The 111,420-nt window shown below is 65.7% G+C and carries 107 protein-coding genes, 1 tRNA gene and 1 pseudogene (2 of these 109 running past the window's edge); 50 read left to right on the top strand and 59 right to left on the bottom strand.

Annotation, left to right across the window (positions count from 1 at the left end; genetic code table 11):
* The 3 genes from JY500_RS21035 to JY500_RS21025 form a co-directional block, all read left to right on the top strand.
* Positions 1 to 703: the 3' portion of an alpha/beta hydrolase gene (locus tag JY500_RS21035; RefSeq protein WP_206254490.1), read on the top strand. 107 nt of this gene lie to the left of the window's left edge; only the last 703 of its 810 coding nucleotides appear in the window; its start codon lies beyond the left edge, outside the window; the stop codon is at positions 701 to 703.
* Positions 704 to 995: 292 nt separating this feature from the next.
* Entirely contained in the window at positions 996 to 1,190 is a 195-nt protein-coding gene (locus JY500_RS21030; RefSeq protein WP_246479716.1) for a hypothetical protein, read from the top strand.
* Between the two features lie 34 nt (positions 1,191 to 1,224).
* Positions 1,225 to 1,566, top strand: a complete 342-nt coding sequence (locus JY500_RS21025) for a hypothetical protein (RefSeq protein ID WP_206254489.1) — start codon at positions 1,225 to 1,227, stop codon at positions 1,564 to 1,566.
* 19 nt (positions 1,567 to 1,585) lie between these two features.
* Here the strand turns inward: JY500_RS21025 and JY500_RS21020 are convergent, their stop codons facing one another.
* Genes JY500_RS21020 through JY500_RS21010 form a run of 3 tightly spaced genes read right to left on the bottom strand, consistent with a single transcriptional unit; the run spans position 1,586 to position 4,393 of the window.
* The gene (locus JY500_RS21020) at positions 1,586 to 2,578 is read right to left on the bottom strand and encodes a DUF2804 domain-containing protein (RefSeq protein WP_281391243.1); all 993 of its coding nucleotides are present in this window, start codon (positions 2,576 to 2,578) and stop codon (positions 1,586 to 1,588) included.
* Positions 2,568 to 3,740, bottom strand: a complete 1,173-nt coding sequence (locus tag JY500_RS21015; RefSeq protein ID WP_206254487.1) for a class I SAM-dependent methyltransferase — start codon at positions 3,738 to 3,740, stop codon at positions 2,568 to 2,570. The genes JY500_RS21020 and JY500_RS21015 overlap by 11 nt, the downstream gene beginning before the upstream one ends.
* A gap of 35 nt (positions 3,741 to 3,775) precedes the next feature.
* The gene (locus JY500_RS21010; protein WP_206254486.1) at positions 3,776 to 4,393 is read right to left on the bottom strand and encodes a DJ-1/PfpI family protein; all 618 of its coding nucleotides are present in this window, start codon (positions 4,391 to 4,393) and stop codon (positions 3,776 to 3,778) included.
* Positions 4,394 to 4,707: 314 nt separating this feature from the next.
* On the opposite strand from JY500_RS21010, the gene JY500_RS21005 reads away from it, so the two are divergent.
* On the top strand, positions 4,708 to 5,118 hold the full coding sequence (locus JY500_RS21005; protein WP_206254485.1) for a hypothetical protein: 411 nt from the start codon (positions 4,708 to 4,710) through the stop codon (positions 5,116 to 5,118).
* Here the strand turns inward: JY500_RS21005 and JY500_RS21000 are convergent.
* Together JY500_RS21000 and JY500_RS20995 are read right to left on the bottom strand one after the other, a co-directional pair.
* Positions 5,115 to 5,513 (bottom strand): hypothetical protein, encoded by a 399-nt coding sequence (locus tag JY500_RS21000; RefSeq protein ID WP_206254484.1) that lies wholly within the window; start codon positions 5,511 to 5,513, stop codon positions 5,115 to 5,117. The genes JY500_RS21005 and JY500_RS21000 overlap by 4 nt on opposite strands.
* A 49-nt stretch (positions 5,514 to 5,562) precedes the next feature.
* Positions 5,563 to 7,065, bottom strand: coding sequence for a YifB family Mg chelatase-like AAA ATPase (locus JY500_RS20995; protein ID WP_206254483.1), 1,503 nt, complete (start codon positions 7,063 to 7,065; stop codon positions 5,563 to 5,565).
* Between the two features lie 166 nt (positions 7,066 to 7,231).
* Here JY500_RS20995 and JY500_RS20990 point away from each other — a divergent pair, with 166 nt between their 5' ends.
* Both JY500_RS20990 and JY500_RS20985 read left to right on the top strand, forming a co-directional pair.
* Positions 7,232 to 7,738 (top strand): hypothetical protein, encoded by a 507-nt coding sequence (locus JY500_RS20990; RefSeq protein ID WP_206254482.1) that lies wholly within the window; start codon positions 7,232 to 7,234, stop codon positions 7,736 to 7,738.
* 75 nt (positions 7,739 to 7,813) lie between these two features.
* Positions 7,814 to 9,553, top strand: coding sequence for an ABC transporter transmembrane domain-containing protein (locus JY500_RS20985; protein ID WP_206254481.1), 1,740 nt, complete (start codon positions 7,814 to 7,816; stop codon positions 9,551 to 9,553).
* A gap of 12 nt (positions 9,554 to 9,565) precedes the next feature.
* Here JY500_RS20985 and JY500_RS20980 read toward each other — a convergent pair whose 3' ends face one another.
* Both JY500_RS20980 and JY500_RS20975 read right to left on the bottom strand, forming a co-directional pair.
* Positions 9,566 to 11,743 (bottom strand): AsmA family protein, encoded by a 2,178-nt coding sequence (locus JY500_RS20980; protein WP_206254480.1) that lies wholly within the window; start codon positions 11,741 to 11,743, stop codon positions 9,566 to 9,568.
* Positions 11,740 to 12,696 (bottom strand): sensor histidine kinase, encoded by a 957-nt coding sequence (locus JY500_RS20975; RefSeq protein WP_206254479.1) that lies wholly within the window; start codon positions 12,694 to 12,696, stop codon positions 11,740 to 11,742. Before JY500_RS20975 ends, JY500_RS20980 begins: the two co-directional genes overlap by 4 nt.
* Before the next feature lie 81 nt (positions 12,697 to 12,777).
* On the opposite strand from JY500_RS20975, the gene mscL reads away from it, so the two are divergent.
* Positions 12,778 to 13,197 carry a large conductance mechanosensitive channel protein MscL gene (gene mscL, locus JY500_RS20970; protein WP_172202350.1) on the top strand — a complete coding sequence of 140 codons (420 nt, stop codon included), beginning with the start codon at positions 12,778 to 12,780 and terminating at the stop codon, positions 13,195 to 13,197.
* Between the two features lie 49 nt (positions 13,198 to 13,246).
* Here the strand turns inward: mscL and JY500_RS20965 are convergent, their stop codons facing one another.
* Together JY500_RS20965 and JY500_RS20960 are read right to left on the bottom strand one after the other, a co-directional pair.
* Positions 13,247 to 13,936 carry a response regulator transcription factor gene (locus tag JY500_RS20965; protein ID WP_206254478.1) on the bottom strand — a complete coding sequence of 230 codons (690 nt, stop codon included), beginning with the start codon at positions 13,934 to 13,936 and terminating at the stop codon, positions 13,247 to 13,249.
* Positions 13,937 to 13,945: 9 nt separating this feature from the next.
* Positions 13,946 to 14,608, bottom strand: coding sequence for an MBL fold metallo-hydrolase (locus tag JY500_RS20960; protein WP_281391242.1), 663 nt, complete (start codon positions 14,606 to 14,608; stop codon positions 13,946 to 13,948).
* A gap of 190 nt (positions 14,609 to 14,798) precedes the next feature.
* Between JY500_RS20960 and JY500_RS20955 the strand changes: the two genes are divergently transcribed.
* Positions 14,799 to 17,009 carry a putative bifunctional diguanylate cyclase/phosphodiesterase gene (locus JY500_RS20955; RefSeq protein ID WP_172202352.1) on the top strand — a complete coding sequence of 737 codons (2,211 nt, stop codon included), beginning with the start codon at positions 14,799 to 14,801 and terminating at the stop codon, positions 17,007 to 17,009.
* 50 nt (positions 17,010 to 17,059) lie between these two features.
* On the opposite strand, the gene JY500_RS20950 is transcribed toward JY500_RS20955, so the two are convergent.
* Positions 17,060 to 17,136, bottom strand: a tRNA-Arg gene (locus JY500_RS20950).
* Between the two features lie 138 nt (positions 17,137 to 17,274).
* Between JY500_RS20950 and JY500_RS20945 the strand changes: the two genes are divergently transcribed.
* A complete protein-coding gene (locus JY500_RS20945; RefSeq protein WP_172202353.1) occupies positions 17,275 to 17,703 on the top strand; it encodes a c-type cytochrome in 429 nt (142 codons plus the stop codon).
* 48 nt (positions 17,704 to 17,751) lie between these two features.
* On the opposite strand, the gene JY500_RS20940 is transcribed toward JY500_RS20945, so the two are convergent.
* Positions 17,752 to 18,465 carry a pirin family protein gene (locus JY500_RS20940; protein ID WP_206254476.1) on the bottom strand — a complete coding sequence of 238 codons (714 nt, stop codon included), beginning with the start codon at positions 18,463 to 18,465 and terminating at the stop codon, positions 17,752 to 17,754.
* A 324-nt stretch (positions 18,466 to 18,789) separates the two neighbouring features.
* Here JY500_RS20940 and JY500_RS20935 point away from each other — a divergent pair, with 324 nt between their 5' ends.
* Together JY500_RS20935 and JY500_RS20930 are read left to right on the top strand one after the other, a co-directional pair.
* Entirely contained in the window at positions 18,790 to 19,290 is a 501-nt protein-coding gene (locus JY500_RS20935) for a flavin reductase family protein (RefSeq protein ID WP_172202355.1), read from the top strand.
* Between the two features lie 106 nt (positions 19,291 to 19,396).
* The gene (locus JY500_RS20930; protein ID WP_206254475.1) at positions 19,397 to 20,857 is read left to right on the top strand and encodes a sensor histidine kinase; all 1,461 of its coding nucleotides are present in this window, start codon (positions 19,397 to 19,399) and stop codon (positions 20,855 to 20,857) included.
* A gap of 14 nt (positions 20,858 to 20,871) precedes the next feature.
* On the opposite strand, the gene JY500_RS20925 is transcribed toward JY500_RS20930, so the two are convergent.
* Together JY500_RS20925 and JY500_RS20920 are read right to left on the bottom strand one after the other, a co-directional pair.
* Positions 20,872 to 21,108 (bottom strand): DUF1653 domain-containing protein, encoded by a 237-nt coding sequence (locus tag JY500_RS20925; RefSeq protein WP_206254474.1) that lies wholly within the window; start codon positions 21,106 to 21,108, stop codon positions 20,872 to 20,874.
* A gap of 58 nt (positions 21,109 to 21,166) precedes the next feature.
* Entirely contained in the window at positions 21,167 to 22,276 is a 1,110-nt protein-coding gene (locus tag JY500_RS20920) for an OmpA family protein (protein ID WP_206254473.1), read from the bottom strand.
* 161 nt (positions 22,277 to 22,437) lie between these two features.
* On the opposite strand from JY500_RS20920, the gene JY500_RS20915 reads away from it, so the two are divergent.
* On the top strand, positions 22,438 to 24,042 hold the full coding sequence (locus JY500_RS20915) for a protein adenylyltransferase SelO (protein ID WP_206254472.1): 1,605 nt from the start codon (positions 22,438 to 22,440) through the stop codon (positions 24,040 to 24,042).
* A gap of 13 nt (positions 24,043 to 24,055) precedes the next feature.
* Here the strand turns inward: JY500_RS20915 and JY500_RS20910 are convergent, their stop codons facing one another.
* From JY500_RS20910 to dbpA, 6 genes are all read right to left on the bottom strand, one after another.
* Positions 24,056 to 24,856 (bottom strand): substrate-binding periplasmic protein, encoded by an 801-nt coding sequence (locus JY500_RS20910; RefSeq protein WP_206254471.1) that lies wholly within the window; start codon positions 24,854 to 24,856, stop codon positions 24,056 to 24,058.
* Positions 24,857 to 24,888: 32 nt separating this feature from the next.
* Entirely contained in the window at positions 24,889 to 25,641 is a 753-nt protein-coding gene (locus JY500_RS20905; protein ID WP_206254470.1) for an alpha/beta fold hydrolase, read from the bottom strand.
* A complete protein-coding gene (locus JY500_RS20900; RefSeq protein WP_206254469.1) occupies positions 25,638 to 26,675 on the bottom strand; it encodes a M14 family zinc carboxypeptidase in 1,038 nt (345 codons plus the stop codon). The genes JY500_RS20905 and JY500_RS20900 overlap by 4 nt, the downstream gene beginning before the upstream one ends.
* Positions 26,676 to 26,784: 109 nt before the next feature.
* Complete coding sequence (locus JY500_RS20895) at positions 26,785 to 27,678, bottom strand: spermine/spermidine synthase domain-containing protein (protein WP_206254468.1); 894 nt, start codon at positions 27,676 to 27,678, stop codon at positions 26,785 to 26,787.
* Positions 27,678 to 28,259 carry a DinB family protein gene (locus JY500_RS20890; protein ID WP_206254467.1) on the bottom strand — a complete coding sequence of 194 codons (582 nt, stop codon included), beginning with the start codon at positions 28,257 to 28,259 and terminating at the stop codon, positions 27,678 to 27,680. The genes JY500_RS20895 and JY500_RS20890 overlap by 1 nt, the downstream gene beginning before the upstream one ends.
* 12 nt (positions 28,260 to 28,271) lie before the next feature.
* Entirely contained in the window at positions 28,272 to 29,687 is a 1,416-nt protein-coding gene (gene dbpA, locus JY500_RS20885; RefSeq protein ID WP_172202365.1) for an ATP-dependent RNA helicase DbpA, read from the bottom strand.
* Between the two features lie 241 nt (positions 29,688 to 29,928).
* Here dbpA and JY500_RS20880 point away from each other — a divergent pair, with 241 nt between their 5' ends.
* The 4 genes from JY500_RS20880 to JY500_RS20865 all read left to right on the top strand — a co-directional run bounded on the left by JY500_RS20880 (position 29,929) and on the right by JY500_RS20865 (position 31,454).
* Complete coding sequence (locus JY500_RS20880; RefSeq protein ID WP_172202366.1) at positions 29,929 to 30,132, top strand: cold-shock protein; 204 nt, start codon at positions 29,929 to 29,931, stop codon at positions 30,130 to 30,132.
* A 142-nt stretch (positions 30,133 to 30,274) separates the two neighbouring features.
* Entirely contained in the window at positions 30,275 to 30,529 is a 255-nt protein-coding gene (infA, locus tag JY500_RS20875; protein ID WP_172202367.1) for a translation initiation factor IF-1, read from the top strand.
* A gap of 46 nt (positions 30,530 to 30,575) precedes the next feature.
* Entirely contained in the window at positions 30,576 to 30,998 is a 423-nt protein-coding gene (locus JY500_RS20870) for a hypothetical protein (protein ID WP_172202368.1), read from the top strand.
* Between the two features lie 126 nt (positions 30,999 to 31,124).
* Positions 31,125 to 31,454: a hypothetical protein gene (locus tag JY500_RS20865; protein ID WP_172200843.1), complete on the top strand. Its 330-nt coding sequence runs from the start codon at positions 31,125 to 31,127 to the stop codon at positions 31,452 to 31,454.
* Position 31,455: 1 nt separating this feature from the next.
* On the opposite strand, the gene sbcB is transcribed toward JY500_RS20865, so the two are convergent.
* The 4 genes from sbcB to JY500_RS20845 all read right to left on the bottom strand — a co-directional run bounded on the left by sbcB (position 31,456) and on the right by JY500_RS20845 (position 36,049).
* Positions 31,456 to 32,889 carry an exodeoxyribonuclease I gene (sbcB, locus tag JY500_RS20860; protein ID WP_206254466.1) on the bottom strand — a complete coding sequence of 478 codons (1,434 nt, stop codon included), beginning with the start codon at positions 32,887 to 32,889 and terminating at the stop codon, positions 31,456 to 31,458.
* A 75-nt stretch (positions 32,890 to 32,964) separates the two neighbouring features.
* A complete protein-coding gene (locus tag JY500_RS20855; protein ID WP_206254465.1) occupies positions 32,965 to 33,942 on the bottom strand; it encodes an alpha/beta hydrolase in 978 nt (325 codons plus the stop codon).
* 82 nt (positions 33,943 to 34,024) lie between these two features.
* The gene (locus JY500_RS20850; RefSeq protein ID WP_172202371.1) at positions 34,025 to 35,149 is read right to left on the bottom strand and encodes a metallophosphoesterase; all 1,125 of its coding nucleotides are present in this window, start codon (positions 35,147 to 35,149) and stop codon (positions 34,025 to 34,027) included.
* Between the two features lie 147 nt (positions 35,150 to 35,296).
* The gene (locus tag JY500_RS20845) at positions 35,297 to 36,049 is read right to left on the bottom strand and encodes a ParA family protein (protein WP_172202372.1); all 753 of its coding nucleotides are present in this window, start codon (positions 36,047 to 36,049) and stop codon (positions 35,297 to 35,299) included.
* Positions 36,050 to 36,242: 193 nt separating this feature from the next.
* Here JY500_RS20845 and JY500_RS20840 point away from each other — a divergent pair, with 193 nt between their 5' ends.
* The 3 genes from JY500_RS20840 (at position 36,243) to JY500_RS20830 (ending at position 38,841) form a co-directional block, all read left to right on the top strand.
* On the top strand, positions 36,243 to 36,929 hold the full coding sequence (locus JY500_RS20840; RefSeq protein ID WP_206254464.1) for a DNA alkylation repair protein: 687 nt from the start codon (positions 36,243 to 36,245) through the stop codon (positions 36,927 to 36,929).
* A gap of 9 nt (positions 36,930 to 36,938) precedes the next feature.
* Complete coding sequence (locus JY500_RS20835) at positions 36,939 to 37,484, top strand: M48 metallopeptidase family protein (RefSeq protein ID WP_206254463.1); 546 nt, start codon at positions 36,939 to 36,941, stop codon at positions 37,482 to 37,484.
* Between the two features lie 79 nt (positions 37,485 to 37,563).
* Complete coding sequence (locus JY500_RS20830) at positions 37,564 to 38,841, top strand: sensor domain-containing diguanylate cyclase (protein ID WP_206254462.1); 1,278 nt, start codon at positions 37,564 to 37,566, stop codon at positions 38,839 to 38,841.
* 9 nt (positions 38,842 to 38,850) lie between these two features.
* Here JY500_RS20830 and JY500_RS20825 read toward each other — a convergent pair whose 3' ends face one another.
* On the bottom strand, positions 38,851 to 39,279 hold the full coding sequence (locus JY500_RS20825) for a flagellar basal body-associated FliL family protein (RefSeq protein ID WP_206254461.1): 429 nt from the start codon (positions 39,277 to 39,279) through the stop codon (positions 38,851 to 38,853).
* Positions 39,280 to 39,482: 203 nt separating this feature from the next.
* Between JY500_RS20825 and JY500_RS20820 the strand changes: the two genes are divergently transcribed.
* Positions 39,483 to 40,778: a DUF3422 family protein gene (locus JY500_RS20820; protein WP_172202377.1), complete on the top strand. Its 1,296-nt coding sequence runs from the start codon at positions 39,483 to 39,485 to the stop codon at positions 40,776 to 40,778.
* Between the two features lie 134 nt (positions 40,779 to 40,912).
* Positions 40,913 to 41,473, top strand: coding sequence for a DUF4377 domain-containing protein (locus tag JY500_RS20815; RefSeq protein ID WP_206254460.1), 561 nt, complete (start codon positions 40,913 to 40,915; stop codon positions 41,471 to 41,473).
* 15 nt (positions 41,474 to 41,488) lie between these two features.
* Here the strand turns inward: JY500_RS20815 and JY500_RS20810 are convergent, their stop codons facing one another.
* On the bottom strand, positions 41,489 to 41,959 hold the full coding sequence (locus JY500_RS20810) for a hypothetical protein (protein WP_206254459.1): 471 nt from the start codon (positions 41,957 to 41,959) through the stop codon (positions 41,489 to 41,491).
* 200 nt (positions 41,960 to 42,159) lie between these two features.
* Between JY500_RS20810 and JY500_RS20805 the strand changes: the two genes are divergently transcribed.
* Positions 42,160 to 43,269, top strand: coding sequence for an extracellular catalytic domain type 2 short-chain-length polyhydroxyalkanoate depolymerase (locus JY500_RS20805; RefSeq protein ID WP_206254458.1), 1,110 nt, complete (start codon positions 42,160 to 42,162; stop codon positions 43,267 to 43,269).
* Positions 43,270 to 43,275: 6 nt separating this feature from the next.
* Here JY500_RS20805 and JY500_RS20800 read toward each other — a convergent pair whose 3' ends face one another.
* A complete protein-coding gene (locus tag JY500_RS20800) occupies positions 43,276 to 44,091 on the bottom strand; it encodes a hypothetical protein (protein ID WP_206254457.1) in 816 nt (271 codons plus the stop codon).
* A gap of 79 nt (positions 44,092 to 44,170) precedes the next feature.
* On the bottom strand, positions 44,171 to 45,577 hold the full coding sequence (locus JY500_RS20795; RefSeq protein WP_206254456.1) for an META domain-containing protein: 1,407 nt from the start codon (positions 45,575 to 45,577) through the stop codon (positions 44,171 to 44,173).
* A 174-nt stretch (positions 45,578 to 45,751) separates the two neighbouring features.
* On the opposite strand from JY500_RS20795, the gene JY500_RS20790 reads away from it, so the two are divergent.
* Positions 45,752 to 46,516 carry a DUF4124 domain-containing protein gene (locus tag JY500_RS20790; RefSeq protein WP_206254455.1) on the top strand — a complete coding sequence of 255 codons (765 nt, stop codon included), beginning with the start codon at positions 45,752 to 45,754 and terminating at the stop codon, positions 46,514 to 46,516.
* 9 nt (positions 46,517 to 46,525) lie between these two features.
* Here JY500_RS20790 and JY500_RS20785 read toward each other — a convergent pair whose 3' ends face one another.
* The gene (locus JY500_RS20785; RefSeq protein WP_206254454.1) at positions 46,526 to 47,314 is read right to left on the bottom strand and encodes a substrate-binding periplasmic protein; all 789 of its coding nucleotides are present in this window, start codon (positions 47,312 to 47,314) and stop codon (positions 46,526 to 46,528) included.
* 146 nt (positions 47,315 to 47,460) lie between these two features.
* Here JY500_RS20785 and JY500_RS22350 point away from each other — a divergent pair, with 146 nt between their 5' ends.
* Positions 47,461 to 47,712, top strand: coding sequence for a hypothetical protein (locus JY500_RS22350; RefSeq protein ID WP_206254453.1), 252 nt, complete (start codon positions 47,461 to 47,463; stop codon positions 47,710 to 47,712).
* A 147-nt stretch (positions 47,713 to 47,859) separates the two neighbouring features.
* On the top strand, positions 47,860 to 49,482 hold the full coding sequence (locus JY500_RS20775; RefSeq protein ID WP_206254452.1) for a methyl-accepting chemotaxis protein: 1,623 nt from the start codon (positions 47,860 to 47,862) through the stop codon (positions 49,480 to 49,482).
* A gap of 55 nt (positions 49,483 to 49,537) precedes the next feature.
* On the opposite strand, the gene JY500_RS20770 is transcribed toward JY500_RS20775, so the two are convergent.
* On the bottom strand, positions 49,538 to 49,684 hold the full coding sequence (locus tag JY500_RS20770) for a hypothetical protein (RefSeq protein ID WP_172202386.1): 147 nt from the start codon (positions 49,682 to 49,684) through the stop codon (positions 49,538 to 49,540).
* A 258-nt stretch (positions 49,685 to 49,942) separates the two neighbouring features.
* On the opposite strand from JY500_RS20770, the gene JY500_RS20765 reads away from it, so the two are divergent.
* On the top strand, positions 49,943 to 51,631 hold the full coding sequence (locus JY500_RS20765; RefSeq protein WP_246479715.1) for an ExeA family protein: 1,689 nt from the start codon (positions 49,943 to 49,945) through the stop codon (positions 51,629 to 51,631).
* Between the two features lie 6 nt (positions 51,632 to 51,637).
* Entirely contained in the window at positions 51,638 to 52,312 is a 675-nt protein-coding gene (locus tag JY500_RS20760; protein ID WP_206254451.1) for a general secretion pathway protein GspB, read from the top strand.
* Between the two features lie 33 nt (positions 52,313 to 52,345).
* Here the strand turns inward: JY500_RS20760 and JY500_RS20755 are convergent, their stop codons facing one another.
* Positions 52,346 to 52,960: an imm11 family protein gene (locus JY500_RS20755; RefSeq protein ID WP_206254450.1), complete on the bottom strand. Its 615-nt coding sequence runs from the start codon at positions 52,958 to 52,960 to the stop codon at positions 52,346 to 52,348.
* 268 nt (positions 52,961 to 53,228) lie between these two features.
* Between JY500_RS20755 and JY500_RS20750 the strand changes: the two genes are divergently transcribed.
* The gene (locus tag JY500_RS20750; RefSeq protein ID WP_206254449.1) at positions 53,229 to 53,813 is read left to right on the top strand and encodes an imm11 family protein; all 585 of its coding nucleotides are present in this window, start codon (positions 53,229 to 53,231) and stop codon (positions 53,811 to 53,813) included.
* Here the strand turns inward: JY500_RS20750 and JY500_RS20745 are convergent.
* Positions 53,810 to 54,589, bottom strand: coding sequence for a class I SAM-dependent methyltransferase (locus JY500_RS20745; RefSeq protein ID WP_206254448.1), 780 nt, complete (start codon positions 54,587 to 54,589; stop codon positions 53,810 to 53,812). The genes JY500_RS20750 and JY500_RS20745 overlap by 4 nt on opposite strands.
* Positions 54,590 to 55,066: 477 nt before the next feature.
* Between JY500_RS20745 and JY500_RS20740 the strand changes: the two genes are divergently transcribed.
* On the top strand, positions 55,067 to 55,870 hold the full coding sequence (locus tag JY500_RS20740) for a class I SAM-dependent methyltransferase (RefSeq protein ID WP_172202391.1): 804 nt from the start codon (positions 55,067 to 55,069) through the stop codon (positions 55,868 to 55,870).
* A 17-nt stretch (positions 55,871 to 55,887) separates the two neighbouring features.
* Here JY500_RS20740 and JY500_RS20735 read toward each other — a convergent pair whose 3' ends face one another.
* A complete protein-coding gene (locus JY500_RS20735; protein ID WP_206254447.1) occupies positions 55,888 to 56,469 on the bottom strand; it encodes a DUF3568 family protein in 582 nt (193 codons plus the stop codon).
* Positions 56,470 to 56,796: 327 nt separating this feature from the next.
* Between JY500_RS20735 and JY500_RS20730 the strand changes: the two genes are divergently transcribed.
* From JY500_RS20730 to hflX, 6 genes are all read left to right on the top strand, one after another.
* Positions 56,797 to 57,273: an FKBP-type peptidyl-prolyl cis-trans isomerase gene (locus JY500_RS20730; RefSeq protein ID WP_172202393.1), complete on the top strand. Its 477-nt coding sequence runs from the start codon at positions 56,797 to 56,799 to the stop codon at positions 57,271 to 57,273.
* Positions 57,274 to 57,378: 105 nt separating this feature from the next.
* Positions 57,379 to 58,137: a hypothetical protein gene (locus tag JY500_RS20725; RefSeq protein WP_206254445.1), complete on the top strand. Its 759-nt coding sequence runs from the start codon at positions 57,379 to 57,381 to the stop codon at positions 58,135 to 58,137.
* 72 nt (positions 58,138 to 58,209) lie between these two features.
* Positions 58,210 to 58,947 carry a substrate-binding periplasmic protein gene (locus JY500_RS20720; protein WP_206254444.1) on the top strand — a complete coding sequence of 246 codons (738 nt, stop codon included), beginning with the start codon at positions 58,210 to 58,212 and terminating at the stop codon, positions 58,945 to 58,947.
* Positions 58,948 to 59,090: 143 nt separating this feature from the next.
* Positions 59,091 to 59,783 (top strand): N-acetylmuramoyl-L-alanine amidase family protein, encoded by a 693-nt coding sequence (locus JY500_RS20715; RefSeq protein ID WP_206254443.1) that lies wholly within the window; start codon positions 59,091 to 59,093, stop codon positions 59,781 to 59,783.
* 37 nt (positions 59,784 to 59,820) lie between these two features.
* A complete protein-coding gene (locus tag JY500_RS20710) occupies positions 59,821 to 60,198 on the top strand; it encodes a lysozyme inhibitor LprI family protein (protein WP_206254442.1) in 378 nt (125 codons plus the stop codon).
* Between the two features lie 140 nt (positions 60,199 to 60,338).
* On the top strand, positions 60,339 to 61,691 hold the full coding sequence (hflX, locus tag JY500_RS20705; RefSeq protein WP_206254441.1) for a GTPase HflX: 1,353 nt from the start codon (positions 60,339 to 60,341) through the stop codon (positions 61,689 to 61,691).
* A 42-nt stretch (positions 61,692 to 61,733) separates the two neighbouring features.
* Here the strand turns inward: hflX and JY500_RS20700 are convergent, their stop codons facing one another.
* Positions 61,734 to 62,306 (bottom strand): hypothetical protein, encoded by a 573-nt coding sequence (locus JY500_RS20700; RefSeq protein ID WP_206254440.1) that lies wholly within the window; start codon positions 62,304 to 62,306, stop codon positions 61,734 to 61,736.
* A gap of 20 nt (positions 62,307 to 62,326) precedes the next feature.
* Entirely contained in the window at positions 62,327 to 63,178 is an 852-nt protein-coding gene (locus tag JY500_RS20695; protein ID WP_206254439.1) for an AHH domain-containing protein, read from the bottom strand.
* A 432-nt stretch (positions 63,179 to 63,610) separates the two neighbouring features.
* Here JY500_RS20695 and JY500_RS20690 point away from each other — a divergent pair, with 432 nt between their 5' ends.
* Positions 63,611 to 64,723 carry a polyamine ABC transporter substrate-binding protein gene (locus tag JY500_RS20690; RefSeq protein ID WP_206254438.1) on the top strand — a complete coding sequence of 371 codons (1,113 nt, stop codon included), beginning with the start codon at positions 63,611 to 63,613 and terminating at the stop codon, positions 64,721 to 64,723.
* Positions 64,724 to 65,949: 1,226 nt separating this feature from the next.
* On the opposite strand, the gene JY500_RS20685 is transcribed toward JY500_RS20690, so the two are convergent.
* The 6 genes from JY500_RS20685 to JY500_RS20660 form a co-directional block, all read right to left on the bottom strand.
* On the bottom strand, positions 65,950 to 66,810 hold the full coding sequence (locus JY500_RS20685) for a GH12 family glycosyl hydrolase domain-containing protein (RefSeq protein WP_206254437.1): 861 nt from the start codon (positions 66,808 to 66,810) through the stop codon (positions 65,950 to 65,952).
* A gap of 138 nt (positions 66,811 to 66,948) precedes the next feature.
* The gene (locus JY500_RS20680) at positions 66,949 to 67,848 is read right to left on the bottom strand and encodes an AraC family transcriptional regulator (RefSeq protein ID WP_206254436.1); all 900 of its coding nucleotides are present in this window, start codon (positions 67,846 to 67,848) and stop codon (positions 66,949 to 66,951) included.
* 206 nt (positions 67,849 to 68,054) lie between these two features.
* The gene (locus tag JY500_RS20675; RefSeq protein WP_206254435.1) at positions 68,055 to 68,465 is read right to left on the bottom strand and encodes a hypothetical protein; all 411 of its coding nucleotides are present in this window, start codon (positions 68,463 to 68,465) and stop codon (positions 68,055 to 68,057) included.
* A gap of 159 nt (positions 68,466 to 68,624) precedes the next feature.
* Positions 68,625 to 69,062, bottom strand: coding sequence for a tetratricopeptide repeat protein (locus tag JY500_RS20670; protein WP_206254434.1), 438 nt, complete (start codon positions 69,060 to 69,062; stop codon positions 68,625 to 68,627).
* A complete protein-coding gene (locus JY500_RS20665) occupies positions 69,062 to 70,555 on the bottom strand; it encodes a multiheme c-type cytochrome (RefSeq protein WP_206254433.1) in 1,494 nt (497 codons plus the stop codon). Before JY500_RS20665 ends, JY500_RS20670 begins: the two co-directional genes overlap by 1 nt.
* A gap of 339 nt (positions 70,556 to 70,894) precedes the next feature.
* The gene (locus tag JY500_RS20660) at positions 70,895 to 71,833 is read right to left on the bottom strand and encodes an NADP-dependent oxidoreductase (protein ID WP_206254432.1); all 939 of its coding nucleotides are present in this window, start codon (positions 71,831 to 71,833) and stop codon (positions 70,895 to 70,897) included.
* A 137-nt stretch (positions 71,834 to 71,970) separates the two neighbouring features.
* Between JY500_RS20660 and JY500_RS20655 the strand changes: the two genes are divergently transcribed.
* Positions 71,971 to 72,888 carry a LysR family transcriptional regulator gene (locus tag JY500_RS20655; RefSeq protein ID WP_206254431.1) on the top strand — a complete coding sequence of 306 codons (918 nt, stop codon included), beginning with the start codon at positions 71,971 to 71,973 and terminating at the stop codon, positions 72,886 to 72,888.
* A gap of 102 nt (positions 72,889 to 72,990) precedes the next feature.
* Here the strand turns inward: JY500_RS20655 and JY500_RS20650 are convergent, their stop codons facing one another.
* The 4 genes from JY500_RS20650 to JY500_RS20635 all read right to left on the bottom strand — a co-directional run bounded on the left by JY500_RS20650 (position 72,991) and on the right by JY500_RS20635 (position 79,352).
* Entirely contained in the window at positions 72,991 to 75,375 is a 2,385-nt protein-coding gene (locus JY500_RS20650; RefSeq protein WP_246479714.1) for a penicillin-binding protein 1A, read from the bottom strand.
* A 58-nt stretch (positions 75,376 to 75,433) separates the two neighbouring features.
* Positions 75,434 to 76,045 (bottom strand): hypothetical protein, encoded by a 612-nt coding sequence (locus tag JY500_RS20645; protein WP_206254430.1) that lies wholly within the window; start codon positions 76,043 to 76,045, stop codon positions 75,434 to 75,436.
* A 229-nt stretch (positions 76,046 to 76,274) separates the two neighbouring features.
* On the bottom strand, positions 76,275 to 78,479 hold the full coding sequence (katG, locus tag JY500_RS20640; RefSeq protein ID WP_206254429.1) for a catalase/peroxidase HPI: 2,205 nt from the start codon (positions 78,477 to 78,479) through the stop codon (positions 76,275 to 76,277).
* 231 nt (positions 78,480 to 78,710) lie between these two features.
* Entirely contained in the window at positions 78,711 to 79,352 is a 642-nt protein-coding gene (locus tag JY500_RS20635) for a hypothetical protein (protein WP_206254428.1), read from the bottom strand.
* Between the two features lie 348 nt (positions 79,353 to 79,700).
* On the opposite strand from JY500_RS20635, the gene JY500_RS20630 reads away from it, so the two are divergent.
* The 6 genes and pseudogenes from JY500_RS20630 (at position 79,701) to JY500_RS20610 (ending at position 83,928) form a co-directional block, all read left to right on the top strand.
* Entirely contained in the window at positions 79,701 to 80,591 is an 891-nt protein-coding gene (locus tag JY500_RS20630) for an SPFH domain-containing protein (RefSeq protein ID WP_246479713.1), read from the top strand.
* A gap of 3 nt (positions 80,592 to 80,594) precedes the next feature.
* A complete protein-coding gene (locus JY500_RS20625) occupies positions 80,595 to 80,795 on the top strand; it encodes a type II toxin-antitoxin system antitoxin (protein ID WP_206254427.1) in 201 nt (66 codons plus the stop codon).
* Between the two features lie 580 nt (positions 80,796 to 81,375).
* Positions 81,376 to 81,942: pseudogene (locus tag JY500_RS22385) on the top strand (restriction endonuclease); the annotation flags it as partial.
* Positions 81,943 to 82,033: 91 nt separating this feature from the next.
* Complete coding sequence (locus JY500_RS22215) at positions 82,034 to 82,348, top strand: topoisomerase DNA-binding C4 zinc finger domain-containing protein (RefSeq protein WP_246479712.1); 315 nt, start codon at positions 82,034 to 82,036, stop codon at positions 82,346 to 82,348.
* Positions 82,349 to 82,633: 285 nt separating this feature from the next.
* The gene (locus tag JY500_RS20615; RefSeq protein WP_206254426.1) at positions 82,634 to 83,389 is read left to right on the top strand and encodes a YbjQ family protein; all 756 of its coding nucleotides are present in this window, start codon (positions 82,634 to 82,636) and stop codon (positions 83,387 to 83,389) included.
* 92 nt (positions 83,390 to 83,481) lie between these two features.
* Entirely contained in the window at positions 83,482 to 83,928 is a 447-nt protein-coding gene (locus JY500_RS20610; RefSeq protein WP_206254425.1) for a hypothetical protein, read from the top strand.
* A gap of 232 nt (positions 83,929 to 84,160) precedes the next feature.
* Here JY500_RS20610 and JY500_RS20605 read toward each other — a convergent pair whose 3' ends face one another.
* The 8 genes from JY500_RS20605 to JY500_RS20570 all read right to left on the bottom strand — a co-directional run bounded on the left by JY500_RS20605 (position 84,161) and on the right by JY500_RS20570 (position 91,656).
* Complete coding sequence (locus tag JY500_RS20605; protein ID WP_206254424.1) at positions 84,161 to 84,721, bottom strand: HipA domain-containing protein; 561 nt, start codon at positions 84,719 to 84,721, stop codon at positions 84,161 to 84,163.
* Between the two features lie 258 nt (positions 84,722 to 84,979).
* Positions 84,980 to 85,309 carry a nucleotidyltransferase family protein gene (locus JY500_RS20600; RefSeq protein WP_206254423.1) on the bottom strand — a complete coding sequence of 110 codons (330 nt, stop codon included), beginning with the start codon at positions 85,307 to 85,309 and terminating at the stop codon, positions 84,980 to 84,982.
* The gene (locus JY500_RS20595) at positions 85,294 to 85,689 is read right to left on the bottom strand and encodes a nucleotidyltransferase substrate binding protein (RefSeq protein WP_206254422.1); all 396 of its coding nucleotides are present in this window, start codon (positions 85,687 to 85,689) and stop codon (positions 85,294 to 85,296) included. The genes JY500_RS20600 and JY500_RS20595 overlap by 16 nt, the downstream gene beginning before the upstream one ends.
* Before the next feature lie 51 nt (positions 85,690 to 85,740).
* Positions 85,741 to 87,405, bottom strand: a complete 1,665-nt coding sequence (ettA, locus tag JY500_RS20590; protein ID WP_172202414.1) for an energy-dependent translational throttle protein EttA — start codon at positions 87,403 to 87,405, stop codon at positions 85,741 to 85,743.
* A gap of 175 nt (positions 87,406 to 87,580) precedes the next feature.
* Positions 87,581 to 88,201, bottom strand: a complete 621-nt coding sequence (locus JY500_RS20585; RefSeq protein WP_206254421.1) for a carbonic anhydrase — start codon at positions 88,199 to 88,201, stop codon at positions 87,581 to 87,583.
* A gap of 35 nt (positions 88,202 to 88,236) precedes the next feature.
* Positions 88,237 to 89,163: a hypothetical protein gene (locus JY500_RS20580; protein ID WP_206254420.1), complete on the bottom strand. Its 927-nt coding sequence runs from the start codon at positions 89,161 to 89,163 to the stop codon at positions 88,237 to 88,239.
* Positions 89,160 to 89,894, bottom strand: a complete 735-nt coding sequence (locus JY500_RS20575; protein ID WP_206254419.1) for an RNA polymerase sigma factor — start codon at positions 89,892 to 89,894, stop codon at positions 89,160 to 89,162. The genes JY500_RS20580 and JY500_RS20575 overlap by 4 nt, the downstream gene beginning before the upstream one ends.
* 4 nt (positions 89,895 to 89,898) lie before the next feature.
* A complete protein-coding gene (locus JY500_RS20570; RefSeq protein WP_246479710.1) occupies positions 89,899 to 91,656 on the bottom strand; it encodes a vWA domain-containing protein in 1,758 nt (585 codons plus the stop codon).
* Between the two features lie 280 nt (positions 91,657 to 91,936).
* Between JY500_RS20570 and JY500_RS20565 the strand changes: the two genes are divergently transcribed.
* Together JY500_RS20565 and JY500_RS20560 are read left to right on the top strand one after the other, a co-directional pair.
* Positions 91,937 to 94,099: a hypothetical protein gene (locus tag JY500_RS20565; RefSeq protein ID WP_206254418.1), complete on the top strand. Its 2,163-nt coding sequence runs from the start codon at positions 91,937 to 91,939 to the stop codon at positions 94,097 to 94,099.
* A 193-nt stretch (positions 94,100 to 94,292) separates the two neighbouring features.
* Positions 94,293 to 95,324, top strand: a complete 1,032-nt coding sequence (locus tag JY500_RS20560; RefSeq protein WP_425493213.1) for an adenosine deaminase — start codon at positions 94,293 to 94,295, stop codon at positions 95,322 to 95,324.
* 51 nt (positions 95,325 to 95,375) lie between these two features.
* Here JY500_RS20560 and JY500_RS20555 read toward each other — a convergent pair whose 3' ends face one another.
* Positions 95,376 to 96,221 (bottom strand): hypothetical protein, encoded by an 846-nt coding sequence (locus JY500_RS20555; protein ID WP_206254416.1) that lies wholly within the window; start codon positions 96,219 to 96,221, stop codon positions 95,376 to 95,378.
* Between the two features lie 262 nt (positions 96,222 to 96,483).
* Between JY500_RS20555 and JY500_RS20550 the strand changes: the two genes are divergently transcribed.
* Entirely contained in the window at positions 96,484 to 100,488 is a 4,005-nt protein-coding gene (locus JY500_RS20550) for a Pls/PosA family non-ribosomal peptide synthetase (RefSeq protein ID WP_206254415.1), read from the top strand.
* Position 100,489: 1 nt separating this feature from the next.
* Positions 100,490 to 101,053, top strand: a complete 564-nt coding sequence (locus JY500_RS20545) for a 4'-phosphopantetheinyl transferase family protein (RefSeq protein ID WP_206254414.1) — start codon at positions 100,490 to 100,492, stop codon at positions 101,051 to 101,053.
* 22 nt (positions 101,054 to 101,075) lie between these two features.
* Here the strand turns inward: JY500_RS20545 and JY500_RS20540 are convergent, their stop codons facing one another.
* From JY500_RS20540 to JY500_RS20530, 3 genes are all read right to left on the bottom strand, one after another.
* Entirely contained in the window at positions 101,076 to 102,368 is a 1,293-nt protein-coding gene (locus JY500_RS20540; RefSeq protein WP_206254413.1) for an MFS transporter, read from the bottom strand.
* A 266-nt stretch (positions 102,369 to 102,634) separates the two neighbouring features.
* On the bottom strand, positions 102,635 to 103,429 hold the full coding sequence (locus JY500_RS20535; protein ID WP_206254412.1) for an SDR family NAD(P)-dependent oxidoreductase: 795 nt from the start codon (positions 103,427 to 103,429) through the stop codon (positions 102,635 to 102,637).
* 4 nt (positions 103,430 to 103,433) lie between these two features.
* Positions 103,434 to 103,697, bottom strand: a complete 264-nt coding sequence (locus tag JY500_RS20530; protein ID WP_206254411.1) for a LuxR C-terminal-related transcriptional regulator — start codon at positions 103,695 to 103,697, stop codon at positions 103,434 to 103,436.
* A 118-nt stretch (positions 103,698 to 103,815) separates the two neighbouring features.
* On the opposite strand from JY500_RS20530, the gene JY500_RS20525 reads away from it, so the two are divergent.
* A complete protein-coding gene (locus JY500_RS20525; protein ID WP_206254410.1) occupies positions 103,816 to 104,685 on the top strand; it encodes a helix-turn-helix domain-containing protein in 870 nt (289 codons plus the stop codon).
* A 114-nt stretch (positions 104,686 to 104,799) separates the two neighbouring features.
* Positions 104,800 to 106,116 (top strand): pectate lyase family protein, encoded by a 1,317-nt coding sequence (locus JY500_RS20520; protein WP_246479708.1) that lies wholly within the window; start codon positions 104,800 to 104,802, stop codon positions 106,114 to 106,116.
* 89 nt (positions 106,117 to 106,205) lie between these two features.
* Here the strand turns inward: JY500_RS20520 and JY500_RS20515 are convergent, their stop codons facing one another.
* The 3 genes from JY500_RS20515 to JY500_RS20505 are packed head-to-tail and all read right to left on the bottom strand — an operon-like array spanning position 106,206 to position 110,876.
* Complete coding sequence (locus tag JY500_RS20515) at positions 106,206 to 107,417, bottom strand: RtcB family protein (RefSeq protein WP_206254409.1); 1,212 nt, start codon at positions 107,415 to 107,417, stop codon at positions 106,206 to 106,208.
* A 2-nt stretch (positions 107,418 to 107,419) separates the two neighbouring features.
* A complete protein-coding gene (gene uvrA / locus JY500_RS20510) occupies positions 107,420 to 110,236 on the bottom strand; it encodes an excinuclease ABC subunit UvrA (RefSeq protein ID WP_172202427.1) in 2,817 nt (938 codons plus the stop codon).
* Positions 110,237 to 110,273: 37 nt separating this feature from the next.
* Positions 110,274 to 110,876, bottom strand: a complete 603-nt coding sequence (locus JY500_RS20505) for a transglutaminase-like domain-containing protein (protein ID WP_206254408.1) — start codon at positions 110,874 to 110,876, stop codon at positions 110,274 to 110,276.
* Positions 110,877 to 110,954: 78 nt separating this feature from the next.
* Between JY500_RS20505 and JY500_RS20500 the strand changes: the two genes are divergently transcribed.
* A protein-coding gene (locus tag JY500_RS20500) for an MFS transporter (protein WP_246479706.1) crosses the window boundary here: on the top strand, positions 110,955 to 111,420 show its 5' end (the start). The gene runs 902 nt beyond the window's last position; only the first 466 of its 1,368 coding nucleotides appear in the window; the start codon lies at positions 110,955 to 110,957; its stop codon lies off the right edge, out of view.

The following is a 111,420-nucleotide window of genomic DNA, read 5'->3' as shown; positions in this document are numbered from 1 at the left end:
CGCGTGGTGCTGGCAGGAGCATTTCCTGCCGTACTTCGCAGAACGCGGTTGGGCCGCGCACGCGGTGTCGCTGTCTGGCCACGGTGGCAGCCCCGGGCGCGAGTATCTCGATGCGCTGTCGATCGACGACTATGTGCGCGATCTGCGGGAAGCCATTGCAACCCTGCCAGCGTCGCCGGTGCTGATAGGCCACTCGATGGGTGGTTTCGTCGTGCAGAAGCTGCTTGAAACGCAGCCGGCGCCGGCCGCCGCGCTGATGTGCGCGGTGCCGCCCGGCGGCATGTGGTCGTCCGCGCTTGGGTTGGCGATCCGTCGGCCGGGCCTGCTGTTCGACCTGAACCGCCTTGCCGGGGGCGGCAACATTGGTCCGCGCGCACTGGTCGAAGCGATGTTTCATCAGCCCTTGCCGACCGAATTGCTGGAGCGCTACTTCCTGCAGATGCATGGTGAATCGCAGCGTGCGATCTGGGACATGCTGGGCTTTGCGCTGCCGCATCCGAGCCGGCGCAATTGTGCGCATGTGCTGGTGATGGGGGCGGCGGAAGACGCATTGATTCCGGTGGCCGGCGTACGCCAAACCGCCAGCCAGTGGGGTGTTGAACCCCTGATCGTTCCGGGCATCGGCCACGGCATGATGCTGGAAGCAGGCTGGCGTGCTGCCGCCGATCCGCTCGCCGCGTGGCTTGAAAACTTGCCTATCTGACCACCTTCGCAGCGCCTCAGGAAGGCGCTGTTTTCCCCCTTGTCGCTTTCTCGCAACATCGCCCGTTAGCCCTGCAGATGCGGTCACTATTGGCTTGCAGGCGCATCGACTGTGGAACTTCGTGAAAAAAATCGCGTCGATGCAACATCAGACCTCAACTTTTTCGGGGTTTGAACGTTCACTGCAATTAAGGGCTCAATGAAAGAGCCCGCTACAAGGGGTGTGTCCGGTGGCATTGCCAAGCGGACATGGGTTGGGGGCGACCCAGACAGAGGGCGAGACGGTGATGATCATGGATATGGCAACAGGCAGGCTGCTCGACGAATTCGGGCAATTCGCAGAAGAAGTCCTCAACGCTAGCGGCCTGCCGCAGGCACTCGTGGAGCAGCTCGGTTTGCAGCCGGTGCATGCCGCACAACGTGTGCGCGACACACCGCCCGGCGATCCGGACGATTTCCTGCGGCAGATCTATCGCAGCCAGGAATGAAGCGGCGCGCGACGCGGCGCGGTGCGCACCCGAGGTGAGCGCTGCGCTGTTCGGCGAAGGCAGTGCCTTGCTGGCGCGGGTCGAAGCCGCGCTGGCGCCGCTGCACGCTGCCGTGGCACCGCACCGCTTTCGCCTTGGCGATCTGCAGGTGCAGGTCGAGCGCAGCTTGCCCGAAGGGGTCGAGCCGGTACTCGCTTGGTCGATTCAGGAGGCGAGCCGCGCTGGCGTGCGCGTGGTGGCGTATCTGGCCGAAGCGGCCGACCCCCGGCCGTCGGTGCGGATCACGCTTGTCTATACCTTGGCCGATGCTGCGAGCGGCAAACCGCGTCTGCTTGACGCGGCCGAAAGCGCGCGCGTTGCAGCCTTCTGCGCCTGATCCTTTTACCGCGTTTGCCTTACCAGCGTGAGGCGTGATCTTCGGTCACGCCCAGCAGACCACTGAGGTCCACGCGTGCCACGCCGGGCACACCGATATGCCCCGAAAAGCAGCCGATTGCCTGCACGAAGCGGCTCGCGACGATGCCGAAGTTCTTGTTGCCCCGGTGCAGCCCTTCCGGCTGAAAGCTGAGCCGCGTGTTGCCACAGCTTGAGTGGATCCGCCACGGCGCGAGCGGGTCGGCGGCGCGGTAGTCAAACTCCACCGGGCCGAGCTTGTAGGGCATTCCGCCGAGCCAGACGACGTTCTCCGCATCCCCCATATAGCCCGCCTGCAGGTTGAACCCGAGGCCATCGGTATGCGCGGAAGCCCAGTTCCAGCGAGTCTTGTGGGCGAGCAAGCCATCCGAGTGATCGATGCTCGCGTGGCAGCCATCCAAGTCCAGCTTCCGCGTGCCAGCCCGGAGTTCGCCGGTCGCAGCGATCGCACCGGTCTTGTGGGTGCAATGGGCAAGCAGGTTGGCGGGTGCGACGATGCAGGCCGGCGCCGGCATTGTGCGCAGATCCAGCGAAGCGTCGAGTTCGATGTCGCGACTGCGCACTGCAACGTTGATCGCGTCGCCCGCCAAGCGCATGTCGATGCGCAGGCCCGGCAGGCGCGCGTTGGCGTTTGCAAGCGGGTCCCCGACTGAGGCCGCCCCCGGCAGACCGTCCCGCGCAATCGATAGCAGTTGCCGTGGCCCGCGCAGGAAGGCATACGCGAAGCCGTGGGCGGCCCAACCCAGATCCACCGTAGCGATACCGACGAAAACGTCCGGGTGAGCGAGGGCGATGTACTGCCAGCGCTTGTGCCGCAGGTGCAAGTCAAACCAGCCGGGGCGTCTCGGCAGCCGAAGCGGATGCCAGTCTACGCTGGGCATGCGCCCCGCCCAGGCGCCGAAGTTAGGTGCCCCGTTTTGCGTCAGCAGTGGCGGGGGCGGGCCCGCCAGCGGTTGTGCAGGCTCAGAGTGCATGCAGGCGGTCGCCGCGCATGAAGCCGCGGAGCGGCCCCGCAATGCCGCGCCCGATTGCCAGCACCTTGAAGAGTTCGCCCATTTCATGCGGCGCGATCAAGCGCTGGGCGGCGCGCGCGGCGCGGATGTAGTCGGCGTTCTCGGTCGGGCCGCGTGCGGCAACGCGATCGAGCAGGCCGCAGTTGAGCAGGAATGCGCCCTGATCGATGTAGCCCAGCACATCAAGGCCGGCGTCGTACGCGGCATCCGCCGTGGCGGTGAAGTCGACGAAGCTGGTGATGTCAGTCAGCCCCGGCCACAGGAAGGGGTCGGGGTGGGCGCGGTGGCGGTAGTAGCAGATCAATGTGCCGGTGCTGCGAGAGGCGAGGTAATACTCGCGCTGCGGATAGCCGTAGTCGACCAGCAGCATCACACCGCGCGTCAGCCGGCGCGCCCATTCGGCGACCCAGGCGCGAGAGGCGAGGCAGACTTCGCTGACGTACTCGCCAGCAGTCGGCATCGGCGCCGGCAGCGCGGCCGCAGCCCGCGCGAGCTCGCCGGTGGCAGGGCGGTCGGCCCAGCGCAGCCCATCCTGCCAGGCAACGCCGCGCTGGAAGATGCCGCCATCGCGCCATACGGCGAGTTCCACCGGCATCACGTCGAGTACTTCGTTGGCGATCACGACGCCATCAAAGTTGTCAGGAAGTGTGTCGATCCATTCGACCCGTTCGGCCAGTTTCGGCACTTTCTGCTGCAGGGTTTCCTGCTGACGAGCACGCAGTTCACCCGAGACCTCAAGTATCCGGTACCGATCCGGAAGTTGCCCCAGCTCTGCCAGTGCGGCGAGCAGGTCAGCCGCGAGCAGGCCGGTTCCCGCACCGACTTCGAGTACTTGCGAGGCGGTCTGCCGGAGGATGTCCGCGATCTGGGTGGCGAGCGCCTGGCCGAACAGCGGTGTGAGTTCTGGCGCCGTGATGAAGTCGCCGCCGGGGCCGAACTTTCGCGCGCCGCCGCTGTAGTAGCCGAGCCCGGGGCTGTAGAGCGCCAGCGCCATGTAGTCGGAAAACGGAATCCAGCCGCCTGCGTTGTCGATGGCGCTGTGAATGCGTTCGAGCAACGCGCCGCTGGCGGCGAGGGCGTCGGACGAAGGGGGCGGGAGCTGGTCGGGGCGTTCTGCAGTCATCGGCGGATTCTACCGCCGGTGCTGCGCGCGGCGATTTACTGCGTCCCGCTCTCGGGCGACCCCTGCCAGGCGTAGTCCATCTGCCTTGCGGTGCGCACGGCGAGCGAGCGGTCGGCAAGGCGTGCGACGAGGTAGAGGCTCATGTCCAGCCCGGCGGAAATGCCGGCCGAGGTGATGATCGGCCCGTCGTCGACAAAGCGCGAGTCGGTGACCACGTGAGCGTTGGGATAGCGGCTACGCAGCGCGGCGACATCTTCCCAATGCGTGGTGCAGCGACGACGATCGAGCAGGCCGGCCTCGCCGAGCAGGAAAGCGCCGGTGCACACCGATGCGATGCGGCCGTTGCGAGCGGCCTGGGCACCGATCCAGGTGACCACTTCCGGGCGTTCCAGTTCGGCGTCGACCACCCCACCCGGCACCAGTAGAAGGTCCAGCGGCGGATGGTCGTCGATGCGATGAGGCAAGGTCACACGCAGTCCGCCGCGTGCGCGGATGCTGGGTTCGCGGCCAATCAGTGCGGTGCAGAAGGGGGGCGGGGCGCCGGGATGCAGCCGCGCAAATACGCGACTGGCTGTGGAGAACACCTCAAGCGGACCGGCGAAATCGAGAATCTCGACGTCGTCGAACAGGTAGAGCCCGATGCACAGCGTCATCACACACTCTCCAGCCACAATGGGGGGATGCGGCGGCGAGGATTGTGGCATGTTCTGTTGCACTGCGTCAGCTTACATTTCGTAAGTCATTCCGGTTGGACCATCGCCCCCCTCGCGTGCGATGATTCGGCAATGATTCTTGTTAGGCGAATGGCATATTTGTGCGATCGTCGCCCAATATCCATGCGGGTTTTGGCGATGTCGCGCCGTGCGCGCGTCGGGGCGAATTGGTGTGCGGCTCGGCCGCGGTCGATCGTGCGGCGCAGCGTCATGCCATTGAGTACGGCCAATCGGACGAGGGAGGCCGCGCGACAATGAACGCACCGAACGAATCGCTTCCGTTGCCAGCGGCGCCTGCTGCGCTCGCAGGCCATGATCTCGCTTGGCGAGTGCTGATTTTTCTCGGAAATGACGTCGCTCTGGCACGGCAGGATCTGCGCGCCTTCGCACGTCTCGCGGCTGAGTTCCGCGCCTTGGGCGCCGACCTGGTTGCCGTGACGCCGTTTGGTGAGCTCGGCCAGCGTTTGATGACGCGTGGGTTGCGGCCGGATCAACGCTTGCCGATGGCGGAAGATCTCTTCGGCCTTTGGTCGCGCCACGCTGGCATCGTCGCTGGGGAGCGCGGCGCCGCCATCCTCGGCCCGGGAGGCGTGATTGCCGCGCGGTTGGACGCGGCCGCCGGGGCAGCCGCGGTGCTGGACGCGCTGGCGACCCGCGTCGATTAACGGATCGCTTCGACCCCAGTCACGTAGTAGCCGGTGTCACCGAAGCAGGTGGATGGAATGCCCACGTGCTCGTCGTAGTGCAGCGTGACCTGCTTGCCCAAGACCTGGTTGATCTGCTCCGCCACTTTCTCGTCAGGAACGGTGAAGTGGAACTTCTCCGGCAGCGCGCCGGGGATGGCCAGCATCTGCAATTCGCCTTCCCAGGTCTTGCAGACCCAGCCCTTGCGAGAGAGCTTGAGTACATACCCGGCACGCTCGCCGCTCGAGTAGGCGAAGTTGAGTACGGCCACGGTGTAGAGCACGGTGCCGCCGACAATGGCGAGCAACACGATCAAGGCCCATTTGCGCACGCTGCGTACCTTCTGGTCTCGGTTGGATAGGCTGGAGGTGTCCATGGCTTTTCAGGCGATTCGATGGTCAGGGGGCAAGGATAGCAGGCGCTTGTTACGCGGGCATCGGCAGGCTGCGGCGGAGCTGTATCGCTTCCGCAACGTGGCCCGCACCCACGGTATCGCAGCCGGCCAGGTCGGCGATTGTGCGCGCGACGCGCAGCAGCCGATGGGTGCCCCGTGCCGAAAGGCCAAGGTGCGCGATCGCGCTGGCGAGCAGGCGCGAGCCGGCCTCGTCCGGATTGCAGTGCCGCTCGACACCGGGGGCATCAAGCGCCGAATTCGGTGTGCCCTGGCGTGCCCGTTGCACCGCGTCAGCCGCGACTACGCGCTGCCTCACCGCGACGCTGGCCTCGCCGGGCGCTGTGGCGCGCAGCTCCGTGGCGGGTACGGCGGCCACTTCCAGCACCATGTCGATGCGGTCCAGCAGTGGCCCGGAGAGTCGGCCCCGGTAGCGTGCCACCTGGTCCGGCGTGCAGCGGCAGCGGCCAGTGTTGCTGCCGTGATGGCCGCAGGGGCAGGGGTTCATCGCCGCGACCAGCTGGAAGCGTGCCGGGAAGTCAGCGCGGCGGGCCGCGCGCGAAACGGTGATGTGGCCCGTTTCGAGTGGCTCGCGCAGGCTCTCCAGCACGCGCCGGTCGAACTCGGGTAGTTCGTCGAGGAACAAGACGCCGTGGTGGGCGAGCGAAATTTCGCCCGGTCGCGGACTCGCACCGCCGCCAACCAGCGCGGCAGCCGATGCCGAGTGATGTGGCGCACGCACCGGGCGCACCGCCCAGCGTGCGGGATCGAAGCCGCCATCAATCGATTGCACTGCCGCCGCTTCAAGCGCTTCGGCCTCGTTCATCGGAGGCAGGATGCCCGGCAGGCGTTGCGCGAGCATCGACTTCCCGCTGCCGGGCGGCCCGTACATCAGTAGCGAATGGCGCCCCGCGGCGGCGATCTCCAGCGCGCGCTTGGCACTCTGCTGCCCGCGGACATCGGCGAGATCAGGGTAAGCGGGGGCGGTCTGTGCGCCGGAAATGGTTGCCACCGGGTCGAGCAGGTGTTGGCCGTTCAGGTGCGCCACCACTTCGAGCAGGCTACGCGCCGAAAAGACGCTCGCGCCGGCAACCAGCGCTGCTTCGCCGGCATTGTCGGCCGGCAGTACGAGCCGTCGGCCAGCGCGGCTGGCGGCCAGTGCCATTGCCAGCGCGCCACGCACCGGGCGCAGCCGGCCGTCGAGCGACAGTTCACCCGCGAATTCGATGCCGTCCAGCGCGCCGCTGCGGATCTGGCCAGAGGCCGCGAGGATGCCGAGCGCGATCGGCAGGTCAAAACGACCACCTTCCTTCGGCAGATCGGCCGGTGCGAGGTTGGCGGTGATGCGGCGTTGAGGAAATTCAAACTGGCAGGTCTGCAATGCGGCACGCACCCGGTCGCGCGATTCGCGCACTTCGGCTTCCGGCAGACCGACCAGCGAAAAGCCGGGCAGGCCGTTCGCCAGATGGACCTCCGCGACCACTTCCGGCGCAGCAATGCCATCGAGCGCGCGGCTGGTGACACAGGCAAGGCTCATGATGACTCCGGCATGAGAATGCTGCGAGTCTAGCGATCGGCGCAGCAGCGTCCATAATGAAAACTCGCGCGGCGCGGCACCAGTCACGCCGCGGCGTGGGTGCAGACCGGGAGGGGCTTGCGTCATGCGTGGTATCGGGATCGGAGCAGTCTTTGCACATGGGGCTTTGCTCCTGCCCCTCGTTGTTCTGGCGCCGCCGACGTTGGCGGACGGCCTGCGAGTCACCGGCAGCAGTTTCGGTATCGCTGCACCGGAGATGGATTTCGCCCGGCTCCTGCGACCCGGCGCGGATGATGGCGACCTGCCGACACCGGGCCGAACCAGCCTGCGCTACGCCTTGCTGGACCAACCGGGCTGGCATGCAGGCCTCGGTGTGAGCGCATGGGAGACAACGCCGCTGACCGCACCGCTGCTCGCACAAAGCGGCTACGTGCCCCTGCTGCATGCATTTGGTGAGTACCGTTTCTGGCGCAGCTTCCGCCTTGCGGGCGACGTGGATGCGTTGGGGGGTACGCAGGGGCGGGGTGTCGATGCCGGCATGCGGCTCTCCTACGATTTCAGTCCGGCCTGGTCCATCTCGGCCGCCTACCGCCTGCACCGCGAGGACCGTGCGCCGGGTTTCGACCTGATCGACCAGGGCAGCCTTACCTTCGGTACCCGCCTGCGGTTCTGAACGCAGGCGCAGCGCGCGCGCTATCGGGCGCTGACGTGAGAGCATGCGGCTGTCGCCGTCATGCAGGGTCTTGTCATGCCTAATCCGCCCACCGTCCGCAGCATCCTGATCGACCTCTTGCGCCCCTACCGCGCACGCATTGCAGTGGCGGCGATCGCGCTGGTGCTTGCGGCGAGTGCGATGCTGGGTGTTGGGCAGGGCTTGCGCGCCGTGATCGACCGCGGCTTTTCCGCCGGCGATCCGGCCTGGCTGGATCGCGCGTTGGCCGCCATGTTTGGGGTGATTGCGCTGCTCGCTGCGGCGACCTGGCTGCGCTTCTACAACGTCAGCTGGCTCGGTGAGCGCGTCACCGCCGATCTGCGCCGCAAGGTGTTCGATCATCTGCTGAGCCTGCCGCCCTCGTGGTTCGAGAGCGGTCGCACGGGCGATGTGATCTCGCGACTGACTTCCGACACCACCCAACTTGAGAACGTGATCGGTTCCAGCGTGTCGATTGCGTTGCGCAATGCGCTGCTGCTGATCGGCGGCCTGGTGATGCTGTTCACGACCAGCACCAAGCTCACGCTGCTGGTGATCGCCGGCGTGCCGCTGGTGGTGGCGCCTATCGTGCTGTTTGGCCGCCGCGTTCGCACGCTGGCGCGCGAAAGTCAGGACCGTGTCGCCGATCTCGGCAACCGCATCGACGAGACGATTCACGAGATCCGAATCGTCCAGGCCTATGGCCACGAAGCGGCTGATCGGGCCGATTTCGGCGTGCGGGTGGAACGTGGATTCTCCACTGCGCGGCGCCGCATTGCGGCGCGTTCGGCCTTGATCGTGGCTGTGATGGTGCTGGTCTTCGGCGCCATCGCGTTCATCCTGTGGATCGGCGGCCACGATGTGCTGGCGGGCCGGCTCAGCGGTGGCGAACTGTCGGCCTTCGTGTTTTACGCGGCCATGGTCGCGGGCAGCGTTGGCGCACTGTCAGAGGTGTGGGGCGATCTGCAGCGCGCGCGTGGCGCGACCGAAAGATTGATGGAACTGCTCGCCACTGCGCCAGATGTGGCGCCGCCCGCCAACCCGGTACCACTGCCGCCGGCGCGCGGCGAAGTCAGCTTCGAGGCGGTGGCTTTCCGTTACCCGACGCGCCCTGATACGGCGGCGCTCGATGACTTCAATCTGAAGGTGTCGCCGGGCGAAACCGTGGCGCTCGTCGGCCCCTCCGGCGCAGGCAAGACCACTGTTTTTCAGCTCCTGCTCCGCTTTTACGATCCGCAGGCCGGCCGCATCACGATCGACGGTGTTGCGCTGGATGCGGCGGATCCGCTCGCGGTTCGCGCGCGCATCGCGCTGGTCCCGCAGGAGGCGGTGATCTTTGCTGCAAGCGTGCTCGAAAACGTGCGCTACGCGCGGCCGGATGCCTCGCTCGCGGAGGTGCAGGCGGCTTGCGTGGCGGCCTATGCCGACGGCTTTGTGCGCGAGTTGCCGCAGGGCTACGACACAGATCTCGGCGAGCGCGGTGTGAAGCTCTCCGGCGGGCAGCGCCAGCGCATTGCGATTGCCCGTGCGATCCTCGCCGATCGCCCGATCCTGCTGCTCGATGAAGCAACCTCGGCGCTCGATGCCGAAAGTGAACGCATGGTGCAGGCCGCACTGACGCACTTGATGCGCGGTCGCACGACGCTGGTGATTGCGCACCGGCTTGCCACCGTGCAGCAGGCCGATCGCATCGTCGTGATGGAGCATGGTCGTATCGTCGAGCAGGGCGACCATGCCGCCTTGATCGAGGCGGACGGGCTCTACGCCCACCTCGCGCGCCTGCAGTTCAGCGCTTGAGGCCGGCTGCCGCTAGCCGGCAGCGCTCGGCGTGGCAGGCGAGTCCGGCGCGGCCTCCGGTGTCTTCTCGACCGGCTTTGCGCGTACCGGCGCCGGGCGAGGCGGTGCTGCCTGCCAATCCAGGGCGTAGCGCGGATCGCGCAAAGCCCCGCTGATCCGCACCGGCACCGTGACACCGCGCAGGCCGATCAGGTCGCGCGGAATTGGCCCTTGCGACTGCACCGCCGTGCGAACGAGCCAGTCCAGCCGGCCATCTGCAAGCAGCACCTTGCCGCCGCCGCCAATGCGCGCCCAGGGTGTGCGCCCGGCCAGTTCGCTGCAATCGGCCTCGCCACCGCCAAAGCGGCAGTGCGCACCGAATTCCTCAAAGGCCTGTTGCTCGCGCGCAGCATGGCGGCGCTCCGCTGCGCCGCGGTCCTTCAGTGCGGGCCGCACGGCGCGCAGGAAGTCGTCCAGTGCGAGGCCGGTCCACTGCGCGGGGCGCAGGGTGAACTGGCCTTCGCCGCTCAAGCTGTGGGCGATGGCTGGCCAGTCCGGGCCGTTTGCTTGCACCGACCAGCGGCCGGACACGCTGCCGCGCAGCGGCCAGCTCCGCTTGAGATCCTGCGCGAGCGCAGCGAGTTCGACACCGGAGAAGCGGCTGTCCAGCGCCAGGCTGCGATTGGCCGTTTCGTAACGCGCGCTGCCGGCGATATCGCCGCCGTAGGCTTTGAGCGCGAGGGAGTCGAAGCCCACCGCGCCATCGCCGGTCTGCAGTTGCGCGCTCACACCACTGCCTTGCAGCGGCCCGATCCGCAGGGCGGCAATCCGCAGCTGACCATCACCATGCAGGCGTGCGATCGGCGCGAGCATTGCGCCGGCGCCCTCCAGACCGAGCGCCTTGCTGATCCGGCCGGTGTCGATGCGATCGGCGTCCACCGTGAAGTGCCACGGCACCGAACGCGATTGCTCGTAGCTTGCCTGGAACTGCATTGCGCTCTCCGCAACCCGGACCTGAAGCCGCGTATCGACGCGCCCGCCAAGCAGGGAGCTTGCGGCGCTGCCGCCCACGGTGGCCGTCCATGCCCCTTCGGGGGCGCCGGGCGCGGCGCTGCGCCAACGCGCGTCGATCGCATCCAGTTCGATACGGCCATGTTGCGGGCGGTAGGCGATGCGGGCGTTGAGCTGGCCGCTGGTGAGGCGTTGCCCACCCTGGCTGCGGAAGGTCGCGCGCAGCGGTTCGCCGGGGAAGTCGGGTGTGCGCGGCGCGATCGAGGCGGTTTCGAAGCTCGCGTCGGTGCGCGCGTTGCCATCGACCAGTTGCAGCGTGGCCTTGATGGCCTGCAGCGCCAGCGCATCATTCTGGCTGGCCAGGCGCTCCGCGCTTGCCTGCAGTTGCAGTTTGCCGGTGCCGAGCCGCCCCTTGGCCTGCAGCACGATGCCTTGCAGGGCCAGCGCGCTGCCCTGGTCGCCGCGGCCGCTGCGGATCTGCAGGTCGCCGTCCACGCTGGTGGCGCCCCAAGCGTCGCCGCGGAAGCCCAGCGTCGCCGATTCGATGTCGTAGCCCTTGTTGTCGAGCAGGTAGGCGAGATCCAGCGTGAGGCCGCCTGATGCTGCGCCTGGCCCTTCGGTCAGCGAGGCCTCGGCGCGAACACGGCCGTGCGAGCCGGCCTGCAGCGAGCCGGTCACCAGATGGATCCGCTCGAAGGTGAGTGCGTGGCCGAGCGCATCGTCGCGCAGCCTTATGCGTGCGCGTTCGAGCGCGACTTGTTCGAGGCGGACGTCGAAGGGCCAGGGCGATTCGAGCCGCAGGCCGCGGTTGAGGTCGGAAAGGCTCCAGCCGTCGTGGCTGCGGACCAGCGTGGCGTCCAGATCGGAGAGGCGCAACGAGCGGAGTTCGAGTTTGCCGCGCAGCAGCGGCAGCAGTGCGACACCCGCTTCCACGCGGCCGATGCGCAGTGGAATGCCCGGCGCCTCGCGCTCGCCGAGCGCAAGTCCTTCGATCACCACGGTCGGCCATGGGCGGAAGGCAAGCCTCGGTGTCCCCTCCATCGCCAGTGGCCGCGCTGTGCGTTCGCGTACCTGGCGGGCGAGGTCGCGGCGGACCACCTTGCCGTCCCAACTGGCATGCAGGTAGAGCCCCAGCACCAGCGCGAGCGCGCTGAGCGCGCCGAGCAGGAAGCCGAGGACCTTGGACAGCCGGGTGATCATGCCTGCGCGTGCTCCGCAGCCCATTTCGGCAGTTCAAGGCCCACGGTGAAACCGTCAGCGCCACGGGCGCAATGGATTCGCGCGCCATGCCGGTCGGCTACTCGCCGCACGAATGCGAGGCCGAGCCCGCGTGGCCGTCCGATGCGTTGTGCGCCCGTCAGCACCGAGAGTGCCGTGGCATCGGGACCGTGGCCGCTGTCATGCACCGCAATGCGCCAGTGCGTGTCGCAATCCGCCACCGTCAGCGCCACCGACTGGCCGGCGGGGCCGTGCAGGATTGCGTTTTCCAGCAGGTGCGTGAGTGCGCGGCGTAGCGCATCGACATCGCCGCCGACGAGTGCGTCGTCGCCGGCTGCATCGGCGTCTACTCGGACCGAGATTGCGCGGTCGCGCGCGGCGGCATAGCAGGCGTCACTCGCTTCCCATGCAATCTGCTGCAGGCTCACCGCTTCGAACTGCTCGCTGCGCAGGGCGTCGGCGCGGAGCAAGCGCAACACGCCGTCCGCGCGCGCAAGGGCCAACTCCGCGTAGTGCCCGACCTGCTGCAAGGTCTGTGGATCCGGCGGCAGCGTGCCGTCGGCGACGCTCTCGGTCAGCGTCAGGATGGCGCCGAGCGGCGAGCGTAAATCGTGCGACATCACGCGCCATGCGTCGTCGCGCAGGTTCGCGGCGCTCACTTCGGCGCTGCGGTCTTCGATCAGGTAGAGCGTCTGATGCGGGTCGCCCAGTTCATGCCGCGTCACGCGCAGTGGCACCTGCGCGGCCGATTCGAAGTCGCCAGCTTGCAATGCGCTCATCACCGTGGCCGCGTCAGCGACGTCGAGCAGGGCCAGGGCGCGCGGCGATGCATGCACGAGCTCGCCATCGGCGTCGCACAGCACGACACCGAGCGGCAGCAGGTCTAGCAGCGCCGGCGGCAGCATCATGCCCTTGCGTGTTCGCGGCGGGATCATGGACACTCGCCCCTGCAGTGCGGCGCATCGGTCGCCACGACAACAAGCCCGCCGCAAGGCGGCCAATCAGGAGATCGGGTCATGAGTTTTTTGTCGGAGTTCAAGGAATTCGCGCTCAAGGGCAACGTGGTCGACCTTGCCGTGGGCGTCATCATCGGCGGTGCTTTCGGCAAGATTGTCGATTCGCTGGTCAAGGATGTCGTCATGCCGATCCTCGGTCGCCTGATCGGGGGTGTCGACTTCAAGCACCTGTACCTCAACCTCGGCGACAAGACCTTCGAGACGCTGGAGGCGGCGGAAAAGGCCGGCGCACCGCTGGTGAAGTATGGCGCCTTCATCAACGCCACGGTGGATTTCCTGATCATCGCGCTGGCGATCTTCGTTGCGATGAAAGCAGTGAACAAGCTCAAGCGTGAGCAGCCCGCGGCGCCGGCCGAAGAGCCGCCGACGCCCGAAGACATCGTGCTGCTGCGCGAAATCCGCGATGCTTTGAAGAAGTGACGCCGTGCCCCGCGTGGGCTGAGCGACGGCCGCCGGAAGGCGGCCGTTTTCATTCCTCGGTCAGGCGTTCGAGCCGGTAGCCGTAGTTGTAGGTTGGCGTCAGGCGGTAGCCGTTCTCCGGCCGCAGTGCGAGCTTGGTACGCAGGCGCGAGACGTGGGTATCGATCGTGCGCGTGGCAACGTTCGGGTTGCGCCCCCAAACGGCCTCGAGCAAGTGGCCGCGCGAATACAGGCGGCCGACGTTGCGGAAGAGGAACAGCGCCAGTTCGAATTCCTTGTCGGTCAGGTCAACCGCGGTATCGCCCAGGCTGCAGACCTTGTTGGTGATATCGAAGCGGTAGGGCGGCGCATTCAGCTCGCGTTCCGGCTCTTTCGGCCGCACGCGACGCAGCACGGCTTCGATGCGGGAGAGCAGCTCGAGCCGACGGACTGGCTTGACGATGTAGTCGTCAGCACCGGCACCGAGCGCTGCGACGATGTCTTCCTCGGCATCGCGCGCGGTGACGAAGATCACCGGCGTCGGGTCGTTGCGATCTTCCCGCAGCCAGTGCAGTACTTCGGCGCCCGAGATGTCCGGCACCATCCAGTCGATCAGGAACAGGTCGAAGCTCTCGCGGCCGGCGACCTTCATCAGCTCGCGCGGATGCGAGAACGCGTGGACATCGTGCCCAGCATCGCGCAGCCATGTTTCCACGGTGCTGGACTGGTCGCGGTCATCCTCGAGCATTGCAAGGCGCATGGCGTTTCCTCAAAGCCCTTCGGCTACGAAGGGGTTGGTGCGGCGCTCGCGGCCGATGCTGGACATCGGGCCGTGGCCAGGAATGAAATTGACGTCGTCGCCGAGCGGCCACAGTTTCGTGCGGATCGACCGGATCAGGGTGTTGAAGTCGCCGCGCGGAAAATCGGTGCGGCCAATCGATCCTGCGAACAGCACATCGCCGACCAGCGCAAGGTTCGCCCCCTGGTGGAAGAAGACGATGTGGCCCGGCGTATGCCCTGGCGTGTGCAGCACCGACAGCGTCTGCACACCCACGGTAACCGTGTCACCGTCTTCGAGCCAGCGGTTGGGCTCGAACTGCTCGACCTGCGGGAAGCCGAACATGCGGGATTGCTGTGGCAGGGCTTCAAGCCAAAAGCGCTCCTCCGCCTGCGGCCCTTCGATCGGCACGCCGGCGCGCCGGGCAAGCTCGGCAGTGCCACCGGCATGGTCGATATGGCCATGCGTCAGCAGGATCTTTTCCAGCGTCAGGCCCTCGCTTTCGACTGCCTTGAGCAGGCGGTCGACCTCGCCGCCAGGGTCGACCAAGGCCGCCTTGCGGGTCTCGGGACACCAGAGCAGGGTGCAGTTCTGTTGAAACGGGGTGACGGGAAGAATCCGGTATTGCAAGACACGAGCCTCCAAACCGTTCATTCTAGCGCCCGCGGCCGCTGCTGACAGTTGCGCTGGTCACGCTGGCCTGCGGTTGCTCAAGTTATCGTCGCGCCAGCCCGTTACTGGGGTGACGCCGGAATATGCTGCCCGCCGAATATGATGTGGTAGCCGGTGTGTGTCCGGGCCAAGTCGGACGCGCATCGCATGCGGATTGAACCCGAACCGATCGATGGCCAAACCCTACCTGCCGTTTCCGCTTGCTGTTCGTCCGATGGGCATTGCTGCCAAGCTGAGCTTGCTGGCCGTCTCGACGATCCTGCTGACCGCGGTGGCGATTGGCGTCGCGGTGATCCGTACGCAGTCGAAGCTCGCCTTCGATGCCCTCAAGGGGCATGGCGAGGCGGTTGTTTCGATGCTGGCGCAGAGCGGAGAGTTCCCGCTGTACAGCGCGAACCGGCCAGCGCTGACGCAAATGCTTGGCGGCCTGGCTGACAACAAGGACATCGCCTACGCGGCCTTCTACGGCGCTGATCACACTTTGCTTGTCGAGCGGCGCTTCCGTTCCAGCGCGCCGGCGCGGGTGAAGCCGGCCGACTGGCCGGCACGCGGCGTCAGCCATCGCAGCCTGGGTGGCGACCAGCTTGAGTTTCTCGCGGTCGTCAAACCGCCTGCGCGGGTGCCGGACGAGGATGACGGCGAGGCCTTTGTCGGGGCCCCTGACGACGCCCCGCTCGGCTATGTTCAGCTGACCTTGTCGAGCGCGCGCGCGAAGGGCGAGGCGTTGTCCTTCATCAACGAGACCGCCCGCTTTGCGATTGTCGTCACCGCCCTGGCGATCGTGCTGACCACCTTGTTCACCCGCCGCCTGGTGCAGCCCTTGCGCGACCTTTCGCGGGCAGCGCGCGAGGTGGCCGAAGGCCGGCTCGGCCAAACGGTGCAGATTTCGTCCACCGACGAACTGGCCGACCTCGGGCGCGCCTTCCAGCACATGGTGGACAGCCTTGGCGCCTCACGCGCGCGCCTCCTTGAATACCAGAATCTGCTGGAAGACCGCGTCCAGTCGCGCACTCGGGAACTCGAACAGGCGACCGCGCAGGCGCTCGACCTCGCGCAGCGCGACACGCTGACCGGCCTGCCCAATCGCGCGCATTTCACCGCCATGCTGGAGCAGGCGCTGGTGGCGCACGCCAGCAGTGGCGAACGGATCGCGGTGCTGTTCCTCGATCTCGACCTGTTCAAGCGGATCAACGACACGCTCGGCCACCAGACCGGCGACACCCTGCTGCAGCACATCGCGGAAGCACTGCGCGGCGCCTTGCGCGATGGTGATCTGGTCGCCCGCTTCGGTGGCGATGAGTTCGTGATCCTCGCTCGGGACGTGCGCAACACCGAGCAGGTGAGTGGTATCGCGCGCCGCATTCTCAACGCCTTCCTCACGCCGGTCGAACTGGCCGGCCACAGTTTCAAGGTGGGGTTTTCGATCGGTATCAGCATTTGCCCGGACCACGGTAACGACGCTGCCAACCTGCTGAAGAACGCCGATCTGGCGATGTATGCCAGCAAGGAAGCGGGCCGCGGTGGCTATCGCTTCTACACGCCGGACCTGAACCAGCGCGCGATGGACCGGCTCAACATCGAGAACGGGCTGCGCCGCGCACTCGACAACGAGGGCGAGCTGATCCTCGAGTACCAGCCTCAGGTGGAGCTCAACGGCGGCCGCATGGTGTCGGCCGAGGCGCTGCTGCGCTGGAAGACGCCCGAGGGTACGGTGATCTCGCCCGGGCGTTTCATACCGATTGCCGAAGAAACCGGATTGATCGTCCCGATCGGCGAGAAGGTCTTGCGTAACGCATGCGCCACCTTGGCGCGCTGGCGCGCAGCCGGCCTGCCCTTACCACGGATTGCAGTGAACATCGCCGCGCCCCAGTTCGAGAGCCGGAATTTCGGCGACACGGTGGCACGCGCGCTGGCCGACTACAACGTTCCCCCCGATCGCCTTGAACTGGAACTGACCGAGAGCGTGATCGTGCGCGATGCCGAGTCAGCGCTGCGCGAGATGGCGCGCCTCAAGGAACTGGGTGTTTCAATCGCGCTCGACGACTTTGGTACCGGCTATTCCAGCTTGTCGTACCTGTCGCGGATGCCGATCGATCTGGTCAAGATCGATCGCGCCTTCGTGATGCGTTCGACGGACGACGACAATGCCCGCACCATCGTGCGATCCATCGTCGCCTTGTCGCACGCCTTGCGCCACAAGGTGGTTGCCGAAGGGGTCGAGACGCGTGCGCAGCTTACGCAGCTGCGCCGGGCGGGCTGCGACTATGTGCAAGGTTTCCTGCTCGCGCGCCCGATGTCGGAGGCGGCGCTGACGGCTTGGTTGTCGAGCGAGGTCACGCCTGCTGAAGCGCTGCTGGGCGACAAGGCAAACGAGTGGATCTGAGGCAAGACGGATTGCCGGAAACGGCAGGGGATGTGCTAGAAAGCGAGATCTGGTGCGACCGGCGGGATTCGAACCCACGACCCCTGGCTTCGGAGGCCAGTACTCTATCCAGCTGAGCTACGGTCGCACAGCCGTCGGATCATAGCGCAGATCACCCCCCAGCGTCCATGCGGATGCTGCAGCGCGTCGAATTGTCCCGCTATAATCAGGGCCTTGCGTGGCAGGGGGCCGCGCAGCACAACGTCAAAACATATCGTAGGCCATCATGTCGATCCGCACCGCGCTACCGCTCGCTCTCCTTTCGGCCGCTCTGCTTGCCGGCTGCAACAAGTCGCAACCCGTCAACGAGGAAGAGACCGCAACGCTGATCCAGCCGGTCGCGCAGGTCGCCCTGGCGGCCGCCGACGCGGGTGCGGCAAAGGGGAGCCGCACCGGTGAGCAGGTGGTCGGTGCTGTTTGCGGCGCGTGCCACAACGCCGGTGCGCTGGGTGCGCCGAAGGTTGGCGACAACGCGGCCTGGGCGCCGCGTCTGGGCCAAGGCCTGGATGGGCTGCTGAAGTCCGCCATCAACGGCAAAAACTCGATGCCGGCGCGCGGCGGCAATCCGGACCTGACGGATGAGGAAATCGCTCGCGCGATCGTCTTCATGGCGAACAAGTCCGGTGCCTCTTTCAAGGAACCGGCCGCCAAGTAAGCTGCGGTTTTGAAAAAAAACGGGCTGCCTCGGGCAGCCCGTTTGCGTTTACGCCGTCTCGCCTGGGGGCAGATCGAACAGCAGCACCTCTCCGCCCTCGATACCCTCGATCGTCAGAACTGTCTCGCCGGCGATCCGGGCGCCGTCGCCCGCCCGGAGTGTCTGGCCATTGAGCCGCACGCTGCCCTGCGCAACATGCAGATAGCCGAGCCGGCCTGGCGTCGGGCGATATTCCGCCGATTCACCGGCGTCGAATAACCCGGCGAAGATCGACGCGTCCTGATGCAGCGTTACGCTGCCGTCGCGCCCATCGGGCGAGGCGACGCGGCGCAAGCGTCCGCGTTTGTCGTCCGCGCTGAAACTCAGCTGTTCGTAGCCGGGGGCAATGCCGCGCTCTGCCGGGTGAATCCAGATCTGCAGGAAGTGCACCGGTTCGTTCTGCGATGGATTGAACTCGCTGTGCATCACGCCGCTGCCGGCACTCATGCGCTGCACGTCACCGGGGCGGATCAGCGTGCCGTTGCCCATGCTGTCGCGATGCTGCAGCGTGCCAGCCAGCACATAGCTGACGATCTCCATGTCGCGATGACCGTGCGTGCCGAACCCCATGCCGGGCGCAACGCGGTCGTCGTTGATGACCCGCAGCACGCCCCAGCCCATGTGCTGAGGATCGTAGTAGTCGGCAAAAGAGAAGCTGTGGTGGCTGTCGAGCCAGCCATGGTTGGCATGGCCACGTTCGTCGGCGGGTCGGATCTGGATCATGTGTGCCTCCTGCTTGGCTGATCCATGAATGTGAATCAGCGCCAGAGCCAAGGATAGGCCGAGGCAAACGGCGAAAAAAGCGAAGGTTTGTGGCGGATAAGGTGAATGCGGCTCACAAGACCGGGTGGTGAGGTGCGAGCGGCTCAGTCATGCAGAAACAGGCCGGTTCGCCGCCGAGACTCGCTTCCGCCTGGCCGCTCGCAAAATTGATTACGGCCGCATTCTGGCCGCCTTGAATCCCGAAATGCCCCTGTTGCTCGCCGGGTCGACGAGGCCCGCGGCGCGCAGCATAATCCGGCCTCCGCAGCGACCGAGATTTTCCGCATGTCCGTTTCCGACGATTCGCCCGAGTTCGACACGATTGCCTTCCGTCGTGCCCTGGGCATGTTTGCCACCGGCATCACCGTGGTGACGGCGCGGACGCCGGAGGGCCGACGTATCGGTTTGACGGTGAATTCCTTCAACTCGGTGTCGCTCACCCCGCCGTTGGTGCTGTGGAGTCTTGCGCGTCACCTTCCGGTGCTGGCGGACTTCGAACGCTGCAGCCATTACGCAATCAACGTGCTGGCCACGCACCAGCAGCCCTTGTCGCAGCGGTTCGCGACGCGTGCCGAGGACAAGTTTGCCGAGCTGGATGTGCGCGAAGGCGTGACTGGCGCGCCGCTTCTGCAGGACTGTTGTGCCTGGTTCGAATGCCGCAATGGCATCCGCCACGACGGCGGTGATCACCTGCTGTTCATCGGCCAGGTCGAGGCGTTTGAACGGGGCGAAGGCGAACCGCTGATCTACCACGCAGGGCGTTACCGCTACCTGTCGGTCGACTAGGCTCGCGGTCGTGGTCCGCTTGTACTTGCGGGCCGGCGGGGCGCATCATGAGGCGGCTTTGATGACCTGGCTGCAGCGCTGATCGACCTGATACCGGAGTGCCGCGATGTCTGCATCGGTGGAACTGGGGAGACTCGAATGCCCTGAGCGGGGCTCCGAGCTTCTCGCGCTTCAGAACGACATCCTCGAAGCCGTCGCGCGAGGCAAGCCCTTGCATGACACGCTGGATCTGCTGTGTCGCGGTGTCGAACTGCTCGCCGGGGATGTCCGTTGCACCGTGCTGCTGCTAGAAGGCACCCATCTGCGTCATGGCGCCGCCCCGAGCGTGCCTGACGAGTACGTACGGGCAATCGATGGGGTCGAGATCGGGCCGGCGGTCGGGTCCTGCGGCACTGCCGCCTACCGCGGCGAAGCGGTAGAAGTGACCGACATCGCCAACGATCCGCTATGGACGCCCTACAAACACCTCGCATTGCCTCACGGCCTGCGGGCGTGCTGGTCTACGCCGATACGCGCGCGTGCCGGCGCCATCCTGGGCACGTTTGCGCTGTATTTCGCCGCGTGTCGCGGCGCGGGGGCGTTTCACCGCGACGCGGTGCGCGCGTCCACGCATCTGGCGGCGATCGCCATCGAGCGCGCGGCGATGGACGAGGCCGAGCGCCGGCGCGGGGCCGAACTCGCCGAGAGCAATGCGCGCTACGAGCAACTCAACTACACGCTGGAACAGCGGGTCGCTGAACGTACGCGCGATCTGGACCAACGCAACGTCGAACTGGCGCAAGCCTTCGAGGATCTGCAGCGGGCGCAGAGCGCGCTGCTGGAGGCGCGCCGCCTTGCCAGCCTCGCGCGCATGGTCGCTGGTATCGCGCACGAGCTGAATACCCCGCTTGGCAACGCCCGGGTCCTCGCCACCACCTTGCTGTCGCGTTGCGAGGAGTTTGGCGAACTTGCACAAGGCAGCTTGCGGCGTTCCGATATCCGCGCGTTCATCACCGATGTCTCCGAAGCCGCGGTGCTGATGGAACAGGCGATCGCGAGTGCGGTGGCCAGCGTCGGCAGCTTCAAGGCCGTCGCGGTAGAGCAGCCGGCGTCGGTGCGCTCCGCGTTTTCGGTCAGCGATACCTTGCAGTACATCGCCCATCTCTTTGCGCCCGCCCTGCGCGCACTTCGCGGTACGCTGGTGCTCGACGCGCCATCCGGGCTGATGCTCGACAGCTACCCGGCGGCCCTGCAGCAAGTACTCTCAAGCGTGGTCGACAACGCGCTCGTGCACGGGCTCGCCGGCAGGGGCGATGCGCGACTGGAGCTTGGCGCGAACCTTGTGGCGGAAGGGGTGGAGATTATCGTGCGGGACAACGGAGCGGGTATCGCCGCAGACCAGATCGACAAGGTCTTCGACCCGTTCTTCACGACCCGCCTGGCGCAAGGCAGCAGCGGCCTCGGGCTGCATGTGGCCTACAACCTGGTGCACGGTGTGCTGGGGGGCGATATCCGGCTCGAAAGCCAGCCGGATGTCGGCACCACCGTGACGATCCGTCTGCCCCTCAGTGCACCGCTGCGCACCTGACGCGGCGCGAGCGGCTACTGAAGGGGCGCAAAACGCGGCTGCACCACGCCTTCGTGCGTGACCGTCTCGACGAACATCGCGTACGGCCGCACCCAAAGCCCGCTGCTGTTGTACAGCGGGCGATAGACCACAATCGCATCGAGCGTTTCGCTATGGCGCGCAACACCCAGGACTTCGTACTCGCCGCCTTTGTAGTGGCGGTAGCGGCCTGGACGCAGCTCGGGCAGCGGCGGTAGATCATTGGATTCCATAGCGGCGGGGCGGACTGGAAAGCGCCGATTATGGCGCTTTCATCGTCCTTGCGGCGGATTACAGGCCCAGCAGGCCTTTGAGCTTGTAGGCGGTGTCGATCGCCGTCGTGGCACTGTCGATGACCGAGCGGGTCGTATCGGCGGCCGACTTGTTGCTCTCGTTGCTGTTGCCGTTCGCAGGCGCTGTCTGCGTTTGCGGCCGCGGTGCGGGTCGGCTGGTTTGGGCTGCGGCCGTGGCGGCGGGGCGCTGCGCGATGATCTCGACACGGCGATTCTTCGCACGGCCCGTTTCGTCGGTGTTCGCGGCGAGCGGCTGCGTCTGCCCCATGCCGCGTGCGAGCATGCGGGAGGCGTCAATGCCGTTGCGGGCGAGCGCTTCGGTCACGGCGCGCGCACGTGCTTCCGACAGCCGCTGGTTGGCGTCGGCACCGCCGACATCGTCGGTGTGGCCGATCACCTCGATCTGCAGCGTCGGGTTGTCCTGCAAGACCTTGCCGAGTTCCTTCAGCGTGGCCTGCGAGCTGTCGCGCAGCACTGCTTTGCCGGTGTCGAACTGGAAGCCGTAGAGATCCACCCGCCCTTGTTCGCTGAGGGACTTCGCGATCGGGCTCTCGCCACTGATCGCCATCTGGTTGTCGTCCAGGCTGCCTTTCTCGATCACGAACAGCCACGCGTTCGGCTCGCCGAGGTCATTGACCCACAGCGACACATAGGTGTTGCCGCGTTTGGCCGCCAGGTACTGGTTCTCACGGCTGCCGTTGAGGTAGAGGTCGCGCGCCTTCATCAGCGCCTTGAAGCTGCTGAGGTTCGCATCGGTGCAGGGGCGGTCGCAGACGAATAGCTCGCTGAAACCGGAGCGCTTCAGCGCCGACTGGTAGTTGCGGAACACCTGCAGCGCGGACGCTGTTTTTGGCATCTCGTAGTGGATGTAGGTGACGCGACCTTCGAGCGGCAGCACCTTGTCAGCAGTGAATTCGCCGCCGCGATAGGCCGGACGGCTCAGGATCAGCTGTGCCTCTTCGTATTCCTTGAAGTCGTAGCCCTCGATCACCGCGCCGGGGTAGCGGCTGACTTCGGGGTGATCGGCGCCCCTTTCGGCAAGAGCCGGCTGGGCCAAGGCGCCGAGCATGACTAGTGCGGCGAACAGGGCAGTGCTGATCTTGGACATGCGTCGACTCCGATTATTCCGATGACATCGCGCGATCCTAGCATCGGCGATTGACGGTATGGCGCGGAAACATTTCTCATTTCACTCTTTGGTCGTATCTTCAACGAACCGGTGCATGGCGCCGTGGTCAGAACAGACCGAGACCCCGGAGAACCCCGACGATGAATGCCCCTGATGCCCTGTTGCGCCCGTTCGAAGAACTGGTTTTCGACGACCTGTTCGTGCGCTCCCATGCGGCCGATCCGGGTAGCCACAATGTGCCGCGTCAGGTGCCCGGTGCGGCATACAGCCGCGTCTTGCCGACGCCCGTCGCGGCGCCGCGGCTGCTGGCCTGGTCCGACGCGCTGGGCGAATCGCTCGGCATTGCGCGCCCGCTACCAGGCAGCGGCATGGTTGCTGACGTTCTCGGCGGCGGGCGTGTACTGCCGGGCATGCAGCCCTACGCGGCGCGCTATGGCGGCCACCAATTCGGCCAGTGGGCGGGGCAATTGGGCGATGGGCGTGCGATCACGCTGGGTGAGATCTTCGACCGCGGCGGTCAGCGACAGGAGCTGCAGCTGAAGGGTGCGGGCCGCACGCCGTACTCGCGTCATGCCGACGGTCGCGCGGTGCTGCGCTCATCCTTGCGCGAATTCCTTTGCAGCGAGGCGATGCATCATCTCGGGGTGCCGACCACGCGCGCCTTGTCGCTGGTAGCCACTGGCGAGGGCGTCGTGCGCGACATGTTCTACGACGGCAACCCGCAAACCGAGCCCGGCGCGGTGGTATGTCGTGTCGCCCCGAGTTTCGTGCGCTTCGGCAATTTCGAGATCTTCGCCGCCGAGAATGAAGCAACAAACCTTAAGGCGTTGGCGGACTGGGTGATCCGGCATCACTACCCGTACCTCGGCGAACCGGGCGCCGCGACCTACGCGGCCTGGTTCGACGAGATCTGCGGACGCACCGCGCTGATGGTGGCGCACTGGATGCGCATCGGCTTCGTGCATGGCGTGATGAACACCGACAACATGTCGATCCTGGGCCTCACCATCGATTATGGCCCCTACGGCTGGCTGGAAGGCTTCGACCTTGGCTGGACCCCCAACACCACCGATGCGCAGGGGCGCCGCTACTGCTACGGCCAGCAGGCGCAGATCGCGTACTGGAACCTGACACGCCTGGCCGGCGCGCTGAGCGACCTGGTCGGCGACGACGATGCGCTGCGTGCCGGGCTGGAGCGGTATCGCATCGACTTCGGCGCTCATTGGTCACGCATGCTGGCAGACAAGCTAGGCATTGCGACGCGCGAGGACGACGACCCGCTGATCGTCGACCTGTTTGGTCTCTTGCAGCAGACAGAGACCGACATGACGATCTTCTTCCGTCGCCTCGCCGACGTACCAACGGGTGCCGACGTCGCGGCCGAGGCGCGGCTTACGCCGCTGCGCGAGGCCTTCTACGCCCCAGCGGTGCTGGAGGCCGAACACGGCCGTGCGCTCGCCGATTGGCTGCTGCGTTACACCCAGCGGGTTCGCGACGAAGCAGAGCCGGGCGCATCGCGCATTGGCCGCATGCAACGCAGCAATCCGAAGTACGTGCTGCGAAACTGGATCGCGCAGCAGGCGATTGATGCCGCAGCCCAAGGGGATATGGCGCCGACCGAGCGTTTGCTGGAACTGTTGCAGCGCCCCTACGACGAGCAACCGGAGCACGAAGCCTGGTTTGCGCGCCGGCCGGAGTGGGCGCGCCACAAGCCGGGCTGCTCTGCTTTGTCGTGCAGTTCCTGACGCGGGTTTCTGCTCAGCGCCGCGGTGGCGTTGTCAGCATCAGCCGCTCGCGCCAGCTTTCGAGGATGCGCTCGGCACTGCCGTCCGCCAGCATGGCGGCGTAGCCCTGCTCGAAGGCGGCCAGTGCGCGCGCGCCTTCTGGGTGCCGCATGCTGAAGCCGACATGGCTGTCCAGCGGCCCGAAGTCGCAGGCCACCTGCAGCGGTGCCTGCACTGCTGCCTGACGCTGCACGTAATCAAGCGTCTTCAGCGCGTCGAGTTGAAGCGCGATCGCGTCGACACGGCCAGCAGCAAGCATCCGCAGGCCCTGCGCTTCGGAATTCAGGTCGGTGGTCGCGATGCGCGTCGTCGCCATTGCTTGCTCGAAACGCGGTGCGTACTCGTAGGCATGGACGCGGCCAACGCGGGTGTCCGCCGGCCAGTCTGACGCGTTACACCCTGATACCGCGGCGTGTTCCCGCGACACCAGCACGGTGCGCACACGATAGAGCGGCGTGCGCGGCAGGCGGGTGCCCGCGCCGAGCGCTTCGTTCGCACCCACCGCGATGCAGCCCGCTACGCTGCCCGCCAGCATCTCTGCCTTGCAGCGGGCATAGGGCACGGTATGCATCCGGATCGCCACGCCGCCGCGTGCAAAGGCTTCACGCACGATCTCGTTGGCGGCGCCGCGGCCATCGTCCTGTGACCACGGTGCGGCTGCGTCTTCCGCATCGATGTCGATCACGGTAGCCGCAGCCAGCGGCGACAGGGCACAGGCGGCGGCGAGAAGCACGCCCCAGCTGCCAATGCGTTTCCACGATAGCAAGACCCGCATCGATCCCCCGTTCTGCGATGGCGGATACGTACTCAACGGACGATTTGCGCAATCACCCAATCGCCGTCGTCCAGCGGCAGATCATGGCCGGCGGTTGGATGGACCGCAAGTGGGCGCTGCCAGGTGTGCGCGATCGCGTGCGAGCAACGACTATCGACCAAGGCATCGCGCTGGCCGCAGAGCAGCAAAGCAGGCACCGCGGGCGCTTGCCGTGGGGCACGAAAACGTGCGGCGGCGATCAACTGGCGCAGCGCATTGCGCGTGCTGCAGGGTCGCGCCGTGTGCAGCGCCTGCCAGTGGTCCAGCACCGCTTCTGCGTGGACGACCAGCCGTGTGGTGGCTCTGAGGATGGCGGCCTCCCGAATTTGGGGAGGGGTTCCAAGCACGGCCAGCCGCAAAAGCGTCGCGTAGTTCCGTGGGCGTAGCCGCTGCCAGAACGGGCTGAAGGGGCGCAGGCTGGTGTTGATCAGCACGATTCGCGACAGTTCCTGCGGGTAGTGCGCGGCCCATGCAACCGCCACCATCGCGCCGAGCGACATTGCCAGCACCGCATACGGCGGCGCGACGCCGTCAGCGCTAAGCTGGGCGCGCACCGCGTCGGCCATCGCTTCTACGCTGGTCGGACTCTCCTGCATATTGAGCTGGCCGTTGCCGGGCAGGTCCGGTGTCAGCACGCGGCTGCCGGGCAGCGCGGCGCGCAGGCGATCGGGAAAGTCGCCCCAATGGCCTTGTTCGCGTGTGAGGCCGCGCAGCAGCACCCAGGTTGTCGGCGTGGCGCCCGTCATGCCGCGCCCGCCGCGGTGTGGGCGCCGTACCAGTCGCGCATCGCGATCTCGTAGTGATGCGCACGGGCAGCCGGATCCGGCAACCAGAGCGCGCAACTCGCCGCCGCGCGCGCCATGAAATCCAGCCAGGCCATGTGCCGACGCAAAACGCGTTGCTGGCGGTGTGCCTTGCCCGGGTTGAACATGCCGTGGCGCGAGAACAGCTGACGTGGATTCTTCTTCACCCACAGCCAGGAACCCATCTCCAGCGTGAGGGGCAGGAACACGCGATCGGGTGCGCTGCCGGCACGCAGGTAGAGGTAGTCCCACAGGTCGCCGTGCGTGAGGTAGCTTAGGCTCTGCGGTTCGAACACATAGCTGTGATGTGCGTGCGCCTGATCGAATATTTCTTTCAGGGCGTGCACTTCGGGCAGGTGGCGGATCGGCTCGGCAGTATGGGCAAACGGAAACCAGATGCGATCGCGCAGACCAAAGCCCGAATGGCAATCGAGCGAGAGGCTGAAGCGGCGGGGCAGCAGTTCGCGTTCAACGACTTCGCACAGCGCTGCGCTCTCTGCTTCCATCGCGGCACCGCGCGGGCCGCGATACCACGGCAGCCAGCGTGTCAGGCGTTGCCCGCCGAGGAGGAAGGGCACCTGTTCCAGCGCTTCGACCGGAGCGTTTCGCATCAGGTCTACGCCCCGCCCGTTGGCGCGCGTGCTACGCCACACGCCGGCCGGGTTCACCAGCGGCATGAACACCATGCGCAGCGATTCGAGCTGCCGGTGCAGCAGCCCATCCCAGCGCAATCGGGTGATAAGACTGCGCAGGTACTCGATCACCACTTCCGCACCGATGCGTTCCAGGCCGTGCACGCCTCCGAAGAAGCCGATCGCCGGCACCGCCGGATCCGGATTGCCGAGCGTGATCGCATACACCGGCAAGCGCGCCGGCCCCGCTTGCGCTTCGCATACCACGCGTGCGTCGACCTGCCCCGCCGCACGGCGGATCAGCTGTTCCAGGTCGCTCAGCAGCGGCAGTTCAGGGCGGGGCATGGTGCTCGGTCGGGACACGCAGGGTGCGCCCGAGGATACCGGAGCGGGTTCGCAGAAATTCGAGGCTGAAATATGACAGCACCGAAGGTGCCCGCACTGGTTGGGCCATTCAGCGCCTGCGTCGTTCGCGCTGTGCGCTCTTTGCGAGCTTTTGCGCGAAGCCGGTGAAATCCAGTGCGAGGCGTTGCGCGAGGGCGCGCGCTTCACGTTCGACGGCAGGCCAATCGGGGGGGTAGCCTTCGTCGTTGAAAGCAAAGGCGATGCGGTTGCCGTCGCCGGCGACTTCCTGAACGATCAGCCGGTCGCGAAACACATCCCGCAGCAGCTCGATATGCGCGGCGCTCTCATCGCCCTTCACCGCGAGGTTGCATACCAGCATGCCGGCGGGCTTGAGGCGTGCGCGGATCGCAAGGTAGAAACGCTCGTCGCAGAAGGCCGGCACGATGCCGTTCTCGTCGTAGCCGTCGAGCAGCACCACGTCGGCGCGGTCGTCGGTGCTGGCGAAGTATTCCACCGCATCCTCACACACGATCGCGAGCCGCTCATCGTCCGGCGGCAGCGCGAACTGTTCGCGCAGCGCGATCACGTCCTCGCTGATCTCCACCGTGGTTATGCGGCTGCGCGCCAGATGCCGGTGGCAGAACTTGGTCAGCGAACCGCCGCCGAGCCCGACGATCACCACATGCTTGGGCCGCGGCAGGAACAGCAGGAAGGCCATCATCTTGCGGGTGTAGGCCGCATGCAGCGCGAAGGGCTCAGCAACGTCCATCTCGCTTTGCACCAGCGCCAGCGTGAAATGCAGGCGCCGCAGCTTGCCGTCGTCGATCACGAAGGGGCGCGGATACTCGCCATCGCGTAGCAGACGCACGAGATGATGCAGATCGGCATCGGCCGGCTCAAGCAGCCGCACGACACCGCGTTCCTGCAGGAAGCTGGCGGGGAATTCGAGCAGGCCGTCTGGGGTGATCCGGGCTTCGATGCTGTGCAGTGCCGTGCCGCGCATCAAGGCCAGATCTCCGATTCGCGCCAGCCCAATTCCGCGAAATCAGCGGCACGCAATGCCGCTTCACCGGCACAGAAGAACTCGTCGAGTTGCGGCGGTTTCACTGAGGTACCGGCCAGCATCGCATGCACCTGTCCGCGGTGGTGGATCTGATGCTGGAACAGATGGGCGAGCAGCCGCGTGCGCGTGTCGTGCTGCGGCGTGCCCGGTCGCGCGATGGTGACGACGCGGTCGAGCGTCGCATCCTGCAGCACCTTGCAGTAGTCGATCAGGCGCCGGTCCACCGCGGCCTGTTCGCGCTGCAGATCGGCGCAGATCGCAAACGGCTCGTCCTGTGCAAAGAAGCAGTAGCAATCCGGGTGCGGCGGCTCGCCGCGCGCTTCACGTTCGAGCGCGTCGACATAGAACCAGTCGACCGTCAGCGTATGGCTCAGGGTGGCGCGGATGGTCGGGAAGAAGCTTGTCCGCGTTGCGACGAACTCGTCCTGGCTCAGCGCGGCACAGGCCTTGAGCAGACGATGGTTGGCCCAAGCGTTGTTGCAGGCCATCGTGAAGAAATGATGCGATAGCGGATTGGACATCGGACGCCAGCCTCAGAGTCTGCGTACCTTCACGCGGCGGCCCTTGATCTTGCCGTTGGCGAGCCGGCGCACCGCTTCGTCGGCGATCTCACGCTGCACGGCGACATAGGTGGACAGCTCCATCACGCTGATCTTGCCGACCTGCTCGCGGGTGAAACCGGCCTCGCCGGTGAGCGCACCGAGCACATCGCCAGGGCGCATCTTCTCCTTGCGGCCACCGAGGATCTGCAGCGTCGACATCGGCGGCAGCAGCGGCGAGGCATCGGGCTCCAGTTCCGCCAACGCATGCCACGCCGGTTCGAAGTGCTGCGCTTCGGCGATGGCGGCAACCCGGCGCTTTTCGTTCGCACTGACGACGCTGAGCGCCCAGCCGTCGGCGTCGCCGCGGCCGGTGCGGCCGATGCGGTGCAGATGGATCTCCGGGTCCGGCGTGACGTCGACGTTGATCACCGCTTCGAGCTGGTCGATGTCGAGTCCGCGCGCGGCCACATCGGTCGCCACCAGCACCGAACAGCTGCGCTGCGCAAACTGCACCAGCACCTGATCGCGTTCGCGCTGATCCAGTTCGCCATGCAGCGCAAGCGCCGAGATGCCTGCCGCGAGCAGCGCGTCGACCAGATCGCGACACTGCTGGCGGGTGTTGCAGAAGGCCAGCGTGCTGACCGGGCGATAGTGGCGCAGCAACTGGATCACTGCAGCGAGGCGTGCGTCGTCGGCGACTTCGTAGAAACGCTGGCGGATCTTGTCGCTCGCGTGCTGCTCGATCAGCTTCACCGTGCGCGGCTGGTGCAGGAAGCGCTCGGCGATGCGCGCGATCCCATCAGGATACGTGGCGGAAAAAAGTAGGGTCTGACGCACTGCAGGGCACGCTTGCGCGACGTCGGCGATGTCGTCGTAGAAGCCCATGTCGAGCATGCGGTCCGCCTCATCGAGCACCAGCGTGGCGACGTCGTCGAGCACGAGTGCGCCGCTGCCGAGATGGTCGAGGATGCGGCCCGGTGTACCGACCACGATGTCGGCACCATGCGCGAGGCTTTCGCGTTGCGGCTTGGCCGGGGCGCCGCCGCATAGCGTCAGCACCTTGAGGTTGTCGATCGCGCGGCCGATGCGGCGCACCTCGCCACTGACCTGTTCGGCCAGCTCACGTGTCGGGCACAGCACCAAGGCCCGCACCCGGCCACCGCGATCACCGAGCCGTTGCAGCATCGGCAACGCAAAGGCGGCGGTCTTGCCGGAGCCGGTCTTGGCCTGCGCGAGCAGATCATGCCCCGCGAGCGCGACCGGCAAGGTGACTGCCTGGATCGGTGTCATCGTGTGATAGCCGAGCAGCGCGAGGTTGGCCAGCGTGGCGGCCGGCAGCGGCAGTTCGCTGAAGGGCGGGCCACCTGCGGCGGCGGTGGCTTCGGGGGTCGGGGTCGTTTGGGTCATGCGCAATTATCCGTCCTGCACGGGTATTTCGGCCGAAATGTGTGGGCGCCAAATTTGGTGCCCGGAAAATAAAGATTGCTTTATGTTCAGAAAGGGCGCACCGTTCGCCTCGCGTTAATCAAGCAGTGTCTCTGTTGTTCGCTTATACCTCCGGTATTCCTGCTTTCATCGTTCCGCCGCCTTGACGACCGCCCAACCAGGGCAAGACCCTGTTCATTATTTTTTATTCAGGAGATTCATCATGGCTGCAGGTACTGTGAAGTGGTTCAACGATTCCAAGGGCTTCGGATTCATCACCCCGGACGGCGGTGGTCAGGATCTGTTCGCGCACTTCTCCGCCATTCAAGGCGGTGGCTTCAAGACCCTTCAGGAAAACCAGCGCGTCACGTTTGACGTGACCAAGGGCCCGAAGGGCGACCAGGCTTCGAACATCCGCCCGGAGTAAGCATGACGCTGGCGGGTATCAAGCCCGCCAACGCAGCGCGTACTTCGGCACCACGCAAAGCCCCTGTGGCTTTGCGCGATGCCCCCGGAAAAGCCCGGCATTTGCCGGGCTTTTTCCTTTTCGAATTGCCTGAGGAGTCCACATGTCCAAGGAAGAACCGATCGTCATGAACGGTCAAGTCACCGAAGTGCTGCCCGACGCACGCTTTCGCGTCACGCTCGACAACGGGCATGAGTTGGTCGCCTACACCGCAGGCAAGATGCGCAAGCACCGCATCCGCATCCTTACCGGCGACAAGGTCACGCTCGAAATGTCCGCGTACGACCTGAGCAAAGGCCGTATTACCTTCCGCGCGATCGAGAATCGCGGGCCGGTCGCACCGCGCCGCCGCTTCTGAACGTTGCGTGTTGACGCCGTGTCGCACGGCGTCGGATAGTCGGGCGATGAACCCGACTTTTGTCTCTTGCGGCGCCGTCAGGCGCCTGCTGCTGGTGATGCTGTGCGGCGCGCTGAGCGCCTGCGGCGGCATTGCCTACCATCTGCCCGAACATTCCGCTGAACGCATGTCGGTGCCGCAAACGATGCGGCCCGGCGAGCAACGGCTCGCCTTGTCGACGCCGGCGCGCCTGCCTGCCCCGGGTGGCTTCGAAATGGGCCTTGCGAGCGAGGACCCGGACGTGGTTACCGTGGTCGTGCGCGAAGGGGGCATGGGTGCAACCGAATCGAGCTTGCTCGCGCGCGCGAGCGGCCGCACCCGTGTTCACTACGTCAATCGCTTCGCCTTGCCGCGCGACTCTTCGCTCCGTATTCCGCTCGATACCCTGCAGGCCGTGTCACTCGGCAGCTTCGCCGTCACGGTGAAGTAGGCCGCCAAGCTGGGCGGCGCGAAACCTCCGCTTACGACATTTACATTTTGAGATTCAGCCCCGCGGCTGCTCGCGCGTTGATGCCTTCACGGGCGCCACATTCGCAGCGCCTGGCTGGAGACTCAAATGAAAACTCTGACCCGTGTGGCTTTCTTGACCGTCGGACTTCTCGCGGCCGCTACCGCGTCGGCACATGGCTGGCATGACGACGACCGTGGCTGGGATCGTCACGAGCGGCATGAGCGCGAATGGCGTGCGCATGAGTGGCGCGAACACGAATGGCGCGAGCGCGAACGTTGGGCTTACGAACACCGTGGCTGGCGGCCCGCGTACGCACCAGTCTATGCGCCGGTGTACGGCTACCGCGAGTACTACCCGGTGCCCGCCCCAGTGCCGGTTTACTCGCGGCCAGCCATCACGATCGGGATTCCGCCGATCGTGATACCGATTCGCTGATTCAGGCCGGTGGCGCGATCGCCTCGGCGTAGTCGTACAGTGCGCCGAGGATCGCCTCGCCGCGCTCGTCCGCGGCTTCGCTCAGCGCGTCGATGCGATCGAAGAACGCCGGCAGTGATCGCGCGCCCCCGACGCCCTGGTGCAGCTGCGCGATGCGGTGCATTTCCCAGCGCGCCTGTTCGCTCTCGCTGAGGGTCTCGGGGAAGTTTCGCGCTCGGTAGCGGAACAGCAGTTCTTCGAGCCGTCCATCGGCAAAGCTCACCTTCTCGCCAGCGAGTTCGGCCGCGTCCAGCGTGCGCAGCTGGTTCAGGATGCGGCGGTCACCATTGCCGACAAAGCCACCGTAGAGATCCTCATCGACATCTGCGGGTGTTTCGGGGGCTGGTCGCGCAAACACCTCTCGCCACAGCGCTGTGAGCGGCTTGATGTTGCGCGCAGCTTCTGCATGGCGCAGCGCCTGCGCCACATCGATGCCCCACTTCTCAGCCATCGTCGGGCTCAGCGTCTTCAGGTTGCCAATCACCACGGGTGACTTGTTGATGTGGATTGTCTTGATCGGCAGCCGCGTTACGCCTTCCGGCAACGCGTCGGCGCGGGTGAACATGCGCTCGCGCACCGTGGCGGCATCCAGGCCAGCAAGCTCGCCCGGGTCCTGCGCGAGATCCCACACGATGATCTCGTTCTTGTTCGTCGGATGCGGGCCGAGCGGCCACACCACCGCAATGCAGCCACGCTCCGGCCCGAACATGCCGGACACATGCAGGAAGGGCTTGGGGGTGGCGAGATCGATCTCGGCCAGCACCGCGTCCTTCTTGCGCAGCTTCAGGCAGAAGTCCCACAAGCGTGGTTGCAGGCCACGGATCAAGCGCGCCAGCGCGATCGTGGCGCGCACATCCGACAGCGCATCGTGCGCCGCTTCGTGCGCGAGGCCGTTGGCGGCGGTGAGGTGTTCGAGCTTGAACGACGGGCGCCCATCTTCGTGCCTCGGCCACACGATGCCTTCCGGGCGCAGTGCGTACATGCAGCGCACCACGTCGAGCAGATCCCAGCGGCCGCAGTCGTTCTGCCACTCGCGGGCGTAGGGGTCGATGAGGTTGCGCCAGAACAGGTGGCGGGTGACTTCGTCATCGAAGCGCAGGGTGTTGTAGCCCACGCCCACGGTGCCGGGCATGGCCAGTTCGCGCTCGATCGCCGCGGCAAACGCATGCTCGGGCAGCCCGCGCTCAAGGCAGGTCTGCGGCAGGATGCCGGTCAGCAGGCAGCTTTCCGGATCGGGCAGATAGTCAGGCGATGGCTGGCAGTAAATCATCTGCGGCTCGCCGACTTCGTTCAGCTCGGCGTCGGTGCGCACGCCGGCGAACTGGGCCGGGCGGTCGCGCCGCGGCATCACGCCGAAGGTTTCGTAGTCGTGCCAGTAAAAGCTCAGGTCGGCCATCGGGCGGAGTCTCGCGGAGGTCAGCCCGCGATTTTACGCACCCTGCACGCTACGGCGCGCTGCCCAAGTGTCGCACTACATCGCGGCGAGTCGCAATTTCTCCCACAGGAAGGGTTTGAGCTGGGGCCACCAGCGCCCGCCGAGTGACAGGTCGACGGTGTGCGTCATGTTGTCCTGCGCGACCACGGTGCAGCTGCCGCCGGCGTCAACGATCGCCTTTTGCGTCGGCAGCACGTTGCCGGTCCAGGTGGCACCGGTGACGCTGTCGGTTTCCTTGGCGTGGAACAGCAATACCGGGCTGTCGCTGGCGTCGAAATGGAACAGGCTGTTGGTGTCGATACCCGATTCCCCCAGCGTGGCCCCGGTGGCGATCGCCGCCTGCACGTGGGCGCTGAAACCGGGGTAGTCCGACACCGTGTTGAGCAGCGTGTCGGCTTCGATTGCGTTGATCAGCGAAATGCCACCGCCGGCCGAGGTGCCGATTGTCGCGATGCGGTTCCGGTCGATGTGATACCGCGCGGCGTTCGCCCGCAGGTAGCGGATCGCATTCATCGCGTCCTCGGTCGCCTGCTGGATGGCGCGTACGCGGATCGCCGGGTTCGCCTGATTGTCGGGTGTCAGGCGGTAGTTGATCGTCGCCGCGACGTAGCCGGCGCGCGCATAGGTCATGGCGTCGTCGCGCCGTTCCTCCTTGCTGCCGGCGAGGAAGCTGCCGCCGTGGATCCAGACCACCGCCGGTTGCGGTGCGCTGGCGGTGGCGTTCGGCGGCACTGCGACGTCCAGTTCCAGCGTCAGCTCGGCGGTGCCGATTTCAACGCTCTTCGTCAGGCTTGAGGTGTACTGCACGCCGCCCTCGTTTGGTCGCTTCGAGTACGGCACATCGAGGTAAAGCGCGATCTGTGTCGTGTCGAACTGTGGGCTGACGTAGAGGCCGTTTGTTGGTGGCGGTGGAGGGCCAGGCGGTGGCTCGGGCGTGGTGGTGGTGTCGCCACCGCCGCCGCATGCGGTGAGCGCGACCGTGAACAGAGCGGCCAGGGTTGTCGTGAATCTCATGCGTGTGCCTCGCGCGAACGATGTCGCGATCATGCAATACGCATGGTACCGGTGAAAGCGCGAATTGTTGCCGAGTGTTGGGTCAGGCCCGGACCAGCCGAAGGCGGGTGATCTCCGAAGGTGCACCGAAGCGCTTGGGCGGGCCCCAGTAGCCGGTACCGCGGCTGGTGTAAACCCACAGGTCGCGCAGCTTGTGCAGGCCGGCGGTGAAGGGCTGCTGCAAGGGCACGAAGAGATTCCACGGGAAGAACTGACCGCCGTGCGTGTGGCCGGAGAGCTGCAGGTCGAAGCCCGCGTCGGCCGCCGCTTCGGCGCTGCGCGGCTGGTGCGCGAGCAGCACTTTCGCGGCAGCATCGGCCGGTGCGCCGGCCAGTGCGGCGAGCGGATCGCTGCGATGGCGCGGATCGAACTGATGCGCGGTGTAGTCGGTGACGCCCGCAACGACCAGCCGTGCGCCGCCGTGGTCGAGCACCACATGTTCGTTCATCAGCACCTTTACGCCGAGGCGCTCGACCTCGGCGATCCACGCGTGTGCGTTGGAGTAGTACTCGTGGTTGCCGGTGACGAAGTAGGCGCCGTAGCGCGCGGCCAGGCGCTTGAGTGGTTCGGTATGCGGCGCGAGGTCATGCACGCTGCCGTCAACTAGGTCACCGGTGACCGCGATCAGATCCGGCTTCAAGGTGTTTACGCGGTCCACGATGCGATCGAGGTAGCCGCGCTTGATCGTCGGCCCGACGTGGATGTCGCTGATCTGAGCAATCGTGAAGCCGTGCAGCGCGTCGGGCAGATTGGCGAGCGGCACATCCACGGTGACGACGCTTGCGGTACGCCGCGCGTTGATGAAGCCCGCCAGCGTGACCAGCACGGCGAGTGCGAGCACGCCTTGCGCGCTGAGCGCTTCGAAGGCCGCCGGAAGATGCTCGGCGGCAAGCAGCAGCGCAAGGTCGCGAAGGGCCGTGAGCACCAGCACAGAAGAGAACAGCCCCATTGCAAGCGAGCCCGCCCAGGTCAATCGATCGGCCAGCGGCGGGCGGGTGATGTGCCGCGCGATCAGGCTCGCGGGGATCAGCAGTACCGACAGCGCAAGCATGGCCCAAGCGAGTGCGGCAGCCTGCTCGCCCAGGTCGAGCGCTGGCAGCAGACGGCTGCCGATGTAGTAGTGCAGCAAACCGAGCAGCGTGGTTGCGATCAGCAGGAAGGTGCGCATGGGGTGCCCGAAGCGTGGAGAGGAGATGCCAGGGTCGCGACGCGTGCCGCGCGCGACTCTGCCTCGGGCTTAGATGGGGGAGGGCGGCGGCCGTTCAATCGGCCATGTGTATCGGAGTGTAGCGGCGCCGCCTGCGGGCCTGCCGCGTCAGGGTTTCAGCGGCCCGCTGGCGCCCGCGCTGCGGCGCAGGAAACCGGGCACGCCCGCGGATTCGGCATCGTGCGGGTGCGCGTCAACCGGGCGGATCATGCGCGGTGCCGGCGCCTCGAACGCCAGCACCTGATCGAGCCAAGCGGTCACGCCAGTCCAGTCCGGGCGGTAGGCTGCGACGCGCTCGGGCGCGAAGTCGAACAGCGATAACCCTTGTTCGAGGAAGCGACAGTAGGCCTGTGTGGCGCGAATCGTGCCGAGGTAATCGATCTCCTGCTCCGCAGCCCAGTTCGCGAGGGCTTCGGCATTGCGGGTGCGGGCATCGATGCGCATGCCGACGCAGGCGATGCGGCATTTGCCCGCCGCAATGCGCGGCAGGGTGCGCAATTCAGCGAGGCATTCTTCGGCGGCGACGCGGTCGAAAACCGAGCTGGTCGCGGGGAGCAGCACTGCGTCGGCATAGAGCGCCACCTTCATCAGGCCGATGCCCTGAAAGCCGCCCGGGGTGTCGAGCACCACATGCTGCGTGCCAGCCGGCGGGCGGGCGAAATTGCGCTCATCGATCGTCCAGCCACGGATCGGTGTGCGTTCAGCCGCGCGCAAGCCGAGCCAGTAACGCGAGGACTGCTGCCGATCCACATCGCCCAGCATCACGCTGTGACCGAGCGACGCCAGATAGCCCGCCACATGCGTGGCGAGCGTCGATTTGCCCGATCCGCCCTTGCGGTTGATGACGGCGATGACACTCATCGCTGTCGCCAATGTGCGTGGGCGGAGCAGTACCACGCGAGGCGTGGCGGATGGATTGAAGTCCCAATCATGCGGAAGTCATCAAAAACCCGTAATCGTCAGTGTAGACCAGCTGTCGGCAAACGCGCGCGGCGTATGCTCGCGCGGGGCGCGCTGGTGGTGTAGCGCGCAGATCGACAGGAACTCTTCGCTCATGAATCAACACGATTTCTGCGACGCAGTTGAGGCGGCGCTCGCCACGCTGGGCTCGGCCGAACGCCGCGCACCGATGCAGGCCTACATGAAACAGCGCTTCGCCTTCCTGGGTGTGCAGACGCCGCAGCGCCGCGCCGCAACGATGCCCCTGATCCGTGCGATCCGCGCGCCGGAGCCCGCCTGGCTGCTCGATACGGCTACGGCGCTGTGGCAGCGCACAGAGCGGGAATACCAGTATGTCGCGGTGGATCTGCTGGCTCGGCACCACGGTCAGTTGCGCCTGGCTGATGTGCCGGCGCTGCTCACGCTGGCGCGCGACAAGTCATGGTGGGATTCGGTGGACGGCCTGGCCGGTGTGATCGGCGATGTCGTACGCGCCGCGCGCAGCGACGATCTGCGTGCGCAGCGTGTGATGGACGCCGCACTGGAACATGCGGACTTCTGGCTGCGCCGCATCGCGATGCTGCATCAACTCGGCTGGCGCGCCGACACAGATGTAGAACGGCTGTTCGGCTACGCTCGCCAGCTCGCACCCGAGGCGGAATTCTTCATTCGGAAGGCGATCGGCTGGGCGCTGCGTGACTTTGCCCGGCACGACCCGGCGGCGGTGCGTGGCTTTGTCGCGCAGATGGGCGAAGCGCTATCGCCCCTCAGCCGCCGTGAGGCGATGAAACACATCGGCTAGCATCGCAGGATGCAAGCCCGCTCGCCCTTCCGTTACCTGACCGGCTACCCCGAGCGATTGACCGCGCCGGTGCGCGCGATGATCGCCGACGGGACGCTCGGCGCGCGCCTGCTCGCAAAGTATCCGCAGCGCCACGAGGTTCGCACCGATCGTGCGCTGTACGACTACGTCGGCGAGCTCAAGGCGCGCTACTTGCGCAGCGCCGATCCGCTCAGCAAGGTCGCTTACGACAGTCGCCTGCATGTGATCCAACATGCGCTCGGCACCCATACGGCCATATCGCGGGTGCAGGGGCAGAAGCTCAAGGCCAAGCGCGAGATTCGCGTCGCCAGCGTGTTCCGCGAGGGGCCGCCCGAGTTCCTGCGCATGATCACGGTGCATGAGCTGGCGCATCTGAAGGAGCGCGATCACGACAAGGCCTTCTACCAGCTGTGCACCTACATGGAGCCGGGCTACCATCAGCTTGAGTTCGACTTGCGCGCCTACCTTGTGTTGCTAGAGGCCACCGGCGAGCGACCGTGGGCGAGTGAGGACAGCTCAGGGGAAACGCTGTGATCCCTTGCCGCGGCCGGATCTGCGCGATGCGCGCCGCAAGGGCTGCCAGAGCGGCGTCGCGGCCCCTACAATCCACAGCATGAACACGCAGCCCCACGCCCACACACCGCATATCGAACGCCTCGCCGAGGTGGTCGCGCTGCCGATTGGCCGTTGGGATGTGTCCGGGCGCCTGGTGTTCTGCAACACGCCGTATGTGCTGTGGGCCGGGCGCCCGCGTGAAGTGCTGCTGGGGCACACGCTGGCCGAACTGTTTGGCGAAGTCGCCTGGAATGCCGCGCGTCCGGCCTTCGAACGCGCCTTCGCCGCGGGCGAGACGACCAGCTACGAACGCCTGCTGACGCACGCGCCACATACGCCGCGCTGGGCCCGCATCCAGGTCTTCCCGGACGTTGAGGATGGCGTGGTGACATCCGTCTTCACGATCGCCACCGATATCCATGAAGACGTGGTCGCGCGTGAGGCGCTGATCGCCGCGCGGGTTCGGCTGGACCGCTTTACCGAGAACATCCCGAACCCGCTGATCTACCTCGACCGTGACGGCGTGATCCGTTTTGCCAACAAGGCGTATCGCGAGGCCTGCGGCAAACCGCCCGAGGCCCTGATCGACCATCACCTCGCCGCAGTGCGCGGTGAATCGGTGTGGCAGGAGCACCGTCCGCATATCGAGCGCGCGTTGTCAGGTGAGACGGTGCACTACTCGCGGCTGGTTGAAGGGCTCACGCACGGCCCGCGCTGGTTGCGAACCAGTTTCGTGCCGGACTTCGATCACGATGGCAGCGTGCTCGGGCTCTACACCGTGACGATCGATGTGCATGACCTGACTGTGGCGCAGGAACAGTTGCGGCGCAGTGTCGAGCGCGACGCGCTGACCGACGTGCTGAGCCGGCGCACGATGATGAGCCGCATCGAAAACGCGCTCGCGGAGCCCTGCCTCGATCCGGTCGCGCTGTTCTTCGTCGACCTCGATGGCTTCAAATCGGTGAACGACGAGTTCGGCCACGGCGAGGGCGATGCCCTGCTGATCCGCGTGGGCACCGCCTTGCAGAGCGCGGTGCGTGCCGAGGACGCAGTGGGCCGCTTCGGCGGCGACGAGTTTCTGGTTCTGGCCACTGTTCGCGATGCCGCCGGTGCAGCAGCGCTCGCGCAGCATCTGCTGGATGCGATTCGCGGCATCACGACGCGCCAGGCCTTGGCCGACCGCGTCAGCGCCAGCATCGGCTATGCACTGGCGCCGCAGGACACCACACAGCCGATGAAGTTGCTGCAGCGCGCGGACGATGCGATGTACGCCGCCAAACGGCGTGGCAAGAATCGCGTGATGGCGGCCTCCGCGCTCGACAGCAGCGCGGGTTGAGCGCCCGCCTCAGGGCTGCTGCAGGATGAAGTGCGTGAAGAACACTTCCTTCACGCCGGTCTTGCGGGTCGTGCCGAGGATCTTGTTCGAGGCTTCAAGAATCTTCTCGCCGAGCGCCGATTTGCCGTCGGCAGTGCGCAGGCGTTCTGGCGTCTCCGCCGAGATGATCTGGATGATCTGATGCTGCAGCGCCGGCTTGAAGGCCTCGATCGACTGCGTCGCCGTCGCATTGGCCCCCTCGAGCACGATCTGCGTCTGCAGCACCGTACCGCCATGGCCTGTTTTGCCGACGTTCACGACGAACATCATCGGAGCCGGGCCGGCCGCCTTGTCGCCGCCGCCGTGGTCGTTGGCGTGTGCGTCCGGCGCCAGCAACAGCAGGGCAGTCGCGGAAAAAAGTGCGGGCAAAAAGCTGTGCAGGCGTTGCAGTCGAAGCATGGAGTTCCCCGCCACGGCGCGAAGGTCATCTGGGATTCGCGATGATACCTGCGCGCCCGCCGGCCGGCGTGTTCCAGCGCGCCGCGCTTTCTGGTTTTCCCTGAGGCAGCGGGCGCAACACGTGGTTCGGCGCATCTTGTCGCCGCACGAACATACGGCTCAGTATGGTGGTCCGCTCCGTCATTCGTTTTCAGCCGACTGCCATGTCCGAGATACTGAACGCCCATCCGATGCGCCAGGTGCTCAACGACGAAGCCCATGCGCGCCCGCCGGCGGCGCTCGAAGCGCCTGCCCGACTCAGTTCGCTGACCTTGCTGTTCGAGCGTGAGGGGATCGGCCAGTGGGAGGCCCTGATCCGCCTCACCCGCAGCATGGGCTGTCCGGCCCCGGAGATGGAAAAGCCGTACTACACCGGTGTCGGGCCGACGCTCACGATCCGCTGGTCTCTGCACACCGAGTTCGTGCGCTACACCTTCATCCTGCCGGGGGCCGGCGACGGCAGCTTTGCCGAAACCGCGCTCGATCGCGTTCCGGTGGAATGGCTGCAGGCGTTGCCCGGCAGCGTGCTGGTGGCGCTGCACGCGCTGCTGTTGCCCGCGGGCGATTCACCGATGCCGGGCACCGATGCGGCTTCGGCGCGCTGGTTTGGCGGCCACGACCTGATCGGCGCCGAAATTGGCGACGGCAACGGCGTCGCCTACACCGACCTGCGCCTGCACCCGGACCCGCGTATCGGCGGAGGCTGCTCGCGCTTCGTGTTGATGGATCGCGGCATGGGGCCGTTTCAGAAGGGCCGCATGCTGCAGCGCCTGTTCGAGATCGAAACCTACCGTATGCTGGCCTTGCTCGCGCTGCCCGCCGCCAAGCAGCAGATGCGGACGCTCGACGAACTGAGCCTGCAACTACGCGCCATCACCGAGTCGATGGGCGTGCCGTGCGGCGACGACGCGCAGCTGCTGGCCAAACTGACAGCGCTGGCGACCGCCGTGGAGAATCTCGTCGCCCAGAGCCAGTATCGTTTCTCGGCGGCGCGCGCTTACTACCAGCTGGTGGAGCGCCGCATCGGCGAGTTACGCGAGCGCCGCATCGCGGGCCTGCAACCGTTCCGCGAATTCATGGAACGGCGGCTCGCGCCGGCGATGGAGACCTGCGAAACGGTGGTCGGCCGGCAGGACCGCATCACCGCCCGCATCCAGCGCGCCAGTGCGCTGTTGCGCACACGCGTCGAAGTGCAGCACGAAGAACAGAATCGCGCGCTGCTCGCCAGCATGGATCGCCGCGCTGCGCTGCAGTTGCGGTTGCAGGAAACCGTCGAAGGTCTGTCGGTCGCGGTGCTCACTTACTACACGGTCGGCTTGACCGCTTACGCCACCAAAGCGCTGAAGGCGATCGGCCTGCACCTGAACCCGGACATCGTCACCGGCGCCGCGATACCGGTCGTGGCGTTTGCGGTCTGGGCGGGCGTGCGTAGCGTTCGCAACCGGCTACGCCACACCTGACAGCAATCCGCGTACGCAAGCGCGGGTCCGCGTGTCGCCTGCGTGCCGTTTTGCACGGGGGATCTTGTCTTGCGCGGCGGCCGGGTTTTGCTGCTGGCATACTGCCGGCGATTGATCTCAACCTGGGTACGTCAATGAAACGCTATCTGTTGCTTGCGACGATGCTGACCAGTCTTGCGGGCTGCGGCGGCACGAATGACGAACAAATCACTACCGTGCACGTTTCTCACTACCGTGAGCAGACCTTCATTGCCCCCGGGGGCTATGTCCTTTGGCCAACCGGCACCGATGACGCAGGCAATTCGCAGCCTGTGCCGCACTTCGATCATCACTGGGGGCACCAGTATGTGATCCGTATCGGCAAGACGCCGGTCGACCACCCCGCAGCGGATGCGCCGAACTACAACCTGCGCCTTGTCAGCATTGATTCCGACGTTGTGGTACCGGCAACAACGGAATTCGTGCTCACCGCGTATCCATTCACCACGCCGCTGTTCTCGGTAACCGGTGCGGGTGGCACGTTGATGGACGGTACGCCGTTTGTCTGCAGCGATGAACAGACTTGCGCCGATCTGTCCGCGGCCCAGACCGCGCTGACCAGCCCGAACGCGCTTGCAATTACCTTCGGCTATTCCGCCGGTACGCAGCTGCCGCTGGTCGTCAAATCGTTCCAGACCAAGTCCACCGGCAGTTGAGCAGCCTGCTTGCCGTCAACGCCGCTTGCGTAGCGGCGTTGGGCGGCGCGGGGCGGTGGTCTGTTCGCGTTTCAGCGCGGCCTTCTCGGTCTTGGTGAGCGGCGGCAGGGTGGCTTCATAGGCGGTGATCGCCGTGGCGAGGCGATCTGCGGCGAGCTGGATCACCGCATGCGTGCCACGCGGCGGCTCGTAGGCGGCGAGGCGCTCCTTGACGCGGAAGGCGCGCTCGTCGTGTTCGTAACTCTTGCGGCCGAGTGCCAGCACTTCCTGCGCTGCTTCGGTGAGCGTGAAACCACCGGCTTCTTCGATGAGCAGGCCGTTGGCCGACAAGCGTGCAAAGGCGTCGTGCAGCTTCACGCGCGGCGGCAGGCGCTTGTCGTGGATCGCAAGGGCAAGGATCAGCGCATCGAGTTCAGCGGGCCCACGCTTGGAAGCGAGTGCCACGGCGAGGAGTAGCTCGACGTCGGTATCGTGGATGGGGTTCATGGCAGGCCTCTCAAACCGCCAAGGGTAATCGAATTCCGCTTCCTCGCTGCGTAGCGCGCCCGCCGACTCGCGAATGTGCATCCGCACATTTGTTCGGATCTCAGTCCAAATAAGCCTTCGCTTGCCTTCGTTGAGGCGCCGACTACGCTGGATACTGCGTTGCAGCATTTCGTCATCGTCATCGTCAGCGGAGGCCGAACATGAAATCAAGCGCTCGCTTGCCCGGGTTCGTCAGCATGGTGTGGCTGATTGCCGTCGCACCGGCCTTGTGTGCGGCCGCCGGCGGCCTGCCCGAGCTGCCCGCCCTCAACATTGATGTCCGCGAAACCTCGGTGTCCGGCATTTCCTCCGGGGGCTTCATGGCGGTGCAGTTCGAAGTCGCACATGCCGGTACTTTGAAAGGTGCCGGCATCGTCGCGGCGGGCCCTTACTGGTGTGCGCAGGGCAGCAGTCTGACGGCAACGACGGCGTGTTCGTGCACGCTGGACCCGAGCCACACGCTGTGTTCCGTGTCTGCCGATAGCGCCCGTGTGCCAGAGCTGGTTGCGGCCACACGGCGTTTTGCGACGGAGCAGCGCATCGACGACCCGGCCGCTCTCGCGCGTCACCGCGTGATCCATTTCGCTGGCGGGCAGGATCACACGGTGCCCGCCCCGGTTGTCGCGCAGCTCGGGCGCTACTACAGCGCGATGGGCGTGGCACCCGCGAACCTGTCGGCGCGCGAATTGCCGACCGCCGGGCATGCGATGCCGACAGCAGACTATGGCGGCGCGTGCGAGGTTTCGCAGGAGCCCTACCTGAACCGCTGTGGGGTGGACGCCGCGCACGCGATCCTGAGCTGGATCTACGGACCGCTGAAACCAGTACGCAAGAAACCGGGTGGCACCCTGACGAAATTCGATCAACGCGCCTACGTGCCTTCCGGCGCGGCGAGTTGGCGCAGCGGGCTGGACAGCAGCGCCTGGCTTTATGTGCCGGCGGATTGCGCGAAGGGCGCGGCCTGCCGGCTGCACATCGCGCTGCACGGCTGTCGCCAGGGCCAGAGCTATGTACCGCTGAAGCCGCTGCCGGGTGGCGGCGTCTACTTCGGCACCACCTTCGTCGAGCATGCCGGCTACAACCGCTGGGCTGATGCGAACCGGATCGTGGTTCTGTATCCGCAGGCGGTATCGGTGCCCTTCCTGAACCCGAATGGCTGCTGGGACTGGTGGGGCTACAGCGGTGCCAACTACGCCGAGCGAGAAGGCGTGCAGATCGCGACGCTGCGGGCGATGGTGGATCGCCTCACCGCGGGGGCCGCGAAGCGCTGATTGCGGCTAGCAGCCGCCCCCGCCGCCGTTGCGCGTGAAGCCGAAGCCGCCGGCGCTGCGGGTGGGAATGATGCAGATCAGGATCGCCATCGACTTGGCCGACCTTACGATATCCGGCGGGAAGGGCGAGTAGGGTGCGGCGCGCTCGACCAGCGCCTTGATGAAGTTGATCTGGTCGAACTGGTCGCCGGCATTGAGGATCTCGAAGCTGCGCACCGTGCCATCGGGGTTCAGACGCAGTTGCACCGCCGCCTTGCGATAGCCGACCTGGCGACGCTCGTCCTTCACATGCGATGCGCTGCGGTTGAGTTTGGTCACCAGCGCGTCGAGATACATCTCGAGGCTGAACGGATTGACCGGCGGGCTGTTTTCGATACGTTCCAGCGACACGGCGCTGTCGTCCGACTCGGCTGCCGTCTCCCGCCCGATCTGCCGCGCCATCGCGAGCGAACGCTGCGCCAGGCTCGGCTGGGCACGCGCTTCGGATTCCAGTGATTGCAGGAAGCCGTTCATCTCGTCGCGTTCGGCCTGCGTGAACTTCGGCACCGTGGCGGCCGCCGGTGCTGCGTCGTGCTTGCGCGTGATCACGTTGCGCTGCGGCGCACGGGGGCTCGCCTGCGGTGCGACCTGGGGTGTCGGCTCGGGCGCGGGCTCTGGCGCTTTGGCAATGCGCGGCGCGAGCCGTGTCGTGAGCCGGCTCGGCGGCGAGGCGGGCTTCGGGCCGCGCACCGGTGCGAACAGGATCACTGCGTGCAGGACGAGCGAGACGACAAGGGCTACGCGCAGCGGGCCTTGCGCGCGCGGGTTGGCAACAACGGGCATCGCGCCAGTCTACCGCGGATGCGCCGCGGGCCCGTGCTGTCGGGCCCACGGGACTTTGCGACCAATCGTTACCCGGCGATCAGCGCAGGGCGACGGCCTCGAAGCGCGCAAGTGGCTTGCCGCTGGCGTCCAGCAGCGTGAGCTGCCCTTGCTTGATCTGCCAGCGCGCCACCTGCTGCAACGCGGCAAGGAAACGCTGCTCTTGTTCCATGCCCTCGACGCAGGCCATCATCGTGCTGCCCATGTTGCCAAAGCTGAGCTGTTCACCCTCCAGCGTGTAGCCGCCGAGCAGCCGGTTGCAGCCACTTGAGCCGGAAACGCGATGGTTGTCCTTGTGCAGGATGAGGTGGGCTTCGCGCTGGCGTTCGCTGGCGACGACGGCGGCTTCGCCCAGCCGTGTCAGCTTCCAGTACGTCTCCTGCAGCGCGGTCGTGATCGGCGCAGACGGCTTCAGCGCGGTTTCACAGCCAGCGCCAGGCATCACCTGATGAAACTGATCGACGACAACCGTCGCGCGCGTGCCGGTGCCTTCCATCGGCGGGCGTTCTGCAATGCGTCCGTCCAGGCTCACCAGCATCGGCGCGCCGGGGCTGGTCCGCGCTTCGCCGTAGGCGCGTTCAAGCGCTGCGTTGTCGCCCTCGGTGGCCACCGGCAGCGTCTGGCCCGTGGTGCAGAGCTGGATCGTCGCGGCATCGGCCATGTAGCGGTAAAGCCCGGTCAGTGTCAGGCGTGGTTCGATGGGGGCGTAGGCAGGCAGGCGTTTGAGGCCGTAATTGAGGGTCGAGGCGATCGGCTTGCCTTTGCGGTCAAGCTTGGTCAGCAGCCCATCGCCTTTGAGCGCGAAGGCCTGCGGTTCGCTCTGCCCGGTCGTCAGGCGGAGGATCGTGGGCGCTTGCGAGAGCGTCCAGGTACCGATTTCATCGAACGGCTGCTCGGACGGCTTGCCCTCGTAGGCAATTCGCAAGCGGTAGCTATGGTCCGCCAGCACATCGAGGTGCCAACGGGTGCCGCTGCAATCGGCGCAGGGCAGCGTGCCCTCGAACGACGCAGGCAGACTGCCGAGCGCAGTACGGCTGGCCGCCGCGCCATCGCCGGTGCGACGCAGCAGCATCTGCACCGGCGCCTCGCCCTTGCCCTGCAGTACCGGATAGCTGCGATCGGTCGTGAACAACAGTTGTCCGTCGTTCTTCACGCTCGCGCGCAAGCTGTAGCGGTGCCCGGCCTGGATGGCAGCGCCGTCGTATTCGATCGTGAACATGAAAGGCGGGCTGCCGGCCGGGTCGAGCCGGGCGCGGCCAATCACCGTGGCGGGTGCATCGGCGCGCGATACGTCTTCCAGCGTGGCCTCAAAAACGGCCCCTGGCGGCAGCGCCATGCGTTCGCGGTAGCTTGCGCTGCCGCTGATCGTTGCTGCGCCGGCTGCGCTGGCCAGTCCGAGCGCGGCGAGCGCGAACATCCAGCGGCGTGCGATCTGCATTCCCGTCATCGTGTCGTCTCCCGTTGTTGTCGATGCCATGCACTATGGCATTCGCCGGTGGGCACCGCCATGTCCGCGCGAGCCAGTGGCGTGATCGACTGTGCCGCGGGTGTCATCGCACCGCACGGCTGGCGCGTTAGCTTCCTTGCTCGCATCTGTCATCACCCCGGAAAGGACGGGCCCGTGCCCCACACCACGCGTTTTGCTTCCTTGCTATCGCTACGCCTGATCGCTGCGTGTGCCAGCGGCCTGGTCCTCTCGATGCCCGCTGCCGCCGAGGTCTATAAGTGTGCCGATGCGCAGGGCAAGGTCAGCTATTCGGGTACCCCGTGCGCTGCCGGCAGTGTGCGGCAGCAAGCGGTGAATGCCGCCCCCGCCGCTGCGGGCATCGACGGTGTGACGCGTGGTGCCGCGTCGGCGCCGTCGAACACCGCGTCAGCAAGCGCTGCCACGCCGGAGAAGTTCTGCCCGTCGGAGCGCGACATCGCCAATCTGGAAAACCGCTCCACCAGCATCACGCTGGACGACAAGGCGCGCGCCTTCATTCGCGAGGAAGTGCGGCGGGCGCGGGCCTGCTCGCGCGAGGACACCCGCTACACGCGCGAAGACTGGGCGCGCGTCGAACGTGGCATCGACGCACAGAACCGCAGCCTCGAGCGCGATCGCGAAGAGGGCCGCGCTGCTGCACTCGACACGCATAGCGTGAGCGCTTCGGCGCAGGAGCGTGAGCGGATCGAAAACGAGAAGAATCGCGAAGCGCTGCGCGAGGCCGAACGTCAGCGTGATGCGGCGATTCAGGACGCCGCCTGGCGACCGGTCGCGCGTTGTGATGCCACGGCATGCTGGGACAAGGGCGGCAACCGCTACGGCAAGGCTGCCAACGGCAACTACGTCAACGCGGCGGGCCAGGCCTGCACGCTCAACGGCAGCAAGCTGCACTGCCAGTGAGCATCTGCTTCAGGGCCCGATCGAGCCGTCGAGGTACGGATTGACGATGCTCTCGTAGCGGCTCGGTGTGCTTGGTTTGCCGCGGCGCAGCGCAGTCAGGCCGCGTTGTATCGCCGCAAGGTAGGCATCGGGCACCGCCTTGCTGCAGGCGAAGTAGCTGTCGCCCATGCGCAGTGGAAACTGCACCGAGTAGTCGTCCTGACGCAGTTTCATGCTGGCGATCGTCCAGCGGATGACGGCCTGGCCGTGAACCCAGGCGTCGACACGGCCCGCCGTGAGCATGCGCAGCGCACTTTCGGGGCCATCTGCAAGCGAGAGTCGGCTGGGCTCGGCGCCATACCGTGTGGCGGCTTCGGCAGCGACATCGCCACGAATCGCGACCACGTTGCGACCCGCCAGCGCAGTTGCCGCGTTGTTGCCGAGCTCGGTATCGCGGCGTGTTGCCACACCCATCAACGAGGCGACGAACGGGCCAATCCAGCGGTAGGCATCCTCGCGCGCTGGCGTGCGCGCCATTGCAGTAACGCACACCGGCCGCTTGGTCGCCAGTTCGGCGAGTACCCGCGCCCAAGGCATGAAGATGAACTCGGGCTCGGCGTAACCCGCCTCGCGGTGCGCCGCACGCACCAAATCAATCGCGAGCCCGCGCGGCCCCTCCGGCGAGAGGTAGCTGAACGGCGGGTAAGGCTCGCTGACCCATCGCACCGCTTCGGCGTGCAGCGCCGGCGCGCAAAGCGCGGCCGCCATTGCGAGCGCAGCGTGGCGGGTTAGGCGGTGGAAGTTCTGGCTCAGGCTCATGGTGGTGTGCGCTGCTGTGACCGGGGGTTGGCGGGTTAACGTCGCGCCACACCCGCAGCTTGAACCCATTGAGCTTCGCAAAGTTGAAACATCGTTTCGGCACCATCGCGGATTCATTCGATTCCTGCTTTCAACCGGAGCCTGAAATGCGCATCAACGCCGCGATCCTGCTGAGCCTTGCCCTGGCCGCCTGTGCCACTACGCCCGAACCGACGCCCGCCCCCCAGCCGGTGGCGGCGGCCAAACCTGCCGAGGCACCGAAGCCGGCGCCGCAATGCTTCAACGGCGACACCGGCAGCTTTGCCGCCGCCGGTACCGTGGCCGAAGTGTCGGGCGTGAAGGTGGAATGCAAGCTCACCAGCGACGGCAAGGGCGCCTCCTGGCAGAGCGCCAAGTAGCTCGCGTCGCCGCCGAGACGGGGCACCTTCGGGTGCCTTTTTGTTTTCTGGCGTCCCGAGGTCGGCTTGGCGATCTCCGCGCTCAGGTTTGTGGCGCCCGGGCCGTTAACCAATGGGCTGGAGCGGATCACCACAAGGAGGCAGGCGATGCTGTCGAGTGCAAAACTCAAGACCAAGATGATCGCAATCGGCGTTGCGTCCCTGGTCGGAATGCTCGCCGTGGGCGTGTGGGGCGCCTATGCGCAACGCACGGCCGGCATTGAGCACCGCAAGGAACTGATCAGCGCCGCGGTGGAAACCGCACATGGCCAGCTCGGTTACTACGTCAAGCTTGAAAAGGATGGCAAGCTCGACCGAGAAGCGGCACAGGCGCAGGCAAAAGAAGCGCTGCGCGGCGTGCGCTTCCGCGGCAAGGAGTACTACTTCGTTTATGCCTTCGACGGCAAATGTGTGTTGCTGCCACCCCGCACCGAGTGGGAGGGCACGCCGCGCATCGACGAGGTGGACAAGAAGGGCAATCGCTTCATCGAGCAGATCACCCGCCAGGGGCAAGGGCAGGGCGGCTTCCTCGACTACTACTTTCCGCGCGCAGGTGGTACCGAACCGCTGCGCAAGATTTCCTACGTGATGGGTGTGCCGGAGTGGGGCTGGGTGGTCGGCACCGGGCTCTATGTGGACGACATCGATGCGGCCTTCTTCGCCGATCTTGGCACCAACCTCGGCGTGGTCTTGCTGCTGTCGGCCGCGGTGTTCGCGCTGATCACCGTGATCGGCCGTTCGGTCCTGCGCCAGATCGGCGGTGAGCCGGTGGATGCCGTGGCCGCGATGCATCGCGTGGCGTCGGGCGATCTGCGCGTGCAGTTGGCGGGCAGCGCACCTGGGAGCTTGCTGAGCGAGCTTGGCGGGCTGATCACGCGACTGCGCACCACGATCGCCGAACTGACGGCCGACGCAGAACGGCTCGGTGCCGCGTCGCAGCAGATCAGCGCAACCTCGCAGGCGGTGGCGGGTGCCGCGCATGAGCAGTCGGAGTCGACACAGTCGATGGCCGCTGCGATGGAGGAACTCACTGTCAGCATTTCGCATATCTCCGACAACGCGCAGGAGACCGAGCACCATGCGCGCGACGCTGCGGAGAAGGCCCTCAAGGGGCAGGGCGATGTTGAATCGGCAACGCAGGAGATGCGCGCCTTGTCGGAAACGGTGGCCGAGGCGGTGCAGCGCATCGGTAGCCTCAGCGCCCGCGCCAACGAGGTCGGCACTGTAGCCGCCTCGATCAACGATATTGCCTCGCAGACCAATCTGCTCGCACTCAACGCCGCCATCGAAGCCGCACGCGCGGGCGAGCAGGGCCGTGGCTTCGCGGTGGTGGCCGACGAAGTGCGCAAGCTTGCCGAGCGCACCGCGCACGCCACGGTGGAGATCGAACGCATGGTGGCGGCGATTCAGTCCGAAACGCAGGGCGCGGTCGACGTCATGACCACCGCTTCGCAGCAGGCAACGCAGGGGGTGGACGCAGCGGAGCGCTCCGCGACGATGCTTGGGGAGATCGTTTCCGATGCGGAGCAGGCCAGCGGCCGCGTGGCCGAGGTGGCGGTGGCAACGCGTGAGCAGGGCAATGTCAGCACGCTGCTGGCGGGCCAGGTGGAACAGGTGGCCCGCATGGTCGAATCGACCAGCGTGGGCATGACCGAAACAGCGCAGGCCACGCAGGAACTGGAGCGGATCGCCTCGCGACTGAACGTCGTGGTGTCGCGCTTCGAAACCTGAGCGCGATTACGCCACTCAGGCGAAAAAAAGGCGCCGCATCAAGCGGCGCCTTTTTTCATGGCTGATTCGGTTTCGGCGGCAGCAGTGGTGGCGGCGCGCCCTTGTGTGCTTTCTTGTCATGTTTGACCGCGCGTTTTTCCTTCGCGCTCAACTGAGCCTGTTTCTTCGGCTCCTTGTTGCTCTTTCTGACTTTGTTGCTCATGACACACTCCTTCGGACCGCAAGGTCAAGGCCAACGGCGCGAGGAGGCGGAGACTCCGTCGCAACCCGCGCATCAGCCGCAGCTTCAGTATAGGCCTTGGAGGGCGGCTTGACTGCTCGCCTGCCGCGCTACACTGATGGGCTATTAGAACCGTACGAGATCGGACAGGGTTGGACAGATGCTTGGAGGGCTAGCCGCACATCTACAAGGCATGCGCCGCGTCATCAGCGAGCGAAGCGGTGGAGTGCCGCAGTGCGCATGAGCGGTGTTGCCGAGGCGGCGGAGACCAACGAAGCGTCTGCCCGCTCGCCTGCCGTGTTGCCGATGTACGCCCGCCATTTCGGGCTGGATAGCGCGCCGTTCTCGATAGCGCCGGATCCGCGCTACCTGTTCATGAGCGAACGCCATCGCGATGCGCTCGCCCACCTGCTGTATGGACTCGACGGCGGCGGGGGCTTCGTGCTGCTGACTGGCGAGATCGGTGCCGGCAAAACCACCTTGTGCCGCTGCATGCTCGAACAGGTGCCGTCGCACTGCAATGTCGCCTACATCTTCAATCCGCGCCTCTCCACCGATGAGTTGCTCGAAACGGTGTGTGAGGAATTCGGCATTGCGCAAGGCCAGCGTGGTGGCACCTTGAAGGCCCGTGTCGACGCGCTCAATGACCACCTGCTGCGCACACATGCGCAGGGGCAGATCAATGTGCTGGTGATCGATGAAGCGCAGAACCTGTCTGCCGAGGTGCTTGAGCAGTTGCGCCTGCTGACTAACCTCGAGACCAGCGAACGCAAGCTGCTGCAGATCATGCTGGTGGGCCAGCCGGAGCTGCGCGCAATGCTGGCCGCGCCTGGCCTGGAGCAGCTTGCGCAACGCGTTATCGCGCGCTATCACCTGCAAGCCTTGTCGGCGGACGATGTTGGCCGCTATGTGCAGCATCGTTTGCAGGTAGCCGGGCTGCGCGGCCAACTGCCGTTTGACCGCGCGGCGCTTAGGCGCGTGACGCTGCATTCGCGCGGCGTTGCGCGTCGCATCAACCTGCTCTGCGACCGCGCCCTGCTCGGCGCCTATGCGGAGGGCCGGACGCGGGTCAGTGCGCGGATCGTCGACAAGGCGGCCGGCGAGGTCTTCGATGTCGTGTTGCGCCGTACGTCCTGGCGGGCACCGGCAGCAATCGTCGCGGCGCTGGCGCTGCTGGTCGCGGGGGCATTGGTGGCGTGGCAAACGCAACTGCGCGCCGTGCCAGCGGTCGTCGCCAAGGTGCCACCGACCAAGGCGGCGCCACCCGCGCTGCCTGCCCCAGCCGCCCCCAAGCCGGCTCCAGTCGCGCAACCGCACTGGCTGAGCCCTGAGGATCTGCTGCCCGCCGCCGACACCGCGACGGCAGATGAGGCGGCGGCCTGGCAGGCGCTCGGTAGCCTTTGGGGGCTGAGTCTGCCTGCGATGGAACCCTGCGTTGCCGCGGCACGGCAGGGTGTTTCCTGCTTCCGCGATGCGGGCAGTAACCTCGCATCGATCCGGCAGCTGGCTCGCCCCGGCATCCTTACGCTCTACAACGATCAAGGGCAGTCGGTACGTTGGCTGCTGGTCGGGCTGGGGCGCGACAGCGCCGAGCTGCGCACACCAGGCGGCGAGTCGAGAACCGTCAGCATTGCCTCGCTCACGACGTTGTGGCGGGGTGAGTTCGCGACCCTGTGGCGGATGCCACCCGACTATCGGCCGAACGCACGGGGCGCCGATGCCGAAGCGGCGATCGCCGCAGTGGCTGCGCGGCTCGCGGCCCTGCCGACCGCAACGCCAGCAACGGCCAGTGAAGCACCGCGCGAGGTTGTTGCCGCGTTTCAGCTCGCGAATGGCCTCAAGCCAGATGGTAAGCCGGGTCCGCTGACGCTGATGCACCTCAACCGCGTGAGCGGTGTCGATGAACCCCGCCTCGAATCGCCGCGCTGAACGACCATGTCCTACATCCTCGACGCCCTTCGCCGCGCTGAAAGCGAACGCACCCAAGGCCGTTTGCCGACGCCGCTCGATCCGCCACTCGCGGGCCTGCCGCCTGAGGCGGCGGACGCGTCGCGTTCCCGCTGGCTCTGGATGGCTGGCGGCGCTGCCGTCGTGCTGCTCGCCGGCGGGATTGGCGCCCTGTTGATGCGGAGCGCCGCGCCACAGCCCGCTGGCGCTTCGCCCGCACAGGCGATGGCGCCGGCAGCGCCAGCTCCCTTGCCCCAGACTGCGCCGGAGGCGCCCGCGCCGCAACTGGCGCCCTCGCACGCGATTGCACATGCGCCAGCGGAGCGTGCACCGACACCGCCACGGGAGTCGCCCCCGCCGCGCCCGGCGCCCGCGGTGATCGCCGCGCCGCCCCCAACGCCACCCGCACCGCCTGCCGTGGCGCCGGAAGAGGGCGCAGCCCCCGCACTTGCCGAACTGCCGGACGAAGTCCGGCGTGCGCTGCCGCCAATGCGCTTTGAAGGCACCGTGTATTCGGACACCGCATCAAGCCGCATGCTGATGATCAACGGCCAGTTGCTGCATGAGGGTGAATCGCTGAATGCCGACATTCGCGTCGAGCGAATCAAGCCACGCAGCGCCGTACTCAGCTATCGCGGTCAGCGCTTTGAGTTCTCGCGTTAAGGGCGCGGTCCGTCGGGCCCGTGCTGGCGGCCTCTAGAGCTGTACCCAGTCTTCCGGCTTCTTGAAGCGCAGGGTTGTGAAGCCTTCGGCGATCAGATAGTCGCGCAACTTGGCGTTGACCACGATCGCATTGACGTTCTCGGCCAGGCGGAACAGCTGTTGATCGCGGCACGCCGATTCATCGAGGGCCAGCCGCGTGAACGAGACATTGATCAGAGGCGTGCCATCGTCGCTGAACCACTCGCGCTTGCCGAGGTCTGCTGCCGCGACGAGGCCGATGATGTTGTACGCCTTGCACGGAAAGCGTGCGCCGGTGGTGCTGTGAACCAGCGTGGCATCGTAAAAGTCGATATTTGACACGCCCGCATCGGTCAGCGCTTTTGCGAGTCGTGCCGACATGACGGGGATGCCCAAGTCGAGCAGCTCGACCGGCGGGCCGTTGTAGCCACGAAAGGTATCAAACGGAATCTCGATCGGTTCCGGCACCGGCTTTGTATGGCGGGCACCCGACTTCCACAGCCGGATACCGCCGACACGGAAGGTGTTGTGGATTTCCATCAGCGCCTCGCCATTCGGCGATAGCGGTTCGTCGCAGTCGAGGATGTAGAACATGGTCACCGGGTGCAGGAGACAGCGTTTGGTGGTCATCGTAACCTGCACCAACCCGGTCCGCCGACTGTGCCCGTCGCAACTTCGCGACGGCGGTGGTCCATTCAAACGCGCGGTCGTGACGATCATGGTGTCACGCTCGACCCTGCACTTTCGTGGTGGCTTACCGCTGCGCTTTATGGGCAGCACGCTGGCAGGGATACGAAAGTGCCATGTGCAAAGCGATCGAGCCGCCGCCTTTACCTCGAACGCATGGGGCTTGTAATGGGGTCAAACTCACCGCGTGCTCGCGTTCGGAGTGTGTGACATGGACTATTTCCTGTGGCAGAACCGGCGCATGCCGGGCGACGCGATGATCTATGGCGGCTGGCCGAGTGCGCTCGGGATCTCGATGATTTCCGGCGACCGCATCGCCGCGCCTGCGGCGCCGATCGACGTGACGCTCAACGCTGAGTCCCAGGGCCGCCTGACCGACAGCCTGTTGATGACGGGTGCGGGGCGGGTGTTCTCCGAACGCCTTGTCGCGTTGTTGCTGGACATGGGGGTCAGCAACATCGACGCTTATCCGTGCCGCGTCGTGAACATGGTGACCGGCGAGGTGCGGGAGGATTTTCGCGCCGTCAACGTGATCGGAAAGATCGCATGCGTGGATCGCGCCAAATCGGAGTTCGAGGATTTTGGCGACGGCAGCAACCGTATTCTGATCTGGGACTACCTCACGCTCGACGAAGCCCGTATCGGGGGCAACAAGCTATTCCCGCTTGCCGAGATGCCGGTGCAACTGGTGGTGCACCGTGACATCAAGCTGGCCATCGAATCGGCGGGGTTCAGCGGCATGGAGTTTGTGCCGCAGGGCGATCAATCCTTCAAGCCGGCGGCGATCGGGCGCTAGCCTGAACCTGGGTCGCCAAGCGGTTGTAGCCGCGGCCCGTCGCCCTGTTTGCGCGCAACGATCACGATCTCGCGATGGAAGCGCCGCGGGCAGAGTCGATATGCGATGCGTAGCAACGCCGCCCGGCGGCCGCGTTTGTTCGCATGGAAACGGTAGCGGAGCGAATCGATCGCAAAACCGCTGGCCTGTAGAAAGTCGACCACCTCGCGCGCCGAGTATTCACGCACATGGCCCATGTGGCCCAGCGTGCGAAGCTTGCCGAATTCATGCGCGGGGTCGGCAATAGAGCGTCCAAGCGCCAGGCGCGCCAGATTCGGCAGCGCGTAGAGATTGGGCGTGGTGAGCAGAAGTGGCGCGCCCGGTGCAAGGACGCGATGAATCTCGCTCAGCACAAAGGCGGGATCGATGCGCAGGTGCTCGAAGGTCTCGCACAGCATCGCGCCCGAAAAGTGACCATCTGCGAAGGGCAACGGTTCGCGCTCGATGTCACAGCGGCGAACATCGAGGCCGAACGCGCGGATCAGATCACCCACTCGCTGCGGTTGGATGTCCACACCCACCGCATCGATGCCCGATAACTTCAGCAGCGCGCTCATGTGACACGGCGCCGCGCCAAGCTCCAGCACTGTGCCTTGCGGGGCCAGCGACTCGATCAGCGCGAGGTCGGCGAGATAACGGAGCTCATGCTGACGCAGATCGTCGATGTGCCAGTCGCGTGCGACGCCCTGCTGACTGCTGACGACGGCCCGCAGGGCCTGGATCGGGGTAAGTGCCACGCGTCTGATCTACCGGGTTTGCGTGCGTGAAGCATAGCCCCGGGCGCGGCGAGCTGCGCTCTCGTCATTCATTGCCCGGGCCGTGATCTGTCCGGAGGGCTCTGACGGTTGCATTGATGCAACGCTGCGTGCGCCGCGACGTGATTTCTTTCGCAATCGTTGCCGCGTTTTTTATCAATTTCCGGATCGGCGAGGGGGCGCTCCGTGCGCACGCAGAACGGCGTGTCTGAACGCGCTGCAGAACATCGTCGTGTGCTGGCGACGCGGCTTTGTACCGTGGCTGTGCAGGCATGACGAACGAGAATTTCGGTTTCCGCAAAAACGGCGGTTTCGCCTCACTTGTCATGCGGCCAAAACCCAACGCAGCATGTGAACCGCCAGCCCTTCATTGGGGCCTTGGGCAGGACGCCGGGGGGCGTTGCAGTGGCGTTGTGCGGGAGTCGGATCGGCATTCCCGTCTTGCGATTCGGAGGGACCATGTCGCATCAATCCGGTGTTCTCGATCTGTCTGCCTACCGCGCTTCGCCTGCCGAGCGCCGTCGCACACAAGACCTGCTCGACCTGATTCCGGCGCGCGGCGACGTCGCGCTCGACATCGGCGCACGGGATGGGCATTTCTCGCACCTGCTGGCGCAGCGTTTCGACAAGGTCGTCGCCCTCGATCTGCAGCGGCCGCAGATCGATCACCCGCGCATCGAATGCGTGCAGGGCAATGCGGCGGCGCTGCAGTTCGCCAGCGAGTCGATCGACTTCGTGCTGTGCGCCGAGGTGCTCGAGCATATTCCGCCGCACCTGCTGGCCGATGTGTGCGCCGAACTGCAGCGCGTCAGTGCCGACAAGATCCTGATCGGTGTGCCGTATCGGCAGGATATCCGCGTCGGCCGAACCACTTGCCAGGCCTGCGGTGGCAAGAACCCGCCGTGGGGGCATGTGAACAGTTTCGACGAGGCGCGCCTCGCGGCACTGTTTGACCAATGCACCGTGACCTCGACGAGCTATGTTGGGCAGACGCGAGACGCGACAAATGCGCTGTCCTGCGTGCTGATGGATCTGGCGGGCAATCCGTACGGCACCTACACGCAGGAAGAGCCGTGCATCCATTGCGGCGCAAAGCTGGTGCCCCCGCCGCCGCGCGATCTGCCGAAGAAGGTGCTGACCAAGCTCGCCTTCTGGTCGCGCGCCGCAACGGCCGCGCTGCAGCCGCCGCGACCCAATTGGATCCACATGCTGCTGACCAAGCGGAATGCGCCGCTGCATCCCGCGATGTACGGGCTTTCCTGACGCTGCCGCGTACCCGGTCAGATCGGCGTCTTCTTCTTGCTCGCGGCGCTGCCCTTGCGGGTGCTGACCGGTTCGTCGCGGATGTACTTGGCGTTGTCGACCTTGCCGGCGCGCGCTGCGTTGGCTGCGTCGTTGGCGTCGGCCAATTCGACCGCGCTGAGCGAGCGCTCGATCTGCGCCACGATCGCCTGTGCCGTGGCGGCATCCACCCGCAGCAGATCCTTGCGCGCCACCACGTTCACGCGGGTCAGATTGGGCGATAGCGGTTCCAGTTCGACCGACACGCTCAGATTGCTCACCCGTGCCTTGGTCACCTGGCCGCCGTCCATGCTGGCCACTTCGTCGACCTGCAGGTACATCCGCTTCGAGGCGATTCGCACCGCGGCATCCACCTTGTTAAACGGTTCGCTGAAGGTGCGCGAGGCGGTGCCATTCATCTGATGCGCCAGGCCCGCACCGGCGCCCGCGCCGGCAAGGCTGACAGCCAGTGCCGCGCAGCCGTTGAGCAGCATCAGCGTGGCGATGGCGGCGCTGAGCCGCAATACGGTGGAGATGCGCGCCGTAGGGCGGGAAGCAGGCAAGGCTTGGCGTGTCGGCATGGCTTGGGGGCGTCGGCGGCGTGTGGTGCCTTCGGGGGCGGCAGACAACAAGCAGCCGCTATGCCAGCCGCATGTCTTGCCGCTACATCTGTGTGCGAGCCTCGCCGGTGCTCGCTTTCACGGCGGCCGCTGCCACCACACCGTCACAACAGGGCCGGGCGGACGGGTACCGGCTGACGATTCTTGTCACATCGCTTGCCGGATTGGGCACATGGGTTTTGCAGTGCAGCAGGCGAATTGCGCCGGTTGTGGGCCGCCGATTTCCGTCTGCCGCTGCTTCGGAGGAAAATGCCCGGTTTCACAAACCGACTTTTCCAGGTTGCACCCATGAAAATCGAAAAGAACACCGCCGTTACCCTTCGCCTCAAAGTGACCGACACCAAGGGTTTTGTGTACGACGAAGGCAAGGCGCCGATGGCTTACCTGCACGGCGGCTACGAGAATATCTTCCCCAAGCTCGAGGCGCTGCTGGAAGGCCAGGAACCGGGTTTTCAGACCACGGTGGAACTCGCCGCGGTGGATACCTTCGGTGAGCGCGACGAATCGCTCGTTACGTCGATCCCGAAGAGCGAGTTTCCCCCGGGCGTGAAGGTCGGTGGCCAACTGCAGCGCGCCGGCGCCGACGGTCAGCCGCAGTACTTCTTCGTTACCAAGATCAAGGGCCCGGTTGTGCTGCTCGACGGCAACCATCCGCTGGCGGGCAAGGCGCTGCGCTTCACGCTGAAGGTGGTGGACGTACGCCCTGCGACGGCCGAAGAAATCGAGCACCAGCATGTCCATGGTGAGCACGGTCACCATCACTGATCCCGCGTTCCCCATGGCACACACCGCGCACGCCGGTGTGTGCCGGCCGGCGGCGTGATGCACCTCTCCGCATCGCCACGCAGCAACCAATCCAAAAGGCTTCCGATGTCTCCCCGGTATGCGGCGCTTGCTGCGTTGTTGGCCCTCTTCGCGCACATCGGCCCCGCGCATTCGGCTCCTGCCGATGACGAGGACGATGAAGACGAAGAGGAGATCGCCGACACGCCCGCATCGCCGAGCCTCACGCCGCCCGCGCCAGCCGGGGCGAGCGCGGTGGTCACCAAGCGGGAAGACCACGCTGCGGCTGAGGACGACAAGCCCGAGACCACCCTCGGCGTGTCTTTCTCGTACTACGCGATGCGGACCGAGGCGGACTTCCTCACGCCCGTGATCACGCTGGACCACGGCCCGCTGCACCTCGAAACTCGCTACAACTACGAGGCGATCGACACCGGCTCGTTCTTTGTTGGCTACACCTTCTCGGGCGGCGACACGGTGTCGTTCTCGATCACGCCGATCCTGGGCGCGGTGTACGGCGACAACGCTGGCGTGGCGCCGGGTCTGGAGGCCAGCGTGTCGTGGAAGGATTTCGACTTCTACACCGAGTCCGAGTACTACATCGATCACCACGACCATCACCGCAACTACCTGACCTCGTGGAACGAGATCGGCTGGCGCCCGATTCCGCCGCTGCGCGTCGCCCTTGTCACGCAGCGCACCCGCACGGTGGACGAAGGCCGCGATGTGCAACGTGGCGCCTTGCTTCAATGGACGCTCAAGCGCGGCGCGACACTGGGCCTCAACTTCTTCAATCCGACCAGTGATCGTCGTTACACGATCGGATCGATTGCCTTTCAGTATTGAACCCCTGCTCAAGTTGCGACGCGCAGGCGCCGATAGTCTGAACTTGCCTCTCGCTGCGAGCGCGCGCTCCCCATGCCCAGCTGCCGTTCCGTTCTTGCCTGTTGCGTGATCGCGCTGGCCGCGGGCGGGGCTTGCGCGGCGGAACTCTCGCTCGTATCGGGCAATGGCTATCCACCCTTTGCCGATAACGCGCTGCCCAACGGTGGCATTGCCACCGAACGGGTGCTTGCCACCTTCCGTGCCATGGGGGAATCGCCGAAGCTCGCATGGCTGCCGTGGGCGCGCGGGTATCAACTCACGCTGGCCGGCGAGTTCGATGCCACGTTCCCCTATGTCCCCACGCCAGAGCGTGAAGCGGCGTTCTACTACTCCGCGCCACTTTTCCGCTCGCCGCACTACGTCTTCGCGCGTCCCAGCGACGCGCGATTGGCGAGTAACTTCAAGGATCTTTCCGTCGGCCGTCTGTGCCTGCCATACGGCTGGGCCGGTGCACCCGAGGTGCAACGGCGCATCGCGCAAGGCCGGCTGGTGCCCGACCGGCCTGAGACACTCGCCAACTGTGTGCGAATAATCCTGCTCGACCGTGCCGACTACCTGATCGCCGCGCCGGAAATTGAAGCCGCGGCGCTGGCGGAAGTCGGCCTCGCAGCCGACGCCCTCGCGCGTGGCCCCAGTTCGGTGGGCGCACTGACCCTGCACCTGATCGTGCCGCGCAAGCGCCCCGGCGCGGCGGCGCTGATCCGCCGGTTCGACGAAGCGCTCGCCTCGCTCGACAAGGCCCAGCGTGCGGACAAGGCGCCCAAGCACTGACTGCGCCACAAGCACTCGACACGCCATTTCACCCCAGCGTGAGGCAGTTGTGCCGCAGCGCGTAAATCCATTCGTCATGGACCGGGTGAGTCGAGTAAAACGACCGCTTTCTGTTTCGACCATCCGCGCAGGTTCTTATGCGAATGCGCTCCATCCGTCACGCTGCTGTTGCGGCGATTACGTTGTTGCTGCTCGGCGCGGCGACGATCGGTCATGCGGCAACCGTTGCGGTGGACGTTGGTCACACGCCGAAGCATGTGGGCGCCCGAGGTGCCGCGGGCGGTGAGGAATACGCGTTCAACCGTGCGCTGGGTCGCAGGCTCGGTGATCTGCTGGGGATGCGTGGCTTCGTCGTGATCCGCGTCGGCGGTGATGGGCGAGAGATCGAACTGCGCCAGCGCACTGCGCAAGCAGCGGGCGCGGATCTGTTCGTGTCGATCCATCACGATTCGATCCAGCAGGCGTGGATCGACGCCGGCCGGCGCGGCGAATTCAGCGGCTACGCGCTGTTCGTCTCCGAGAAGAACCCGGACTACTCCGGCAGCCTGCGCTGCGCCAAGACGATCGGCGAGCAACTGCGCGGTGCCGGCGAAGCGCCGTCGCTGTACCACGCCACACCGATTGCGGGCGAGAACCGCCCGATCGTTGATGAGCTGCGCGGTGTGCACCGCTTCGACGATCTTGTCGTGCTGAAGACGGCGACGATGCCAGCGGTGCTGGTCGAGGCGGGCGTGATTGCCAATCCGCAAGAAGAAGTCCGCCTCGGCAAGCCTGCGACGCGCGAGCGACTCGCACAGGCCATTGCCGACGGCATTACCCGTTGCCTACAACCCTGAGCCGTCAGTGCGACGGCGCCATTACCTGGAGACCCGAATGAAACGCACCCTCGTCTGCCTTGCCCTGAGTGTTGCCGTTGCGCCCGCTTTCGCCGCCGGCTGCGGCAAGCCACGCAACGCCTTTGACCAGGTGTACTGCGCGGGTAACCTGTTCTCGCAAACCGACAAGGATCTCAACACCACGTACAGCAGCCTGCGCCAGAAGCTCAACGCGAGCCAGAAAGATGCGCTCAAGCAGGGCCAGCTCGCCTGGATTGGCAAACGCGATGCCGAGTGCAGCGAAGAAAAACGCAATGGCTACTACGTGAACCTCGACTGCGCGATCGAACTCACGCAATCGCGTCTGGCCTTCCTGAAGGAACGCGAGCGCGAGTGCAACAGCACGGGCTGCGTCACCGAAGAGCTGGCGAAGTAAGGCGCGAAGCGGCAAGGCCAACGCTTGATGGCGGGCCTTGCAGCGTGGGGGCGGTAGCGTCCCTGCAACGCCTTGTGCGGGAAAGGAGTGGCGCGACAGGTACTATCTGTCTTTGCCCCACCTTAAGCTGCCTGCCCTGAATGCAAAGCGAAGTCAAAGATAAGCCCGTGCGCGCTGTTGTCGCCGCCGTACAACTGCCCAACGTCAGTGACGTCGAGTTCGAAGCCTCGCTCGCCGAGCTGCGCGAACTCGCGAAGACGCTCGGCCTCACCGTCGTGCGTACTTTCACGCAGAAACGCGCGGGGTTCGACCAGACCGGCTACCTAGGCATCGGCAAGCGTCAGGAGATTCACGCCTACGTGACGGGCGAAGCCGGCTACGACGAGATGGACGGCACACCACTGTCCGTGGACCCGGAAGGCGGCGATATCGAGGTCGTGCTGGTCGACCATGAGATCTCGCCCTCGCAGGCCCGCAACTTGGAGCTGGAGGTGGGCTGCGAGGTGATGGACCGCACCATGGTCATCCTCGAGATCTTCCACCGCAACGCGCGCTCGCCCGCTGCCAAGGCGCAGGTCGAGATCGCACGCCTTGGCTACATGGCGCCGCGCTTGCGCGAAGCGGCCAAGCTAGCCGGTCCGCAGGGGCGCCAGCGCAGCGGCGTGGGCGGCCGTGGCGCCGGTGAATCGCACACCGAACTCGATCGCCGCAAGATCCGCGACCGCATTGCCGAACTGCAGCTCGAAATTGTCGCGATGAACGCCGCGCGCGAGACCCAGCGCGCCCGCCGCCAGGGTCGCCAGAGTCTGCCCAGCGTCGCGCTCGTCGGCTACACCAACGCCGGCAAATCCACCTTGATGCGTGCGCTGACCGGCAGCGAAGTGCTGGTTGCCAACAAGCTGTTCGCTACCCTGGATACGACGGTGCGTGCGCTGTATCCGGAAAGCGTGCCGCGCATCCTCGTCAGCGACACGGTGGGCTTCATCAAGAACCTGCCGCACGGCCTCGTTGCGTCGTTCAAGTCCACGCTCGACGAAGCGCTCGACGCTGCGCTGCTGCTGCATGTGATCGACGCCAGCGACCCCGGCTTCGAGCGCCAGCTCATGGTGACTGATGAAGTGCTGAAAGAAATCGGCGCCGACGAGCTGCCGCGCATCCGCGTCTTCAACAAGATCGATCACGTTGGCGATGCCGCCGCGCAGGCCGAATGCGAAGCCGCGCTGCGCGCGCAATACCCGGACTGCGTCGTGATGAGCGCACGCAGGCCGGAGGACGTCGCGCGCATGCACCAGACCATCGTCGCTTTCTTCCAACGCGATCTGGTCGAGGCGGAACTCTTCCTGCCCTGGTCTGCGCAGCAACTGCGCAAGGACATCTACGAGAACTGCCAGGTGCTGGAAGAACGCGCCGATGAAGACGGTGCGCACTTCAGCGTGCGTGGTGACGCGATTGCGCTGGAGCGCCTGAGGGAAAAGATCTCGCCGGCGGAGTGATCCGGCGGGCCGCGTACTCACTCCGCACGGCCCCTCTGGCGCTCAACTCACCGCTTCAAGCGTGATGCCCCAATCCTCGTCGCTGTGCAGCGTCAGCAAATAGTCCACGACACGCCCAGCAACGATCAGCGTCGATGGGCTTTCCGCCAGCCGGAATAGCAACGCGTTGCCCGCTCGCGCAGGATCCACCCGCAACGATTCGAAAGCGACCAGCGGTGGCGCGTTGTCACCGGGGCGCTCGATGATCTCCGTGCTTGTCGATTTGGCCATATCCGCAGCTCGAACGAGCCCGATCACGTTTACGGCCTTGTAGTTGCGCCACACGCTGCCATCGGTTTCGCTGTGCAACTCGGCGGGGAAGCACTGCAGGTTGCTGACACCTGCTGCGATCAACGCGCTGATCAATTCGTCCGACATCACGGGGTCGCAGCGGTTGTGCAAACCCTTCGGCGGGTCATCGGCAGTGTGGCCGGTTACGTAGACCAACGGATCAGGTACACCGCCTCCGATCACGCGGCCCCGGGTCAGGCTCAGTTCTGCGTCGAGTTCCGCCTGCAGTTCCGGAACATGCTCAGCGAATATGTCGGGTTCGAGTTCGTAAAACTGTTCTGGCATGGCTGCGCTTTCAGGAGTGATCAGCGTTCGAAGTCGAGTTTCGTATTCGGTTTGATGGTCTTGATCGTGAAGTCGCGGGCATGCCGCGACACGAAAAACTTCCACGTGCGCGGGGAGCCTTTGAGCTTCTTGATTAGATGCGCTGAAACGCAGTCGAGTGCATTGTGAATGATGACGTTGCCGCGGTGTTTGTCGTCTTTGTCCTGCTCTGGACAAGCGGCTTCCCAGTCAGAGAGCACAACGTTCAGGTCTTTGAGAATCGACTTCACGTAGTTGATGTAATTCTTGTGCACGGCAGGATCCAGGCCGTCGACGTCCACATCTATGTTGTGGTGGCCCAAGTGAAACTGCCGCTTGAATGCCTTCATGGCCTTGACGGCCATTGCATACTTCGCGGAAGGGTCTGTTGGCCAGTTTCCGTCTGCGGGGTAAGACGGTAGCCATATGCCGTTCTGCGGGTTGTTAACCGAGTAGCCGGTGTCGAACTTCACCTTTGCGCCGCCAACGATGAACTTCTCCACGGCGTGCCCCTTGAGACACTGATTGCCCGGTATTGCGTGGTGTGGCTGGAACTTCCAATTGGTATCGCCATCTTTAACGTCGTCGAGCGTTTCGCCGGAGGTCGTCTTGAAGCCTTGATTGGCGCGCTGATCTTTGCCGACCTTACCGTCTTTGGGGCGCGCATCCGCCTCGATGCTGGTGCCGAACTTCTTCGGCTCGTTGATCAGTTTGCCCAGCTTGTCTGCGTCGTTGTCGGCACCGCTGTATGTGGTGTAGTGCTCGTCGTTCTTCTTCTTCGGGCAGAACGGGCATTTAGGGTCGTTGACCTTGTGGGTCGTACCCATCATGAATGGTTCGAGCAGTTCAGACATATCGGCGCTCTTTCTCCGGCAAGCAGCCCCCGCAATCTATTTAGCATAGACAAATCCTGATGCCTTTGACGCCTGATCGCCGGGGCGCTTGCGATAGATTGAACGCAGCCATGCTGCACCAGTGCGCCTGAATTCACCACCAAGTGCGCCGGAAAGCGGCACGGTCAGGTGATCTACCGGGAGCGTTGACGTTGCCGTGTACCGTTGGCGCCGCCGCACTTAGAGATGACTGGTCATCGCATTGGTCCCTGTGACCGCAGCCGCGCGGGTAAGCGCGGCGGAGACCGGGGACGCATACAGCCCGCGCCGCCCGGCCGGGGGGAACGGGGCAACGGGTGAGTGGTCTTACAGACGCAACGGCCATGTTCGCTGGCGTCGGCATGACGCCAACCCCGTCCTTGGAGGGTTGTCGGGGCCGGAAAGGAGTCGCAAATGTTGAATCTGAGCCTCGGGCGCTTCGCCTCCGCCCTACTGCTTGCTCTGCCGCTTCTGTGCCTGGCGGCAGCCAAGCCGGAAGAGAAGATCCTCAACATCTACAACTGGTCCGACTACATCGCGGACGACACCCTGGCCAACTTCCAGCGCGAAACTGGCATCAAGGTGCGCTACGACAACTACGACAGTAACGAGATCCTTCACGCCAAGCTCGTCGCCGGCCGCACCGGCTACGACATCGTGGTGCCGAGTGCCCACTTCGCCAAGCAGCAGATCGAAGCCGGTTTGTTCCAGAAGCTCGATCGCGCGAAGTTGCCGAACTGGAAGAACCTGGACCCCGCGCTGCTGGCGCAACTCGCCAAGGTTGACCCGGGCAACCAGTATCTTGTGGACTGGCTGTGGGGCTACGTCACCGTCGGCATCAATGTCGGGCGGGTGAAGCGAGCACTGGGCGATCTGCCGATGCCGGAGAACCCCTGGGCGCTGCTTTTCGATCCGCAATACACCAGCCGCCTGAAGCAATGCGGTGTCAGCTTTCTCGATTCGGCCAGCGAAGTGCTGCCGGTGACCATGCTCTACGCCGGCAAGCCCGGCTACAGCCGCAACGCAGGCGATTATCCCGCCGCCGCTGAAGTGCTGCGCAAGGTGCGGCCCTACATCACGCGTTTTTCATCTTCCGGCTACATCAACGATCTGGCTACCGGCGGGCTGTGCGCGGTGATGGGCTACTCCGGTGACATCAATATCGCCCGTGCTCGCGCGATCGCCGCGAAGAACGGCGAAGAAATCGAAGCCCTCGTGCCGACCCACGGCGCCACGCTGTTCTTCGATTCGATGGCGATCCCGGCCGACGCACCGCACCCGAATAACGCGCACCTGTTCATCAACTACATCCTGCGGCCCGAAGTGCACGCCGCGCTCACCAACAAGGTCTTCTACGCCAACCCCAACCGCGCCTCGCTGCCCTACGTGAAGAAAGAGGTTGCCGAGAACCCGTCGGTCTTCCTCTCGGCTGAAGCCGCCAGCCGCATGACTCCGCCGGACGCCGTGCCACAGGAGATTCGCCGCGTGCAGACGCGGATCTTCACCCGCTTCAAGGCGAAGGAATAGCGCTTGCCAACGCTGCTGCGCAGCGGCGTTGGTGGCTGACGCTAGTTCCGTTTTGCCTGGAATACCGGGTGCAGAAGCATGCGCGATGTCACGCCGCGCGGCACATGGGTGCCCATAGAATCGGTGACATAGCCCATTCGCCCCCATGACATGCGCCACGCCCTCCAGACACGGAACGATAGAAGCCCGATCGACACCCCGTGCGGCGATTTCCGCTTGAGTTGGTGCGTCTGCGTTCTGCACCCACAGCGCGAGGGCGCCTGGTCTTACGGTGTCGGTTGCAGCTTGTGAGCAATTGGGCTTTGGCACACCAAGTAGTACAGCGCGCGCGGGCCAATACCGCGCTCGGTATTGCGCTCTGCGGGTCAGTCTTGATCCACGTTGCGTTGTTTTCGCGTGTTTGTTGCATCGACTTTTGGGGTAAAGGCGTGCCTCAAGGCGTGTTGACGCGCGTGTCCGTTACCTTGACGCGACCAAGAGCAGAGCCACCGTTGGAGCGCCCTGTAGCGTCCGCGCCCTCCCGGCAACGTAGGAGCGCTTCAGCGAGCCCCCCGCCGGCTGTGCTCTCACGATCTGCGACCACCGACTCGCTAGCGCCGCGTGAAACCGCCGAGCCTGCCCCGCAAGCAGACGTGCCCCGAATCGATCTGGAGCGTGCTCGCGCGCTCGCACGCGCAAGCGCCGTGGGGTCCGAGAAGACGCGTGATGCGCGTTTCGAGCCGCCATCACAGGAAAGGGAGAGTGAAGGGGCCTTGGCGAAAGGCATCGCCAAGGCACTGCGGCCAGATTGCCGGGACGCATACTCGGGAGCAGGGCTGTTCGCGGTTCCGCTTTTGCTTCGCGATACGCTCTCGGATCGTGGCTGCAAATGGTAGGCAAGGTCTAGAGGCGCTTCCGTAAAACACGGTGCGGCCGATGGCGAGGGCCGTCTGAGGCCGCAGCCGCCCAAATTGTCGAGCATGTGATGGAAGTCAGGCGCTTACGCCTGACTGCTGACGGCGTAAGCGGGGTTTCGCGGAGCACTGCTCCGCACCCGACGCGGCTCAAGTCCGGCAAGGCCGAATCGGCCGTTGACGGTGCTTGTCGCACAAGGGCCTGGACGACGAACGTCGAAACCGCGCGAACAAGAAAAAGGCGGGTTAGGCCAGAACGGCCCACCCGCCCTCGGTTACCACGGTCGTAGCGACCATCATGGCCGCCGAAACCGTGCGACGCAGCGCACCTAGTTACGGCGCCACATTCACCGCAAACTTCTTCACCCAGGTGGTCCCCGACCCGCCCACCACTTCATTGCCGAATTCCACGCTGGCGACGTATTCCTCCGGGTTCACCAGGCCCTTGCCGACCATGTAGCGCAGCAGCGCGTCGATCGGGATCTGGCCTTTCAGCTGCCGGGTGGGGCTGCGGAAGGAGTAGAGCGTCCAGCCACGGCCGTCGCCGCGGTCGCCGATGTTGTCGGCGCGGAAGAGGTCGTAGCGCACGCCGCCGAGCACCGGCTGGTCGACGATCTGGCCGGCGGGCGTGGCGCTTTGCTGGTAGTCCATCCAGAACATGATCTCGGTGGTGATCAGTTTCGGGTTGGGCTGTTCGCTCCAGTTGCCGCTGCTGGTGAGCCAGATTTCCGGCGCGAGGTTGTAGCTGCCGCTGGCTTGCGTTTCGACTTCGTAGTCCATGCTCAGGCTTTGCATCGCCGAGATCTTGAGCGGGAAGCGCGGGTCGGACGGCTTGCCGCCGGACCAGGGCTTCCAGCCGAACATGATCTGCGGGTAGGCGAACACGGTGGGGTCTTGCCCCGGCCAGCTCCAGGTCCAGCCGATCTCGCTCTGGCCGTCCTTCGTGCGGCGGAGCAGGCATTGCTCGGGCGTGAAGCCGCGTGCCTTGTCGATGCCCCAGACGTTGTTCTCGTACTTGTAGGGGCCGACGATGGCGCTCGCCCATGCGGCGCAGTCGGCGGTGACGCCGGCCTCAGCACGGCCGGGGGCGGGCACGGTGGGGGCCTTGGCCGTGGCGCTGGGTGCAACCGACTGGGTGCCGCCGCAGGCGGCGAGCACAAGCAGGGCGAGGGGGGCAAAGCGGGTTACGCGCATCGGGTGTCTCCGTATCGTTATGTGGATGCGGTGGACTGTATCGGCGCGCGCCCGGCTTGCCCCTGCCCGGGCTTGCGCGACACCTTGCCCGGCTTGCGGTTTTGCGCGCCTGGCCAGCTTGCGGCGGCGCGTGCGCGTTCAGCGCCCCAGCGGCAGTACCGGCATGCACAGCTCCGCGACGAGGTCGTCATTGCCGTCGCTCGGGTGCCCCGCCGCGTAGGTCTCAAAAAACGGCCCGCTCGCGGCGATGAAACCGCTTTGCGGCAACCACTGGTCGATCAGCCAGGACCAGGCGAGTCCAATGTCCGCACGCGGGCCTTCGAAGCGGACGCAGGCATGCCAGCCGCCTTCGACACGTTTGCGAGAAGGGCGCAGCTGGGCACTTTCCTGCCAGCCGGGTGGCAGCACCACGCACGCGTCGTAACGGCAGTGCTGCGGGGGGGCGATGGCGGGGTCGTCCAGGCCCATGCCCAGCATGGGCTGATCACCCAGACCGAGCGCATGTACCCAGGGCCTGAAGCGCACCCACAGCGGCGCCACCACGTCCGAGTAATCGCCCTGCACGCGCCAGTACAGCACTTCGCGCTGCGGAAGCTGCTGCAGCGTGACATTGCCGAGCGTCGGCGTCGCCGCGTCGCGATATGGTCCGCCGGTCACCCTGTGCTGCGGCGGGCGTTGCAGCGCGCTCTGGCGCCAGGCGCTGGGCGTGACGCCGAAGTGCTGGCGGAAGGCCCGTGCGAAGGTTTCGGCGGACGCGAAGCCGCAAGTCACCGCCACCTCACGGACAGTCAGCGCCGGGTCGTAGCGCAGCCGGATGCCAGCGGTCTCCAGGCGCCGGCGGCGCACGAAATCGCGCAGGGTTTCGCCGGTCCAGGCGCGGAACACGCGGTGCAGGTGAAACGGCGAATAGGCGGCGAGCCGCGCGAGGTGGTCGAGCCGAAGATCGTCGGCCAGGTGGGCTTCGACGTGGTCGATCACGCGGTTGAGCCGTCGTGCATGGCTACCGACCAGGGCGTGGGAATCGAGAGTGGATGTCATGGAACCTCACTCGGCGGGTGCGGCGGCGAACCGGCTTGACAACGTTTTCATTCCCGCACAGCGTGCCACAGAGACGACTTCGATGCCAGCCTATGTGAGGCGTTTCGCAAGGGCCGGGCATCGCCGGCCGGTGTCACTCCGGCAGGCGTTGGCCGATCGGCGTCAGCGAGCTCGTCGCGACGGACGTTTCAGCGGGTTTCGCGCCCTTAGCGGTTCGCTCCGCCGGCAGCCGCATGCACGAGGCTCGGGCGCGGTGCCAGGCGATGGATCAGCAGATGAGCGATGCTGGCCAGCGCCAGCAGCAGGGCGATACCGAGCGCCCAGACGAGCCACAGTGCCGGCCCGATCCAGCCGATCGCGGTGGCGATCCAGGGCTGGCTCAGGACCAAGCCGGTGCCCACGGCGGATAGCGCCATTCGCAGCGACTCCAGCATGGCTGGGTCGGCCCATGCGAGCCACGCTGGCAGCGGCCAGTCTCGCAATATGGCGGCCAGTGTCTGTGCATCTGCCGTACCAGCGGCGGTTGCCGCCCAAGCCGCGACGCTATGCGCGAGCGCGACGGCGCCGCTCCAGAGCAAACCCAGGACTGCGGTGATCGACCACAAGACTGTTTTCATCGCTGTGCCCTCCGATGCAAGTGCTATTGCGCGTTCAGAGGGTGGGCGACAGATGAAAGTTCCAGCTGCTGAGCGGAGCCTGCGTTGCGGCGTGCGCGAAATGAAAAGCCCCGGGGCCGGTTGTGCCGGGGCCCGGGGCTTGAGTACCACCAGTGCGCTTCAGTGGCTGCGCTCGTCGAGCTTCGCCAGCAGTGGCTTGAGGCTTTCCTTGCGCGCCGGATCGACGCGAATCGCCTCGTCCAGCGCGGCACGGGCGAGTTCGGTGTCGCCGCTGTGGAGGTAGGCCAGCCCCATGCCGATCCAGGCTTTGCTGTTCTTCGGCTCAAGCGTGATCACCTGGCGATAGGTGGCGACGCTCTTGCTGATGTCCTGCTGCGAGAGCTGGAAGCCGGCAAGGCGCAGCAGCGCGGTGCTGGACTTCGGCTCGGCCGCGACGGCGGCGGCGAAGCTCTCACCCGCCTTGTCGAGCTTGCCTTCCGTCCAGTACTTGTCGGCGCGCGCGATCAGCGTTGCCGCCGAAGTGGGCGCGGGCTCCGCCGCCACCGCCGCTATGCTGGCGGTGGCGACGAGCAGCGCCGCGAGGATGCTGCGCAGCATCACTTCAGCGCCCCCTTGCCGTAGCGGTCTTCATAGCCCTGACGCACCTTCTCGATGGCGTCCTTGCTGATGCCGTTGAAGTACCAGTCGTGGCCCTCGATCGGCTTGAAGTACTTCTGCAGCAGCGCATCGGCGAAGGCTTCGTTGCCGTCCTTCTTGCGGACCGCCTCGCGCATCTGCGGAATCCACTCGAAGTAGGTACGCTGGGCGACCTGATAGATGCCGTTCCACCAGGTGTAGTCCGGGCCCATCATTGCGGCGCCATGGCGGGCACGACGACCTTCGTGGTGCCAGATTTCCCACCAGGTCCACTCGATCTTCTCGTCGAACGGCGCAGCCGTGACATAACCCTTCGCGGTCAGCTCGCCCATCATCGCGGCGATCGGCTTGGCGAACTTGTCGTTGTAGAGATCCACCACGTCGTCGAACTGCTTGTAGTGGCCCTCGATCTGGCGCTTGGTGTGGCACGCAACACAGACGTCCTGCATGTTCTTGCGGCGCTTCTCCCAGGTGATCACTTCGACGACCTTGGCACCCTTGTAGGTGTCGCCCACCTTCGGCAGCGCGATGCTCGCCGGCAGGTCGTAGGCCTTCTTGTCGTCGGTGCGGACCATGTTGAGCTTGACCGACACGGCCGGGCGCAGCGTCCAGGAGATGCGTTCGCCCACATCGTGCGTGACTTCCTGACGCTCGGTCGCGCTCATGTGGCAGGTCGCGCAGGTCGGTGCAGCGGTGTAGTCCTTGCCGACCACCCACTTCTTCGACTTGAGATTCATCTCCTCCTTGTGTGCCGAGAAGGCGATGCCGTGCTTGGATTCCTCGTAGATCTCCTTCTGCGGATGATCGGGGCCGAGGTGGCACTTGCCGCAGGTATCCGGCTCGCGCGCCTGCGCGGCCGAGAAGCGGTGACGGCTGTGGCAGGCCGAGCACGAGCCGAGCGAACCATCGGGGTTGATGCGGCCAATACCGGTGTTCGGCCAGGTCTGCGCCGTCGGGCGATTGTTCGCATCCAGCGCGATCTTGCTGCCGTGGCACTGCAGGCAGCCGGCGGTAACCGCGGCCGGGCCGCCGATCACTTCACCCATGATGTTGTCCAGCGACGCCAGGATCTGGCCGCCCAGCGCATGGTGCGAGGGTTGCTGTTGTTCGACTTCCTTTTCGTGGCAGGTCGCGCAGACCTTCGGGCTCACCACGGTGGTGATGAAGTTCGGCTTGCCCTTGTATTCGCGGTGCTTGTAGGCGCCGGGCGTGCCTTCGGCCGCCTTGTGGCAGTCGTAGCAGTCGACGTTGTGCTTCGCGTGGGAACTCTTCTTCCATTCACCGACGAGGCCGGGGTTGTCGTCTGCGTGGCAGGACACGCATTCCTTACCGATGGCGATGTCCGTGGCCGATTTCTTCACCTTTGCGTCGGCCGCCTGCGCGCCGAGCGAGAAAAAGGTGCAGAGGCCAAGGATCAAGCCCGCGAGGGCGATCCGACGAGGGGTCATTTTCATGCCTTCCTGAGTGATGACTGCACGGTTGATCAGGGGGCGACATGCTTCTGGAGCCCCGGGTACCGCTAAATACGCCCTGGGCGGTTTTTGCATCCTTGACATAGATCAAGTTTCAAGACGCCCCGTCGGAACTTTGCTTGGAGGAGGGGGTCGCGGCCGCCGCTGCACCGGTAGGGCGGCCGTCATGAAGTGAGGTGGCGGCGCCGCAGCGAACGCCGCAACGCGATCCAGAACGCACAAGAGCCCGCCACCTGTGCAGAGGCGGCGGGCTCAAGGCGCTCAGCTGCCCGCCATGTGCGGCGAGCGGGCGCGGTACGCGCGTGTAGCGACGAAGCTGCTTCAGCTCACCTGAATCACGATCTTGCCGCGGGCACGGCCGGTTTCGCTGCGGGCATGCGCGGCGCGGATCTCGCTGAGCGGGAACACGCTGTCGATCACCACGCGCAGCTTGCCAGCATCGGCGAGCTGGCCGATCTCCGCCAGTTGCGGGCCGTTGGGCTGCACGAAGCAGAAGAACGGGGTAACGCCGTGCTGCGCAGCCAGCGCGGCATCCACCGGGCTTGCGATGGTGACGATGCGGCCGCCGCGGCGCAGCGTCGCGAGCGACTTCAGCTGGATATCGCCGCCGAGGGTGTCGAAGACCACGTCGAGATCGCGCAGGGTGCTGAAATCCTGCTTGGTGTAGTCGATCACCTCGTCGGCGCCGAGCGACTTCACCAGCTCGACGTTTGCGGTGGAGGTGGTGGTAATCACATGCGCGCCGCGAACCTTGGCAAGCTGGATTGCGAAGTTGCCCACGCCGCCGGCGCCCGCATGGATCAGCACGCGTTCGCCGGCTTGCAGTTGCGCCATGTCGAACAAGGATTGCCATGCGGTGAGCGCAACCAGCGGTACCGCGGCGGCTTCCTGCCAGTTGAGCGAGGCCGGCTTGCGGGCGATCTCCGATGCGCGCACCGCGATGTATTCGGCATAGCTGCCGTCACGCACGATATCGGGGCGGGCGAACACCGCGTCGCCGATCTGCCAGCCGGTGACTTGCGTACCCACGGCAACAATCTCGCCGGCGAAGTCCCAACCCAGCGTGAGCGGCAGTTGATGCGGCAGCATGTCCTTGAGGTAGCCCTTGCGGATCTTCCAGTCCACCGGGTTCACGCTCGCGGCGTGGATGCGGACCAGCACATCGTCCGGCCCCGGCTGCGGCATCGGGCGTTGTTCGAGCGAGATCACGTCGGCGTCACCGTAGCGGTGGATGACGGCGGCAAGATGGGTGGTGTTCATGGCGGCTTCCTTGCAGTTGGGGTTCGATGTGGTGCCAGCATAGGCCCGCCATCGGCACTTGATAAGCACGCAGTAGCGCACTAGATTGTTTCCTCCTAGGAACCAATCTAGCGCTTGAATTGCGCCTACCGATCACCATGGCCATCCCCTTTGAACGCATCCCCGGCCTCATGCTGTTTGCACGTGTGGCGCGCAGCGGCAGCTTTTCGGCCGCCGCGCAGGCGCTTGGCCTGAGCCGATCCGCGGTGAGCAAGCAGGTTGCCGCGTTCGAGGCGCAGATCGGCGGGCGCCTGATCCAGCGCACCACACGCAAGCTGGTGCTCACCGAACTCGGCGAAGAAATCCTGCGCGAAGCCCAGCGGGTGGAGGCCGCGCTGGAGGCCATCGAAGGGCTCAGCGCCGAACACGCCCAGCATGTTCGCGGCAAGCTGCGCGTGAGCTGCTCGGCCACCGCCGGGCGCGAGCTGCTGGTGCCGCTGCTGCCCGAATTCCACCGTCGTTACCCGGAGCTGGAACTGGAGCTGGGACTCGAAGACCGCTTCGTTGATCTGGTTGCCGAGCGCGTCGATGTTGCGATCCGCATCGGCCATTTGCCCGACTCCTCGCTCGTCGCGCGAAGGCTGGGCGAGCTGGCCTGGGCACTGGTTGCCAGCCCGGACTACCTCGCGCGCCATGGCACGCCCAAGCGGCCCGAGGATCTGGTCGGCCACGCCTGCCTTTTCTACAGCAACGGCAAACACCGGCTCGACAACTGGGGTTTCGTCGTCGGCGGTGAAGTGCAGCGCTATCCGGTGCAAGGCCCGCTGGTGATCAACGACGCTTCTGCGCTGGTCAGTGCCGCGATCGGCGGCATGGGCGTGTTGCTGATCGACCAGGCACTGGTGCGCGCACCGGTCGCCGCCGGGCTGCTGACACCGCTGCTGCCCAACTTCCCGCCCGCGCCGGGTTTTCCGGTGTATGCCGTCTATCCGGCGCGCGAGCATCTGCCGGCGCGCACGCAAGCCTTCGTCGACTACCTGATCGAACGCTTCGCGCCGCTGCTGGGCGATGCGTAGATCGCCCGGATGCCGCGGCGCGCAATCCGGGGCTGCGGCTGATCAGGGCTACGCGCAGGGACGCCGGTCAGTTGTCAGCCGCCGTGTCGCCTGGCTCGCCGCTCAGTTCGCCGGCGCGGACTGCGTGGCGGCCGGTGGTTCGATTGGCGCGACGGGTGCTGATGGCGCTGCTGGCGGCAGCGGGGCGCTGGCGTTTGCTGCCGGTTCCGACGCGGCGGGTTGATCGACCATCGGCGCTTCAGCCGCGGGCGCAGACGCCTCGGCCGCCGGGGGCTCGCTCTGCGCTGCGGGCGGTTCGATCGGCCGCGGCCGCGGCGCCGAGGCTTCCGTCGTAGGCGCTTCGCCGAACAGCGATTGGTACCACGCGTGCAGGCGGCCGCTGAGTGTGGCGTCTTGCGCGCGCACGAAACGGGCGTTGCTGTCGATCAGGCGGGCGTTCTGCGCGCGTGAGAAGAAATCGCCGACCATCGGCAGCGCGCTGTGCGCGCCCTGGCCCCAGTAGTTGCTGCGCAGCGTGATGCGCGCGTCGTTGAAGCCGACCCACGCGCCCGCTACGAGTTGTGGATGCATCAGGATGAACCAGCCGTCGGTGTTGTCCTGCGTGGTGCCGGTCTTGCCGGCGAGGTCGCCCCGCACACCGAAGCGGCCGCGGATGGCACTGCCGGTGCCGCGCTGCACGACACCGCGCATCGCGTCGAGCAGGGTGTCTTCAGCCTCTGCGGAGATCGCGCGCTCCGGGTCCGCCGGGCGGAATTCCTCCAGTACTTCACCCTTGCGGTTCTCGATGCGCAGCACCATGGCCGGTGCGAGGTAGTGGCCGGCGTTCGCGATGGTGGCGTAAGCGCTGACCATTTCGTACAGCGTCACCGGGCTGGTACCGAGCGCCAGCGAGGGCACCTCGTCGAGCTTGCTTTCGCGAACGCCCATCGCGCGCGCGAGCTTGGCGACGCGCGCTGGGCCCACCTGCTGCATTACCTGTGCGGTAATGCGGTTGCGCGATAGCGCGAGTGCGGTGGCGAGCGTCATCGGCTCGCCGGTCGGCGGCTCAGCGTCGTCCGGTTCCCACAGCTCGCCACCGGGCAGCGGTATCTGCACCGGGGCGTCGACGAAGGTGTCGTCCGGCTTGGCGCCACGCTCGAAGGCGGCGCCGTAGACGAAGGGCTTGAAGGTGGAGCCCGGTTGGCGGCGCGCCTGGCGCACATGGTCGAAAGCGTCGACCGCGAAATCGCGACTGCCAACCCATGCGAGGATCGCGCCGCTGCGCGGATCGATCGCGAGGAAGCCGGCTTCGATTCGCGTTTTCTCCTCACGCAGCTGCCGCATGAAGTCGGTGTCGCGCAGCAGCCGCTTGAGGGCCTCGTCCGCCGATTCGCCTGCAGCCGTGGCCGCTGCGAACGCAGCGCTGTCACGCACCAGCGCTTCGACCGTGCGATTGCCGGCACGCCACTGGCCGCCCCACGCGCTGTTGGCAATACCCTGCAGGGTGCGCGTGCGTTGCTCCACTGCGCGCGCTGCAAAACCCTGCAGGCGCGAATCGATTGTGGTGCGTACCACCAACCCATCGGTGTAGATGTTGTAGTCGTGCTGGTCGGCCCAGTCGATCAGCCAACGCTTCAACTGCACGGTGAAGTGGGGCGCGTCGCCCGGTTCAGCCGACTGGCGTTCGAAATCCAGCCTCAGCGGCCGTCTGGCGAGCGCTTCGTAGCGTTCCGCCGAGAGCTTGTCCTGCTTCGCCATCAGCGCCAGCACAACGTTGCGCCGCTCGCGCGCACGGTCCGGGTTCAGCACCGGGTTGTAGTAGCTGGTGCCCTTCAACATGCCGATTAGCGTCGCGCTCTCGGATATATCCAGCTCGCGCGCCGGCTTGCCGAAGTAGGTGCGCGCCGCCATGTCGATGCCGTAGGCGTTGTAGAGGAAGGGCACCGTGTTGAGATAGGTCTCGAGGATCTGCTGCTTCGAATACAGCGCCTCGATCTTCAGCGCGGTGATCGCTTCCTTGATCTTGCGGGTGATGTTCTGGCGACGCCCGATTTCTTCCGGGAACAGGTTGCGCGCCAACTGCTGCGTGATCGTGGAGCCGCCCTGCGTGTCGCCTTGCAAGGTTGCCAGCGTCGCCCCGACCAGGCGGCGAAAGTCGATGCCGTGGTGGTCATAGAAACGCTTGTCCTCGGTTGCGATCAACGCATCGATCACCCGCGGCGAAATCGCATCCAAGGGCACCCAGTCGCGGTTGCCGCGCTTGAACTCGGCAAGCGGTTTGCCGTCGGACGTCAGCACCTGCGTCGGCGCTTCTTCGCGCGCCTTGCGGATATCCGAGATCCCCGGCGTGAAGGGCACCAGCACCAGCACCCATGCCAGCAGCAGCGCAGGTGGTGCCGCGAGTGCAATCAGCACATCGCGCCGGCGCGGGTGGCGCAGGCGTTGCCACAGCGCTTCCAGAGCGGATCTGAGCTGGGGGAGAAATTGGGGCGGCAAGTTTGGGGGCACGGTAGGTGGCGGATCCTGGGGGCCCGCGCATTATGCGCGGACCAGTTCGTCTGGCGATTTACTTGGCTGAAACGCCGTCTTCCGGATCAAGTGCCCGCTTCTCTAGCGCTTCGGGGCTCTTGGCATCCCACACCTTCATGTAGGCGTTGTACTTGCCTTGGATGTCCGCAGCGTTCGCCTTCGCCCACTGCTCACCTTCGGGCGTGTTGAGAACCAGCTTGCCCTGCTGCACCCAGCCCGGAAACTCGGTTCCCGCCAGGCTGTAGTGGGCTTTCGGATCAGCTTTGACCGGCCACAGCGAGAAGCGCGCCTTCCACATGCCCATGCGTGGCGCAACGATGGCGTAGTAGGTCTTGCCAGCCGTCAGATTGGCATCGAGAAAGTCCGCCGCTTCCGATACCACCATGAACCGGTGCTTGCCCGGCGCTGTGTCATAGACGACCTTGGTGCCCACCGAACTGACGCCGATGAAACCGGGCTTGCCGTCAGTGACATCGAACACCGAAGCTTGGATCGCACCACCGAGGGCAGAGGGCCTCAGGAACACCACGCGGGCACGCTGCTCGGGCAGCGCAGCAATCGACTTCTCGTCACCCGGCTTCATTAGGCTGGAAGCACAGCCGCTCAACAGCAGAGCGGCGGCGCACATCAAACAGGAGAGGTACTTCATCTTGTCTCACTCGTGGTCGAATAGTTCGTCACGGCGCTGAGTGTGCCGCGATCGCAGCGCGGATTGTGGTGTCGGCCCGGGCGCGGTGACATGATGCGTATCAGTCGCGGCCGATCGTGATCTGACTGCCCATTTGGTCTCCGCGCCTAACACCGGCGTGCACGAGAAAGCCCGCCTTGCGGCGGGCTTTGGGCATGACGATTGCCGTGGTTACATGGCATCGCTCGGTTTACTTCAGATCAAACCGATCCAGGTTCATCACCTTCACCCACGCGGCGACGAAGTCGCGCACAAACTTCTCGCTCGCATCGCTTTGCGCATACACCTCGGCCAGCGCGCGCAGCTGCGAGTTGGAGCCGAACACCAGATCCACGCGGGTGCCGGTCCATTTCACGGCGCCGGTGCGGCGGTCGCGGCCTTCGAAGCGCTGGGCGCTTTCATCCACCGGGTGCCACACCGTGCCCATGTCGAGCAGGTGGGTGAAGAAGTCGTTGGTGAGCTGGCCGGGGCGCTGTGTGAACACGCCGTCCTTCGATCCGCCGTAGTTCGCGTCGAGCGCGCGCAGGCCACCGACGAGCACCGTCATCTCAGGTGCGGAGAGTGTGAGCAGCTGCGCCTTGTCGACCAGCAACTCCTCGGCCGGCACGCGGTACTGCGCCTTCTGGTAGTTGCGGAAGCCATCAGCCTGCGGCTCCAGCGGTTCGAACGATGCGGCATCGGTCTGCGCTTCGCTCGCATCCATGCGGCCGGGTGCGAAGGGCACTTCGATCGCGTGGCCGGCGGCCTTGGCGGCGGCTTCCACCGCGGCCGAACCCGCGAGCACGATCAGGTCGGCGAGCGATACCTTCTTGCCACCGCTCGCTGCCGCATTGAAGTCACGCTGAATGCCTTCGAGCACGCCCAGCACCTTCGCAAGCTGCGCCGGCTGGTTCGCTTCCCAGTCATTCTGTGGCGCGAGGCGGATACGCGCACCGTTCGCGCCGCCGCGCTTGTCCGAGCCACGGAAGCTCGCCGCCGACGACCAGGCGGTGTAGACCAGCTCCGCCGTCGTCAGGCCCGAGGCGAGGATCTTCGCCTTCAAGGCGGCTACATCGGCGGCATCGATCAGCGGGTGATCCACCGCCGGAATCGGGTCTTGCCAGATCAGGTCCTCACTCGGCACTTCCGGCCCGAGGTAGCGGCCCTTCGGCCCCATGTCGCGGTGGGTCAGCTTGAACCAGGCGCGGGCGAAGGCGTCGGCGAACGCGGCCGGGTCCTGGTGGAAGCGGCGTGAGATCTTTTCGTAGGTCGGATCGAAGCGCAGCGAGAGGTCGGCCGTGGTCATCATCGGCGGATGCTTCTTCGACGGGTCGTGCGCGTCGGGGATCATGTGCTCCGGCTTGCAGTGCTTCGCCACCCACTGGTGTGCGCCAGCCGGGCTCTTCGTGAGTTCCCACTCGTAGCCGAAGAGCATGTCGAAGTAGCCGTTGTCCCAGGTGGTGGGGTTGGGTTTCCAGGCACCCTCGATGCCGCTGGTGGTGGTGTGCACGCCGCGGCCAGAGCCAAGCTGGTTGATCCATCCAAAGCCCTGCGCTTCGATCGGCGCGGCTTCCGGGGCGGGGCCGACCAGCGCCGGGTCACCCGCGCCGTGCGCCTTGCCGAAGGTGTGGCCACCGGCGACCAGTGCCACGGTTTCCTCATCGTTCATTGCCATGCGGGCGAAGGTTTCGCGCACGTCGCGGCCGCTCGCCACCGGGTCCGGCTTGCCGTCCGGCCCTTCCGGGTTCACATAGATCAGGCCCATCTGCACCGCGGCCAACGGATTCGCGAGTTCGCGGTTGCCGGAGTAACGGCTGTTCGGCTTATCCGAGGTCGCGAGCCATTCCGTCTCCGCGCCCCAGTAGATGTCCTCTTCCGGCTGCCAGATGTCGGCGCGGCCGCCGCCGAAGCCGAAGGTCTTGAAGCCCATCGATTCCAGCGCAACGTTGCCGGCGAGGATCATCAGATCCGCCCAGGAGATGGCATTGCCGTACTTCTGCTTGATCGGCCACAGCAGCCGGCGCGCCTTGTCGAGGTTGCCATTGTCCGGCCAGCTGTTGATCGGCGCGAAGCGCTGGTTGCCGGTGCCCGCACCACCACGGCCATCCGCCGTGCGGTAGGTGCCGGCGCTGTGCCAGGCCATGCGGATCATCAGGCCGCCGTAGTGGCCCCAGTCGGCCGGCCACCAATCCTGCGAATCGGTCATCAGCGCCTTGAGGTCGGCCTTCAGCGCCGCGTAGTCGATCTTCCTGAACGCCTCGGCGTAGTCGAAGCCCGCGTCCATCGGGTTCGAGGCCGGCGCGTGCTGATGCAGGATCGAGAGGTTCAACTGGTTGGGCCACCAGTCGCGGTTCGATTGCCGGGCGGGGGTGGTACGGGAGCCGTGGCCGAAGGGGCATTTCTGTTTGCTGCTCATGGTCGCTGTCTCCGTGTAATCCGATGAGTGGGTCTGGCTTTGAAGCGTAGATGCCGGCTCGCGGGCTGACCATTGAATTGCGACAATGATCTTGATTGATGATGGCTATCGAGCTTGATGCTTGCGATAGCTCTGCGCCCGAATGCTAGTCAACCGAATCCGGAGTGCAACGGTGCGTGTGACGAAGACCCCGGACGCCGGGTTGCGACATCGTCCGGGCGACTAGCTGTCCTAATCCAGCCTGAAGACACGTGTATCAGCAATTCCGAGTCGCGCCTGCAGCGTGCGCGCTTGCCCACACTGCTGCACGTCCACGTGAGAAGCGCCGGCGAGGATCACGAGGTTCCATAGCACCCGGACACCGGCGCCCAGATGTGTCTTCAGATAGGTGGCCGAATACATGTTGCGGGCGACGAACTTGTTTGCCGCGCTTCCGGTGGTCGTCGGAAGCGCGGGCATCGAATCAGGCAAATACTGCTTGGCTTGGGTCGGGTACACCGAGTAATCGTCGCCGATGCGGGCGAAAAAATTCAGCGGGCTCTTCGCAAGCGGAACGTCGTGGCAGTAGACCGACACGTTCTGCTCCATTGCATACCCTACGAGCGTTTGCATCGACATCGTGGGGTTATGCATCGGCGTCGCGCCCTCAAAGTAGTCCGCGGTGCGCTGGGGCAGTAGCTGACCGTCGGCGCGCACCATGCAAGACGGTCCGATCGGCGACTCGATCGAAAGGAATTGAACCGCCCCGCGCTTGATCAACTCATAAATCGCCAGCCTGGCGTGGCCCAGCGTGTGGTCCTCGCCGATCAGTACCGGGCCAGACTGAAGAAGCCGGGTCATGTCGTCCAGCTGGATCTGCGTGGCTGCAGGCATCTCTCGACTCCTCGGGCTGCGACATGCGCTCTGGATAGAGCGCATGTCGCAGCTTAGACACGCCGGTGCTGGATAAACTGCGCAAGAGCGCACACCCTGAAGGTGAATATTCACCTTCAACTGCATGGCATGGGCGGACGAGAGGCGCGGCAACTCGCCTCAGACTTCGATATAGGCCCCACGGCGCGCCGTTTTAAGAGACCAATCGGGCAAGCGCTGTGCGCCCAATAGCGGGGCCTTGATTGAGTTGCCCGCTACGCCCCCGGGCGCATCGCGGCGCGCCCCCGCAGCTTGACAGGGGTATCTTGAGATACCAAAGTGATATCACTTGCTCACCAAGAGGACGTCATGCAATCGATGGACGACACCCAGACTGAACGCACTGCCTTTTCGGCCAACGGCTACCTCGCGGTGGTCGTCGGCCTGGCGGCACTTGCTTGGCTGATCGCGCAGTTCGTCGGCGCAGAGGGTTTGGTGCAGCCTTCCACCATCGCCGTCTGCGTGCTGCTCACCGCGCTGTGTTTCGGTGGCCTGTACATGCTGCAGCCGAACGAAGGCGCTGCGTTGCAGCTTTTCGGCGCCTACGTGGGCACCGACCGCAAAAGCGGCTTGCGCTGGACGATTCCGCTCTTCACCCGCCGCCGCATCTCGCTGCGCGTGCGCAACTTCCTCTCCGACAAGCTCAAGGTGAACGACGAACGCGGCAACCCGATCGAGATCGCCGCCGCCATCGTCTGGCGCGTCGATGACACCGCCAAGGCGCTGTTCAACGTCGACGACTACGACGCCTTCGTCCGCATCCAGAGCGAAGCCGCCCTGCGCGAAATCGCCAGCAGCCACCCCTACGACAGCATCGAGGCTGAAGGCGTGCCGGCCACCCATACGCTGCGCGGCGGGTCTGATCTGATCGCCGAGGTGCTGGCGCGCAAACTCAACGAACGCCTCGGCCCCGTCGGCCTGCTGGTCGAAGAAACGCGCCTCACGCATCTGGCCTACGCGCCCGAAATCGCCAACGCGATGCTGCGCCGCCAGCAGGCCGAAGCAGTGATCGCCGCGCGCCGCAAGATCGTCGACAGCGCCGTCGGCATGGTCGAACTCGCGCTCACCGCGCTGTCCGAACGCAACGTCATCGTGCTGGACGACGAACGCAAGGCCGCCATGGTCAGCAACCTGCTCGTCGTGCTGTGCAGCGAGCAAGAGGTCAAGCCCGTGGTCAACAGCGGCACGCTCTACCCCTAAGGCATGGCGTCACCCGGAAAAAAATCCTTCCCGCTGCGCATCGACCCCGCCGTGTGGGACGCCCTCGCGCGCCTCGCCGGCGCCGAGATGCGCAGCGTGAACGCACAGATCGAATACCTGCTGCGCGAATCACTCGCGCGGCGGGGCATCAAGCTTCAGGGCGGCGATTCGCCCGACGCAACGGGCGAATCGAACAGCGACTAAGCGGCACCACGAAGGCGCAGCGCGCCTCGCCGCATGCGCCGCAACACGGCGGCAACTGGCTAACGCCGCGCCGGCACTGCCCCCATCATCGCCGGGTTCACATTCACCAAGCTGCTGTCTGCGCCCTCGGCACAGGGGCGGTCGGCGTACTCAATCCGGCCGCCGACCACGCATTTGAACGAACGGCCGCGCGGTGCATGCGCGTCCGCCTTGGATGGCGCCGGCGGCACCTCGTTCGCCAAGCGCGGTGTCGGTGCGCCCATATGCATTGCCCTGTTCGGCGCGTCACTGGGGCTGTGCTCACTAAATGCTGAATCCGTCCCCGCCGGGGCCTCGTCCGCGGGTGTCAGACCGAATCGCGGGGCGGGCGACAGGCTCGCGGCCAGCCAAGTGATGCATGCAGCCCCGGCCAATGCGATAACGAAGTGCTTCCAGGAAAAGGCCTCGGTGGCAGACATGGTCAGGGCAAGCGAAATCAGGTGTGACGAATTCTAGGCTCACGCGCCGCATTTGACGTTTGTCCACCCATAACACATTTCGTCACCCATAAAATGCCGGCAGCTCACGCCCCATCCAAGTCATGGCCCGCTACCGCCGCAAAGACGAAGGTCTGCTCACCCTCGCGCCGCAAGCGCCGTGGTACTTCTCGGCCGTCTTCGCGCTCGCCATCTTCATCGGCGTCTTCGTGTGGCTACCGCGCACCAGCGTGTTCGGCTTCTACCTCGCCGGCATCTACGGCGGCATTCGCCCGTTCGCGCTGATCGCGCTGTTCACCTTCTCCGCCATCGCGCTCTACAAGTTCCTCCAACAACTGGCGTCCGAGCGCGGCGGCTACACCTACGCGTTTGAGCCCAAGGCGCGGCAGCCTTGGGCCGACCTGGGCCGAGGGGCAACCGACGATCAGCGCGTCGAGCGGACTAGCCAGCCGACGCCCGATGAGCTTGCGGGCGGCCCCGCGTCTGCCGCTGAAGCTCGCAGCGCAATCGCCCGGCCTACCGAATGGTCGCTCACCGTGCTGCGCGACATGGAATGGAAGCGCTTCGAAGACCTGTGCCTCGCTTTCTACCGCGCCAAGGGCATCCGCGCCGAAGGCACCCTGCTCGGGCCGGACGGCGGTGTCGACGTGCGGCTCTACCAGGACGACGCCGACTCGCAGCGCTGCACCGCCGTCGTCCAGTGCAAGGCCTTGGGGCGAGCGCTCGGTCTGCGTGAAGCTGATCCGCGAGCTGCGCGGCGTCATGGCGAGCGAAGGCGTCGACAAAGGCTTCTTCATGGCGCCCGGCCGCTACACCGAAGAAGCCCGCGCCTTCGCCCCCGCCAACCGCATCACCCTGCTCGACGGCCACCAACTCCTCGCGATGCTCCAGCGCCTGCCCGCCGAAGTTAGCCGCAACCTGCTCGTCGCCGCGACGGCGGGGGACTGGACGACGCCGAGTTGCCCGTCGTGCGGAAAGAGGATGGTTGCGCGGGATGGCGCACGAGGTGCGCATTGGGGATGTGTGACGTTTCCGAAGTGCAGGCAGACATTGGGGATGCGCGAATGGAAGACCTGACCCCGTACTCCGTGACCCCGTACTCCGACGTACTCCTTGACCCCGTACTTCCTGCAGTCCGCCGATCGCTGCCCGTGGCGCTGCGATCGGCTCCGCGCGAATGGCATGGCGCTGATTCCGACCCGGAGCAATATTTGATCACCTCGTACGGCCCTCGCGCCGCATAACCAGAAGCAAATTGACCGACTGAAGATGCTGACTCTCAAGAACTCAACTAGAGCCCTTTTCATACTCACATGCGTCGTTTATTCGATGTCCCCACAAGCGCGCAATGACCGTTGGCTGATGCCTATCAGCGAATCGTTCCGCTGGCCAAGTTACGAGAAGATCCTGGGCGCTGACGTGGCCTTCCAATTCGGTCCGCTTGCAACGGAAGTGATTGCGGACGTTTCTTTAGCGAGCGGCGAAGATATCGTCGCCCACGGTGTGGCCGGCACGGTTCGGCCCCTGGGCTCCGCGAGGAAGTCGGAAGCCCAAACGTGTCGTGATGCCTACCGGGATGCACTGCTGAGGTTAAGCGAGCAGGCGCGGAGCCGAGGCAATAACGCGGTCGTCGGGATCATCAGCAACTACCGGGACGTTCCAAGCGATAGCGCGATGCACTACGACTGCCATGCCGGCATGACCCGTGCGGAAGTTGTACTCAAGGGGCGAAGTGTGAAGCTCGACCCGGCACTTGTTCGTTCGCTTCAGGCCATTTTGCTCCCCGGAACGGGGCTGCCCGTGGGCGAGCCCGATGCGGATCGGGTCAACTCGAATCGTGACGTCGCAGACGAGACCTTGATTCCCCATGCAACGGATAAAACCCGAGCTGGCTATCGGGAGTTCTTGCGTCGCTCATTCCCTAAAGCGTTCGCGATAAGCGACGACGGTCACTGGGGGTGGGCGGCTGGAATGGGCGTTGCAGACCCCGACGAACCTTCCGATCCGAAAGATCGTGCCGTCAGGCTGTGCGAGAAGTTCTCGTCTAGTCTCTGTGTTCTTTATGCGGTGGACGGGAGGATCGTCTATCGGTTCGACCTTCCCTCCGCGAAAGACTGACGCTTTGCTGAAAATTAGAGCGAGACGCTCCGTATCCCTGCTTGGCGAAGGCTGGCAAGGCACAACCGACTGTTTGGCCCACATACATCAATATGACTCGTACCAAAATCGCTGCAGCAACCTTCGTGATCGCACTGTCTGGTTGCGCAGGCACATTTAGTACCAATCCCGTTCAGGTGAGGTCTGCAAAGCCGGTACCGGCTGAGCGGTTGCTAGCATTTCAAGAGGTCGTCGACGGGACGGTCAAGGTGACCGTAACTCGCGACTCAGGATTTCTGGCGAGCGGTTGCTTCGTCGGCCTCGCTCTCAACGGTGAGCTTGCGGCGCGTTTTGATCCAGAAGAAAGCGCGGTGTTCTACGTCAAGCCGGGCGTCGCGACGATGTCGGCTATTCCCGACCCTCAAGGGCGCGGCCTGTGCGGTGCGGGTGGTTGGGATCCCGTTATCGAACAGAACACCGTCGAACCGGGACGTCCAAACCTATTCCGAATCAGTTTCGGCATGTATCGACGTCCGCGTGTGACTCAGTCACCGTACTGAGATTTAGCAAATCAAAGGGCCGCGGTGCTGCTGACTCCCTGCGGCTTCCTTCGCTGAACCGTGTTACGCGTGCACGGGGTCAGGTCTTGCAATCGCGCATCCTGCGTGGTGCCCATGACCCGCCCGTATTCCGTACCAGCGGCTAGGTTGGCATGTCTCGGGGAGCACGGGGGGATCGTCTCCGACGCCGACGGCGCCCATTAGTCCGGCATAAGTGCCGACCAAGATCAAACTAAGCCAGCGGCAGTTTCACTTCCTCAAGGCCCGCAAATGCGCCGCGCGCCGCGTTGCGGACGGGTTCTTCGATGCGCGGATCGGCGGCAACGGCCTTCCAGAATGCGCCAGACGCTTTCAAGGCCGCTCGCCACGCATCAAGCGCTGGCGGCGTGCCGATGAGCGGCGCGGGGAGCGCGGCGGGGGTGATGTGGCCATGTGCTGAGAGTGCCGCGGTGATGGTCGGCCGTGGGCGATGGGCCTGGCCGACGAAGGCGGCATCGAGCGCAGCGAGCGATACGACACCGCAACGGCCTAGGCGCGGGTGCTGGGCGTTCGTGGCCGGCACGCGGTCGAAGCGTTCGACGTCGAGGAAGGTCTGCCCGCCGAACTCATGCAAGCTGCTGCGGCTGGCAGGTAAGCCGAATGCTGCGAGCGTTTGCAAGGCCAGGTGTTCGGCGACCAGCAGGCTGGCCCATCGCCGCGCGACCGGGTTGTCGGCAGCGCTGCTGAACTTCACCAAGACCGCTTTCCGTCGCCCGGCGGAAAGGTCGGCGATCAGATCGGGGGCGTCAGTCACGACGCGTGAAACGATTTGTGAAACGATTTGTGAAACGATACTTTGCTTGCGGCGCTGGTCTGGCGTAACGCGGGTTCGCTCAGAAAAGTCAGGCTTTAAGCCACATTCGTGGTGATCGTTGCCCGCAGCGGACAGCGAACACGAAAAGAACCTGAAACGATAAAAAAGCCCGCAGTCTGCGGGCTTTTCGTGTGGGCTTGGCTGTCAGCGGCTGATCAGGTGACGAGCGCGCAGACGGCGAATGCCTGCAGCCCGGGATCAAGCGCCGGGTTTGCGCAGCGGAGAGAAGGCCTTGCCTTCGGCCCGGATCTTCTCGCGCAGCGCCTCGTTGCCGAGCGTGTCCCAGTGGAGCACGTCGAGCTTAAAGGCGAGCGGTAGTGCGTCGAGTTCGGCCCAGAGTCGGGCGAAGTCCTCGTTTGTCAGCGTCGCGCCAAACACGGCAAGGTCGAAGTCGGACGCGGGTTTGGCGCTGCCTTTTGCGCGCGAGCCGTAGATCAGTACGCGTTCGACTGCCGGGAAGCGGGCAATGATTTCGGCAATCGCCGCGTAGTGCGCCGGCGCGAGGCCGTAGATCAGGTCGTCGTCCATGTTGCGGCGCGTTGGGCCAGCAATTCGAAGGCGGCAATACCCGACGCGGCGATCCAGTCGTAAACCGAATCGGCCAGACTTTCGTCGTAGGTGTGGCTGGTGAGGTTGCGCTGACGGAGCATGTCGCTCCACAGGTTGCCGTCTTCAATGAAGCCGGCCTGCAGCGCTTCCTGAATCGCTTGCCGCGGGGTGGCCGCGTTGATGCCTTCGGCTTCCAGCCGAAGTTTCAAGAGCTTCCACGCGAGCTCGTAGCTGAATTCGAAACGCTGGATCACGGAGTCGCGCAGGAATTCGTCTTTCGGACGTGCCAGGGCCTCGCGCAGGCGCGCGACGGCGCGGGTGTAATCGGCAATGCGTTCGGCGAGGCGCTGGTGGTCCATTTCGAGTTCCGTGAAGCGCACCCGCCAGCTTTGCCGACGGGTGCTTTGCGATCAGCGGCTGATCGGCTTGTACCGAATCCGCTTCGGCTTCGCGCCTTCTTCGCCGAGTCGCTTCTTCTTGTCTTCTTCGTACTCGTGGTAGTTCCCGTTGAAGAAGGTCCATTGCGAATCGCCTTCGGCGGCGAGGATGTGGGTGGCGATGCGGTCGAGGAACCAGCGGTCGTGCGAGGTGACGAGCACGCAGCCGGAGAATTCCAGCAGCGCGTCTTCCAGCGCACGCAGCGTTTCAACGTCGAGGTCGTTTGACGGTTCGTCGAGCAGCAGCACGTTAGCGCCGGCGATCAGCGTCTTCGCCAGGTGCAGGCGGCCACGTTCGCCGCCGGAGAGCTTGCCGACGATCTTCTGCTGGTCGCCGCCCTTGAAGTTGAAGCGGCCGATGTAGGCGCGGCTGGGCATTTCGAACTTGCCCACCGTCAGCACGTCGGCGCCGCCGGCGATGGCTTCGAACACCGTCTTGTCGGCGTCAAGCCCTTCGCGGGTCTGGTCGACGGCGGCGAGCTTCACGGTCTGCCCGATGATCACTTCGCCCGAATCCGGCTGTTCCTTGCCCATGATCATGCGGAACAGCGTCGACTTGCCGGCGCCGTTCGGGCCGATCACGCCGACGATGGCGCCGGGCGGGATGCTGAAGTTGAGCTTGTCGATCAGCAGGCGATCACCGAAGCCCTTCGAGACGTCCTTGAACTCGATCACCTGGTTGCCGAGGCGCTCGCCCGGCGGGATGAAGATCTCGTGGGTCTCGTTGCGCTTCTGGTATTCGACGTTGGACATTTCCTCGTAGCGGGCCAGACGCGCCTTGCTCTTGGCCTGACGGGCCTTGGCGCCCTGGCGTACCCATTCGAGTTCTTCCTTCATCGCCTTGCGGTGGGCATCTTCCTGCTTCTGCTCCTGCGCGAGGCGGGCGCCCTTCTGCTCCAGCCAGCTGGAGTAGTTGCCCTTCCAGGGGATGCCTTCGCCGCGGTCCAGTTCGAGGATCCACTCGGCGGCGTTGTCGAGGAAGTAGCGGTCGTGGGTCACGGCCACCACGGTGCCGGGGAAGCGCACGAGGAACTGCTCCAGCCACTCGACCGATTCGGCGTCGAGGTGGTTGGTGGGTTCGTCGAGCAGCAGCATGTCCGGCTTGCTCAGCAGCAGCTTGGCGAGCGCCACGCGGCGCTTTTCGCCACCGGACAGCGGGCCGATCTTGGCGTCCCACGGCGGCAGGCGCAGCGCGTCAGCGGCGATTTCGAGCTGGGTGTCGAGATCCGCGCCCGAGGTGGCGATGATGTTCTCGTACTTGGCCTGCAGCTCGGCGAGCTTGTCGAAGTCGGCGTCCGGCTCGGCGTAGGCGGCGTACACCTCTTCGAGCTTGGTCTTCGCTTCCATGATCTCGCCCAGTGCGGATTCGACTTCCTCACGCACCGTCTTGTTGGCGTCGAGCTCGGGCTCCTGCGGCAGGTAGCCGATGCTCATGTTGGGCTGCCACTGCACCTCGCCGTCGTATTCCTTGTCGGCGCCCGCCATGATGCGCAGCACCGTCGACTTGCCCGAGCCGTTGAGGCCCAGCAGGCCGATCTTGGCGCCGGGGAAGAAGGAGAGGGAGATGTCCTTGATGATCTGACGCTTGGGCGGAACGATCTTGTTCACGCGCAGCATCGACATGACGTACTGGGCCATTCGGGCGACTTCCGTTAGTTCGATTGAAGGCCGCCAGTTTACCCGGCAGTCGGGTAGTTGCGGGCGGTGCGCATGCTTTTATGATGGCTGGCCCGCTCGCAGCCGGAGGCAGCGATGGGGCTGGCCCTGCAACCCGGCCGCCGCACCACTTGCCGGCAGCGGCGAAGCCGCCCGCTCAGTCCTCCAGAAACCGTACCCGCCCCGTTTCGATTTCATAGATCGCGCCGACGAGGCGGATGTCGCCGCGCGAGAGCGTGAGGTGGCCTTCGGGCGACTCGCTTATTTGCCGCACGGCCCAGCGTACGTTGGCTTCCACGGCGGCGCGCATCAGCTCGTCGGCGGGTAGCTTGGGGTCGAGGCCGGCGAGGGCGGGCTCGATGATGTCGAGCACGGTTTCGATGTGCTGGCGGTGCTCCACGCCCTGAAATTTGCTTGCCAGCGCCGCTTGCACCGCGCCGCAGCCTTCATGCCCCATCACCACGAACAGCGGTGTATGCAGATGCGTGCCGGCGTATTGCAGCGTGCCGGCGATGGTCGGGCCGAGCACATTGCCGGCGACACGAATGATGAACAGCTCGCCGAAGCCGGCGTCGAATACCAACTCGGGCGGCACGCGGCTGTCGCTACAGCCCAGGATCGTTGCGTACGGCGCCTGCCCCTTGGCGAGATCGGCGAGCACTTCCTTCTGCACCGTGGGGAACTTCGCCTTGCCGGCGAGAAAGCGTTCGTTGCCGGCCTTAAGGCGTTCGAGCGCCTGATCGGCGGTGAAGCTCGGGCGGGTGTGCGAATCTGGCATGGCGGGCTCCCGGTAGTGCCCGGCGGCAGCCGGGCTCAGGGCGCGCGATCGAGTTCGGCAGCGAGGGCGCGCAGATCTTCCGGAAGCGTAACGCCGGGGTGCGCTTCGCGCCAGCGTTTGAGCTGGGCGCGCGCTTCGTCGTGGCGTTGCTCGCGCAGCAGGCGGCGGATGTCTTCGAAGGTCTGGCTGTCCTCTGCGCTTGGCGTATCGCTTACCGACGCGCGTTTCTGCATCAGCTTGGCGGCGGGCGCTTCTGCGGCGGGTTTTGCGCCTTGGGCGGGTGCTGGCGCTGCGGCGGCGGGCGCGGCGTTGAGCGATTCGGCGCTGCGTTCGCGACGGGCGTTGTCGGCCTGTGCGGCGGCTTCGCGCTTGGCCTCAGCTTCCGCGGGCGGCGGCGGTGCAGCACGTTCGACACCGCGGAAGATCACGGCGTCTTCGGCGGTCTCGGTGTCAGCTTTCCGCGCCGCGCTCTTCGCTGCCGGCGGCGCGTCGGCAATCGCTTGCTTGGGGGCTGCGTCGGCTTGTGCAGCCGGCCGTTGCATGTCGGTCGTGCGCGGTTCGGCAGCGGCCGGTGCAGCGGGTGCTTGGGCTGCATCGGCGGCGGTGGGTGCCGCCTCCTGCACTGCCGCGGGCGGTGCCGGGTAGGGGGTGTCAGGCGCGCGTTCCGACATCCCTTCGACGAACCACATCCGCCCTACACCAACCGCGAGCATCAGCGTGGCAGCGGCGGCGAGCGGCAGCGATGCGCGGCGCCACCACGGGAACTCGATCACCTTTGCGGCAGAGGCGGGGGCGTCTGTCTCGACGGAGGCAGCCTTGGCGAGTTCAGCCGCCACTGCGGCGCGCACCTGCGCATCGAGCGCCGCGCCTGGTTCGGCCGGCGGCAGCGCGCGGTAGGCGTCCTGCACCTCGTGCAGTGCGCCCGCGTCGACGTGGTCAGCGGATTCGGTGGGGCGGGTCATGGCCAGATGCCGCGCAAGGCGGTCCTCAGTTTTGCGACGGCGTAACGCAGCCGGCTCTTTGCGGTTTCGACATTCACGCCGGTCAAACGTGCGACTTCTTCCAGCGGCAATTCGCTGTGCTCGCGCAGCAGGAAGGCTTCGCGCTGCACCGCCGGCAGCGCCGCCATGGCACGCGCGATGGCGGCGGCTTTCTGGCTGCGGTCCAGTGCGATATCCGGCGTGGGCGTGTCGGAATCGGCGATTGTGTCGAAGGGGTCGCCGTCGTCGTCGTGGGCTTGGAGCTCGCTTGCAAGCGCTGGGCGTTTCTCGCGCAGCAGATCGATCGTGCGGTTGCGCGCAATCTGGAACAGCCAGGTGCGGAACTGCGCCGTGGGGCGGTACTGCGCCCGCGCCTTGGCGACCGACAGCCACACATCCTGGAACACATCATCCACGGCAATCCCCTGGCCGATCAGCAGGCGTGCCACAAAGGCATACAGCCCCCGCTTGTGCCGCGCATACAGCGCATCGAACGCCGCCATGTCACCTGCCGCGAACGCGAGCATCAGCGCTTCGTCGCTGTCGGTGGCGGTGTGTGCGGCGGGGTCGGGCATGGCGGCCGAGTATACCGCCGCCGCTTCCGCCGCCACCTGGGTCGAGGTATGTAGGTTGGTGCTGAGCAACGCGAAGCCCGACATCAAGCTTGGATGACAAAGCCCTTGGGCTTCGCTGCGCTCAGCGCCAACCTGCATTCGATCACTGCGCGACGCTGACTTGTTCCGGCGCCTTCGTCGACAGCGCGCTGGCGAGCTTCACCAGACGGACGAACTCGCCGCGGTAGCCAAAGCGGTCGCTGCCTCTTGCGTTCGCGGCAAGTGCTTCGATCTGCGGGTAGCCGAACTGGCCGAGGTACTTGCCACCGCGCAGTTGCTGACCAAAGGCGGCGACCGCGGCGGCGAAGCGCAGGTCTTCGCTTGCCGCAGTGAGGCTGCGTTTCACCGGCGTGGCGATCTCCTGTGCGGCATCAGAGGCATTGGCCTTGTAGCGCAGACGCAGCATGCCCAGCTCATCACTATGGAGCGTGGTCTTCGCCACCGGCTTGCCACCCCCGTAACGCGATTCGCCGAGCAGGCCGGGCTTGCCGACCAGCGCGACTTCATACAGCGCGGTGACGGTGTGGCCGGCGCCGATCTCACCGGCATCGACCTTGTCGTTGCGGAAGTCCTCGCGCGCCAGGGTGCGGTTTTCGTAGCCGATCAGGCGGTACTCGGCGACTACGCCGGGGTTGAACTCCATCTGGATTTTCACGTCGCGCGCAACGACTGAGAGCGTGGAGCTGGCTTCCTCGACGAGCACCTTCTGCGCTTCGTTCAAGGTGTCGATGTACGAGTAGTTGCCGTCGCCCGCGTCGGCCACCTGTTCCATCATCGCGTCGTTGTAGTTGCCGGTGCCAAAGCCCAGCGTGGAGAGCGAGATGCCGCTCTTGCGCTTTTCGGCGACCATGCCCTTGAGCTGCGAGAAGTCAGTGACGCCGACGTTGAAGTCACCGTCGGTGGCCAGCAGGATGCGGTTGATGCCGTCCTTCACATAGCCCTGCTGCGCCATCTGGTAGGCGAGCTGAATGCCGGCTGCACCGGCGGTGGAACCACCCGCGACGAGCTGATCGATCGCCATGCGGATCGTCGCCTTGTCGCTGCCCGCGGTGGGCGGTAGCACGACGCGCGTGCCACTGGCGTAGGTGACGAGCGAGACATGGTCCTCCGGCCGCAAGCTCTCCACCATCAGCTTCAGCGCGTTCTTCAGCAGCGGTAGTTTGTCCGGCGACTCCATCGAGCCCGACACGTCGACGAGGAATACCAGATTGCTTGGCGGCAGCGTGGCGCGCGGCTTGTCGAAGGCCTTGATGCCGACGCGCAGCAGCAGGGTGTCCTTGTTCCACGGTGAGGCGGCGACCTCGGTGGTGACACCGAAGGGCGGGCGCTTGCCGTCTACTACCCGCGGCTCGGCGTACTGGTAGGGGAAGTAGTTGATCAGTTCTTCCACGCGCACCGCGTCGGGCGCCGGCAGGCGGCCCTCGTTCAGGAAGCGACGCACGTTCGCGTAGGCGCCGGTATCCACATCGATCGAGAAGGTGGAGAAGGGCTGCTCGGCCGCGGCGACGACGCCGTTGTCCTTGATCGGGTTGTAGCGCTCGCGATCTTCGGCCGGCATCGGCGCGGGCATCGCCATCAGCGTCGGCTGCGCCATCACCGCTTTGGCGAGCGGCGCCGGCGCAGCGACGGCCTCGCGCGTTTCGGCGCGGCGCTTCTGCTCGGCGCCCGCGCGCACGGCTGCTTCGGCGCGCACGGCATCAGCCTTGGCCGTGGCTTGTGCATTGTTGGTGCCGGCGTCCTGCTCTGCCGCGGTCGACAGGCCATTGGTGCCGCACGCGGTGGTCAGCACCGCAAGCGCGGCGAGCAAGGTCGCGTTGCGGGCATGGAGGTGGGCTGGGCGGGAAAGCGTGTTACGGGTCATGTGAGGCTCCGTTTTCAAAGTGTCCGGGAGCGCCCGAAGCGGGCGTCTGGGTACTGAAACGGAGCTGGTCGACGAAACGGGTTAAGGCCAAGGAAGAAAACAAGAACCGCGTAGGGGTTGCCTATTGATCACGCGCAGATGTCGCTGCTAAAGCTGTTAAATTCGACAAAGTCACAATTTGTATCAAGTTCGTGACAGACAATTCATGAGCGAATCGCGCCCATTGCGTGGTAGCACGCACAACCAAAAACCAAGAACAGATTTCCAAGGGAGCCACACCATGCACCACCGCTTTGCGCGGACCCTCATCGCAACTTCAATTCTGCTCGGCCTTGCGGCATGCGGCGGCGGTGGCGGATCCGACCCCACGGTCAAACCCAATCCCCCGGTGGATCCGGGGCCGAGCGCGTGCTCGACCTGCGCGCCAGGCACCCTGGCGGGGCGCATTGCTACGGGTGGCGCAGTGGTAGCAGCCGAAATCGTTATCGTCGACGCCAACGGGAAGTCGGTGAAAACGGTTGCTGATTCGACTGGCGCTTACAAGGTGGATGTATCGACACTGACCGCACCGTTCATCATCAAGGTGGTGGGCAATGTCGGCGGCGAGGCCGTGGTGTTGCACTCGGTCGCGACCGCCGGCGACGTCGGCACCAATGCGGTCAATGTCACGCCGCTGACCGAACTGGTGTCCGCCGCGGTGATTGGTACCGCGCCGGAAGCCCATTTGGCCGCGGGCACTGCGGATTTGAGCAAGATCACGCCAGCGGCTATTGATGCAGCGGAAAAGGCAATCAAGGTCGTCGTACAACCGGTGCTCGACGCTGCGGGTGCAGGCAGCGCCAACCTGCGCACCACCGAGTTTCAGCCGAACCGCACTGGTATCGACCAAGTGCTGGATGCCACCAAGGTGGTGACAAAGGGCGCGGCCTATTCGATTACGCTTGTGACGGGCAGTGCGGCGGTGGCGCTCGATCCGAGCAACCCTGCGGGCGCGAAGACGATCGATGCCCCCGCCGGCGGCGCTAAGGCGTTGAACGATCTCGCCAGCAGCATTGGCGACATCCAGACGACTTTGAATGAATTCGCCGCGCTGTTCGCCAACGCGATTCCAGCTTCGACTGCCTTGCAGCCCTACTTTGCTACAAGTTTCAAGCACGACGGCCAGGCCGCAGCCGACTTCATCGACCAGGTGCTGCGCCATGTGGATGCAGACAGCGCAGGCGGATTCAGTCATCGAGGCGTGCGTTTTGATGCGCTGCGCGTCGAGAACGTGATCGACGCCGACACGATCGAGGCCTCTTTCCGCGTTGTTTATCGCGCAGGCTTCCGCGCCAGCGACGAGCGCATGGTGTTCAAGCGCACTGCGGGCAAGTGGCTGCTGGCTGGCAACGGACTCGCCGGCCGGGTGCGCGTGAGCTTGATGGCACGCCTGAAGGAAAAACCGCTGACCGAAACAGAGCTGTTGGGGCTGCCTGGCGTGACAACGTATAGGGTGCTCCCTGACGGCAAGACCTCCTACTATCAGGCGATCCGAGACGAGAATGGCAATAACTTGTTCCTCTGGCTTTGCCGCCCTGGTGAAGAGTGTTTCGGCACGATCGGCTTCGCTGGTGCCGAGTGGGGCACTGCCGAGCGCCTCGCGCGATTCAAGTACAACCGTTACTACGCCAAGCAGGACGGACGCGTCAGCAACTACATCGTGTTTGATGTGCCGACCAATCGCGTTGCCAGCAACGTGGCCGCGATTACCGTTACGGGTCCTGGTTTGCCGGCAGGCGGCCTGAATCTGGAACCGCCGGTTCGTCGGACGCGCCCGTACTGGGTCTTCAAAGGCGACGAGTTCGACTGGAACGCCTTCAATGCCGACCGCTGCAACCAGATCAACAACGCAAGCAACCCGGTTGCCAACTGCGGCATGGACTGGAGCCAGGTTGCGCAAGGCTCGGACTACACCTTTACGCTCAAGGATGCGAGCGGCAATGTCGTCGCGATTCAACACGATACGCTGCGCGGCAAGCCGGTCAGCGAGGCGGATGCCTATGCAAAGAAGGATCAGCTCTTCCCGCAGTACACACTGGATGACGCACACGCCTTCTCGTATCGCAACTTCTTCAACGATGTTGACGGCCCGTTCATGCCCGGCAAACCGGTGACGCTGACCTGGACCTTGCCACAACAGCTCGGCTTCCGGCTGGTGTCGGTTGGCATGAGCATCCTGACGCCGAAGCTGGATGCGAATGGCAATTGGCTCAACACCGGCTACGACGAGTTTGCCGTCGGCGCGTCGCACTACAACGTCGATCCGAAGCTCGCGAATCCGCTGCAGACGGTGTTCAACCCGACACACAAAATCTTCCCGCAAGGTGGCTGGACGACGCTGACCGGCGTGGATGCCTTTGGCAACGTGTGGGAGCACGAGCTCAGCCCGCAGAACCCGCGCTAAGCGAGATCGAAGGGGGGCGCCAACGCGCCCCGAAATCCGTGAGAGGCTGGTCGCCGACACCCGCGCAGGGTGTCGAAGATCAGCCTCTCGTACGTTTGACGCCATGCAAATTCATGTCGCCGGTTCCGGCAGCGCCGAACTTTGGATTACCGTGTGCGCTGACGAAACTGCCACGGAACCTGCTGCCATGACGATCTCCCTGCTTGACCTCGCCCTCGGCATGCCTAAAGCCGAGCTGCACATCCACATCGAAGGCTCGCTGGAGCCGGAGCTGGCCTTCGCACTGGCGCAGCGCAATGGCGTGGCTTTGCCGTTCGCGGATGTCGATGCGCTGCGCCGCGCGTATGACTTCGAGGATCTGCAATCCTTCCTCGACCTCTACTACGCCTGCGCCGCGGTGTTGCGCACCGAGGCGGACTTTCATGACCTGATGCTCGCTTACCTGCGCCGCGCCGCGGCCGATGGCGTGGTGCATGCCGAAGTGTTCTTCGATCCGCAGACGCATACGCCGCGGGGCGTGCCGTTCGCGACGGTGCTGGCGGGGCTGGAATCGGGCGCCGAGGCGGCGCGCAAGGAGTCCGGCATCAGCACGCGGCTGATCCCGAACTTTCTGCGCCATCTTTCCGAGGAGGAGGGTTTCGCAGCGCTCGCCGAGATGGCGCCCTTCATCGACCGTATTCACGGTTTCGGGCTGGATTCGTCGGAGCGCGGGCATCCACCGTCGAAGTTCGAACGCCTGTTCGCGCGCTGTCGTGCGCTGGGCAAGCCCGTCGTTGCCCATGCGGGCGAGGAGGGGCCGCCAGCCTACATCGTGGAGGCGCTGGATCTGCTGAAGGTGGCGCGTATCGACCATGGCGTGCGTGCGGTGGAAGACGCGGCCTTGATGGCGCGGCTTGCGCGTGAGCGGATGCCGCTGACGGTATGCCCGCTGTCGAACGTGCGCCTGTGCGTGTTCAAGGACATGCGCGAGCACACGCTGCCGGCGCTGCTGAAGCAGGGCCTCTGCGCCACGATCAACTGCGACGACCCGGCCTACTTCGGTGGCTACATGGGCGACAACATTCGTGCGCTGCAGGCTGCCTTCGATTTCGATGCGTCCGTCTGGTACCGGCTGGCGCGCAACAGTTTCGAGGCGAGTTTCGTGGATGCGGCACAGCGGGCGGCGTGGGTCGATCGGCTGGACGACTGGTTTGCGCAGCAAGGCTACGCGGGCGTCGTCAGCTAAACAAAACGGGGTGGCAAGCGCCACCCCGTTTTGTGTGTCGCTGCGTCGTGATCAGAAGTGCGCTTCGACTTTCAGCATCGGCGTGCGCGCGGTGGAGCCGACCAGCTTCGTGTGGTCGTTGCCGAACTTGTTCTGCCAGTACTCGTAGCCGACGCCGGCGAGGAAGGTGTCCTTCTTGCCGGCCAAGGCGCCGACGTCCGCCATCAGGAAGATGTTCAGCAGCGTCTCGGGCTTCGTTTCATCGCCGAAGCCGTCCTTGCCCTTGGCTGCGGTGTAGTTGAAGTAGCCATTCACGTTCATCGGCAGGCTGCCCGCAGCGAACGGCACGCCCCAGGCGCCCGCGATGCGCCAGGTACTGTCGAAGCTCACGTCCTTGCCGACGATGCCGTTGTGATTGGTTTCCTTGTAGTACAGCAGGCTCAGGTCTGCCCAGCCATCGAACGCGCCGAACTTGAGCGTCGGGCCGAAGGTGAACTTGCGCACGCGTGAGGCGAAGTCGTTGTTCTTGCTGCTCGCATCAAAGCCGGTGGTCAGCGCCAGGTCGCGTACCGGGCCGAAGGCGTAACTGCTACCGGTGATCTTGCCGAGATGCAGCTGGTTGGCATACACCGCGTAGATCTCCTGTGCGCCACCCTGGCCGCCGGCCGCGGGGTCGTTCTTGTCGGACAGCAGGAAGTCGACGTTGAAGAAGTTGCTGCCGTACTTGAAACCGCTGACATGGGTGAGCGCGAAGATGCTCTTGGCGATGTCGCCTTCGATGCCGGGTTCGGCGAATTGTGTGCCGTAGCGGTAGCTGACCGAGGTGTCACTCCAGTCGGCGGCGAAGGCGGGGGTTGCGGTCGTTGAAGTGATTGCGGCCAGGATGGCGGCCGCGCAGATCGAACGTTGAATACTCAAGACGTGCTCCGGGAGACTTGTGGAATCGGGGGCACAACGATTCGCCGTTCTCGCGGGCCGCCGCACGCCTTCAACCGGCGAGTCAACCTGGCTCGCGATTTGGGCGAACAGATGCGATGTGGGGCCGAAGCGTATCGCAGCCGGATTTGCATGCTTTGCGCTTCGGCAAACCTGTGTCGGACTGCCGGGCGTGGCGCACAATGCGTGCGAAAATCTCGCCGGCCGCGATGCGCCGCATCGTCGGCATCAGCCAAAGTCCATCATGTCCGCACCCGCTACAACCCAATCTGCCGACGTTCTCTGCGGCCCCATCCGCCCTGAATTGATCCGCGACGAGATTCTCGCCGACCTGTTCGAAGCCAGTGCGCAACGCACGCCGGAGCAGATCGCGCTGATTCACGGTGAGCGAAGCCTGAGCTACGCCGAACTCGATGCACTGGCCGATCGCGCGGCATCGCGCCTGATCGACGCCGGCGTGCGCCCGGGCCAGATCATCGGCCTGTGGTTGCCGCGCGGCATCGACCTGCTGGTGATGCAACTGGCAATCGCAAAAACCGGCGCGGCCTGGCTGCCGAGCGATGCCGACACACCGGTGGATCGCGTTGCGGTATGCCTTGAGGATGCGGCGGCCCCCGGCATTGTCAGTTGTGAAGCGTTTGCGCCGCAGTTGGGCAAGCTCGGTCGTTCGGTGTGGACTGCCGAAGCACTGCTCGCACCACTCGATGCACCGTTGCGCCGCCGTGAAGGCGCGCGCCCCGATCACCCGGCCTATGTGATCTACACCTCCGGTTCCACCGGCAAGCCCAAGGGCATCGCGATCAACCAGGGCAGCATCTGCCACTTCCTGCGCAGTGAAAATGCGGTGCTCGGCATCCGCGCGTCGGACAAGGTCTACCAGGGCTTCTCGGTCGCCTTCGACATGTCCTTCGAAGAGATCTGGATCAGCTACCTGGTCGGGGCCACGCTGTGGATCGCACCGAAGGAAATCGCTGCCGACCCGGATGTGCTGCCACAGGCGCTCGCAGAAAACGGCATCACCGCGCTGCATGCGGTGCCGACGCTGCTGGCGCTGTTTGCGCAGGATGTGCCGGGCCTGCGTTTGATCAACCTTGGCGGCGAGATGTGCCCCGAGGCGCTGGTCGCCAAGTGGGCGCGACCCGGCCGGCAGGTGTTCAACACCTATGGCCCGACCGAGGCCACCGTCTCGGCCAGCCTCGCCGAGTTGCATGCCGGCGAACCGGTCACGATCGGCACGCCGCTGCCCAACTACGGGCTGCTGGTGATTGCGGCGGACGTGGAGAACGGCCTGCGTCTGCTGCCGCGCGGCGAGACCGGTGAGCTCTGCATCAGCGGGCCGGGCGTCGCGGCCGGCTACCTTGGTCGCCCCGAGCTGACCGCGGAGAAATTCCTCGCCAACCCCTGGGCGACTGGCGAGACCGACGCCCGCATGTACCGCACCGGTGACCTTGCGCGCATCGATGCCGATGGCCGCGTGCAGTGCCTTGGCCGCGCCGATGATCAGATCAAGATCCGCGGCTTCCGTGTCGAGCTGGGCGAGATCGAAGCCGTGCTCGCCGAGCAGCCGGGCGTGGGCACCGTTGCGGTGTTGCTGCGCAACGATGACGGCATCGACCAGCTGGTTGCCTTCATCGTGCCCGAGGGTGACGCACCACTCGATCCGAAGGCGCTGCGCACTGCGCTCGGCGAGCGGCTGCCGCCCTACATGGTGCCGGCCCGCTACGAGCAGATGACTGAGATGCCGAGGCTGACCTCCGGCAAGATCGACCGCAAGGTGCTCAAGGCACTGCCGCTCGCAGCGCTGGCCGGGGCCGAAGGGTCCGACGTGGCGGAGACCGACGCCGAGCGTGCGCTGTTCGCCGCGCTTGAGCGGCTCTTCCCCGGGCAGCCGATCCGCCGCGAGGCGGACTTCTTCAGCGACCTGGGCGGGCACTCGCTGCTCGCCGCACGGCTCGCGTCTGCGCTGCGAGCCGACCCGCGCTACGCCGGCCTCACGGTGCGCGACATCTACCTGCATCGCAAGGTCGGGCATATCGCTGCGGTGCTCGAGGCCATGCACGCTGCGGCACCGCAGGTTGCCGTCGAGTGGACGCCACCGTCGGCCTTCCGCCGCTGGCGCTGCGGCATCGCGCAGGCGGCGGCGGTGCCGGTGCTGGTGGCGATCCGCATGGCGCAGTGGCTGGCGCCCTTCTTCACCTACCACTTCTTCACCGGCGACCCAGGCGACTCGATTCCGTATGCGGTGGCGATGTCGGTGCTGGTGTTTCTGGCGGCCACGCTTGGTGAGTTCGTGCTCGCCTTCGTCGGCAAGTGGCTGATCGCCGGGCGCCTCAAGCCGGGGCGCTACCCCCTGTGGGGCCTGACCTACTACCGCTGGTGGCTCGCCGACCGCCTGACCGAGGCCGCACCGTCCTACCTCTTGAGCGGTTCCTCCCTGTACGCCTGGTGGTTGCGTGCCCTTGGCGCGAAGATCGGCAAGGATGTGCAGATCGGCGCGATGACGCTGCGTGCGCCTGAACTGCTGTCGATTGCCGATGGCGCCAGCATCGGCAATGCGGTCAATTTCGAGAATGCGCGCGTGCTGCATGGCGAACTGATCCTCGGCCCCATCGACATCGGGCCGAATGCCTACGTCGGCTCCTATGCGGTGCTGGAGGGCAACACCTCGGTTGCCGAGTGGGGCCATCTGGAAGGTCAGTCAGCACTCACCGACGGCATGGCAGTGCCGCCGCACCGGATCTGGACCGGCTCGCCGGCGCGTGATACCGGTGCCTTCGATCCGGCTTCGCTGCGACCACGGCCGGCGACCAGCACGCTGCGGGCCGTCACCGAAGGCGTGTTCTTCATCGCCGGTGCCTTGCTCGTCACCACGCTGTTCTTCATGCCGGTGTTCCCGACCTTCATCCTGATTGACTGGCTCGACGAAATCGACGGTCTGAGTTGGGCGCAGAGCGACGTCGTGATGCTGCAGTTGATCGAGTACTTCCTGCTCGCCCTGCCTGCCAGCGCGATCCTGGTGGTCGTGACCGCGCTGGTATCGGCAGGCATCCGCTGGGGCATCCTGCCCAAGCTCAAGACCGGCAGCTGGCCGGTGCACAGCAATGTGTATTGCGGCAAATGGCTGGTTAACCAGATCCAGGAAAACAGCCTGCAGATCCTGCACGGCGTGTACGCGACGGTGTATGCGCCGTTCTGGTACCGCCTGCTGGGCGCGAAGGTTGGGCGTGACGCCGAGATTTCGACCGCGCTGGGCGTGGTGCCGGACATGCTGACGCTGGGCGACGAAACCTTCATCGCCGACGCGGTGTTGCTGGGCGACGAAGAGATCAACGGCGGCTGGATGACGATGCAGGCCACCGTGGTGGAGCGCCGCAGCTTTGTTGGCAACGGCGCCTATGTGCCGGATGGCACGACGATCCCGGAGAACGTGCTGGTCGGCGTGCTCTCAAGGGTGCCGGACGGCAGCCTGATGAAGAGTGGTGACACCTGGCTCGGCAGCCCACCGATCAACCTGCCGGCGCGTGAAACCACCAGCGGCTATCCGGAGTCGCTGACCTTCCACCCCTCGCCGATGCGTCGCCTGGGCCGCGGCCTGATCGAAGCCTTCCGCATCGTGTCTCCGCACGCGATCGTGATCGCGGTGGGCTACAGCATCGTGCTCGACGTGATGCCCGCCGCCGGGGCTGGCCGCTGGGGTGAAGTGGCCTGGGATCTGACCGAGGCGGGCCTGCTGTTCGGGCTCGCGAGTTTCATCTTCGTTGCACTGTTCAAGTGGATCACGATCGGCCGCTACAGCAAGCGCGCAGTGCCGATGTGGACCCCCTTCGTGTGGCTGTCGGAAGCGGCGACCAACATGTACGAAGGCATCACGGTGCCGAACTTCCTGCGCTACCTGCGCGGCACGCCGTGGTTGCCGGTGGCGATGAACCTGCTCGGCGCGAAGATCGGCCGCGGCGTGTATCTCGATACCACCGACATCACCGAGTTCGACTGTGTGCACATCGGCGAGTACAGCGAACTCAACGCGCTGACCTGCCCGCAGACGCACCTGTTCGAAGACCGCGTGATGAAGATCGACCATGTGCACATCGGCGCCAAGGTGAACATCGGCCCCCGCAGCACGGTGCTGTACAGCGCCTCGGTGGCGGACGGCGCGCAGCTCGGGCCGCTCACGCTGGTCATGAAGGGCGAGAGCATCCCGGCGGGCAGCCGCTGGCAGGGCTGCCCGGCCGCACCGCAAACGGCCTGAGATGGCGCGCTGGCCGGTGTTCGAATGGCCGGCACAAGCGCCGCCGCCAAGCGCGCCTTGCGTGGTGCTCGCGCTCGCCCTAGCGCCAGACATGCCCCGTGCCGATGCCCGTGCGCGGGTGCGCGAAGCGGCTCGCGAGTACATCGCTGTACGATTGGGCGTCGCGCCCGAGTCCTTAACGCTGCGCGCGTCGCCCGGGCTTCCCCCGCAGCTTGTCGGTTACGCGCTTGGTCTGTCGTTCAGTCATGAGCCGGGCTGCTCTTTGGTTGCCGTGAACTGGGATGGCCCGGTGGGCGTGGACCTGATGCGTGTGGCGCTGCCGGAAGATTGGGCAGCCGTCGCGCGCGACTACCTGGGGCCGGCCATGGCCACGCAAATTGCCGCGACGCCGCTTGAACTGCGCGCCGAGGCGTTCTCGCAAGCCTGGACCCAGCTGGAAGCGAGCCTGAAGTTGCGTGGCGAGGCGCTGCGTGAATGGCGTGCCGGCGATGTGGTGGATGCGTGCCGCTGCAGCCCGCTCACCTTGCCGGCGGGCTACATCGGCACGCTGGCCCTGCCGCGTTGAAGCAGGGCAACCTTGAAGGCGCTTAGCGCACCGGCTCCCGCTTGAGGAAGAACGAGGTCGCGGCACCCAGCAGCGCGAGGGCGACAACGTAGTGCGCCGGCGCGAGCGGATCGCTCTTGAGCATCAGCGTCACGACCATCGGTGTGAGGCCACCGAAGATGGCGTACGACACGTTGTACGAGAACGACAGCCCCGAGAAACGCACCGCAGGCGGGAAGGCATTCACCATCGCATACGGCACCACGCCGACGATACCGACCGCGAAGCCCGCCAGCCCGTACAGCGGCATCAGCAGCGACGCATCGGCGCGCACGCCTGTGTAGAAGGCATAGCTCGTGGCAGCGAGCAGCAGGCCTCCGATCAGGATCGTGCGTGCTGCGCCGAGGCGGTCGACGAGGGCGCCCCAGAACACGCAACCGAGCGTGAGCGCGAGCGTCGCGACGCTGTTTGCGCGCAATGCGGTCGGTGCATCGAAGCCGTAGAGCTTCTGCAGGAACGTGGGCGTCAGCAGGATCACTGTGACGATCGCTGCCGACAGCATCCAGGTCAGCAGCATCGACACCACCACCGCGCCACGGTGATCGCGCACCACGGCCTTGAGCGGCACTTCATCGGCGAGCGCCTTGCGCTGCTTGAGTTCGATGAAGACGGGTGTTTCTTCCAGCCACTGGCGCAGGAACATCGCGAAGAGCCCGAACACGCCGCCGAGCAGGAAGGGCACCCGCCAGCCCACCGCCAGCAGTTCGGGCTGGGTGAAGTGGGTGTTGATTGCGGTCGCGACCAACGAGCCAAGCAGGATGCCGCCGGTGAGCCCCGCTGTCAGCGTGCCGCAGGCGTAGCCGATGTGGCGTGCGGGTACGTGTTCGGCCACGAACACCCACGCGCCCGGCACTTCGCCGCCAACCGCAGCACCTTGCAGGATGCGCATTGCCAGCAGCAGCACCGGCGCGGCGAGGCCGATCGTCGCGTAGGTCGGCAGCAGGCCCATGCACAGCGTGGGTACCGCCATCATCAGGATCGACAGCGTGAACATCCGCTTGCGGCCGACGAGGTCGCCGAAGTGCGCCATCACGATGCCGCCGAGCGGGCGTGCGAGGTAGCCGGCGGCGAAGATGCCGAAGGTTTGCAACTGGCGCAGCCAGTCCGGAATCTCGGGCGGGAAGAACAGCTGGCCGATCGTCGTCGCGAAGAAGACGAAGATGATGAAGTCGTAGAACTCGAGCGCGCCGCCGAGGGCAGCGAGCGAAAGCGTTTTGTAATCGCTGGCGCCGAGCGGGCGGTGCAGCGCGCCGGCAGTGAGCGTAGTGCTGGTCATGATCGGGCTCTTGGCAGGCCGTGGCGCCGGCGCGGGCGGCGGTGAACGCCACGACGCGCCGGCGTTCCCGGCGGTTCGGAAACGCGGCAAAGCGTTGCTTGGCGGGTGGCCTGCTGAATGCCCGGGTGGGGCGGTGAGCGCGAGCCGGCGCGGTTGGCGTCGGCAGCGTTGGGATCGCTTGGCTGCCTCAGCAGGCTAGCAGAATGCGCCGGCCCTCATGTACGTAGCGCTACGTAGGCAATCCCGGCAATCGCGCTGCGCGTGCGTCAGGCCTGCGCATACGGCCAGGTCGCACGCGTGAACACGCCGCCGTCGACCCAGATCGTCTGGCCGGTGACGAAGGCCGCGGCGGGCGACGCGAAGAAGGCCACCACGCCAGCCACATCCTCCACCTGGCCGACGCGGCCGAGCGGCGTGACGGCGGCCCAGGTATCGCCGTAACCCGGCGCTTCCTGGCGGGTGCGTTCAAGTTCGATGGCGCCCGGCGCCACGCAGTTCACCGTGATGCCGAATGGCCCCAACTCGACAGCGGCGACTTTGGTGAACTGCTCGATGCCGCCTTTCGACGCGGTGTAGTCCACCAGGTGCGGGAAGGCGAGCTTGTTCGAGCCGGAGCCGATGTTGACGATGCGCCCGCCGCCGCGCTCGCGCATCAGCCGCGCCGCCGCCTGGGTGTTGAGAAAGCAGCCCTTGAGGTTGGTCGTGATGACGCGGTCCCAATCTGCTTCGGCCAAGTCCAGCAGCGGCGCCCAGGTCTGGATGCCGGCGTTGTTCACCAGCAGCGCCGGTGCGCCGCACCAGGCAGCGACTTCGCCAAAGAAGCGGTCGACTTGCGCCTTGTCGCCCGCATCGCATTCCGCAAAGAGCACGTCGGCGCCCGCCGCACGCAACGCTGCGGCGACATCGGCCGCTGCCCCGTGGGCGCCCACATGCGTGAAGGCGATGTTCCAGCCCGCGTGGGCGAGGTGCAGCGCAATGCCGCGCCCGATGCCGCTGCTCGCGCCGGTGATGACAGCGCTGGGGCGTTCGGTTCTTGGGGGGGTAGTCGAGATATCGGGCATGGCTTCAGGTGACAGGTGGTGTGTTCAAGACGATTCGCAGTCGGCCGCTCAACACTCGCGCCGCGAGGTCTGCTGCCGTGCGGGCGCCGGCCTTTCGCATCAGTGCGGCGCGATGGTATTCGACCGTCTTGACGCTGATCTGCAAGGACTGCGCGATCTCACGATTGAGTTCGCCGCGCATCACTGCGTTGAGCACCTGCTGTTCGCGGGCCGTCAGCACGGCGTGCGGGGCCTTTTCGATTGCGGTCTCTTCGTGCGGTGGATGCATCGGGCACTGCTTGATCGTGGGCGATGGCTGGATTCTGCGTCCCGCGCCGCCGGGTGCCTGCGAATCGGCTGCTGTTGATTGATACTAGAATGACGTCTTCGAGTTGCGGAGCGTTGCTGTGCGTCCAGTTCGCGAGTATGTCGCCGATCCGTCTACCGAGGCTTCATGGCATCTGCTCGCCAGCCCGCAAACCGAGATCCCCTTCGAATGGCACTACCATCCCGAATATGAGCTGACGCTCACGCTCAACGCGCGCGGCCAGCGCTTTGTCGGCGACAGCATCGCCGACTTCGGCCCCTGTGATCTGGTGCTGGTCGGGGCCAACCTGCCGCATGCCTGGTCGGTGCACGACCGTCAGGAACGGCGCAGCCCGCTGACCACAAGGGTGTGCTGGTTCTCGCAGACTTGGGTCGACCAACTGCTTGCCGCATGTGCGGAGCTCGCGCCGCTTGCGCGGCTGTGCGCGCGCGCGACGCGAGGTCTGGCGTTTCCGCCGGAAGTCGCGCTACAGCAGCGCGACGCAATCCTCAAGCTCGCCGAGATGTCGGACGCCCGGCGCTTGCCGGCTTTGCTCGACGTCCTTGTGCAGCTCGCCGAGGTGAGCGATGCGCAAGAGCTTGCCAGCGGGCACTACACCGGGTGGGTCGAGACCGATCCGCACAATGCGAGGCTGACGCGCGTGCTGGCACAACTGCATGAGCGCTTTGCCGAGCCGGTCGATATCGCGGATCTCGCCGCACGCGCTGCGCTGTCGGTCGGCGCCTTCCACCGCTTCTTCCGCCGCCACATGCGGATGACGGTGACCCACTATGTCGCCCACCTGCGCGTGGGGCGCGCCTGCCAGGCGCTGATCGAATCAGAGCGCCCGATCGGCGTGATTGCTGCGGAAGTCGGCTACGCCAACCTCGCGCACTTCAATCGCCAGTTCCGCGCGATCCGCGGCGCCACGCCGCGCGAGTTTCGCGCGCGCTATCGGCCCGGGCGTTGAAGTGCGCCAGGTGTTGCGGGTGCAATCACAGCTGCCACGGCAGCGGTGATTTGGTATTCTCAGGCGTCTGTCATCAAATCGATGGCAAGCGACTGATACATAAAGAAAAAGTAAATGAGCCCCCAGCAAATCTTCAGGTCCGGCAAGTCCTTTGTTTTGATTCTTCTGATGGCGGCGCTCGCTGCCTGCGGCGGTGGCGGAGACGCTGGCAGCACAAGTGACGGCAGTTCGGCCGGTTCCGGCTCCGCCGGCGCGACCAATCCGGGTGGCAGTTCAAGCTCGGGCGGTACCGCAGACGCGGGGAGTGGCTCCGGCAACGCCGGTTCGGGCGGTTCGTCAAGCGCTGGCGGCGGCAACGCGAACGCTGGCATCGCTGAGGCCGGCGCAATCGGCTACGGCGCTGCGACGACCGGCGCGGGAAGCAGCCCCCTTAACCTTGTCAGTGTTGCATCGCTGGCGGAAGCGCAGGCCGCCATCGATAGCTACCAGAAAGCGGGCGGCACTAACGGCCTGAAGATCACCTACACCGGCGCCTTCAACTTCGCGTCGATCACCGATCCCTGCACGCAGTTCAAGCTCAGTGCGCAGACCCTCGAGATCAAGGGCGAATCGAACAAGCCATTGCGCAACATTTCGATCATCGGTGCTGACGGTTCTGCGGCGAACTTTGGCATTCACATCGTCGGCAGCGCGTCGAACATCATCATCCGCAACATGACGATCGGCCTGACACCGGGTGGCGGCGATTCGGACATCGTCGGTGTTGAGGGCAGCAGTGCCGGTGCACCGTCCAACATCTGGATCGATCACAACACCTTCTTCACATCCCTGGCTGAATGCAGTGGCGCGGGCGACACCGAGTTCGACGGCATGCTCGACTTCAAGAAGGGCGCGACCAACGTGACGGTGTCGTACAACTACCTGCACGACCATCACAAGGTCAGCCTCAACGGCTATTCGGACAGCGACACCGCCGAGCGCCTGATCACCTTCCACCATAACGTGTTCGAGAACCTGGGCTCGCGTACCCCGCTGCAACGCGCTGGCTATTCGCACCTCTTCAACAACCTGTTCTCCAGCATTCTCACGTCTGGCATCAACGTGCGCATGGGTGGGTACTCGCTGATCGAGGGCAACTACTTCGAGAACGCCAAGAACCCGGTTACGTCGCGAGACAGTTCGGAGCTGGGCTACTGGGAACTGCTGAACAACAACATCAGCGGACCGGGCGACTTCAAGACATACGGCATCACTTGGACGAGCAGCGACGCGTCACCGAGCAAGAATGCGGACGACTGGACTACGACCAAGACATTCCCGCGCGAGAAGCTGGGCTACGCCTACACGGCGCAATCGCCCGCCTGCGTGAAGCGTGGGCTCAAGGCCGTGGCCGGAGCGGGGACGGGCATGGCGACCCTGAGCTGCAATTGACCAACGCGGCGGCGCGCTGACGCCGTTCTGCGTGCACGCAGAACGGGCCGCTCAAGCGGCCCGTTCGGTTGATCCGACGCGAGGCTGAATCAGCCCTTGACGCACACCACCTGCCGTAGCGTGTGCACCACCTCGACCAGTTCGCGTTGCGCATTCATCACCGCATCGATGTCCTTGTAGGCCATCGGAATCTCGTCGATCACGTCGGCGTCCTTGCGGCACTCCACACCCTGCGTGGCGCGGACCTGATCGGCTACGGTGAAGCGGCGCTTCGCCTCGTTGCGGCTCATCGTGCGGCCGGCGCCGTGGCTGCAGGAACAGAACGCTTCTTCGTTGCCGAGCCCACGCACGATGAAGCTCTTCGCCCCCATCGAACCCGGGATGATGCCCAGCTGCCCCTTCTGCGCCGACACCGCGCCCTTGCGCGTGATCCACACCTCGGCGCCGAAGTGGGTTTCGCGCTGCACATAGTTGTGGTGGCAATTCACCGCTTCGACTTCGGCGCTGAAGGGTTGGCGGATGACCGTGCGCACAGCGGCGACCACCGCTTGCATCATCAGCACCCGGTTGCGCCGTGCGAAGTCTTGCGCCCAGCCAACCGCTTCGACGTAGTCGTCGAAGTGCGTGCTGCCTTCGTTGAAGTAGGCGAGGTCGCGGTCGGGCAGGTTGGCAATGTGCTGCCGCATATCGGCTTGCGCAAGTTCAATGAAGAGGTTGCCGATCGCGTTGCCGACCCCGCGCGAACCCGAGTGGAGCATGAACCACACCTGGTCGGCCTCATCGAGACAGACCTCGATGAAGTGGTTGCCGGTGCCCAGCGTGCCGAGGTGCTTGTGGTTGTTGGTGCGTTCCAGGCGTGGGTACTTCTCGGTGATGCGCCTGAAGCCGGCCTGGAGTTCCGTCCACATCGCGTCCACCGCCTTTGGCGGCGTCTCCCACGCTCCCGGATCGCGCCGGCCGGGCGCTCGCCCATGCGGCACGGCGCGCTCGATCGCGCTGCGCAGGCCGTGCAGACTCGTCGGCAGATCGGCGGCGGTGAGCGTGGTGCGTGCCGCCATCATGCCGCAGCCGATATCGACACCGACGGCCGCTGGAATGATCGCGCCGCGCGTCGGGATCACGCTGCCGATCGTTGAGCCCTTGCCCAGATGCACGTCCGGCATCACCGCGAGGTGGCGGAAGATGAAGGGCATCTTCGCGGTGTTCATCAGCTGCTTGCGCGCGTCGTCCTCGACCGGCACGCCGTCGGTCCACAGCTTGATCGGGCGGCCGTTGGCCACCTCAACGACCTGGTGCGTCACGTTCAGCTGAGCAGGCGTTTGAGGTACTTGCCGGTGTGGCTGATCGGGTGGGCGGCGACGGCTTCGGGCGGCCCGGCGACGAGGATGCGACCACCACCACCACCGCCTTCGGGGCCGAGATCGATCAGCCAGTCGGCGGTCTTGATCACGTCCAGGTTGTGTTCGATCACGACGATGGTGTTGCCGTGGTCGCGCAGGCGCGCGAGCACCTTCAGCAGCATCTCGATGTCCTGGAAGTGCAGGCCGGTGGTCGGTTCGTCGAGGATGTAGAGCGTGCGGCCGGTGTCGCGCTTCGACAGTTCCAGTGCGAGCTTCACGCGCTGCGCTTCGCCGCCTGAAAGGGTGGTGGCGCTCTGGCCGAGGCGGATGTAACCGAGGCCCACGTCGAGCAGGGTTTCGAGCTTGCGCGCGACGGTCGGCACCGCGTCGAAGAAGGCATGCGCTTCTTCGACCGTCATGTTCAGCACTTCGGCGATGGTCTTGCCGCGATAGCGGATCTCCAGCGTTTCGCGGTTGTAGCGCTGGCCGTGGCAGACGTCGCAGGGTACGAACACATCGGGCAGGAAGTGCATCTCCACCTTGATCATGCCGTCGCCCTGGCAGGCCTCGCAGCGCCCACCCTTCACATTGAAGGAGAAACGCCCCGGCCCGTAGCCGCGCTCACGCGATGCCGGCACGCCGGCGTACAGCTCGCGGATTGGCGTCAGCAGGCCGGTGTAGGTGGCGGGGTTGGAGCGCGGCGTGCGGCCGATCGGCGCCTGGTCGACGCTGATCACCTTGTCGAAGAATTCGAGGCCTTCGATGTCGTCGTATGGCGCGGGTTCCGCGACCGAGCCGTACAGATGGCGCGCGGCGATCGCGTAAAGCGTGTCGTTGATCAGCGTGCTCTTGCCGGAGCCGGAGACGCCGGTGATGCAGGTGAACAGCCCCACCGGCAGTTCCAGCGTCACGTGCTTGAGGTTGTTGCCGCGTGCCCCGCGCAGGTAAAGCTGGCGCTGCGGGTCGGGTGACTTTCGCTCGCCCGGCAACGCGATCTTGCGCCGGCCTGAGAGGAAGGCGCCGGTCGCCGAATCCGGGTGTGCCTCGACTTGCGCCGGCAGGCCGTGCGCGATCACCTGGCCGCCATGCTCACCCGCGCCGGGGCCCATGTCGACCACGTAGTCCGCAGCGCGGATCGCATCTTCGTCGTGCTCGACCACGATCACGGTGTTACCGAGATCGCGCAGCCGCGCCAGCGTGCCAAGCAGCCTGTCGTTATCGCGCTGGTGCAGGCCGATCGACGGCTCATCGAGCACGTACATCACGCCGGTGAGGCCGGAGCCGATCTGGCTCGCGAGCCGGATGCGCTGCGCTTCGCCGCCCGAGAGCGTATCGGCGCTGCGTTCAAGCATCAGGTAATCGAGGCCCACGTCGATCAGGAACTGCAGGCGCGCGGAGATCTCGTGCACGATCTTGTCGGCGATCTGCGCGCGATGGCCTTCGAGCTTGAGCGTGTCGAAGAAGTGCTTGCACTCGGCCAGCGCAAGGCGGCCGACCTGCGGCAGCGTGCGGTCGCCGATGAAAACGTGGCGCGCCTCTTCGCGCAGGCGCGTTCCTTCGCAGGTCGGGCAGGCCTGGTGGCTGCGGTACTTGGCCAGCTCTTCGCGCACTGCGATCGAGTCGGTCTCGCGATAGCGGCGCTCCAGGTTCGGCACGATGCCTTCGAAGCTGTGCTCCTTGGTGACGTTGCGACCGTTCTCGGACAGGTACTTGAAGGCGATCTTCGTCTTGCCCGAACCGTACAGCACGATCTGCTGCATCTCGGCAGGCAGTTCCTCGAAGGTGGCGTCGATGTCGAAGCCGTAGTGCGCCGCGAGGCTCTGCAGCATCTGGAAGTAGAACTGGTTGCGGCGATCCCAGCCGCGGATCGCGCCGCTGGCGAGCGACAGATGCGGAAAGGCGACGACGCGCGTCGGATCGAAGAACTCGACCGAGCCGAGACCATCGCACTTTGGGCAAGCGCCGACCGGGTTGTTGAAGGAGAACAACCGCGGTTCGAGTTCCGCGATCGCGTAGCTGCACACCGGGCAGGCGAAGCGCGCGGAGAACAGGTGCTCCTTGCCGTCATCCATCTCCACCGCCAGCGCGCGGCCTTCGGCGTGCGCCAGCGCGGTCTCGAAACTTTCGGCCAGGCGCTGGCGCGCATCGGCGCGCACCTTGAGGCGGTCTACGACGATGTCGATCGAATGCTTGCCGGTCTTTTCGAGTTTCGGCAGTGCATCGATCTCATGCAACGTGCCGTCGATGCGCAGGCGCACGAAGCCCTGTGCGCGCAGCTCGGCAAACATGTCTTCGAAGCTGCCCTTGCGCTCGGTCACCACCGGCGCGAGCACCATCACCTTGGTGTCCTCGGGCAGCGCGAGCACGGTGTCGACCATCTGCGACACGCTCTGTGCCGCGAGCGGCAACTTGTGCTCCGGGCAGTGCGGCTGGCCGGCGCGGGCGTACAGCAGGCGCAGGTAGTCGTGGATCTCGGTGACGGTGCCGACGGTCGAACGCGGGTTGTGGCTAGTCGCCTTCTGTTCGATCGAGATCGCTGGCGAAAGACCTTCGATCAGGTCGACGTCCGGCTTTTCCATTAGCTGCAGGAACTGCCGCGCGTACGCCGACAGCGATTCGACATAGCGGCGCTGCCCTTCGGCGTAGAGCGTGTCGAACGCGAGCGAGCTCTTGCCCGAGCCCGACAGGCCGGTGATCACCGTGAGCCGGTTGCGCGGGATGTCGAGCGAGATGTTCTTCAGGTTGTGCGTGCGCGCACCGCGGATCTTGATGTCGTCCATGAGCGTTCTTCGATTCCCTTGCCGCGCTTCGGCGCGTCTAGGTCGGGGCGCCGGCGGTTCGCAGCGGCGCCTCGATGTCGGGCAGGTTCAGGAACACCTGCTCGATGGTGGAATGGCGGGTCAATGCGTCGACCACGGCCTGCAGCGGTTCGGCGTACAGGCCTTCGATGTCTTGTTCGGCGCCGCCCCGGATCGGGAAGGCGAGGTGTTCGTGCGGCGGCGTGAAGCGGGCGTCTACGCCGGGCTTGTTGCCGCGGGCGTCGATGCGGTACCAGCCGTGGTCGGCCAGGTACACCGCGTTGAGCCCATGCAGGCAGTACGGCGCACCACCATCGCCAACCGGCAGGCGCTGGTAGCACAGCGCCGCGGGGATGCCGTTGGCGCGCAACAGGGCGGCCAGCAGATGGCTCTTCGCGTAGCAATAGCCAGTTCGGTGTGCGAGCACTTCGGAGGCGCGCAGCGTCACCGGCCCGCTGCGGTAGTCCCAACTGTGGCGGATTTCGTCGCGCACAAATTCGAAGCAACGTCGTGCGATCGCCTCGTCGCCACTACCCGCCTCAACCGCGAGCTGCTGGGCCAGCGCGTGTACGGCCGGTGTTTTCCAATCAATGCTGGAGCTGGACGCGAGGTAGGGAGTCATTCGATGCGCGAACGCGGGGTGGCCGGGAAGGGCAACCTGCTAATATACGCAACTCGCTGATTCAAAGCCATTTTCCCGATGTCCTCCCCGTTCTCCGACCGCATGAGTGCGCAGGAACGCCGCGCCGGCGCCACGCTGGCCGCGATCTTTGCGTTGCGCATGCTCGGGCTGTTCCTGATCCTGCCGGTGTTCTCGGTCTTCGCGAAGACGCTGCCGGGCGGGAACGACCTGCAATGGGCCGGGCTGGCGCTGGGCGCCTTCGGCATGGTGCAGGCGATCTTCCAGGTGCCCTTCGGTGTCGCGTCGGACCGCTTTGGCCGCAAGCCGGTGATCGTTTTCGGCCTGCTCATGTTTGCTGCCGGTTGTGCGCTGGCCGCCTGGGCGCCCAACATCGGCTGGATGATCGCGGCGCGTGCGCTGCAGGGTGCTGGCGCGATCTCCGCCGCGGTGTCGGCGCTGGCCGCCGACCTCACCCGCGAGCAGCATCGCACCAAGGTGATGGCGATGATCGGCTCGACGATCGGGCTGGTGTTTGCCGTGTCCC

It is taken from the genome of Niveibacterium microcysteis (assembly GCF_017161445.1).
Lineage (GTDB): Bacteria > Pseudomonadota > Gammaproteobacteria > Burkholderiales > Rhodocyclaceae > Niveibacterium > Niveibacterium microcysteis.
This window is presented reverse-complemented; position numbering and strand designations above follow the sequence as displayed.

Bases quoted from the DNA above. Each gene is read 5' to 3' on its own strand.
- ettA (WP_172202414.1), bottom strand. From the start codon at position 87,405: ATGGCCCAGTACGTCATGTCGATGCTGCGCGTGAACAAGATCGTTCCG.
- JY500_RS20730 (WP_172202393.1), top strand. From the start codon at position 56,797: ATGAAAATCGAAAAGAACACCGCCGTTACCCTTCGCCTCAAAGTGACC.
- JY500_RS20615 (WP_206254426.1), top strand. From the start codon at position 82,634: ATGCCTATCAGCGAATCGTTCCGCTGGCCAAGTTACGAGAAGATCCTG.
- infA (WP_172202367.1), top strand. From the start codon at position 30,275: ATGTCCAAGGAAGAACCGATCGTCATGAACGGTCAAGTCACCGAAGTG.
- JY500_RS20505 (WP_206254408.1), bottom strand. From the start codon at position 110,876: ATGACTCCCTACCTCGCGTCCAGCTCCAGCATTGATTGGAAAACACCG.
- JY500_RS20765 (WP_246479715.1), top strand. From the start codon at position 49,943: ATGAGCGGTGTTGCCGAGGCGGCGGAGACCAACGAAGCGTCTGCCCGC.
- JY500_RS20850 (WP_172202371.1), bottom strand. From the start codon at position 35,149: ATGCGCACCTTCCTGCTGATCGCAACCACGCTGCTCGGTTTGCTGCAC.
- JY500_RS20890 (WP_206254467.1), bottom strand. From the start codon at position 28,259: ATGTCCAATCCGCTATCGCATCATTTCTTCACGATGGCCTGCAACAAC.
- JY500_RS20880 (WP_172202366.1), top strand. From the start codon at position 29,929: ATGGCTGCAGGTACTGTGAAGTGGTTCAACGATTCCAAGGGCTTCGGA.
- JY500_RS21000 (WP_206254484.1), bottom strand. From the start codon at position 5,513: ATGGACACCTCCAGCCTATCCAACCGAGACCAGAAGGTACGCAGCGTG.
- JY500_RS21020 (WP_281391243.1), bottom strand. From the start codon at position 2,578: ATGCACTCTGAGCCTGCACAACCGCTGGCGGGCCCGCCCCCGCCACTG.
- JY500_RS20955 (WP_172202352.1), top strand. From the start codon at position 14,799: ATGGCCAAACCCTACCTGCCGTTTCCGCTTGCTGTTCGTCCGATGGGC.
- JY500_RS20670 (WP_206254434.1), bottom strand. From the start codon at position 69,062: ATGCTGCGCAGCATCCTCGCGGCGCTGCTCGTCGCCACCGCCAGCATA.
- JY500_RS20840 (WP_206254464.1), top strand. From the start codon at position 36,243: ATGAATCAACACGATTTCTGCGACGCAGTTGAGGCGGCGCTCGCCACG.
- JY500_RS20545 (WP_206254414.1), top strand. From the start codon at position 100,490: ATGGCGCGCTGGCCGGTGTTCGAATGGCCGGCACAAGCGCCGCCGCCA.
- JY500_RS20855 (WP_206254465.1), bottom strand. From the start codon at position 33,942: ATGAGATTCACGACAACCCTGGCCGCTCTGTTCACGGTCGCGCTCACC.
- JY500_RS20900 (WP_206254469.1), bottom strand. From the start codon at position 26,675: ATGCCCCGCCCTGAACTGCCGCTGCTGAGCGACCTGGAACAGCTGATC.
- JY500_RS20820 (WP_172202377.1), top strand. From the start codon at position 39,483: ATGTCCGAGATACTGAACGCCCATCCGATGCGCCAGGTGCTCAACGAC.
- JY500_RS20750 (WP_206254449.1), top strand. From the start codon at position 53,229: ATGGACTATTTCCTGTGGCAGAACCGGCGCATGCCGGGCGACGCGATG.
- JY500_RS20645 (WP_206254430.1), bottom strand. From the start codon at position 76,045: ATGAAGTACCTCTCCTGTTTGATGTGCGCCGCCGCTCTGCTGTTGAGC.
- JY500_RS20985 (WP_206254481.1), top strand. From the start codon at position 7,814: ATGCCTAATCCGCCCACCGTCCGCAGCATCCTGATCGACCTCTTGCGC.
- JY500_RS20995 (WP_206254483.1), bottom strand. From the start codon at position 7,065: ATGAGCCTTGCCTGTGTCACCAGCCGCGCGCTCGATGGCATTGCTGCG.
- JY500_RS20795 (WP_206254456.1), bottom strand. From the start codon at position 45,577: ATGACGGGAATGCAGATCGCACGCCGCTGGATGTTCGCGCTCGCCGCG.
- JY500_RS20710 (WP_206254442.1), top strand. From the start codon at position 59,821: ATGAAACGCACCCTCGTCTGCCTTGCCCTGAGTGTTGCCGTTGCGCCC.
- JY500_RS20915 (WP_206254472.1), top strand. From the start codon at position 22,438: ATGAATGCCCCTGATGCCCTGTTGCGCCCGTTCGAAGAACTGGTTTTC.
- JY500_RS20895 (WP_206254468.1), bottom strand. From the start codon at position 27,678: ATGCGCGGCACGGCACTGCACAGCATCGAAGCCCGGATCACCCCAGAC.
- JY500_RS21015 (WP_206254487.1), bottom strand. From the start codon at position 3,740: ATGACTGCAGAACGCCCCGACCAGCTCCCGCCCCCTTCGTCCGACGCC.
- mscL (WP_172202350.1), top strand. From the start codon at position 12,778: ATGAGTTTTTTGTCGGAGTTCAAGGAATTCGCGCTCAAGGGCAACGTG.
- JY500_RS20550 (WP_206254415.1), top strand. From the start codon at position 96,484: ATGTCCGCACCCGCTACAACCCAATCTGCCGACGTTCTCTGCGGCCCC.
- JY500_RS20930 (WP_206254475.1), top strand. From the start codon at position 19,397: ATGTCTGCATCGGTGGAACTGGGGAGACTCGAATGCCCTGAGCGGGGC.
- JY500_RS20935 (WP_172202355.1), top strand. From the start codon at position 18,790: ATGTCCGTTTCCGACGATTCGCCCGAGTTCGACACGATTGCCTTCCGT.
- JY500_RS20905 (WP_206254470.1), bottom strand. From the start codon at position 25,641: ATGACGGGCGCCACGCCGACAACCTGGGTGCTGCTGCGCGGCCTCACA.
- JY500_RS20540 (WP_206254413.1), bottom strand. From the start codon at position 102,368: ATGACCAGCACTACGCTCACTGCCGGCGCGCTGCACCGCCCGCTCGGC.
- JY500_RS22350 (WP_206254453.1), top strand. From the start codon at position 47,461: ATGCGCATCAACGCCGCGATCCTGCTGAGCCTTGCCCTGGCCGCCTGT.
- JY500_RS20600 (WP_206254423.1), bottom strand. From the start codon at position 85,309: ATGGACGACGACCTGATCTACGGCCTCGCGCCGGCGCACTACGCGGCG.
- JY500_RS20800 (WP_206254457.1), bottom strand. From the start codon at position 44,091: ATGCCCGTTGTTGCCAACCCGCGCGCGCAAGGCCCGCTGCGCGTAGCC.
- JY500_RS20610 (WP_206254425.1), top strand. From the start codon at position 83,482: ATGACTCGTACCAAAATCGCTGCAGCAACCTTCGTGATCGCACTGTCT.
- JY500_RS20700 (WP_206254440.1), bottom strand. From the start codon at position 62,306: ATGCCAGAACAGTTTTACGAACTCGAACCCGACATATTCGCTGAGCAT.
- JY500_RS20830 (WP_206254462.1), top strand. From the start codon at position 37,564: ATGAACACGCAGCCCCACGCCCACACACCGCATATCGAACGCCTCGCC.
- JY500_RS20770 (WP_172202386.1), bottom strand. From the start codon at position 49,684: ATGAGCAACAAAGTCAGAAAGAGCAACAAGGAGCCGAAGAAACAGGCT.
- JY500_RS20735 (WP_206254447.1), bottom strand. From the start codon at position 56,469: ATGCCGACACGCCAAGCCTTGCCTGCTTCCCGCCCTACGGCGCGCATC.
- JY500_RS20665 (WP_206254433.1), bottom strand. From the start codon at position 70,555: ATGAAAATGACCCCTCGTCGGATCGCCCTCGCGGGCTTGATCCTTGGC.
- JY500_RS20925 (WP_206254474.1), bottom strand. From the start codon at position 21,108: ATGGAATCCAATGATCTACCGCCGCTGCCCGAGCTGCGTCCAGGCCGC.
- uvrA (WP_172202427.1), bottom strand. From the start codon at position 110,236: ATGGACGACATCAAGATCCGCGGTGCGCGCACGCACAACCTGAAGAAC.
- JY500_RS21030 (WP_246479716.1), top strand. From the start codon at position 996: ATGGATATGGCAACAGGCAGGCTGCTCGACGAATTCGGGCAATTCGCA.
- JY500_RS20715 (WP_206254443.1), top strand. From the start codon at position 59,091: ATGCGCTCCATCCGTCACGCTGCTGTTGCGGCGATTACGTTGTTGCTG.
- JY500_RS20740 (WP_172202391.1), top strand. From the start codon at position 55,067: ATGTCGCATCAATCCGGTGTTCTCGATCTGTCTGCCTACCGCGCTTCG.
- JY500_RS20530 (WP_206254411.1), bottom strand. From the start codon at position 103,697: ATGCATCCACCGCACGAAGAGACCGCAATCGAAAAGGCCCCGCACGCC.
- JY500_RS20845 (WP_172202372.1), bottom strand. From the start codon at position 36,049: ATGAGTGTCATCGCCGTCATCAACCGCAAGGGCGGATCGGGCAAATCG.
- JY500_RS20960 (WP_281391242.1), bottom strand. From the start codon at position 14,608: ATGAACGGTTTGGAGGCTCGTGTCTTGCAATACCGGATTCTTCCCGTC.
- JY500_RS20580 (WP_206254420.1), bottom strand. From the start codon at position 89,163: ATGACCCGCCCCACCGAATCCGCTGACCACGTCGACGCGGGCGCACTG.
- JY500_RS20775 (WP_206254452.1), top strand. From the start codon at position 47,860: ATGCTGTCGAGTGCAAAACTCAAGACCAAGATGATCGCAATCGGCGTT.
- JY500_RS20585 (WP_206254421.1), bottom strand. From the start codon at position 88,201: ATGCCAGATTCGCACACCCGCCCGAGCTTCACCGCCGATCAGGCGCTC.
- JY500_RS20920 (WP_206254473.1), bottom strand. From the start codon at position 22,276: ATGTCCAAGATCAGCACTGCCCTGTTCGCCGCACTAGTCATGCTCGGC.
- JY500_RS20865 (WP_172200843.1), top strand. From the start codon at position 31,125: ATGAAAACTCTGACCCGTGTGGCTTTCTTGACCGTCGGACTTCTCGCG.
- JY500_RS20565 (WP_206254418.1), top strand. From the start codon at position 91,937: ATGCACCACCGCTTTGCGCGGACCCTCATCGCAACTTCAATTCTGCTC.
- JY500_RS20980 (WP_206254480.1), bottom strand. From the start codon at position 11,743: ATGATCACCCGGCTGTCCAAGGTCCTCGGCTTCCTGCTCGGCGCGCTC.
- sbcB (WP_206254466.1), bottom strand. From the start codon at position 32,889: ATGGCCGACCTGAGCTTTTACTGGCACGACTACGAAACCTTCGGCGTG.
- JY500_RS20570 (WP_246479710.1), bottom strand. From the start codon at position 91,656: ATGACCCGTAACACGCTTTCCCGCCCAGCCCACCTCCATGCCCGCAAC.
- JY500_RS20975 (WP_206254479.1), bottom strand. From the start codon at position 12,696: ATGATCCCGCCGCGAACACGCAAGGGCATGATGCTGCCGCCGGCGCTG.
- JY500_RS20655 (WP_206254431.1), top strand. From the start codon at position 71,971: ATGGCCATCCCCTTTGAACGCATCCCCGGCCTCATGCTGTTTGCACGT.
- JY500_RS20870 (WP_172202368.1), top strand. From the start codon at position 30,576: ATGAACCCGACTTTTGTCTCTTGCGGCGCCGTCAGGCGCCTGCTGCTG.
- JY500_RS20755 (WP_206254450.1), bottom strand. From the start codon at position 52,960: ATGACCACCAAACGCTGTCTCCTGCACCCGGTGACCATGTTCTACATC.
- JY500_RS20635 (WP_206254428.1), bottom strand. From the start codon at position 79,352: ATGCCTGCAGCCACGCAGATCCAGCTGGACGACATGACCCGGCTTCTT.
- JY500_RS20805 (WP_206254458.1), top strand. From the start codon at position 42,160: ATGAAATCAAGCGCTCGCTTGCCCGGGTTCGTCAGCATGGTGTGGCTG.
- JY500_RS21010 (WP_206254486.1), bottom strand. From the start codon at position 4,393: ATGACGCTGTGCATCGGGCTCTACCTGTTCGACGACGTCGAGATTCTC.
- JY500_RS20595 (WP_206254422.1), bottom strand. From the start codon at position 85,689: ATGGACCACCAGCGCCTCGCCGAACGCATTGCCGATTACACCCGCGCC.
- JY500_RS20520 (WP_246479708.1), top strand. From the start codon at position 104,800: ATGAGCCCCCAGCAAATCTTCAGGTCCGGCAAGTCCTTTGTTTTGATT.
- JY500_RS20825 (WP_206254461.1), bottom strand. From the start codon at position 39,279: ATGCTTCGACTGCAACGCCTGCACAGCTTTTTGCCCGCACTTTTTTCC.
- JY500_RS20630 (WP_246479713.1), top strand. From the start codon at position 79,701: ATGCAATCGATGGACGACACCCAGACTGAACGCACTGCCTTTTCGGCC.
- JY500_RS20945 (WP_172202353.1), top strand. From the start codon at position 17,275: ATGTCGATCCGCACCGCGCTACCGCTCGCTCTCCTTTCGGCCGCTCTG.
- dbpA (WP_172202365.1), bottom strand. From the start codon at position 29,687: ATGACCCAAACGACCCCGACCCCCGAAGCCACCGCCGCCGCAGGTGGC.
- JY500_RS20785 (WP_206254454.1), bottom strand. From the start codon at position 47,314: ATGAGCCTGAGCCAGAACTTCCACCGCCTAACCCGCCACGCTGCGCTC.
- JY500_RS20690 (WP_206254438.1), top strand. From the start codon at position 63,611: ATGTTGAATCTGAGCCTCGGGCGCTTCGCCTCCGCCCTACTGCTTGCT.
- JY500_RS20760 (WP_206254451.1), top strand. From the start codon at position 51,638: ATGTCCTACATCCTCGACGCCCTTCGCCGCGCTGAAAGCGAACGCACC.
- JY500_RS20535 (WP_206254412.1), bottom strand. From the start codon at position 103,429: ATGCCCGATATCTCGACTACCCCCCCAAGAACCGAACGCCCCAGCGCT.
- JY500_RS20810 (WP_206254459.1), bottom strand. From the start codon at position 41,959: ATGAACCCCATCCACGATACCGACGTCGAGCTACTCCTCGCCGTGGCA.
- JY500_RS20685 (WP_206254437.1), bottom strand. From the start codon at position 66,810: ATGCGCGTAACCCGCTTTGCCCCCCTCGCCCTGCTTGTGCTCGCCGCC.
- JY500_RS20675 (WP_206254435.1), bottom strand. From the start codon at position 68,465: ATGAAAACAGTCTTGTGGTCGATCACCGCAGTCCTGGGTTTGCTCTGG.
- JY500_RS20660 (WP_206254432.1), bottom strand. From the start codon at position 71,833: ATGAACACCACCCATCTTGCCGCCGTCATCCACCGCTACGGTGACGCC.
- JY500_RS20625 (WP_206254427.1), top strand. From the start codon at position 80,595: ATGGCGTCACCCGGAAAAAAATCCTTCCCGCTGCGCATCGACCCCGCC.
- JY500_RS20720 (WP_206254444.1), top strand. From the start codon at position 58,210: ATGCCCAGCTGCCGTTCCGTTCTTGCCTGTTGCGTGATCGCGCTGGCC.
- JY500_RS20815 (WP_206254460.1), top strand. From the start codon at position 40,913: ATGAAACGCTATCTGTTGCTTGCGACGATGCTGACCAGTCTTGCGGGC.
- JY500_RS20575 (WP_206254419.1), bottom strand. From the start codon at position 89,894: ATGCAGGTTGGCGCTGAGCGCAGCGAAGCCCAAGGGCTTTGTCATCCA.
- JY500_RS20725 (WP_206254445.1), top strand. From the start codon at position 57,379: ATGTCTCCCCGGTATGCGGCGCTTGCTGCGTTGTTGGCCCTCTTCGCG.
- katG (WP_206254429.1), bottom strand. From the start codon at position 78,479: ATGAGCAGCAAACAGAAATGCCCCTTCGGCCACGGCTCCCGTACCACC.
- JY500_RS20910 (WP_206254471.1), bottom strand. From the start codon at position 24,856: ATGCGGGTCTTGCTATCGTGGAAACGCATTGGCAGCTGGGGCGTGCTT.
- JY500_RS20965 (WP_206254478.1), bottom strand. From the start codon at position 13,936: ATGCGCCTTGCAATGCTCGAGGATGACCGCGACCAGTCCAGCACCGTG.
- JY500_RS20695 (WP_206254439.1), bottom strand. From the start codon at position 63,178: ATGTCTGAACTGCTCGAACCATTCATGATGGGTACGACCCACAAGGTC.
- hflX (WP_206254441.1), top strand. From the start codon at position 60,339: ATGCAAAGCGAAGTCAAAGATAAGCCCGTGCGCGCTGTTGTCGCCGCC.
- JY500_RS22215 (WP_246479712.1), top strand. From the start codon at position 82,034: ATGGCGAGCGAAGGCGTCGACAAAGGCTTCTTCATGGCGCCCGGCCGC.
- JY500_RS20835 (WP_206254463.1), top strand. From the start codon at position 36,939: ATGCAAGCCCGCTCGCCCTTCCGTTACCTGACCGGCTACCCCGAGCGA.
- JY500_RS20680 (WP_206254436.1), bottom strand. From the start codon at position 67,848: ATGACATCCACTCTCGATTCCCACGCCCTGGTCGGTAGCCATGCACGA.
- JY500_RS20940 (WP_206254476.1), bottom strand. From the start codon at position 18,465: ATGATCCAGATCCGACCCGCCGACGAACGTGGCCATGCCAACCATGGC.
- JY500_RS21005 (WP_206254485.1), top strand. From the start codon at position 4,708: ATGAACGCACCGAACGAATCGCTTCCGTTGCCAGCGGCGCCTGCTGCG.